Origin of the sequence: Thiofilum flexile DSM 14609 (genome assembly GCF_000380185.1) — a bacterium.
Classification (GTDB): Bacteria; Pseudomonadota; Gammaproteobacteria; order Thiotrichales; family Thiotrichaceae; genus Thiofilum; species Thiofilum flexile.
Genome location: NZ_KB904746.1, coordinates 173,014 through 256,922, shown reverse-complemented (window position 1 = coordinate 256,922; position 83,909 = coordinate 173,014). Strand labels below are relative to the sequence as shown.

General features: G+C 43.5%; 83 protein-coding genes and 1 pseudogene (1 of these 84 running past the window's edge). 54 read left to right on the top strand and 30 right to left on the bottom strand.

Going from position 1 to position 83,909, the window contains the following annotated elements; all coding sequences use genetic code 11:
* From A3IK_RS19995 to A3IK_RS0101190, 3 genes and pseudogenes are all read left to right on the top strand, one after another.
* Positions 1-1,185: pseudogene (locus A3IK_RS19995) on the top strand (cadherin domain-containing protein); the annotation flags it as partial.
* 127 nt (positions 1,186-1,312) lie between these two features.
* Positions 1,313-4,375, top strand: coding sequence for an IPTL-CTERM sorting domain-containing protein (locus A3IK_RS19990; protein WP_020558131.1), 3,063 nt, complete (start codon positions 1,313-1,315; stop codon positions 4,373-4,375).
* A 246-nt stretch (positions 4,376-4,621) separates the two neighbouring features.
* A complete protein-coding gene (locus A3IK_RS0101190; protein ID WP_020558130.1) occupies positions 4,622-5,092 on the top strand; it encodes a TlpA family protein disulfide reductase in 471 nt (156 codons plus the stop codon).
* A gap of 64 nt (positions 5,093-5,156) precedes the next feature.
* Here the strand turns inward: A3IK_RS0101190 and A3IK_RS0101185 are convergent, their stop codons facing one another.
* From A3IK_RS0101185 to surE, 3 genes are all read right to left on the bottom strand, one after another.
* Positions 5,157-6,221, bottom strand: coding sequence for a LysM peptidoglycan-binding domain-containing protein (locus A3IK_RS0101185; protein ID WP_026220763.1), 1,065 nt, complete (start codon positions 6,219-6,221; stop codon positions 5,157-5,159).
* A gap of 394 nt (positions 6,222-6,615) precedes the next feature.
* Complete coding sequence (locus A3IK_RS0101180; protein ID WP_020558128.1) at positions 6,616-7,314, bottom strand: protein-L-isoaspartate(D-aspartate) O-methyltransferase; 699 nt, start codon at positions 7,312-7,314, stop codon at positions 6,616-6,618.
* Between the two features lie 18 nt (positions 7,315-7,332).
* Positions 7,333-8,073 (bottom strand): 5'/3'-nucleotidase SurE, encoded by a 741-nt coding sequence (gene surE / locus A3IK_RS0101175; RefSeq protein ID WP_020558127.1) that lies wholly within the window; start codon positions 8,071-8,073, stop codon positions 7,333-7,335.
* Positions 8,074-8,140: 67 nt separating this feature from the next.
* On the opposite strand from surE, the gene A3IK_RS0101170 reads away from it, so the two are divergent.
* Entirely contained in the window at positions 8,141-8,698 is a 558-nt protein-coding gene (locus A3IK_RS0101170; protein WP_020558126.1) for a Smr/MutS family protein, read from the top strand.
* Positions 8,699-8,780: 82 nt separating this feature from the next.
* Here A3IK_RS0101170 and A3IK_RS18155 read toward each other — a convergent pair whose 3' ends face one another.
* Together A3IK_RS18155 and A3IK_RS18150 are read right to left on the bottom strand one after the other, a co-directional pair.
* Positions 8,781-9,257, bottom strand: coding sequence for a PIN domain-containing protein (locus tag A3IK_RS18155; protein WP_020558125.1), 477 nt, complete (start codon positions 9,255-9,257; stop codon positions 8,781-8,783).
* Positions 9,257-9,592 carry a UPF0175 family protein gene (locus A3IK_RS18150; protein ID WP_020558124.1) on the bottom strand — a complete coding sequence of 112 codons (336 nt, stop codon included), beginning with the start codon at positions 9,590-9,592 and terminating at the stop codon, positions 9,257-9,259. Before A3IK_RS18150 ends, A3IK_RS18155 begins: the two co-directional genes overlap by 1 nt.
* A 241-nt stretch (positions 9,593-9,833) precedes the next feature.
* Here A3IK_RS18150 and gatA point away from each other — a divergent pair, with 241 nt between their 5' ends.
* From gatA to gatC, 3 genes are read left to right on the top strand one after another with little or no spacing between them, the layout of a single operon-like run.
* Positions 9,834-11,324 (top strand): Asp-tRNA(Asn)/Glu-tRNA(Gln) amidotransferase subunit GatA, encoded by a 1,491-nt coding sequence (gene gatA, locus A3IK_RS0101155; RefSeq protein WP_020558123.1) that lies wholly within the window; start codon positions 9,834-9,836, stop codon positions 11,322-11,324.
* Between the two features lie 12 nt (positions 11,325-11,336).
* Positions 11,337-12,773, top strand: coding sequence for an Asp-tRNA(Asn)/Glu-tRNA(Gln) amidotransferase subunit GatB (gene gatB, locus A3IK_RS0101150; protein ID WP_020558122.1), 1,437 nt, complete (start codon positions 11,337-11,339; stop codon positions 12,771-12,773).
* Between the two features lie 3 nt (positions 12,774-12,776).
* Positions 12,777-13,064: an Asp-tRNA(Asn)/Glu-tRNA(Gln) amidotransferase subunit GatC gene (gene gatC, locus A3IK_RS0101145; protein ID WP_020558121.1), complete on the top strand. Its 288-nt coding sequence runs from the start codon at positions 12,777-12,779 to the stop codon at positions 13,062-13,064.
* A gap of 212 nt (positions 13,065-13,276) precedes the next feature.
* On the opposite strand, the gene A3IK_RS0101140 is transcribed toward gatC, so the two are convergent.
* The gene (locus A3IK_RS0101140) at positions 13,277-13,516 is read right to left on the bottom strand and encodes an HP1242/YdcH family protein (protein WP_020558120.1); all 240 of its coding nucleotides are present in this window, start codon (positions 13,514-13,516) and stop codon (positions 13,277-13,279) included.
* 125 nt (positions 13,517-13,641) lie between these two features.
* The gene (locus tag A3IK_RS0101135; protein WP_020558119.1) at positions 13,642-14,346 is read right to left on the bottom strand and encodes a DUF3108 domain-containing protein; all 705 of its coding nucleotides are present in this window, start codon (positions 14,344-14,346) and stop codon (positions 13,642-13,644) included.
* A gap of 203 nt (positions 14,347-14,549) precedes the next feature.
* On the opposite strand from A3IK_RS0101135, the gene trxA reads away from it, so the two are divergent.
* Positions 14,550-14,882: a thioredoxin TrxA gene (gene trxA, locus A3IK_RS0101130; RefSeq protein WP_020558118.1), complete on the top strand. Its 333-nt coding sequence runs from the start codon at positions 14,550-14,552 to the stop codon at positions 14,880-14,882.
* Between the two features lie 291 nt (positions 14,883-15,173).
* The gene (rho, locus tag A3IK_RS0101125; protein WP_020558117.1) at positions 15,174-16,433 is read left to right on the top strand and encodes a transcription termination factor Rho; all 1,260 of its coding nucleotides are present in this window, start codon (positions 15,174-15,176) and stop codon (positions 16,431-16,433) included.
* Positions 16,434-16,476: 43 nt separating this feature from the next.
* On the opposite strand, the gene hflX is transcribed toward rho, so the two are convergent.
* The 5 genes from hflX to A3IK_RS18145 form a co-directional block, all read right to left on the bottom strand.
* Positions 16,477-17,766: a ribosome rescue GTPase HflX gene (gene hflX, locus A3IK_RS0101120; protein WP_020558116.1), complete on the bottom strand. Its 1,290-nt coding sequence runs from the start codon at positions 17,764-17,766 to the stop codon at positions 16,477-16,479.
* A 23-nt stretch (positions 17,767-17,789) separates the two neighbouring features.
* On the bottom strand, positions 17,790-18,017 hold the full coding sequence (gene hfq, locus A3IK_RS0101115; protein WP_020558115.1) for an RNA chaperone Hfq: 228 nt from the start codon (positions 18,015-18,017) through the stop codon (positions 17,790-17,792).
* A 147-nt stretch (positions 18,018-18,164) separates the two neighbouring features.
* Positions 18,165-19,106, bottom strand: coding sequence for a tRNA (adenosine(37)-N6)-dimethylallyltransferase MiaA (gene miaA, locus A3IK_RS0101110; protein WP_020558114.1), 942 nt, complete (start codon positions 19,104-19,106; stop codon positions 18,165-18,167).
* Complete coding sequence (gene mutL / locus A3IK_RS0101105; protein ID WP_020558113.1) at positions 19,103-21,076, bottom strand: DNA mismatch repair endonuclease MutL; 1,974 nt, start codon at positions 21,074-21,076, stop codon at positions 19,103-19,105. The genes miaA and mutL overlap by 4 nt, the downstream gene beginning before the upstream one ends.
* Entirely contained in the window at positions 21,077-22,717 is a 1,641-nt protein-coding gene (locus A3IK_RS18145) for a S1C family serine protease (RefSeq protein WP_020558112.1), read from the bottom strand. It abuts the gene before it with no gap.
* Between the two features lie 208 nt (positions 22,718-22,925).
* Here A3IK_RS18145 and ileS point away from each other — a divergent pair, with 208 nt between their 5' ends.
* The 4 genes from ileS (at position 22,926) to A3IK_RS0101080 (ending at position 28,129) form a co-directional block, all read left to right on the top strand.
* Entirely contained in the window at positions 22,926-25,742 is a 2,817-nt protein-coding gene (ileS, locus tag A3IK_RS0101095) for an isoleucine--tRNA ligase (RefSeq protein WP_020558111.1), read from the top strand.
* Positions 25,735-26,259, top strand: a complete 525-nt coding sequence (gene lspA, locus A3IK_RS0101090) for a signal peptidase II (protein ID WP_020558110.1) — start codon at positions 25,735-25,737, stop codon at positions 26,257-26,259. Before ileS ends, lspA begins: the two co-directional genes overlap by 8 nt.
* A gap of 12 nt (positions 26,260-26,271) precedes the next feature.
* Positions 26,272-26,967: an aspartate/glutamate racemase family protein gene (locus tag A3IK_RS0101085; RefSeq protein ID WP_020558109.1), complete on the top strand. Its 696-nt coding sequence runs from the start codon at positions 26,272-26,274 to the stop codon at positions 26,965-26,967.
* 157 nt (positions 26,968-27,124) lie between these two features.
* Positions 27,125-28,129: a hypothetical protein gene (locus tag A3IK_RS0101080; RefSeq protein WP_020558108.1), complete on the top strand. Its 1,005-nt coding sequence runs from the start codon at positions 27,125-27,127 to the stop codon at positions 28,127-28,129.
* A 29-nt stretch (positions 28,130-28,158) separates the two neighbouring features.
* Here the strand turns inward: A3IK_RS0101080 and A3IK_RS0101075 are convergent, their stop codons facing one another.
* Positions 28,159-29,022, bottom strand: a complete 864-nt coding sequence (locus A3IK_RS0101075) for an SDR family oxidoreductase (protein WP_020558107.1) — start codon at positions 29,020-29,022, stop codon at positions 28,159-28,161.
* On the opposite strand from A3IK_RS0101075, the gene A3IK_RS0101070 reads away from it, so the two are divergent.
* Entirely contained in the window at positions 29,021-29,356 is a 336-nt protein-coding gene (locus A3IK_RS0101070) for a non-heme iron oxygenase ferredoxin subunit (RefSeq protein WP_020558106.1), read from the top strand. The two genes, A3IK_RS0101075 and A3IK_RS0101070, sit on opposite strands and share 2 nt — an antisense overlap.
* Here the strand turns inward: A3IK_RS0101070 and A3IK_RS0101065 are convergent.
* Complete coding sequence (locus A3IK_RS0101065; RefSeq protein ID WP_162596598.1) at positions 29,353-29,841, bottom strand: anti-sigma factor; 489 nt, start codon at positions 29,839-29,841, stop codon at positions 29,353-29,355. The two genes, A3IK_RS0101070 and A3IK_RS0101065, sit on opposite strands and share 4 nt — an antisense overlap.
* Before the next feature lie 148 nt (positions 29,842-29,989).
* Between A3IK_RS0101065 and ycaO the strand changes: the two genes are divergently transcribed.
* Positions 29,990-31,717 carry a 30S ribosomal protein S12 methylthiotransferase accessory factor YcaO gene (gene ycaO / locus A3IK_RS0101060; protein ID WP_040848468.1) on the top strand — a complete coding sequence of 576 codons (1,728 nt, stop codon included), beginning with the start codon at positions 29,990-29,992 and terminating at the stop codon, positions 31,715-31,717.
* A gap of 64 nt (positions 31,718-31,781) precedes the next feature.
* On the opposite strand, the gene A3IK_RS19985 is transcribed toward ycaO, so the two are convergent.
* Positions 31,782-32,999, bottom strand: a complete 1,218-nt coding sequence (locus A3IK_RS19985) for a M48 family metallopeptidase (RefSeq protein WP_020558103.1) — start codon at positions 32,997-32,999, stop codon at positions 31,782-31,784.
* Positions 32,999-34,258 carry a YjgN family protein gene (locus A3IK_RS0101050; RefSeq protein WP_020558102.1) on the bottom strand — a complete coding sequence of 420 codons (1,260 nt, stop codon included), beginning with the start codon at positions 34,256-34,258 and terminating at the stop codon, positions 32,999-33,001. The genes A3IK_RS19985 and A3IK_RS0101050 overlap by 1 nt, the downstream gene beginning before the upstream one ends.
* Before the next feature lie 193 nt (positions 34,259-34,451).
* Here A3IK_RS0101050 and truC point away from each other — a divergent pair, with 193 nt between their 5' ends.
* On the top strand, positions 34,452-35,189 hold the full coding sequence (gene truC / locus A3IK_RS0101045; RefSeq protein WP_020558101.1) for a tRNA pseudouridine(65) synthase TruC: 738 nt from the start codon (positions 34,452-34,454) through the stop codon (positions 35,187-35,189).
* Here truC and A3IK_RS0101040 read toward each other — a convergent pair.
* Complete coding sequence (locus A3IK_RS0101040; RefSeq protein ID WP_020558100.1) at positions 35,172-36,296, bottom strand: hypothetical protein; 1,125 nt, start codon at positions 36,294-36,296, stop codon at positions 35,172-35,174. The genes truC and A3IK_RS0101040 overlap by 18 nt on opposite strands.
* 239 nt (positions 36,297-36,535) lie before the next feature.
* The gene (yrfG, locus tag A3IK_RS0101035) at positions 36,536-37,216 is read right to left on the bottom strand and encodes a GMP/IMP nucleotidase (RefSeq protein WP_020558099.1); all 681 of its coding nucleotides are present in this window, start codon (positions 37,214-37,216) and stop codon (positions 36,536-36,538) included.
* 24 nt (positions 37,217-37,240) lie between these two features.
* Here yrfG and nudE point away from each other — a divergent pair, with 24 nt between their 5' ends.
* On the top strand, positions 37,241-37,801 hold the full coding sequence (nudE, locus tag A3IK_RS0101030) for an ADP compounds hydrolase NudE (protein ID WP_020558098.1): 561 nt from the start codon (positions 37,241-37,243) through the stop codon (positions 37,799-37,801).
* Positions 37,802-37,811: 10 nt separating this feature from the next.
* Here nudE and A3IK_RS18135 read toward each other — a convergent pair whose 3' ends face one another.
* Positions 37,812-38,462 carry a hypothetical protein gene (locus A3IK_RS18135; protein WP_020558097.1) on the bottom strand — a complete coding sequence of 217 codons (651 nt, stop codon included), beginning with the start codon at positions 38,460-38,462 and terminating at the stop codon, positions 37,812-37,814.
* 206 nt (positions 38,463-38,668) lie between these two features.
* Between A3IK_RS18135 and cysQ the strand changes: the two genes are divergently transcribed.
* From cysQ to A3IK_RS0101005, 4 genes are all read left to right on the top strand, one after another.
* Positions 38,669-39,463: a 3'(2'),5'-bisphosphate nucleotidase CysQ gene (cysQ, locus tag A3IK_RS0101020; protein WP_020558096.1), complete on the top strand. Its 795-nt coding sequence runs from the start codon at positions 38,669-38,671 to the stop codon at positions 39,461-39,463.
* 58 nt (positions 39,464-39,521) lie between these two features.
* On the top strand, positions 39,522-40,220 hold the full coding sequence (gene trmB, locus A3IK_RS0101015) for a tRNA (guanosine(46)-N7)-methyltransferase TrmB (RefSeq protein ID WP_020558095.1): 699 nt from the start codon (positions 39,522-39,524) through the stop codon (positions 40,218-40,220).
* 39 nt (positions 40,221-40,259) lie between these two features.
* A complete protein-coding gene (gshA, locus tag A3IK_RS0101010) occupies positions 40,260-41,927 on the top strand; it encodes a glutamate--cysteine ligase (protein WP_245539440.1) in 1,668 nt (555 codons plus the stop codon).
* Between the two features lie 198 nt (positions 41,928-42,125).
* Positions 42,126-42,518 (top strand): RNA recognition motif domain-containing protein, encoded by a 393-nt coding sequence (locus A3IK_RS0101005; protein WP_245539439.1) that lies wholly within the window; start codon positions 42,126-42,128, stop codon positions 42,516-42,518.
* Positions 42,519-42,580: 62 nt separating this feature from the next.
* Here A3IK_RS0101005 and A3IK_RS0101000 read toward each other — a convergent pair whose 3' ends face one another.
* Positions 42,581-43,138: a YggT family protein gene (locus A3IK_RS0101000; protein ID WP_020558092.1), complete on the bottom strand. Its 558-nt coding sequence runs from the start codon at positions 43,136-43,138 to the stop codon at positions 42,581-42,583.
* Between the two features lie 11 nt (positions 43,139-43,149).
* Positions 43,150-44,019: a pyrroline-5-carboxylate reductase gene (proC, locus tag A3IK_RS0100995; protein WP_020558091.1), complete on the bottom strand. Its 870-nt coding sequence runs from the start codon at positions 44,017-44,019 to the stop codon at positions 43,150-43,152.
* Between the two features lie 75 nt (positions 44,020-44,094).
* Between proC and A3IK_RS18130 the strand changes: the two genes are divergently transcribed.
* Complete coding sequence (locus tag A3IK_RS18130; RefSeq protein ID WP_020558090.1) at positions 44,095-44,460, top strand: DUF3301 domain-containing protein; 366 nt, start codon at positions 44,095-44,097, stop codon at positions 44,458-44,460.
* 8 nt (positions 44,461-44,468) lie between these two features.
* Here A3IK_RS18130 and A3IK_RS0100985 read toward each other — a convergent pair whose 3' ends face one another.
* Positions 44,469-45,665, bottom strand: a complete 1,197-nt coding sequence (locus A3IK_RS0100985; protein WP_020558089.1) for a multidrug effflux MFS transporter — start codon at positions 45,663-45,665, stop codon at positions 44,469-44,471.
* A gap of 81 nt (positions 45,666-45,746) precedes the next feature.
* Here A3IK_RS0100985 and thiD point away from each other — a divergent pair, with 81 nt between their 5' ends.
* From thiD to A3IK_RS0100965, 4 genes are all read left to right on the top strand, one after another.
* The gene (gene thiD, locus A3IK_RS0100980; protein WP_020558088.1) at positions 45,747-46,538 is read left to right on the top strand and encodes a bifunctional hydroxymethylpyrimidine kinase/phosphomethylpyrimidine kinase; all 792 of its coding nucleotides are present in this window, start codon (positions 45,747-45,749) and stop codon (positions 46,536-46,538) included.
* A gap of 92 nt (positions 46,539-46,630) precedes the next feature.
* Positions 46,631-47,911: a glutamate-1-semialdehyde 2,1-aminomutase gene (gene hemL, locus A3IK_RS0100975; RefSeq protein WP_020558087.1), complete on the top strand. Its 1,281-nt coding sequence runs from the start codon at positions 46,631-46,633 to the stop codon at positions 47,909-47,911.
* A 211-nt stretch (positions 47,912-48,122) separates the two neighbouring features.
* Entirely contained in the window at positions 48,123-49,421 is a 1,299-nt protein-coding gene (locus A3IK_RS0100970) for a S1 family peptidase (RefSeq protein WP_110690225.1), read from the top strand.
* Entirely contained in the window at positions 49,409-50,362 is a 954-nt protein-coding gene (locus A3IK_RS0100965; protein ID WP_020558085.1) for an FHA domain-containing protein, read from the top strand. The genes A3IK_RS0100970 and A3IK_RS0100965 overlap by 13 nt, the downstream gene beginning before the upstream one ends.
* Here the strand turns inward: A3IK_RS0100965 and A3IK_RS0100960 are convergent.
* Entirely contained in the window at positions 50,314-51,075 is a 762-nt protein-coding gene (locus A3IK_RS0100960) for a 16S rRNA (uracil(1498)-N(3))-methyltransferase (protein ID WP_020558084.1), read from the bottom strand. The two genes, A3IK_RS0100965 and A3IK_RS0100960, sit on opposite strands and share 49 nt — an antisense overlap.
* 24 nt (positions 51,076-51,099) lie before the next feature.
* The gene (locus A3IK_RS0100955; protein ID WP_020558083.1) at positions 51,100-51,507 is read right to left on the bottom strand and encodes a PGPGW domain-containing protein; all 408 of its coding nucleotides are present in this window, start codon (positions 51,505-51,507) and stop codon (positions 51,100-51,102) included.
* Between the two features lie 33 nt (positions 51,508-51,540).
* Between A3IK_RS0100955 and A3IK_RS0100950 the strand changes: the two genes are divergently transcribed.
* The gene (locus tag A3IK_RS0100950; RefSeq protein ID WP_020558082.1) at positions 51,541-52,827 is read left to right on the top strand and encodes an ATP-dependent 6-phosphofructokinase; all 1,287 of its coding nucleotides are present in this window, start codon (positions 51,541-51,543) and stop codon (positions 52,825-52,827) included.
* A 56-nt stretch (positions 52,828-52,883) separates the two neighbouring features.
* Here A3IK_RS0100950 and A3IK_RS0100945 read toward each other — a convergent pair whose 3' ends face one another.
* Positions 52,884-54,077 (bottom strand): ammonium transporter, encoded by a 1,194-nt coding sequence (locus A3IK_RS0100945; protein WP_020558081.1) that lies wholly within the window; start codon positions 54,075-54,077, stop codon positions 52,884-52,886.
* A gap of 345 nt (positions 54,078-54,422) precedes the next feature.
* On the opposite strand from A3IK_RS0100945, the gene hldE reads away from it, so the two are divergent.
* The 11 genes from hldE (at position 54,423) to A3IK_RS0100890 (ending at position 64,658) form a co-directional block, all read left to right on the top strand.
* Positions 54,423-55,859: a bifunctional D-glycero-beta-D-manno-heptose-7-phosphate kinase/D-glycero-beta-D-manno-heptose 1-phosphate adenylyltransferase HldE gene (hldE, locus tag A3IK_RS0100940; protein WP_020558080.1), complete on the top strand. Its 1,437-nt coding sequence runs from the start codon at positions 54,423-54,425 to the stop codon at positions 55,857-55,859.
* A gap of 462 nt (positions 55,860-56,321) precedes the next feature.
* A complete protein-coding gene (locus A3IK_RS0100935) occupies positions 56,322-58,019 on the top strand; it encodes an Hsp70 family protein (RefSeq protein WP_020558079.1) in 1,698 nt (565 codons plus the stop codon).
* Positions 58,020-59,084, top strand: a complete 1,065-nt coding sequence (locus tag A3IK_RS0100930) for a hypothetical protein (RefSeq protein ID WP_020558078.1) — start codon at positions 58,020-58,022, stop codon at positions 59,082-59,084.
* Complete coding sequence (locus A3IK_RS0100925; RefSeq protein WP_020558077.1) at positions 59,068-60,264, top strand: FAD-dependent oxidoreductase; 1,197 nt, start codon at positions 59,068-59,070, stop codon at positions 60,262-60,264. Before A3IK_RS0100930 ends, A3IK_RS0100925 begins: the two co-directional genes overlap by 17 nt.
* Before the next feature lie 115 nt (positions 60,265-60,379).
* Positions 60,380-61,111: a DUF2189 domain-containing protein gene (locus tag A3IK_RS19980; protein ID WP_020558076.1), complete on the top strand. Its 732-nt coding sequence runs from the start codon at positions 60,380-60,382 to the stop codon at positions 61,109-61,111.
* Between the two features lie 21 nt (positions 61,112-61,132).
* Positions 61,133-61,918 (top strand): aldo/keto reductase, encoded by a 786-nt coding sequence (locus A3IK_RS0100915; protein ID WP_020558075.1) that lies wholly within the window; start codon positions 61,133-61,135, stop codon positions 61,916-61,918.
* Positions 61,915-63,198, top strand: coding sequence for a lipid IV(A) 3-deoxy-D-manno-octulosonic acid transferase (gene waaA, locus A3IK_RS0100910; RefSeq protein WP_020558074.1), 1,284 nt, complete (start codon positions 61,915-61,917; stop codon positions 63,196-63,198). The genes A3IK_RS0100915 and waaA overlap by 4 nt, the downstream gene beginning before the upstream one ends.
* On the top strand, positions 63,185-63,523 hold the full coding sequence (locus A3IK_RS18120) for a c-type cytochrome (RefSeq protein ID WP_020558073.1): 339 nt from the start codon (positions 63,185-63,187) through the stop codon (positions 63,521-63,523). Before waaA ends, A3IK_RS18120 begins: the two co-directional genes overlap by 14 nt.
* A complete protein-coding gene (locus A3IK_RS0100900; protein WP_020558072.1) occupies positions 63,520-63,801 on the top strand; it encodes a 2Fe-2S iron-sulfur cluster-binding protein in 282 nt (93 codons plus the stop codon). The genes A3IK_RS18120 and A3IK_RS0100900 overlap by 4 nt, the downstream gene beginning before the upstream one ends.
* Positions 63,802-63,872: 71 nt before the next feature.
* A complete protein-coding gene (locus A3IK_RS0100895; RefSeq protein WP_020558071.1) occupies positions 63,873-64,142 on the top strand; it encodes a type II toxin-antitoxin system TacA family antitoxin in 270 nt (89 codons plus the stop codon).
* A 3-nt stretch (positions 64,143-64,145) separates the two neighbouring features.
* The gene (locus A3IK_RS0100890) at positions 64,146-64,658 is read left to right on the top strand and encodes a GNAT family N-acetyltransferase (protein ID WP_040848417.1); all 513 of its coding nucleotides are present in this window, start codon (positions 64,146-64,148) and stop codon (positions 64,656-64,658) included.
* On the opposite strand, the gene A3IK_RS0100885 is transcribed toward A3IK_RS0100890, so the two are convergent.
* Together A3IK_RS0100885 and A3IK_RS0100880 are read right to left on the bottom strand one after the other, a co-directional pair.
* Positions 64,651-65,145: a GDYXXLXY domain-containing protein gene (locus A3IK_RS0100885; protein WP_020558069.1), complete on the bottom strand. Its 495-nt coding sequence runs from the start codon at positions 65,143-65,145 to the stop codon at positions 64,651-64,653. The two genes, A3IK_RS0100890 and A3IK_RS0100885, sit on opposite strands and share 8 nt — an antisense overlap.
* Positions 65,142-66,329, bottom strand: a complete 1,188-nt coding sequence (locus tag A3IK_RS0100880) for a DUF2157 domain-containing protein (RefSeq protein ID WP_020558068.1) — start codon at positions 66,327-66,329, stop codon at positions 65,142-65,144. Before A3IK_RS0100880 ends, A3IK_RS0100885 begins: the two co-directional genes overlap by 4 nt.
* A 136-nt stretch (positions 66,330-66,465) precedes the next feature.
* Between A3IK_RS0100880 and A3IK_RS18115 the strand changes: the two genes are divergently transcribed.
* A complete protein-coding gene (locus A3IK_RS18115; protein WP_020558067.1) occupies positions 66,466-68,805 on the top strand; it encodes a 5'-nucleotidase C-terminal domain-containing protein in 2,340 nt (779 codons plus the stop codon).
* Positions 68,806-68,860: 55 nt separating this feature from the next.
* Here A3IK_RS18115 and A3IK_RS18110 read toward each other — a convergent pair whose 3' ends face one another.
* On the bottom strand, positions 68,861-69,991 hold the full coding sequence (locus A3IK_RS18110; protein WP_051081526.1) for a class I SAM-dependent methyltransferase: 1,131 nt from the start codon (positions 69,989-69,991) through the stop codon (positions 68,861-68,863).
* Between the two features lie 30 nt (positions 69,992-70,021).
* Between A3IK_RS18110 and A3IK_RS0100865 the strand changes: the two genes are divergently transcribed.
* The gene (locus A3IK_RS0100865; protein WP_020558065.1) at positions 70,022-70,771 is read left to right on the top strand and encodes a pteridine reductase; all 750 of its coding nucleotides are present in this window, start codon (positions 70,022-70,024) and stop codon (positions 70,769-70,771) included.
* Positions 70,772-70,784: 13 nt separating this feature from the next.
* Here the strand turns inward: A3IK_RS0100865 and rfaH are convergent, their stop codons facing one another.
* Positions 70,785-71,297 carry a transcription/translation regulatory transformer protein RfaH gene (gene rfaH, locus A3IK_RS0100860; protein ID WP_020558064.1) on the bottom strand — a complete coding sequence of 171 codons (513 nt, stop codon included), beginning with the start codon at positions 71,295-71,297 and terminating at the stop codon, positions 70,785-70,787.
* 111 nt (positions 71,298-71,408) lie between these two features.
* Here rfaH and A3IK_RS0100855 point away from each other — a divergent pair, with 111 nt between their 5' ends.
* The 13 genes from A3IK_RS0100855 to mutM all read left to right on the top strand — a co-directional run bounded on the left by A3IK_RS0100855 (position 71,409) and on the right by mutM (position 83,384).
* Positions 71,409-72,344, top strand: coding sequence for an ABC transporter ATP-binding protein (locus tag A3IK_RS0100855; RefSeq protein ID WP_020558063.1), 936 nt, complete (start codon positions 71,409-71,411; stop codon positions 72,342-72,344).
* An 11-nt stretch (positions 72,345-72,355) separates the two neighbouring features.
* The gene (locus A3IK_RS0100850) at positions 72,356-73,108 is read left to right on the top strand and encodes an ABC transporter permease subunit (RefSeq protein WP_020558062.1); all 753 of its coding nucleotides are present in this window, start codon (positions 72,356-72,358) and stop codon (positions 73,106-73,108) included.
* A 5-nt stretch (positions 73,109-73,113) separates the two neighbouring features.
* Positions 73,114-74,523: a GldG family protein gene (locus A3IK_RS0100845; protein ID WP_020558061.1), complete on the top strand. Its 1,410-nt coding sequence runs from the start codon at positions 73,114-73,116 to the stop codon at positions 74,521-74,523.
* Positions 74,520-75,335, top strand: coding sequence for a hypothetical protein (locus tag A3IK_RS0100840; protein WP_020558060.1), 816 nt, complete (start codon positions 74,520-74,522; stop codon positions 75,333-75,335). Before A3IK_RS0100845 ends, A3IK_RS0100840 begins: the two co-directional genes overlap by 4 nt.
* Positions 75,336-75,600: 265 nt before the next feature.
* The gene (locus tag A3IK_RS0100835) at positions 75,601-76,944 is read left to right on the top strand and encodes a Na(+)-translocating NADH-quinone reductase subunit A (protein WP_020558059.1); all 1,344 of its coding nucleotides are present in this window, start codon (positions 75,601-75,603) and stop codon (positions 76,942-76,944) included.
* Between the two features lie 3 nt (positions 76,945-76,947).
* Positions 76,948-78,177, top strand: a complete 1,230-nt coding sequence (locus tag A3IK_RS0100830; protein WP_020558058.1) for an NADH:ubiquinone reductase (Na(+)-transporting) subunit B — start codon at positions 76,948-76,950, stop codon at positions 78,175-78,177.
* Complete coding sequence (locus A3IK_RS0100825; protein WP_020558057.1) at positions 78,174-78,983, top strand: Na(+)-translocating NADH-quinone reductase subunit C; 810 nt, start codon at positions 78,174-78,176, stop codon at positions 78,981-78,983. Before A3IK_RS0100830 ends, A3IK_RS0100825 begins: the two co-directional genes overlap by 4 nt.
* On the top strand, positions 78,980-79,666 hold the full coding sequence (locus tag A3IK_RS0100820) for an NADH:ubiquinone reductase (Na(+)-transporting) subunit D (protein WP_020558056.1): 687 nt from the start codon (positions 78,980-78,982) through the stop codon (positions 79,664-79,666). The genes A3IK_RS0100825 and A3IK_RS0100820 overlap by 4 nt, the downstream gene beginning before the upstream one ends.
* A 2-nt stretch (positions 79,667-79,668) precedes the next feature.
* Positions 79,669-80,262, top strand: coding sequence for an NADH:ubiquinone reductase (Na(+)-transporting) subunit E (gene nqrE, locus A3IK_RS0100815; RefSeq protein ID WP_020558055.1), 594 nt, complete (start codon positions 79,669-79,671; stop codon positions 80,260-80,262).
* Positions 80,263-80,271: 9 nt separating this feature from the next.
* On the top strand, positions 80,272-81,492 hold the full coding sequence (nqrF, locus tag A3IK_RS0100810) for an NADH:ubiquinone reductase (Na(+)-transporting) subunit F (protein ID WP_020558054.1): 1,221 nt from the start codon (positions 80,272-80,274) through the stop codon (positions 81,490-81,492).
* A 334-nt stretch (positions 81,493-81,826) separates the two neighbouring features.
* Positions 81,827-82,075, top strand: a complete 249-nt coding sequence (nqrM, locus tag A3IK_RS20620; RefSeq protein ID WP_083915641.1) for a (Na+)-NQR maturation NqrM — start codon at positions 81,827-81,829, stop codon at positions 82,073-82,075.
* A 55-nt stretch (positions 82,076-82,130) separates the two neighbouring features.
* On the top strand, positions 82,131-82,550 hold the full coding sequence (locus A3IK_RS0100805) for a CBS domain-containing protein (protein WP_020558053.1): 420 nt from the start codon (positions 82,131-82,133) through the stop codon (positions 82,548-82,550).
* An 18-nt stretch (positions 82,551-82,568) separates the two neighbouring features.
* Positions 82,569-83,384 (top strand): bifunctional DNA-formamidopyrimidine glycosylase/DNA-(apurinic or apyrimidinic site) lyase, encoded by an 816-nt coding sequence (gene mutM / locus A3IK_RS0100800; RefSeq protein WP_020558052.1) that lies wholly within the window; start codon positions 82,569-82,571, stop codon positions 83,382-83,384.
* Between the two features lie 5 nt (positions 83,385-83,389).
* Here the strand turns inward: mutM and A3IK_RS21235 are convergent, their stop codons facing one another.
* On the bottom strand, positions 83,390-83,551 hold the full coding sequence (locus tag A3IK_RS21235; protein ID WP_020558051.1) for a hypothetical protein: 162 nt from the start codon (positions 83,549-83,551) through the stop codon (positions 83,390-83,392).
* 148 nt (positions 83,552-83,699) lie between these two features.
* Here A3IK_RS21235 and dusA point away from each other — a divergent pair, with 148 nt between their 5' ends.
* On the top strand, positions 83,700-83,909 hold the start of the coding sequence (gene dusA / locus A3IK_RS0100790) for a tRNA dihydrouridine(20/20a) synthase DusA (RefSeq protein ID WP_020558050.1). The gene runs 756 nt beyond the window's last position; only the first 210 of its 966 coding nucleotides appear in the window; its start codon is at positions 83,700-83,702; its stop codon lies off the right edge, out of view.

The following is an 83,909-nucleotide window of genomic DNA, read 5'->3' as shown; positions in this document are numbered from 1 at the left end:
GATGATCAAGACGGTGTACTGACTAAAGATGAAACGGCTATTGGTTCTAATCCATTAAATCCAGATACGGATGGTGATGGTGTGCCGGATGGTACAGAAGTTGGCGCTAATCCAGCCGCACCACTTGATACTGATAAAGATGGTACACCAGACGTCTTAGATACTGATGATGATAATGACGGTATCCTCACTAAAAATGAGAACTACAATGGTGGTACCCCCGTAGATGATGATAGTGATAAGGATGGTATACCAGACTACTTAGATCCTGATGATGACAATGATAAGATATTGACTATCAATGAATCACCAGATGCGAATGGTGATGGCAATCCTTCAGATGCTCTAGATAGTGATGGTGATGGTATACCAGACTACTTGGATGCCGTAGCAGACTCTGTAGCTCTTAAAGTCAAAGTGATGCTGCAAGGTGCCTATAGTAGTGCCGACAGTATGATGGCGGATACATTAAGGACATTGTCCTTGGTGCCAAGCAACCAACCATATGGCAACCTGTCTTATCGCCACAGTGGTACTGAAGTAGCAGCACCTTCTGTATTGGCGGTATCTGGCAATGATGCAGTAGTGGATTGGGTACTCGTTGAGTTACGTGACTTCACACAACCTAAAACTGTGATTAAAACGATTGCAGGTTTAGTACAACGTGATGGTGATGTGGTCGATGCTGCTACTGGTTCCGATGTATTACGTATGAGTGGTGTACCTAGTGCAGGCTACTATGTCGCAGTACGTCATCGTAACCACATGGGTATCATGACTAATACCGGTATTGGCTTATCAGTAACACCAACGCTGGTAGACTTCACTGATCCTGCAATGATTACGTATGGTGCTAATGCGCGTATCACCTCAGGTAGTACAGCTCTAATGTGGGCGGGTAATGCCAATGATCACGCTAATAGTGCCTACGCTATCATTGCACAAGGTCCTGATAATGATACCAGTAGCATCTTAGGTAATGTGCTGTTAGCAGCAGGTAATACTACGGTGAGTACGAACTATCGCCTAAATGGTTATCGGTTAGGTGATCTGACTATGGATGGTATTACCATCTTCGCAGGTCCAAGTAACGATGTTAACTTACTCTTAGGTAACGTTCTGATGCACCCAGGTAACTCTACCTTCAGTGCTAACTATGTCATTAACGAGCAATTGCCGAAGTAATGACGAAAGGGGGGGGCAGCTAAGGAGCTGCCCTCCCTTCTTTGAGTTTGAATGGCTAAGAAAAAAGCGGTAATTAATAATGAAAAAAATAAATGGCCACGCTGTAATAAGAGGTTTTGTTTTGCTAATGCTGACCCAAGTCAGCAGTATGGCATTTGCGGGGACTACTACTGAGGGTGTGGAGTATACTATCCGTTGGGACAGTACAGCTCAGTTATATCGTGTTATTATGCGTCCTACTACGATTCCTAGTCGGAACTTGACTTTGTCTTCACAAGTTACTATTAGAGCGCCACATTCTTCGAGTACAACCGAACGTTTTGCTCCTGCGAATGTAACCTCTACGGTATCGGGCATTTTCTGGTCGAATAGCTCTACGGTGCGTGCGCCAAGCGAAGCGACAGATATTGATTATCTATCTTTCACTGCCACGATTACCAACCCACAAGCTTTTTCTTGGGTAGCAGGTCAAGAGTTAGAAGTATTTAATTTCAAAAACTCCGGCGCTTGTTTGGGCGCGGTTGAGTTAATGAATAATAATACCGATCCTTTCAATGCACCCAATGGTGGTAACTCAGTAGGGACGAATCCGGGTAACCAATTTGCCAATATTGGTTGGTTAGCCGATCCTGAAGTCATTGATAATAGTTATTTGGGGAATTATGGTACGGCCGCCATTTGTGATAATGGTAATACCAATCCCAATAAAACCCCCAGTGCTATGGATGATAGTTTAACGGTTAAACCGGGTGAGCCAGGTACTATTAGTGTATTGGTGAATGACACTGATCCTGATGGAGATACTTTGACTATTTCACAGTTTACTCAAGGTGCTTCAGGGACAGTCACTCAAAATGGCAATAATTTAATTTATACGCCAGGTTCTACATCAGCTACATCGGATTCTTTCACTTATACTATTTCAGATGGTAAGGGTGGAAGTGCGACCGCTACTGTTTATGTAACCATTGATAATTCTGTAGGTTCTTGCCCTACCGCACCGACGACGGTCGCTGCTAACTCGTTGTATTATCGAGTTGATTATGATGAGTCAGCCAGCCGGTATCGGGTGTATATGTATCCGGGCAGTACGCCTACTCCGAATAATTTAAGTCTCACTGGTCAGGTTACTTTAAAAGTACCTCATGCTGCTCAAGCAGTTGATCAATTTGCTATTAGTGATCTACAGTCTGCGATAGCTAATGTGGAATGGGTCGTAGGTTCTACAATAAGAAGCCCTACCGAAGTACCGACTAGTGATTATTTTTCTTTGACCTTTAATACGACTGATAACCAGTCTTTCCCTTGGCAAGCGAATAAGCCTATAGAGGTCTTTAGCTTTAAGAATTCAGGTAGCTGTGAGGTGGGTGCGATCCAGCTCATGGAGAATGATGACTTATTTAATCAATTACCCAATTCCGCAAATACAGGACCTGGTAACCAGTTTACCAATCTAGGTTGGGGAACCTATAGCGATAATAACTATGCGGGTAATTATGGTTGTCCTATTGTTAAACCTTCTGTGTGTGTACCTACTTCCGATCCCGATACGGATGGTGACGGCCTAAAAGATTCTGAGGAGAAAAAGTTAGGCACTAATCCTAATAATCCCGATAGTGATGGTGATGGTATTAATGATAAGGATGAGGTCGGACCAGATCTGAATAATCCTATTGATAGTGATGGTGATGGCATTATCAATGCCTTAGATGATGATGATGATAATGACACCATCCTAACGAAAAATGAGAATTATAATGGTGGCTCGCCGATTTCTAATGATACCGATGGTGATGGTAAGCCTGACTACTTAGACACGGACGATGATAATGATGGCGTATTGACCAAGAACGAAAATTATAATGGCGGCACACCCGAAAATGATGACACCGATGGTGATGGTAAGCCTGACTACTTAGACACGGACGATGATAATGATGGCGTATTGACCAAGAACGAAAATTATAATGGCGGCACACCCGAAAATGATGACACCGATGGTGATGGTAAGCCTGACTACTTAGACACGGACGATGATAATGATGGCGTGTTGACTAAGTACGAAAACTATAATGGTGGCACACCCGAAAATGATGACACCGATGGTGATGGTAAGCCTGATTACCTAGATACCGACGATGATGGTGATAGCAAGCTTACTAATCAGGAGTCCCCTGATCTTAATGGCGATGGTAGTCCAACAGATGCCTTGGATAGTGATAAAGATGGTGTTCCTGATTATCTAGATGCTACAGATGATAGTAATCTTGATACTGATAAAGATGGCTTAACCGATAAGGAAGAGGCTCTAATAGGAACCGATCCTAATAATCCAGACAGTGATGGCGATGGTATTGGGGATAAGGCAGAGGTAGGTCCTAATCTAAATACACCTACTGATACCGATGGTGATGGTAATATCGATGCGCTAGATCCTGATGACGACAATGACGGCATCTTGACTAAGAATGAAAATTATAATGGTGGTACACCTGCCGATGATGATACGGATGGTGATGGTAAACCTGACTACTTAGATACGGATGATGATGGTGATGGCCTAGCCACTACTTCAGAAAATCCTGATCCTAATGGCGATGGTAATCCAAGTGATGCCAAAGATAAGGATGGTGATGGTATACCGGATTATCTGGATCCTAAAGACGATACGCCAGACGATACCGATAGTGATAAGGACGGCTTAACCGATAAGGAAGAGGCTCTAATAGGAACCGACCCTAATAATCCAGACAGTGATGGTGATGGTATTGGGGATAAGGCAGAAGTAGGCCCCAATCCAGGTGCCCCTATTGATACGGATGGTGATGGCAAAATCAATGCACTGGATAATGATGATGATAATGACAGCGTCTTAACTAAGTACGAAAATTATAATAAGGGTACTCCAGAGGATGATGATACCGATGGTGATGGCATACCTGACTACTTAGATCCAGACGATGATAATGATGGTACGCCTACTAAACAGGAGTCTCCTGATCCTAATGGCGATGGTAGTCCAACAGATGCCTTGGATAGTGATAAAAATGGTATTCCTGATTATCTACAAGGAACCATTCAACCCGATGGCACCTTAAAACCCGTACCTACTTTATCGCAATGGGGTCAAATTTTACTGTCGCTGATTTTAGGTGGCTTAGCGTTAGTGCGTCTGAGATCAAAAAATTAGTTTGACTGATAAAATATTGATCATAAAAGAAAAACGACAAGTGCCATTATGGTGCTTGTCGTTTAAATACCACTTGCAATCCAAGAACGCTAAATTTAGCCTACTCTGCTAGAGCATTCAGCCTTTGCTGTTGGCAAAACTCGTTAGGACACTGCTGTCTACTGGGTTGCTTCAGGTACATACAGTCGGTTTGTGACCGTAGTAGTTGAAATGCAGTGGTGTATCGCATTAGATTGAGGATTCAGAATGAATAAAATGAAATGGGTTGTAGGTTGTTTAGTATTAATGTTTTGTTCTGTAGTAAATGCAGCGGGGCAAGTAGCAGCCGATTTTTCCTTTCAAGATCTAGATGGTAAACCGCATCGTTTATCTGATTATCGTGGCAAATGGGTGATTGTAAATTATTGGTCTAAGGACTGTAGTCCTTGTATACAAGAAATTCCGGTACTAAAGGGTGTTGCACAGCGTTATCGCAATACAGCCGTGGTATTAGGATTAGATGTAGGTGAAACGCCCATAGCGCAAATGAAACAGTTTGTGCGTCAACGGGGTATTAACTATCTGGTTGCACCGACACAAGATAGCACCATGTTTGCATTAGGATTAATCTATGGCGTTCCCACCACTTATATTATTTCGCCTAAGGGGGAAATTGTGGATACTCATATGGGCGCAATCACCGCACAGCAGTTACAACGCTATCTGAGTAATAGGTAATTCATTACCTTAAGTCTTAACTCAGCTAGTCCCGCTAGCTGAGTCTCATTCATGCTCCAAGCTCTTATTTTAATACCAAGGTCTGACCGGGTTTAATTGTATAATCAGGCCCTTGTAGATTGTTAAGACGAATAATATCCTTCCAGTAAACCCCAGTATTACGCATCACTTGGAATACGGTATCGCCGCGCTGTACGGTATAACCGCTGCCACCTGCAGAACTAGACGAGGTTGTGTTGCCTTTTAGCGGGCTAATGCTGTAGTCGCTATAGCTGCCAGAGCTAGAGGATGCACTGCCAGTGCTATAGTCATAAGCATAACTCGGCGTGGTGCTAGATTGCGGCTGAGCCTTAGGTTTGGTGTAGTTGTAGTAATCGTCACTAGAGGCCGTACTACCATAAGAGTAGTAGCTATCATTCGTATTGCTAGCCGTAGTAGCCGGTAAGGTGCTGCTGTAATTAGTACTCGCAGAGGTCGTAGTAGAACTAGTGCTGTTGTAGTCACCTACCCCACTGTAATCATAAGTAGCAGTAGATCCGGTATAGGTATCAGCGGTGGGTTGCGGAGCGGGAGTATAGTTGTAACTAGGCTGAGGTGCTGGAGGCGTATAACGCGGTGCTGGCGTATAACGTGGTGCCGGTGTTGGCGTATAGCGTGGTGCTGGAGGCGGTGCTGGCGTATAACGTGGTGCAGGAGCTGGCGTATAACGCGGTGCTGGAGCAGGTGTATAACGTGGTGCTGGAGCAGGTGTGTAACGCGGTACGGGTGCCGGCGCATAGCGTGGTGCAGGAGTAGGCGTTGGGTAATATTGAACGACAGGTGCAGGACGATAAACAGGTTGAACAACTGTCGCATTAGTACGAGTCACCGCCGTTGGAGCACTAGTACGCACGGGAGCCACATGAGTATGAATAATACCACTAGGCGGTAATAGATGAGTATGTACCTTACCACTATGTGAGTGGGTGACAGGTGTTTTATCACTCTGAGCTGCTGCAGCGGTATAGCTATAGACTTTAGGTGGAGGTGCATTGGAAGTCACCAAATAGCTATCATTTTGAGGGGCACATGCCGCGCTCACTATACCCGCTAGTGACACTGTAATTGTTGCTTTGAGTTGTCTGTTCATGGATGATACCTGTAATAATAAAATCAAGGAATAGGGAGTGGCGACTACAGCAAGAAGTGATTGATACTTTAACAGCCCGTTAGATACAAATGACCCGCTAACTAAGCAGTAGCTAGGTTGCAAAATCGGTAAAAACACCAACAGCCTTATCCGACTTCTAATCAAATTCCCAATCTATTAAGCGCCCATCAAACTTAATTCGCCTTTGAGCCATGATAATGTCTGCTCTAGGTTTTGGAATCAAGCATTCCCTAGGTGGATTTATTCAGCTAACACTGATTTAGCCACAATGACTAAAAACTATACCATCTACCAATTTAGCTGAAGTTGGCCTGAATTAAGCTGCTATACATAGGCCAGTAAAATGGCAAAAAGTTCGATTTTTATAGCTTTCTTAAGAAGTTGTAGAGGATGATGTACTCGTATCACGAATTAAGGGTACAAACTGCACGGGTTCATAAATATGAGTTTCATAGTCTTGCTCGGTATGGCGGGTAATCACCTGCAATGCTTGGGCGGAACCTTGCTGGCCTACAGGAATAATTAAGCGTCCTTTTTCGGCTAATTGTTCCAATAAGGCCGCTGGCACCTGTTCGGGAGCCGCCGTCACTACAATAGCATCAAAAGGCGCTTCTTTAGCTAAGCCCCAACTGCCATCACTGAGTACTGCCCGAATATTACGATAGCCTAATTCGCGTAGCAGTTGTTTAGTACTCATGTATAAAGGTTGAATACGCTCTACTGTATGTAACTCTTTCACAAAGGGGGCTAATACGGCCGCTTGATAACCAGAGCCTGTCCCTACTTCTAAAACTTTATTCAATGGCAACTCAGTTTTTAGAGCCAGCTCAGTCATCCGCGCCACAATATAAGGTTGAGAAATCGTCTGACCATAACCAATCGGGAGCGCGTTATTTTCATAGGCTCGAATAGAGAGGGCTTCATCTACAAACAAATGACGCGGTACTTTACTAATCATATGTAAGACCGCCTCATCCTCGATACCCTTGTTTCGTAATAGTTGTACCAAACGGTTGCGGGTACGCTGTGAAGTCATACCACTGCCTTTTATATCAAGGTTACGATTATACATGCCCTCTCCTAGAGCCTATTAAGTGTTTAGCCATTGTTCTGTACCCACTAAGGCACGATGGCGGGTGAGATCACTGTGCAAGGGCGTAATCGAAATATAACCATTGCGTACTGCATAAAAGTCAGTGCCTTCACCGGCGTCTTGTTCTTTACCCGGAGGGCCAATCCAATAAATATCGCGTCCACGGGGGTCTTGTAAATGGATCACAGGCTCTGCGCGATGGCGTTGACCCAGACGCGTAACTTGAAATCCCTTAATTTGTGCCCATGGTAAATCGGGTACATTCACATTCAGAATCATACAGTCCTCTGGATAGTCGGGTATTTTGGGCAGTAATGCCAATACAGCTTGAACCGCTGTTTCAAAATATTTAGGCTGATGATGTGCCATAGAAACGGCAATCGAGGGATACCCCAAATAACGCCCCTCCATCGCAGCCGCTACGGTGCCAGAATATAAGACATCATCGCCTAGATTGGCTCCGGCATTAATACCAGAAATCACAATATCTGGTGGATCTGTATATAATCCGGTTAAAGCCAAATGAACACAATCAGTAGGTGTACCGTTTAAACTGTAAAAATCCACACTTTGACGGGTTAAACGCAGGGGATTTTCCAGTGTGAGAGAATTACTAGCACCACTACGATCTCGATCAGGTGCCACGGTGATGACATGATGAGTCTCCATTAAGGCCTTACGTAATAAGTTAATGCCGGGTGCTAAAAAACCATCATCATTACTAAGTAGAATATTCATAGGTACTAAGCGTTTTATTAATGTTTATATAGGCCCATAGGCCACTAATCAGTCGGGAGCCACGTAGATGTTTAGTCTAAAACCCAAACCTCAGCCCGACAGTGCTGATGATATAGCCCTTTTTCGTGAGTGGGTGAAAGATGTCACACCCTTACAAGCTACTAATCAAGTGGTTCATTATACAAAAAAACCGCGCCCAATACCGATGAAAAGCATTGAGGATGAAAAACAAGTATTGATTGATATGTTTTCTGATGAGTATGACCCTAGTGATATGCAGCCCGGTGATGTATTGAGCTATTGCCGAGGTGGGATTCAGCAGCGCGTATTTTTAAAACTCAAGCGCGGTGGCTATCGGGTAGCGAGTGAAATCGATCTACACGGCTTTAATGTAGAGCAAGCCCGACAGTACTTATACTTTTTCTTACAAACCGCACACCCACGCCAAGGTGAATGTGTACGCATTATTCATGGCAAAGGCAATCGCTCCACCAATCAAGGCCCGGTATTAAAAATCAAAATCAGCCGGTGGTTACATCAACATGATCGCGTACTGGCCTATCACTCAGCACGTCCGGTAGATGGGGGAACGGGAGCGGTGTATGTGTTGTTAAAGGCTAAGTGAGACACGAGCAGAGGCACAGGGAGAGATTGCATCCCTGCTGCCAAGCCTGACATAGAAATACCCGATTACTGTTGCCTAGTACTTATAGCAATAACTGCTTTAATGGTTTACTAATTCTAAAGTTAACCTGCTCTAAATCAGCTACTATCTCTAACATAGGCTTATTGAGTAGTACATTTTTGCGTTTTAACGCTAATAAAACACCTACCAATCCGGTGATAGTGATCCCTAAGTCTTGAGCCATTTTACGCCCCGCGAGGTCATCAATTAGCAAGGGTAATTTGAGTTGATCAGCCAATAAAATAGCTTCTGATTCACCTGGGTCAATTTGCAATAGTAAAATAGCTAGGCGTGCATCCGGTTTTAAAGGTTCTATCCGAACATAACCTGATTGTAATTTATTAAACCAAATCGAGTTTTCACTCTCTCCACGCGTAATCTCATCAGCGACTTGTTGAAGAATAATAATTTGCTCAAATAAATATTCGAGCAAAGGGAACTGATCGATATTAAGCAGAGCTATTAAGGGTGAGCTATCAGCGATAATAATACGGCTCATTACGACTGCTCACTTAGTAGAAAGTCGGCTTCTTGTAATGCTTCCTGCTCACTATAATCAATAGTGGGTAGATTCATCTGAGTCAGTACTTGGCGCAGTGTGTTTTTATTCATTTCCACGAGTTCGGCAAATTTACCAAGTGAAATATCGCCTCTACGCCATGCTTGTAGAGCGGTCGCTTTGGTGAGTCCTATTGTTAAGTTTGCATCGGAGAGAGGGATGGCAATACCAATAGGCTTACCATGTTTGGTGATGAATACATATTCATCTTGTTCTAGGGATTGCGTCAAATAAGAAGGATTATTGCGCATTTCACGAATACTAATAGTGTGCATGATTTTTACTACGTTTTGCGGGTACAATAGAGTATAGCAGCGTGTAAACTTTGAGAAAAATTAATTGTAAGGTAGGTAAAATTAGGTGATCTGTATGTTTGATTGTCATTAAGTCTAATCTAGTGGCAGCCACTGCCCATCTGTTATAATCCCTCACCTTTATCCTATTGCAGTCAGGCATGCTAATCACAATAATCGCCTGATCGTATAACTAACATCATCCCGCTCAACGGAGAAATTCATGTCTCATACCGACTCAACCTCTGGTGCATTGACAAGCTTGTCAATTAAGGCGCTACATCAGGGGATTACTTCGGGGCAGTTTTCTGTCATGGAAGTGACTCAAGCCTACTTAGAGCGTATTGAACGCTTCGAGCCAGAAATTAATGCCTATATTACGGTCACTAAAGAGTCTGCTTTAGCCAGTGCAGTGACTATTGATAATCGTATTCGGGCGGGTGAGCTGAGCAATCCGCTAGCAGGCATTCCCTATGCCTTAAAAGATTTATATTGCACTGAGGGTGTACTCACGACCTCCGGCTCGAAAATTCTGCATAATTTTATTTCTCCCTACGATGCTCATGTCACCACCCAGCTTAAAAAAGCCGGCGGCGTTTTATTGGGTAAGAATAATATGGATGAGTTCGCCATGGGGTCATCCAATGAGTCCTCAGCTTATGGTTGTGTACGCAATCCGTGGAATCCAGAGTATGTACCTGGTGGCTCATCAGGGGGCGGTGCGGCGGCGGTAGCGGCACGATTAGCACCTATGGTCTTAGGGAGTGATACCGGAGGCTCGATTCGTCAACCAGCTTCTTTTTGCGGTATTACCGGCATTAAACCGACCTACGGACGTGTCTCACGCTATGGCATGATTGCCTTTGCTTCTAGCCTTGATCAATGCGGCCCTATGGCGGTGAGTGCAGAGGACTGCGCCCTAACCTTAAATGCGATTGCGGGCTTGGATGAGCGCGACTCGACCTGTAGCACGGAGCCTGTTCCCGATTATACGGCTACCTTAAATCAGCCTTTGACAGGTTTACGCATTGGTGTGCCTAAGCAATTTTTTGCAGAAGGTTTGAATAATGAGGTCGCAACCATTATTCAAGCGGCGATTAAAGCGTTTGAGTTACAAGGCGCTACGGTCAAAGAAATCGATTTACCCAATAGCCATTTAGCGGTTCCGGTGTATTACATTATTGCTCCAGCGGAAGCTTCTTCTAATCTATCCCGTTTTGATGGAGTGCGTTATGGCGCTCGTTGTGATAATCCGCAAGACTTAACGGATATGTATAAACGCACCCGCGCGGAAGGCTTTGGCGAGGAAGTGAAGCGCCGGATTATGATTGGTACGTATGCCTTGTCCGCAGGCTACTATGATGCCTATTACATTAAAGCTCAGCAGGTACGGCGTTTAATTAAAAATGATTTCGTCCAAGCCTTTAACGATGTGGATGTGATTATGGGGCCGTGTGCGCCTACCGCTGCGTTTAAGCTAGGTGAAAAAGTTAATGATCCCGTCGCTATGTATTTAGAGGATTTATATACCATTCCGGTGAGTCTCGCAGGCTTGCCCGGTATGAGTATTCCGGTGGGCTTTACCCAAAGCGGTTTGCCGGTAGGGATGCAATTAGTGGGTAATTATTTTGATGAAGCACGACTCCTAAACATTGCCCATCAATATCAACAATTAACTGATTGGCATACCCGTATGCCTGCACAGTTTGCATAAGGAGGGGTAGTCATGGAATGGGAAACCGTTATTGGCTTAGAGATTCATGCTCAATTAGCCACCAATAGCAAGATTTTTTCGGGTTCATCGACCGCTTACGGAGCCGAACCCAATACTCAAGCTAGCCTGCTAGATCTAGCGATGCCCGGCACCTTGCCCGTACTCAATAAAAAAGCGGTTGAGTTTGGTATTAAATTAGGTCTGGCTTTAGGAGCAGAGATTGGTAAGCACTCGGTATTTGCGCGTAAAAACTATTTCTATCCCGATTTACCCAAAGGCTATCAAATCAGCCAGTATGAATTCCCGATTGTCGGTAAAGGGCAGTTAGATATTGAGCTGGAGGATGGTACGGTTAAGCGCATTGGCATTACACGCGCTCACTTAGAGGAAGATGCAGGTAAATCGGTACATGAAGGTTTTGTTAATCAGTCGGGTATTGATTTAAATCGTGCTAGTACACCACTGCTGGAAATTGTCTCCGAGCCAGATATTCGCAGTGCTAAAGAAGCCGTCGCCTATGTGAAAAAAATGCACTCTCTAGTACGCTATTTAGGTATTTGCGATGGCAATATGCAAGAAGGCTCCTTCCGTTGTGATGTGAATGTGTCAGTACATAAACCCGGTACACCGTTCGGTACGCGGGTAGAGATTAAAAACCTCAATTCCTTCCGTTTTATTGAGCGCGCGATTCATCACGAAGTAGCCCGGCATATTGATTTAATTGAAGCGGGTAAAGGGCATTTATTAGTGCAGGAAACACGCCTGTTTGACCCTGATAAGGGTGAAACGCGTTCTATGCGTTCTAAAGAGGATGTCAACGACTACCGCTATTTCCCTGATCCTGATTTATTACCTATTCTTATCACCGATGCGGATATTGATGCGGTGCGTGCCGACTTGCCGGAATTACCGGATGCTAAAAAAGCGCGTTTTATGAGCGAGTATGGTTTGAGTGCTTATGATGCAGGACTCTTAGTACAAAGTCGTGAGGAGGGTGAGTACTTTGAAGCCGTTGCTAAAGGTTCAGGGGATGCCAAACTGACAGCTAACTGGATGAATGGTGAGGTTGCCGCGCGGCTCAATCGTGCTGAGCTAGCGTTTGAGCAGCTACCGATTAGTGCAGAGGCATTGGTAGGGTTACTAAAACGCATTCAGGACAATACGATTTCCGGCAAAATGGCTAAAGATGTATTAGAGGCTATGTGGCAAGGCGAGGGTGATGCCGATAGTGTGATTGAAGCGAAAGGTTTAAAGCAGATTACCGATAATAGCGCGATTGAAGCCATTATTGATGAAATCATTGCTGCCAATCCCGAACAAGTCGCACAGTATCGCAGCGGTAAGGACAAGGTCTTTGGCTTCTTTGTAGGACAAGCCATGAAAGCGTCAAAAGGTAAAGCGAACCCAGCGACTCTCAATGATATTCTAAAGCAAAAATTGGCGGGGTAATGTATGTCTATTTCAATTGATGAAGTTAAAAAGGTCGCTAATTTAGCCCGTTTAGCGGTATCAGAGGATAAAGTCTCTGAGTATGCCAACAGTTTATCCAATATTTTAGTATTAGCGGATCAATTAGAGGCGGTAGATACCACAGGGATTTTGCCCTTGGCTAATCCACATGATGCGCTGCAACGCCTACGTGAGGACGTGGTCACTGAAACGAATCATCGGGCTGAATACCAAAAGATTGCTCCAGAAGTAGAGGATGGCTTGTATTTAGTCCCACAGGTTATTGATTAAGATTGTAATGTTGACCTGATTATGATTAAGCCCTTTAGCTTAAAACACTAAAGGACTTAATTGTGTAAGTGCTTGAACCAAAGTAACCGAGTATTTCCTCCGCAGCCACTGTGAATACATCCCTGTACGCTACAAGGCGGCATCCTTGCCGCCAAGACTGCTTCAGAAATACTCGATTACTTTGGCATATCTACTTATTAGCTGAAACCTGATTAAGCTTTTTTCAGCATATCGTATAACGCATCTTTTAAATGTAAGCGTTTCAGTTTCAGCTCTTCCACCACTGCATCCGCATGGACTTCAATGCCTTGCTCCACTCGATGTAGTTGATGTACTACCTCATCATACTCACCAAATAATTTAGTAAAATGATTATTTTCGGTTTTCAGTTGAGAAATTTTATCTTTGAACTCTGGTAGTTCATCTGCCAAGTTATGTGATTCACCAAACATAAATTTAACTCCTACAAATAAAAAAGGTTGCATATTAAACAGGAGAGGTTACACGACCCCTGCGCCTACCTCAACTAGGGATATTATATCAGCCTTTAGGAGTTAGTTGGGATGACGAGCTTAATCTAACGTCCGTTGTAATTGAGTAATTGCGTTTCGATCACATCGCCTTCTTCATTGTGCAGCATTTTAACGGGAGCATAATTTAATGTTGGAGCTAACCAAAAAGTAGTCTGGCGCTCACTGCCACTGCGAGCAACTTGTACCTTAACAGTATTAAACTGTCCCGCAGGTACGGAGATGGTTTCGTTGCCCAGTTTTTGTATTTGATAGTTTTTGAGTCCACCTTTTTCCGTAACACGGTAGTTCAGTGGGCGATTAGCCGCTACATCATCCATCAATTTAAGCTCCATACTCGATGGATCTAAGGTGCCAGCAGGAACCGTTAATTGATAAGCACTACCATCCTTTTGTCCGGCGACAGCCGTGGGCGACGTAAACCGAAACTGATCACGCCGTTCTTTGCGTCTATTTTTATGATCATATAAATAGCTTTTGGGTAGAAGTTGTGCGCCTTTTATGGTGCCTTGGGCTTGTTCGGTTAAACGATCACCACTTAATACGGCTGCTAAACCATTGGCTTGCGTTTGGCGAGTATAGGTGTAGTTTGGCCCAGAGATATTGACTTGTGCATTCATAGTCCCTAGGGTAAGTCCCGATTTAACGACTTGATAGCTAGCTTGATACGACCTTAGCTCTGCTAGGGTAGGGGTACTGTAGATGCTTAAACTTAATAATAGTAGACCGTAGTAATAATGGGGTCTTAGCATAGTAGCATATCCTTGGTTTTTGGCCTTATGATAGTATTAGACTATCGTTGAAAGTCATAGTTCAATAGACGAGTACGAGTCGCTGAATGGGTGTATCATCAATAGATAGTACTGACAGTTAGATAACCTGAGTGCTATATAACTAGTCTAGTCTAGACTTAAGGTGCTAACACGAGCGTGTAACTCAAGATGGAGAATGAGCAGTGGGTGAAAATGAACATATTGTACATCTTTCGGATGCTTCGTTTGAGCAAGATGTATTAAAGTCTGATATTCCGGTTTTAGTGGACTATTGGGCAGAGTGGTGTGGGCCTTGTAAAGCAATTGCCCCCGTTTTAGATGAAATAGCCGTAGATTTTCAGGGACGTATGAAGGTAGCTAAACTGGATATAGACAGTAATCCTAGCACGCCTAGTCGTTATGGTGTTCGAGGTATTCCTACTTTAATGCTATTTAAAGACGGGCAGGTAGAGGCTACTAAAATGGGCGCTTTATCTAAAACGCAATTAGTCGCATTTTTGAATCAAAACTTATAATGACGATTAAAGAGGCAAGAAATACTTTTAGGTATTTCTGCCTCTGCAATAAATTGACTAGACATCGATAGATAATCGTGTTAGCGTTAGACAAATAGCCTTTTCTTGGGTTATTTTCTTCAGTTTTGTCCCAAGCTCTCTTATAGTGCCTATACCTTACAAGACTACTATTGCATAGTAAGGCTCACTGAGACTCTGATTAAATTTCTACTTCACTAAATTAAGTAGTAGCTTGAGCAGGGGACAAGTACTCCCTTAAATTTATATGCCTTCAGCGTATCTATTCCATCTATGAACTTATCTGAATTAAAAAAGACACCTACATCAGAGCTTTTTGAATTAGCTCAATCCATGGGGCTTGACAGCGTTTCCCGCGCACGTAAGCAAGATATTATCTTCGCCATTTTGAAAGCACACGCACAAAATGGAGAGGACATTTATGGCGATGGGGTATTAGAAATATTGCAGGATGGGTTTGGTTTCCTGCGCTCTCAAGATTCAAGCTATTTGGCGGGGGCAGATGATATTTACGTATCACCTAGTCAAATTCGCCGCTTTGGTTTACGCACGGGTGATACAGTTACGGGGAAAATACGTCCCCCTAAAGAGGGTGAACGTTATTTTGCCTTGCTCAAAGTAGACACCATTAATATGGAAGCTCCTGAGCATGCACGTAATAAAATCCTCTTTGAAAACCTAACCCCGTTACACCCAACGGACCGAATCCGCATGGAGCGGGGTAATGGTAGTAGTGAGGACATTACAGCACGGGTGATTGATATTGTAGCGCCCATTGGTAAAGGTCAGCGTGGTCTGATTATAGCCCCCCCCAAAGCGGGTAAGACCCTAATGCTACAAAATATCGCCCAAAGTATTACCTCTAATTACCCCGATTGTTATCTCATTGTACTCCTCATCGACGAGCGCCCTGAAGAGGTGACTGAAATGTCGCGCATGGTGCAGGGTGAAGTCGTTTCTTCCACCTTTGATGAGCCGGCAACACGTCACGTACAAGTGGCGGAAATGGTGATTGAAAAAGCTAAGCGTTTAGTCGAACATAAAATGGATGTCGTGATTCTACTAGACTCCATTACTCGTCTAGCCCGTGCCTACAATACGGTTGTACCTTCCTCAGGTAAGGTATTGACGGGCGGGGTGGATGCTAATGCTTTACACCGTCCTAAACGTTTCTTTGGTGCGGCACGTAATATTGAAGAGGGTGGAAGCCTTACCATTATTGCGACGGCCTTAATTGATACCGGCTCTAAAATGGATGATGTCATTTATGAGGAGTTTAAAGGTACGGGTAATATGGAGGTTCACTTAGATCGCCGTATTGCTGAAAAACGTGTTTTCCCTGCTATTAATATTAATCGCTCCGGTACGCGCCGTGAAGAGCTATTAACTACGCCCGATGAATTACAAAACTTATGGATTTTGCGTAAATTCTTACACAGTATGGATGAATTGGAAGCAATGGAGTTCTTATTTGAGAGACTCTCTAAGACTAAGGTCAATAGTGAGTTTTTTGATACCATGCGCCGTAATTAATAGACTAAGAGCACCTGTGAAAAAGGCGCTCCATGCGCCTTTTTTATTCTGCTAATAACTCGGTTAAATCTAATTCCGCCTCTTTAAGCAATCTATCTAATAAAGGCTGATCGATTTTTAGTGTTAATATATAATCACCTAAGCTATTAATGGTTTCGGTGATTACAGCCTCTTCTTTATATAATTGGGCGCGTAATTTAGCATAGCGAGCTTCTAAGTGAATCGTACCAGTAAAGATTTGAGTCGCAAAATAATTACCCAAGTAATCCAGTAATAAATCAATACCTAAGTTTTGCTGTGCTGAAATAAAAATTCGCACCGGATTGATCCCATCCGCAGGCTCAATTCTAGGTGTTTGATTAGCTAAATCAATTTTATTATAGATTTCAATTTGAGGGACGTGTTCCGCGCCGATTTCTTTAATGACGTGATTCACTTGCTCAATAAAAATATCGCGCTGTTCATCATGACTATCAATTACATGTAAGAGTAAATCAGCTTCAACCGTTTCTTGTAAGGTAGAGCGGAATGCGACGACTAAATCATGCGGCAGATTGCGAATAAAACCCACGGTATCAACTAAAATAATATCTTGTTGATTAGGTAAGACTAAGCTGCGTAGAGTAGGGTCTAGTGTGGCGAAGAGTTGATCCGCTGCATACACATCGGCTTTGGTTAAGGTATTGAATAAAGTCGATTTACCCGCATTGGTATAGCCAACCAATGACACAGTAGGTACCGAAGCTTTACGTCGTGATTGACGTCCTTGCTCCCGTTGATTTTGGACTTTTTCTAGGCGTTTATTAATTTGCTTAATACGCTCAGCTAATAAACGGCGATCCGTTTCGAGCTGTGTTTCACCAGGGCCTCGTAAGCCAATCCCGCCTTTTTGCCGCTCAAGATGCGTCCAACCCCGAACTAGGCGAGTAGACATGTATTTGAGCTGTGCGAGTTCGACTTGTAATTTGCCATCATGACTACGCGCACGCTGGGCAAATATGTCTAAAATCAATCCCGTGCGATCCAATACCCGACATTGCAATAAACGTTCTAAATTGCGCTCTTGAGCAGGATAGAGGGAGTGATCAAAGATAACTAAATCCGCTTGATGAAGTGTTACTAAGGCTTTTAATTCCTCAGCTTTACCTTCACCAATAAAATAACGCCGATCTGGCATAGGGCGGGAGCCGGTGAGAATAGTAATTACCTCCGCACCAGCAGACCTAGCCAGCTCAGCAAACTCCTGCGGGTCAGGAGCCTGCTGAACAGAGGATAATTTAATTTGAACTAGTATGGCATTCTCACCCACACTAGGACGTTCAAATAATTCCACTATAAATTAAGCCGTCATATTTATTATTCGGTAGCCAAATTAAGTTTGATAGGACGAGCAGGAACAATGGTTGAAATAGCGTGCTTGTAAACCAGTTGGTTTACAGTGTTACCCAAAAGCACTACAAATTGATCAAATGACTCGACGTGCCCCTGTAATTTAATTCCATTCACGAGGTAAATAGACACCGGAATCCGTTCCTTTCTCAGTGCGTTCAGGAAGGGTTCTTGTAAAGTGTGCCCTTTCGACATGCTTTTCTCCTAAAGTCTTCTTCGGGTTTGTGGTTGTTATGGTCTAATGTCAACAGGAGACATTAGCCAGTCGTTTATTGCTTCGACGGTTAAAAGCTTACCAGTTTTGAGGATGGGTAAAAACATCAGTCTATCCGACATATCCATTTATCTATCAATAAACGTCGAAACGTTATAAATAATCGATGGAAGGCTAGGTTGTTCAGGACTGTAAGTATATAAATTAGTCTCTGAGCGTAACCAAGTTATTTGACGTTTTGCAAGCTGCCGCGTGGCTACAATAGCACGATTGCGCATCGTGTTATAGTCCATTTTACCTTCAAGATGCTCCCAAATTTGACGATAACCCACTGAACGTATAGCAGGCAGGGCAGAACTTAAGTCGCCACGCCGAAAAAGCTTTTCAACCTCGATTAATAAACCGTTTTCTAACATGATGTCGAACCTTTGTGCAAGCCGTTCATGCAACCATTCACGATTTTTTGGTAAAAGTGCCAATTTAAGCAGTCGATACGGGCATTTATCCTGTTGAGTAGCCTTTTGTAACTCGGTCAAAGATTTCCCTGTAATACGATATACCTCAAGCGCTCGTTGTAAGCGTTGTGGATCATTGGGGTGAATGCGTGCGGCGGCAATCGGGTCAATCGTTCGCAATTGATTATGTAAAGCTTGCCAACCTAATTGTTCCGCCTCAGCTAAAAGTTGAGCGCGAATGTCAGGATCAGCATCGGGCAATATGGATAAACCATGCTCTAAAGCCCGAAAATACAGCATTGTACCGCCTACCAGCAGCGGAATACGTCCAGCAGCCGTAATGTCCTGCATTTCACGCAGCGCATCTTCACGAAACTGAGCAGCGGAATAGGGCTGAGAGGGATCTAAAAAATCGATCAAACGATGCGGTGCTTGGACAAGTGTGGCGGCATCCGGCTTGGCAGTTCCAATATCCATACCCTGATAAATCAGTGCGGAGTCAACGCTAATAATTTCAACGGGTAGTTGTTGGCGTAGCGCCACGGCTAAATCCGTTTTTCCTGTGCCGGTAGGCCCCATTAAAAAAATAGCTGGAGGTGAGGTGAGAGTTGTCATTGTCCACGCATAAATAATTTATCAATCTGTGCCAAACTCATTTGCGTCCAAGTAGGACGCCCGTGATTACATTGTCCACTACGTTCGGTCTGTTCCATATCACGCAGTAAGGCATTCATTTCGGGGAGAGTCAAGACACGATTAGCTCGTACCGCACCGTGACAGGCCATGGTTGCTAATAGTTCATTAATCGCCTGTTGTACTCGGACTGTATTGCCATAGGTATTGAGATCAGCTAGCACATCACACACTAAGCGCTCAATGTCGCTGTCTTTTAGTAAACTTGGTACTGCGCGGACGACTAATTTTTCCACCCCCATGACACTAATCTCAAAGCCTAATTCCTGTAGTAAGGTCGTATATTGATCAGCTAAATCAGCATCAGCTTTGCTCACATTAAAGCTTAAAGGTACAAGCAAGGGTTGGGAACGTATCGAGTCTTGCCCCATACTGTGTTTCAAGCGCTCATAGGTAATACGCTCGTGAGCAGCATGCATATCTACAATCACCAGGCCTTGAGCATTTTGCGCCAGAATGTAAATACCTTGTAATTGGGCAATGGCATAGCCTAAAGGAGGTATATCCTCTAGATTAGTCACAGCGGTAGTGGAGTTGAGCGCATCATAAGTAGCAGTAGTGGGATTGATAGTAGTCTGTTCATGGCTAAGCTCTGTTTCCGCGCTGTCCTGAAACCAATGTTGATAAGCCTGCATGGTTTCTTTTACAGGTAGGCTTAGGCGCTCTTGTCTGGAGTAAGTAGGCGTATAAGCAAAGGAGGGCGGATTAGAGCTGTGTGAGGCGCGAGGTGACGCTGAATATGACGCATAATCTGTTTTGTCATAGGAGCTATGAGCAGGGTCACTATTGTCGCTATTAATACCATAATCAGCTAAGGATTGCGGTAAAGGGACGGACTCTTGCGTGGTGTCTAGCGTGTTCCATTGCGGTTGGGTTTGATGTTGGGGGCGAATATCGGCTAAGGCTTGGCTAATCGTTTGCTGGACAAAATCATGGACTAAACGTCCCTCCCGAAAACGCACCTCTTGTTTAGTAGGGTGGGCATTCACATCTACCCATTGCGGCTCTAATTCTAGGAATAAGACATAAGCCGGATGACGCCCATGATAGAGCACATCTTGGTAAGCTTGTTTAATCGCATGATTGACATACTTATCCCGAATATAGCGCCCATTCACATACAGATATTGCAAATCGGTTTGAGAACGCGAAAAAGTGGGCAAACCTAACCAACCCCAAAGGCGTAAACGTGAACCTGCTAACTCATGATCAAAATAGAGGCTTTGCTCGGCAAAAGGTGAACCACATAACTCACTAATTCGTTTTATTGGAGGCGTTTCATCATCGCTGGCTTTAATACGCAGAATAGTTTTCTGGTTATGGGTCAGGTGAAAGCCAATATCAAAACGACTCATCGCCAGCTTTTTGACCATATCCTCAATATGACGAAATTCAGTAGCTTCGGTTTTAAGGAACTTACGGCGTGCGGGCACATTAAAAAATAAATCCACCACATCAACCGTTGTGCCTACCGCATGCGGCGCGGGTTCGGGGGCTTGTAGTATATCATGCCCATCCCCTTGGATTTGCCAGCCTTCATTCGCCTCGTTAAAGTTAGAGCGCAAGGTTAAACGCGATACGGAGGCAATACTAGGCAGAGCCTCACCGCGAAAACCGAGGCTTTGGATATGCTCTAAATCGTCCAGAGTAAAAATTTTACTGGTGGCATGGCGACTTAGTGCAAGGGCTAGTTCCTCTTTAGGAATACCGGAGCCATTATCACGTACCCGAATCCGCTTAAGGCCACCTTGTTCAATATCAATATCGATCTGAGTAGAGTGAGCATCAAGGGCATTTTCGACGAGTTCTTTAATAACAGAGGCAGGGCGCTCTACCACCTCACCTGCTGCAATTTGATTGATTAAGTGAGGAGGTAGTTGCCGTATCGTCATTTAGATCTTAGGTTTGCTATCAGGGGTTTTTTCGGGAGGTGTCACTTGCGCTTCGCTCGTGACAGCCTTGGTATCTGCCATGCTAGTCGGAGCTTTTATACTTAGCAAGTCCTTAGAGCGATCAGCATTAACACCATAACGCAATAAAATATCGGGTTGCTTACGTTTTGCCTCAGCCCGCTCAATCACGATCTGAAATCCATCATCGGCTTGTAATTTAATAAACTCATCATTACTTGCTTCCATTTGCTCATAGAATTCACGGAAGTTTTTAATGGGTTTACCATTGACTTTAGTAATCACTACATTATTAGCCTGATGGTAATCTTTATTAATATCTGCGGGTAGTACTTTGGTCATTAACACCACCTCAGAGCGATCTTTAGTGGGTGGCTCTTGAGAGAGTGCTGAAAGTCCTACGGGTACGGGGTCTAGAGCACGGAGTATATTATGATTCAAAGGCATAAACACAAAGCCGCCATAAATCACATAAGTAGGCTGAAAATCGTATTGCCGAGGTTTGACTAACAAATAGTCTTTGCCCGGACGATCTAATAGTAAAGTAATCTCTTGAGGTTTAGCGTCGCGTAAGAGCGTGAATTTAACCACTTCACCGAGCTGATGTAGATCTACATAGTGAGTATAATCAATATACTCCCCCGGACGAAATTCGACGGTGCCATTATTTTGGATAGAGTAGCCATCGACTTGGGTAATAATATCGCCCTCGCGGATTAAATTATCTTTAGCCGCCGGCGTATCAGAATACACCTTATACACTAATACACCCGTTTGCTCTGGTGTTAAGTTATATTTACGACGCATGGATGGGTTTTCCATGGACTGTACTAAAAACCCCGGAAAACCAAAGCCATTCACTTTTTTATCTTTTATATCATCTAAAAAGTGACGAATGATCGGAGTGGGGATCATATAACCAATATTTTCGGTTAAAAACCCCGATTGCATGGCTACCCCTACCACTTTGCCATTAGAGACTACGGGGCCGCCACTATTACCAAAGTTAATCGCAGCATCGACTTGAGCAGCTAAGAGGTTTTCGCCAGTATGCACGTAATCTTGTTTTTCGATGCGTGATACTACCCCACGGGTAACGCTTAAGGTATTACCCCCAATAGGAAAGCCATAGACTTCAATTGGCTGCTGCATTTTGGGTAAGTCGCCTAGCTCTAAGGGTTTAACATCCTTATAGATAGTTTTATCTTTCGGACGTAATAAAGCCAGATCAGCCTCATGCGAGATATTCACAACCTCTGCCTCATGACGCTCTGTTTCACCGTGGCGTTGAACTTCAATAAAAGTCGCATCAGCGGCAACATGGGCATTGGTAAGAATCAAGCCCCCCTCGATAATTAAACCCGAACCAGAGCCTTTTTGCGTGTCTGAGTTCCAAGGGGATAAGGTATCGTAAGCGTGTTTGACCACATAAACATGAACCACCGCATCCTTAATTAGGCGGCGCTGATCCTGTGTCGACTTATCGTCACCCCCCAATATTTCAGCACTCGTGCTGGCGTTACTTTTAGCTGAGGTGCTTGTAGGGCTTGCAGCAGCATAAAGATTGGATGTTAAAAGCCCTAGACCGAATACAGTAAGATAGCCAATATATTTTAGTTTCATTATTTAATCCTAAGATCAACTTATCGGGAGCCAGTAAAGTTTTTAATTTAAAATGAGTGACATCCCTGTGTCATTCCTAGCCCCTACATTAGCCCGAAATCACGAAAATTACCAAGTCATAGATGAAGTTATCGGTTTTTAAAGGAAAACTTGCTATTCTTCGCCCCTTAAGGTGGCTAGTGAGCCAGAACATTAACAGGATAGCATGATGACGGATTACAAACACACGCTAAATTTGCCGACAACTTCTTTTCCTATGCGTGGCGATCTCGCTAAACGCGAACCGGGGATGTTAAAAGATTGGACAGAGCGCCAGCTCTACCAGAAGTTGCGTATTTTAGCGGCTGGACGTCCCAAATTTGTTTTACACGATGGCCCCCCTTATGCCAATGGCATAATCCACATCGGTCATGCGGTTAATAAAATCCTTAAAGATATTATTGTTAAATCTAAAACCTTAGATGGCTATGATTCCCCCTATGTACCGGGCTGGGATTGCCATGGTTTGCCCATTGAGAAAAAAGTAGAAGATACGATTGGGCGAGCCGGTGTAGTGGTCGATCCCTTTACCTTTCGTAAGGCTTGCCGTGAATTTGCTAAAGAGCAAATCGATTTACAACGCAAGGACTTTATTCGCTTAGGCGTCTTAGGGGATTGGGATAATCCTTATCTGACCATGAACTTTAAGACTGAAGCCAATATTGTACGGGCATTGGGCAAGATCGTGGCTCAGGGGCATGTCTATAAAGGCTTTAAGCCGGTGCATTGGTGTACGGATTGCGGCTCGGCACTCGCTGAGGCAGAGGTGGAGTATCAGGATAAGTATTCTTACTCGATTGATGTACGCTTTGCAGTAATAGATGAGGCTGACCTCCTACAACGTGTACCGCAAGCAGCGGGGCATGGAACAGCCTCTATTGTCATCTGGACAACTACCCCGTGGACATTACCAGCGAATGAGGCGGTGGCTTTAAATAAAGACTTAGATTATGTGGTCTTAGATACGGGCACCGAGCGCTTAATCGTCGCCGAGGGTTTGTCTGAGGACGTCCTTAAACGGGCTAAATTGGAGAATGTGACCGTATTGACCACCTTCAAAGGTCAAGTGCTGGAAGGTTTAAAATTACAACATCCTTTCTATACCCGCCAAGTACCGGTGATATTAGGTGAGCATGTGACGCTCGAGGCTGGTACAGGAGCCGTACATACCGCTCCGGCGCATGGTCAAGAGGACTTTGTGGTCGGAAAGCAATACGGTTTACCCGTCAATAACCCTGTTGGTGGGGATGGTAACTTTTTGCCGTCCGTGCAGTATTTTGCAGGCGAATCTGTGCATAAAGTAGGGCCACATATCCTAGAGGTGCTTAAGGAGCATCACGCCTTATTAGCTCAAGGTAAACTCAATCATAGTTACCCCCATTGTTGGCGGCATAAAACGCCGTTGATTTTCCGTGCGACCCCGCAATGGTTTATCAGTATGGATAAAGAAGGTTTGCGTGCTAAAGCCTTAAATGCAATCCAAAAGGATGTGCAATGGGTGCCTGAATGGGGGCAAGCTCGAATTGAGGGCATGATTGCGAATCGCCCGGATTGGTGTATTTCACGTCAACGGACTTGGGGTGTGCCGATTACCTTATTCATTCACAAGGAAACCGGAGAGCTACATCCCCGGACTGAAATATTGTTTGAGGAAGTGGCACAGCGGATTGAAAGAGAGGGCATTGATGCGTGGTTTGCTTTGGATAAGGCTGAGCTATTAGATACGGATGCCGAACACTATGACAAAACCACGGATACTCTAGACGTCTGGTTTGACTCAGGAACGACGCACTACTCAGTCTTGGAGACAGACCCTGCTCTACGTTTCCCTGCGGCTATGTATTTAGAGGGTTCGGATCAGCATCGGGGGTGGTTCCACTCTTCCTTGTTAACTTCGATTGCGATGAATGAAGTAGCGCCCTATCGCGCGGTATTGACGCATGGTTTTACCGTGGATGAGAAGGGACAGAAAATGTCTAAGTCCCTCGGTAATATTATCGCGCCGCAAGAGGTGACGGATGATCTGGGCGCGGATATTTTACGCCTATGGGTCGCTAGTACGGACTATAGTGGCGAGATCAGTGTCTCTAAAGACATTCTCAAGCGCACGGCGGATGCCTATCGGCGCATGCGTAATACCTCGCGCTTTTTATTGGCTAATCTGAGTGACTTTAATCCTGAGCAGAATCTAGTGCTTGTGGAGCAGATGCTGCCCTTAGATCGGTGGGCACTCGATCAGGCTTATCAAGTCCAACAGCGCGTGATCAAGGCTTATAGTGATTACCAATTCCATCGGGTGGTGCAAGAAGTGCAAAACTTCTGTACGCATGAAATGGGTAGCTTATTCCTCGATATTACCAAAGATCGCCAGTACACCATGCAGGCGAATAGCCAAGGTCGACGCTCCGCACAAACGGCGGCTTATCATATTCTGCAGGCGATGGTGCGCTGGTTATATCCGATTTTGAGTTTTACGGCGGAGGAAATTTGGCAAGCATTACCGCAGCAAAATGCACCAGAATCGGTATTATTCACCACCTGGTATCAAGGTTTAGCGCCTTTAGATGCCAATAGCACGCTAACAGCAGCCGATTGGGAGCAGATTTTTGCCCTACGTGAAGCGGTCTCTAAGCAATTAGAAGTATTGCGGGTGGCGGGTAAAATTGGGGCTGGTTTAGCCGCTGAAGTGGCTATCTATACGGATGCTGAGGCCAATAGTGCGCTAGCGAGTCTAAATGCGAGTGATGAGTTACGCTTTGTATTTATTACTTCAGCGACTCATCTCTACCCCTATAACCAAAAGCCGAGTGATGCGGTCGAGGTAGGTAGTGGGTTAGCAATTTATGCTTATCCATCAACCTATGCTAAATGTGATCGTTGCTGGCATCAGCGGGCGGATGTAGGAACTCATGCAGCGCATCCTGAACTCTGTGGGCGTTGCATTGATAATATCGAAGGAGCAGGGGAGCTGCGTCAGTATGCATAATGTAGCCTCTAATGAGCGTTCATCCATAGGTATGCTGCACTGGCTATGGTTGGCGGCGGTGATTATCGCCGTCGATCAACTAACGAAATGGATGGCCGAATCTAATTTGCTAGAAGCACAGCCGGTGCCTGTTTTTCCGCATTTGAATATGACCTTGGCCTATAACAAAGGTGCTGCATTTGGCTTTTTAGCGAATCACGAAGGGTGGCAAGTATGGATGTTTGCCGCTCTGGCGGTGATAGTCAGTGGGGTGATTATTCGCTGGTTGCATAAATTACCTGCTGATCGTCCGTGGGTGGCGAGTGCGCTAGCCCTGATTTTAGGCGGGGCGGTGGGTAATTTTATTGATCGTATTCTGCACGGTAAGGTAGTGGATTTTATTGATGTCTATTTTGATATTCCGTTTTGGATGCAAAATTATCATTTCGCTACTTTTAACATAGCCGATATTGCCATTACGGTTGGAGCAGCGATGATGATTTTTATTGGAATCTTTGCCTCGCATCAATTGGAATAAGTTGTTCGCTGTATGAAAACTATCGGTCTTATTGGTGGTATGAGTTGGGAATCAACGATTCCTTACTACCGCCAGATTAATGAAACGATTAAAGAACGTTTAGGTGCTTTGCACTCAGCAAAAATTATTCTTTATAGCGTAGATTTTCATGACATTGAGCAGCTTCAACGAGTGGGCGATTGGGAAGCAGCGGGTGCTATTTTAGCGCATGCTGCTCGCTCTTTGGAGCGGGCGGGTGCTGACTTTTTGATTTTGTGTACTAATACCATGCACAAGGTAGCCGCTAGTATTGAAGCGGCTGTGGCAATACCGCTCTATCATATTGCTGACCCCACCGCGTTGGAAATTAAGCAAGCGGGCTATTCGACCGTTGGCTTATTGGGGACGCGTTTTACTATGGAAGAAGCCTTCTACCGCACCCGATTGAGTGAGCATCATGGTCTGCAAGTCATCGTCCCGCCCTTAGAAGACCGACATATTATCCATCGTATTATCTATGAAGAGTTATGCCTCGGCATTATCAAGCCGGAGTCTCGTATTCAATACCAAAAAATCATGGATGAGCTGATAGCTCAAGGAGCACAAGCGATTATTCTAGGGTGTACCGAGATTTCGCTATTGGTGAATCAGCAAGATGCAATGGTTCCACTATTTGATACCACGGCTATTCATGCACGTATGGCAGCCGAAGCAGCACTGCGTCCATAAAATCCCTCACTCCTGTATGTTGTTATAATTAAGGCATAGCATTTAAAAGATAGTAAGCTTTAATAAAAGGTGAATATCTCACGGTATTTTAATGAGTGTTTAGATAGATTTAATAAAACAACCAACTTTCACTTGCTAAACGATACAGAGAAAAGACATGAAATATCTAATCATATGCTTATTATTAGTGATGAATACTATTGCCTCCGCTTCATTACCTATTCGAGTTTCTGATGAGAAGCTAATACAAAATACCGATCATTTAATTATTGGTCGCGTGGTTGGAGTGGATATGATCGATAAGAGCGGCAAAGCTATTACCAACCCAAATACCCGCACGGGGCCGGGCCTGACTAATACCATTAGACTGATAGTTAAAGTAGATAGTGTTGCCTTAACTAACGCAAAAAAAGTACCGCCGGTGTTAAAAGTACCTCTTGATCCCTTTATGCATTTTACTTTGGGTCAAATTAAAACAGCACATTCAGGTAAACAGGATCCATTTTTACTGTTACTAAAAGGTGATAATTTTCAACCACCTTTTCCGGGGGTGTTTAGCAAAGGGGTAGTGGAGAAAGATAAGTATTTGAAGGCTATAAAAGCTTATAAACAAAAGCAAGCAACAATAGCGGTAGGGCAGGCAGCAAGCACAGATTTAACATGGAAGGATAAGGGGCTTATTAAGCAAAATGTGACTATAGCGAGTTGCAAAGATAAAAAGCTTTCAATCAATAGTCTACCTCTAGTTAAGCAGTATCGTCTATTTGAAATCAATGAAAAAGCATTTTGGGCTTATATTCATAACACCAAAAATCGCGCTGCTATTATACGTTTACCTTTTCCTGATGGCACTACAGCCCCTGTGCGCTTAGATCCTAATAGTCCTACTATCGCCCCTAATCAAGGTGTACCTCAGGATTTAACACGTCTAATTCATGAAGCGGGAAGTATACCTGGTAAAGAAATAATTTATGGATCACTATCTGAATTGGCTGAGTTGAATACTAAGTTATTGAACCGCTCCATTGCATTTGATGTAACGGGTAAAGCGGGGACTTATCGTGTTGAATTAATTCGTCTCGATAACAAGCCTAATCATTATGCGGTCTATTCTAGTAATGATGCGTTTGCTTGTCCGCGTCCCCCGCTTAGAAGACACTAAAAATCAGGCTTGTCAGTAAACCTAGTTATTTAGAGCAGAGCAGCGGCTAAGTTAGGATAATTTAAGGTAATATTGAGTTCTTTCAATAGCTTATCATTACGAATGCGGCGTGATTCTTGTAGGTATGACACCATACCCGCACTCAAAACCTGTCGAGCCTGCTCTAAACTCATCTGAGGCGGGCGTGGTAAACCGGCATAATCAGCAATCTGATTAAAATAGTCCGTCATGGTAGAGGGATTGCCATCGGTGGCATTATAAATGGCTCCCTGTGGTGCTCTCTCCATAGCGGCTTTAGCAATCATGGCTAAATCATCGGCATGAATCCGATTCGTCCAAGGGGCTTCGGCTGCGCTCACGACGGGTTCGCCACGTTTTATGCGCTCTAAAGGTAAACGATCTAAGGCATAAATCCCCGGTACACGCAAAATCACACCATCGCCCTGATAGTGCTGCATCCACGCTTGTAGGGCATTTTCTGCATCGAGGCGACGGATAGAACGTTCATTGTTGGGTTGAGTCTGCGCCGTTTCATCAATCCAAGCACCCTGAGAATTACCATATACGCCGGTGGTGCTAATTAATACGATGCGTCGAGGAGCTGATTGTACTGCTTGTAAAAATCGCCGCAGACGGCTATCAGTTAAGCCATCACTAGGTGGGGGCGCAAACCAGAAAATATCACATCCTTCAAAAGTATCGCGGGTGAAAACAGCCTCTGCATCCATATCACCTTGCTGCATTGCAATACCTTGTGCTTGACCTAGTGCTATGGACTCCGTACTTCTCACCCAGCCTATAGCCCCTATACCCTGATTTTGATATAAGCGAGCAACACGGCGACCGATATCGCCACAACCCATAATCCAAATTGTTTGTTGGGAGACTGACATGAAGCAAACCTCTTTAATCCTTGATGGTGGACTGGTGACAGATATTCCACTAGGGAAAACGAAACGCCTTAAACATGATAAAGGAGCGGTGTTGCTTTGTAATGTGAATGGTACTTTTTTTGCAGTCAGTGATCGTTGTACACATGAGGATGCTTCGTTGTATCTAGGCTGTTTAAAAGGCGAGCGAGTCCATTGTTCCTTACATGGAGGGGAGTTTTGTGTAAAAACGGGCGCACCTTTAACAGAACCTGTAGAGGTGGCTTTACAGACTTATGTGGTTACGGTTGAAGCGGGACGTATTAGGGTAAGCGTCCCGCTCAGTGAAACTCGTTAAGGCTGAGCCATCGCTAAGATTTGTTCTGGTATATCATCATCGTCTTGCTCTAAGGTCAGCACAAATTTATAGGGTTCTGCTACCATCACGTCGGCTTTTAAGGGGATATAATTCTCGTTTTGCCACGCGTTAGAGGTTAGCTGCCCTAGTGCAATCGGTTTACCCGTGCCACGGGTATCATAGACCCATGTTTGATAAAAACTATTACTAGCGGGCTTGGGTAAGTGGCTAATATATAAAGATCCCTCTTGCTTAGAGTTAGCCCATACCAGTTCGCCCTCTATATTTTTGACCGAGGGGTTCAACGTGCGTAACAGGCCTATCGTTTTGCTATCGGGGAGCTGCTTTAAAGATTCTAGACGTAACATCGCTTGCGTTTGATTAACGGGGCTTAATGTCCCTCCCCACCAATACCACGCAGCGCCACCTAAGACTCCTAGCGTTAATAACAGCCAAATCCAGTTTTGTTTCTTACCATCCATCATTAATACCTTGCCATTAACACGGAATTACCCGTACTAGCCGCGACTATGCGGACTAACTTTAAAATTAAAATAGGAGTATAGATATTTAATGCCAGTACTGCGCCAATATGCGCTAAAATATTGCCACTCCCCTTACCGCGAGAGCATCATGACTGAGAGTTTTATCCCCGGCAAAGACGCAGCACTTGAACTATCGATTGAGCGCATGCAGCAACGCCTAACCGAATTAGGGTTTCATATCGAAGAGCATCAATGGCTCAATCCCGTCGCTAATGTGTGGTCAGTTCATATTCGTGACCGTGACTGTCCACTGTTATTTACCAATGGTAAAGGAGCTAGTCGTCTTGCTGCCTTAGCGAGTGCTTTGGGTGAGTTTTTGGAACGCCTAAGTTGCAATTATTTTTGGGCAGATTACTACTTAGGCGAGACAATAGCTAATGCCGCTTTCGTACATTACCCCACAGAACGTTGGTTTGATACCCCCGAAGGGGAGTGGCCTGAGGATCTGCTGACCCCAGACTTACTCCAATTTTATAATCCACAAGGTACGTTAGAACTTTTCGATTTAGTGGATATTAATTCGGGCAATGAGGAGCGTGGTGTGTGTGCGCTGCCTTATCAGCGCGTGCGAGATGGGCAGACCGTTTGGTTTCCGGTGAATATTATTGGCAATTTATATGTCAGTAATGGCATGTCAGCGGGTAATACTAAAGCAGAGGCTCGTGTCCAAGCCTTATCTGAAATATTCGAGCGCTATATTAAATTTAAAATTATTGCCGAAGGCTTATGTTTACCGGATGTGCCGGAAGAGGTGATTGCTCGTTACCCTAAGATTCAAGAGGGTGTAACCGCACTGCGTGAAGCTGGGTTTGGTATTGTAGTGAAAGATGCCTCCTTAGGTGGGCGCTATCCAGTCATGAATGTCACCCTGCTTAATCCACAGGATCAAGGCTGTTATGCTAGCTTTGGCGCTCATCCGCGTTTTGAGGTAGCACTAGAGCGAGCGCTAACCGAATTATTGCAAGGGCGTGCCTTAGATAAATTAGCCGGTTTTGCCGAGCCTGATTTTAACTTAGAAGAAATTGCGCATCCGCATAATCTAGAAACGCACTTTATTGATTCAAGTGGGATTATTCACTGGGATTTCTTAAGTTATAAAACCGATTATAATTTTGCTGATTGGGATTATGCTGGAACAACTGAGCAAGAATATAAATACCTCTGTGATTTAATCCATGATGAAGAGTGCGATATTTATATTATGGATTATGAGCACTTAGGCATGTATGCGTGCCGGATTGTAGTGCCCTCTATGTCAGAGATTTATCCCGTAGAGGATTTAGAATGGGATAATAATAATACGGGCAATGCGTTACGTGAGTCTATTTTAACCCTAGCTGAGCTAGAAGATGATGAGCTAGGCGAGCTTTATGATGCGCTCGAAGAGTTAGGTTTGGATAATATGCAACCTATAACGGCATTGATTGGTTTAGCACCGGATGCAGGAACACTTTGGGCGGATATGCGCGTGGGTGAGCTAAAAACCTTATTAGCCTTAGCGATTGAGGATGAAGAGGCAGTGCTAGAAGGATGCGATTGGATTCGCCATTTTGAACAGCTCGATCCTGAGCGCCGCCGCGTTTATCGTTGTATTGAGGTGCTGTTAGGCATGGATGATACTAGCCGTTATAGTAAGGGTATCGTGGGGCTATTTGGGCGTGAAACCGTGGCAAAAGCCGAGGATTTAATTAATGGTACGCTACGTTTTTGGGGTGTACCTTCACCGACCTTAGCGCTAAATGGTTGTGCTATGCATCAACGCCTCTTACAAGCCTATGGCAAAATTCACCCTGAATTAGCGCCTTTAACAACTTAAATTGCTCAGGTCAATTAGATATACAAGCAAACCTAATCTAGGTTTGCTTGGTTGAGTCTTATGCCTAGTGAGCCGTTTGCTGCTTATAAATATCTGAATAATGCTTAGATTTTTCCATACGTTCGGTAGTATTAGGATGGCTAGATAAATACTTCCCAAGTTTAGATTCTCCTCCTGCCTCACGGTCTTTAATCTCAGCCTCGGTTAAGCCCTGTTTTTCCAAGCGATCCATAATATTACTAAACGCTATAGGATCCATTTTAGCTTTAGTCATTTTATTAAACGCATAATCATCAGCTTCAGACTCATGAGCGCGAGAGTAATGATTATTGACTAGAAAAGTAGGGAGGCCGATTAGTAAACTATTTAGCGCAGATGGATCTCCTACGACTAATAAAACCCCTAGGGATAAAGCGGAGGACTCTATTAGTTGACGTAAGCTATGACGATATTCAACATGCCCCATTTCATGTAGTAATACAGAGTCAATTTCAGCTTGATTTTTAGCTAAGGCAACTAAGCCATCAGTAACCACTATTTCACCTGACGGTAAAGCAAAGGCATTAGCAATACCGGGATTATTAGGGTCAACGGGGGGCTTGGATTTTTTAATTGCTTCTATCTTTTCTTCATGCTTAGTATTATTTTCGTCCTCATCCTTATTTTCTTCCTCATTGAAAATATCTAAATCATTTAATATATCTACAATATCTCTTTCGGGCATATAGCGAAATAATAATTTATACTTATATTGTCCGTCTTGTAAGGGTACTAATTTAGTTTGGAAGTGTTGTTGAAGTTCAGCTTGCTTGGCGGTTGATAATTGACTAGGCTCAAACATCACTTCATCTAAGCTGTCCATCGCACCCTCCGCAATCCATTGATTGGCTTTATCGGGTAAGGCGTAGGCTAATTTCTCACTGCCCCATGGTAAACCAAAACGAATACTGGCCCATACAATAACAATCGTGGCAATGAGTGCTAAGCCAATCCAGCGCCAACGTGACTCTAAAACGTGCAAGACTTGGCTGCGATTATCTTTATGTTCAATCTGATCCAGCCACGCATCCATAGCCACATTATCATTAGTTTCAAATAATGAGCCATCATTAAAAGTAACCTTACGGGCAATATTGCCGATCCGATCACTAAATTTTAAATCATGTGCACTCGCTGTTTTAGGCGCTTGCCCTTCCACAATGAGAATATAACGCTCTTGTTTAAAGGTTAGCTCAGCCGGTAAACGGGCTGAGCTATGGGGTGCATACCAAAATCCTTGCATTATAAACCTAATCCTGAACCAATGGGTAAATCGAATACATCCCCGATTTGATCACCTAAAGATGATTGCTCAGACTGACGTTGATTGATGTAGTGATCGAGGGTGCCTGCTACCTCAGCCTTGAGGGTTTGTGTTTCATAACGAGCTAAACGTACCTTATTCCAAGGATGAGCTAAACCTAGGGTAATCACGAGTAAAAAGAGGTTAAGCACATAAATCTTCCATAATGTAAGCACCGAGGTATCAGAGTGTAAACGTAACACCTGATCGAGTTGAGTTTCATTATAGGAGTAATTACGGATTCTCGCTTTTAAATAAGCATTTAAAAACATGCCTATTACTATTATTAAAAAATAAAATAGTCCCACTATGATAGATAGAGAAATAGTACTTCCAATACTAGGATCATCATTACCAAGAGATGCTGTAGCACCTATCAGTGGTATTACTAAGAAGCCAATAGCAATAGCTACAACTATATATACTCCTATAGTAATTAATAACATTTTTAAGTATATTTTATAATAATTTTTTGTTTCTAGCTGTGTATTAAATTGCCCTTGTCCATAATGAAAATGATTAAAATAATATTCCGTATAAAGTTTATGTGCATAAGGAGCGATAGCATAAAAGCCGATAGCGGCTAGTGTGAAAATAACAACAACAAAGGAGTTTGCATAACTTCCCGTATCAAAAACAAGGCCAATGCTCATTAATATGGCGACTAATGCAAAGCCAATAATAACTGGTATAAAAGGTAGTATGAGCATAATATAAATGAGGCGTTTAAGTTTTCCGCTAAAGCCAAATCGGACATTACGATAGCTGCTCATTCGAGCATTAAAACGTAAGCCACTCCAGACTATCCAAGGTGATAGAAAGCCCAATAACAGTATTAAAATACCCGCTAATTCAGGGCTTATTTGCGTTAAAACTACATAGGCAATTACTAAGACTATGGCAATAATACGCCCTTTTAGAATTTGAATCGGGGTAGCATGGTATTCAAAGCTCGCTTGATCAAAGATGGTATTGCCATAAAAATAGCGTTTAGTACGCACGGTTGCCCAAGCTGAGTAAATACCGAGGGTCACTATTGATAATAAAATATTAACAATCCAAATTTTAAAGTATTCACTACCACTCCCTGTGAATTGAAAGGGAATAAATCGGGTGTCTAGGCTAAAGCTAGGCGTTGCTGCTTGTGGTGGCAGCTCTGATGAGGGCGCTGTATCAAAGGCAGGTTCGTTTTCATTCATGGTAAAAGCCTATTATTTAACTATTTGCCTAGTGTAGATTAAGACAAGGTCTAATACAGGCCATGCAGATAAAAAAATAAAGCGCAAAGGAAAAAACGGCAGGTATTTTAGTGTAAGTGTAAGGTTAGCTGCTCCTTGTCGGTAGCTGAGGTATGATAGAGGCCAAATTTATCGTAGCCGAGGGGTGTGAATAGTGTTAGAGGTGATTTATCAGGATGATTATGTGATAGCGATTAATAAGCCAGAGGGGTTATTAGTGCATCGCAGTCCTATTGATAAACATGAAACCCGTTTTGCACTGCAACTCCTCCGCGATCAGATCGGGCAAAAGGTATATCCCGTACATCGCCTTGATAAACCGACCTCTGGAGTTTTGTTATTTGCTTTGAGTAGTGATATAGCGCGTAAGCTTACCGAGCAATTTACCCAAGGCAACATCAGCAAACAGTATCTAGCGATAGTACGCGGGCATTGTGCGCCTCATGGTGTCATTGATTATCCCTTGCAAGAGCAATTAGATCGACTCGCTGATGCACTAGCTGATCCGAATAAGCCTGCTCAGGAGGCTATTACCCATTACCATACCCTAGCACAAACAGAATTACCGTTTGCAGTAGGACGCTATGCAACAGCGCGTTATTCACTAGTAGCCTTAAAGCCGCTCACGGGGCGGAAACATCAATTGCGTCGCCACATGAAGCATATTTTTCACCCTATTCTGGGGGATACTACGCATGGAGATGGCAAGCATAATCAATTCATTCGGCAAGAATTCGCTTGTCAGCGCCTATTGCTCCATGCGGCACGTTTGACACTCATTCACCCCTATACTGAACAGCCGTTGGTATTAAATGCCTCGCTATCAGATGAGTTTACACAGGTGTTAGCTAACATGAGGCTGGAGCACAGCGGATTATGGCTGGGCTTGTAGTGCTTGAAGGCTTTGTATTAATTGATCACGTTGCAGGCTCAAAACTTGATTAGCATGGCACTGGCTCACTTGTCGTTGAATTAAGGTTTGGAGTGCCGTACCTGCTAGGGTATCTAGTAACAACACATCACCATCAATCACGCTGCATAATCCCTGTAGCGCACTATTATAGCGTTTTAAACTCTCATCCAATTGCTGCTCTAACTGTTGAATTTGACCCACCATCGCTTGTTGCTGTTGGCGGTAATACGATTCTTGCGTACTGGCAAACATGACATTAAGCGTTTGGAGTGCTTGTTGTTTTTGGGTATAGCGTTGTTGAGCCTCTAGAAAATGCTGTAGGGCATTTAGAGCATCCTGATTGAGTTGTTGAGCACGTTGTACTTGCTGAAAGCGTTGTAATTGCTCTGGCGCTAAAGTGGTAATCTCGGTGGGTAAGACAGGCTCTGCTAAGTTAGCCGCAGGTAGGGTAGCTGAGTTTGCAGGAGCGGATTGTGCCTGAGCTGTATTGGATGCCATGGCCCAAGTGGCTTGGGTCAAAGGGGATAGCGCAAAATTAGAGGCAGTTTGCATAGGGCTGGCAGTATTGCTATTTGTATTATTAGCAATTTCAACGGCTTCAATAAAAACGGGTTTAGCGCCACTCATCAGCTCGCTGCTATCTGCCAGTATAGGTAGAGTATCGGCCTGAGTTTGCCAGTGATTAATACCCCATAATAGACCTATTACGCCTAGGCCAATAATACCTGCAAGCAGAGCTAACAGTGGTTTTTTAGTGGAGCTATTAGCCTGAGATGCTAATACTTGCTCTGGGTCAGTGGCTAAGGCATAGCCCCAGTATTGAATAATGCTATGTGCTTCAGCAGGCTGTAATGCCGTTAGTTGTGCTAGTTGTTTACTTAAAGCCATAAAATTGTTCGGATCCGGTTCAGGTAACATTTGGTTTACAATACCGGATTGCAAGGCTTTGACTAGATAGCGCCGGACTTGCGGATGCATTGGCAAGAAATCCGCTAAATAGGCATCACATAGACTGGGATGTTTGACTAAATCACGGCCATGACGTTGAACGATTTTGCGTAATACAGAGCGAATTTCTTGATTCATGCACCTAACCTCAATGGTTTTACCGCACAAATACCCTCATGAAAGAACCTAATGCCTGAGTCAGTGCTGTGGGGTGGAAAGGGTGGATGCTTATACTGTGTCTCATGCCAGAGCATGATTCATAGCCATAGCAATGCTGCTATTAGTGTGAGGTATAGCTGCACTCTCTGGGGAGAGGGATAAGTCTGAGCGGTAATTTTTGGATGCTAAAGGGCGGTAAGGCTATAGAATTCCATGAGTTACGCCATTAATTGGCTATAACTTAATAGATTCACGAATTCAGGATGAGCCAGATTAGGTTCTCTAGTCGAGTCGGGCTGTTGGACTAAGAGTAAATGCTCTACCCCATGCTCCCGTGCGGTTTGTAATACTTTCACATTATCATCAATAAATAAGCTGCGCTGTTTATGTACGGGATAATGTTGCTCTAAGGTTGACCAGAATTGTTCGTGCTCTTTGGGTAACTGGAAAGAATGCGAAATTAAAATATCATCCAAATAATCCTGTAAGGGGATATGGTTAAATTTGAGTTCGACACTTTTTTGATGGGCATTGGTCAGCAATACCACACGCTTATTTAGGCTACGAAGAAAGTGCAAAAAGGCTTCAGCCTCGGAGCGCCATTGAATTTTATGGGCAATCTCTTGTTTTAACGCTACAATGTCGGTCTGAGTGATGGCTTGCCAATGATCTAAACAATACCAATTTAATGAGCCATACGTATTTTGATGATGTTGATTGAGATAGCTCACTGCTTGTTCGCGTGTGATGCCATGGACTTCTGCATAACGGGTGGGCAGATGCTCTAACCAAAAATAATTGTCAAAATGTAAGTCTAATAATGTCCCATCCATATCAAGGAAAACCGTATCAATGTGCTTCCAATCAAGGGCAATTTGCGGTAGGTATGGCGTATTCATCTAAAACACCTATTAGGATTCATAATGTCGAATTTACCTACCATACACGAAAAACGCTTAGTTGCCAGTAGTCGCATCTTTCGTATTGAAGAGCTGGATTTAACTTTTAGTAATGGTGTCACCCGTACTTATGAACGGTTAGCTTCACGGGGTATTGGTGGGGTATTGATTGTGCCTTTGCTGGCGGATTATGACACGGTGCTCATGATTCGGGAGTATTCGGCGGGAACCGAGCGCTATGAGTTAGCCTTTCCAAAGGGGGCGGTGGAAATGGGGGAGGATTTATTAATAGCCGCAAATCGCGAGTTAATGGAGGAGGTGGGGCATGGTGCAAGACAGTTAGAATTATTAAAACGAATCACCCTTTCACCCGGCTATATGGGACATAAAACGAATATTGTATTAGCTACTGAGCTGTATCCTGCAACAGCAGAAGGTGATGAGCCAGAACCTTTGGAAGTTGTACCTTGTAAACTCAGTGAACTGGATGAGCTAATAGCACGTGATGAGCTGAGTGAGGGACGTAGTATTTTAGCTTTGTTTATGGTGCGTGATTGGGTGAGGGCACGACAGTTGCGTTCTTAACATGAGGTTATTAGCTATCATCAGAGGGAAAGTCGCTATACCACAAGGTTTCAATCATATGATAACCGACTGGATCATAAGCTTTTAACTGTTGGCGATTAAAAGGGTAATAGTCATTGAGTCCAAAATAGCTTTCCGTCAGTTCAGCAAAGTATTCACGCTCATTTTCTAAAGCATACGCCTTGGCTTCACTACCATCATAGCGCTGTACCGATTGATAGAGCCGAGTAGCTTTAGCATTTTGAAACGCCTCCGTGATCAAGGCATTTTTATAATGAAAGACCTGATGGTGTAAGGCATGAGCTAACTCATGTAATAATACCAGTGGCTGGTTTTCTGACCATGTAGCAAAGTCATCAAGTTGTAATTCAATACTCGCGGCTAATTGCGGATCACGTCCATGCGTTAAAAGCCAAGTCGGTGAGGCATGGTAGGCTAATCCAGAACCTTGTCCTTTACTAATCCAAATGGGTACTTGCTTCAGATGCTCCAATGCCGCTTTGGGTAGTAAGGCACTGATTTGCTCTAATTTATCATCAAGTAGTATAAAGGTGCGTAGTAGCGTTTTAGTCTCTTGCTTAGCCAATTGTGCATTGTAGTGAATGCTCCAACCACGAATGGTATGAGTGCGTGTATCAGGCTCGGCCTTTGCTAAACTCATACCCAACACGCTTAAGCTTGCTACTAGGAAATAATTCAGCAGGACGCGTATTATAGCCATGATGATCACAATTAGGGTTATAGTAGGCTCATCACAGCACAGCTATATGAAAGCACCCAAAATTTTATGATGTACATAACTAAGCAGCCGACAATCGGCAAAGCGGGGGCGCTTGGTCGGAATGTATTTAACACCTGAGGCCTATTATGAATTTAGAAACCCTATCCTACGCCGTGATACAAATCGCGCTGGAAGCAGGCGATAAAATTTTAGCGATTTATAACCAAGCTGATTTTGTTGTGAATGATAAATTGGATAATTCCCCTCTCACAGCGGCAGATTTAGCCTCTCATCATCATATTGTGGAAGGGCTAAGACAGCTTACCCCTGATTATCCGATTTTGTCGGAAGAGTCTGTACAAGTCCCCTTTACTGAGCGTCAGGAGTGGGATACCTATTGGTTAGTCGATCCTTTAGATGGCACCCGCGAGTTTATTAAGCGCAATGATCAGTTTGCTATTTTAATTGCGCTCATTCATGAGCATGAGCCGGTGTTAGGCGTGGTCTATGCACCTGCATTACAAGAGCTATGGGTAGCGAGTTTAGGGAATGGTGCCTATAAACTCATAGGGGAGGAGCTAGTGCCTATACATACCCGCCCCTTGGCGACCCCACCCGTGATTATTGGTAGCAATTCACATCGTGATGAGATTATGCCGGTTTTTTTAGCTAATGTGGGAGAACATGTTTATCAAACGGTGGGGAGTATTATTAAAGCTTGTCGTGTCGCCGAAGGTGATGCAGATCTATATCCCCGTTTAGGGCCTACTTCAGAGTGGGATACCGCAGCAGCACAAATTATAGTTACCGAAGCGGGGGGGCATATGGTGACAACCACGAATGAACCTTTGCGTTATAACACTAAAGATTCGCTGTTAAATCCCCAGTTTTTTGTGATGGGTAGCGAATTCCACGATTGGTCGCAATACCTGCCAAAGTAGCTGACACTAGGCCGAAGTGATGGCAGAATGCCTGCGCGATGATTTTGGACTTTGACTTATGACGACACCCGCTCCCGAAAATACCCATCACCGTACTATCCGTAGCTTTGTATTACGTACTGGACGGCTGACAAAAGGCCAAGAACAAGCCATTGAAACCGGCTGGTCAACGTTGGGAATTGATGAAGGAACGAGTACCCTAGATTATCAGGCACTCTTTCAGCGTACCGCGCCCGTGGTTTTTGAAATTGGTTTTGGTAATGGTGAAACTTTGGCACAAATGGCTAAAGCCATGCCGGAATACAATTTCATTGGGGTAGAAGTCCATACCCCCGGCGTGGGACACCTATTGCATTTGCTGCAACGGGATCAGCTCAACAATGTACGAGTGATCAATACCGATGCGGTGGAAATTTTAAAACAACGCATTGCGCCCCAATCACTTGAGCGGGTACAGATATTTTTCCCTGATCCTTGGCATAAAAAACGCCACCATAAGCGTCGTATTATTCAAACAGAGTTTGTTGAGTTATTAGTATCCCGTTTGACTACGAATGGTCTGATTCATTTAGCAACCGATTGGGAGCCTTATGCGCAACATATGGCTGAGGTCTTAGACGCTAACCCTCAGTTAAAACGCTTACAGGCCGACTCTCCCTTTGTGGAGCGCCCTGCGCATCGACCTTTAACTAAATTTGAGCAGCGCGGGCAGCGCCTAGGTCATGGGGTTTGGGACTTGATTTATCAAAGAGTGTAATACCCCTGATAACAGTTGGGTTAAGCAGTCCCACGAGCTGTGTTCATTTGCATTATGGGGGGAGTGTGGTGTAATGAGCGCCCTTTATTAGTGAACCCCGGAAGTTCTATTGTGTATCAAGTACTCGAACAACGTCTACGCAGTATTCAAGCCTCCAATCTACATACTTATTTGCGTTATGCTAAAACGGGGCTTGAAAAGGAAAGTTTGCGTGTTAATTCAGCGGGACATATTGCTCAAACCAATCACCCACAGGTATTAGGTTCAGCACTCACGAATCCGTGGATTACCACCGATTACTCGGAGGCTTTATTAGAGCTGATCACCCCCCCACAAGCGCGAGCGACACAGGCATTAGATTATTTATTAGATCTAGAAACCTTTGTCTATCAGCGTCTAGGTAATGAGCTATTGTGGACGAATAGCATGCCTTGCGTCTTACGCGGTGAGGCGGATGTACGTATTGCGGAATATGGCTCATCTAATGCAGGGAAAATGAAGCATGTTTACCGTCAGGGGTTAGCGTGGCGCTATGGTAAAATCATGCAAGTGATTGCCGGTATCCATTATAACTATTCGATTTCAGAGGATTTCTGGCCGGTATGGTTTGCTATGGAACCAGAAGGGGCTACGGATTTACGTAGCTTTAAGGATCGCGCCTATATCCGCATGATTCGCAATATTCAGCGCTATGGTTGGTTAATTATTTACTTATTTGGTGCATCGCCAGCGATTTGTAAGAGCTTCTTAAATGGTCGTGCGCCTGCAGAAGGTTTTAAGGCGTTTAAGGAGTTTACCCTATATGAGCCTTATGGTACCTCATTGCGTATGGGTAATATTGGCTATACTAATACCAAAGAGCATGATAGTGGTGTTAAGGTTTGCTACAACACCTTAGAGAGTTATGTGGCTAGTTTGCGCCATGCAATTAGTACCCCCAGTGCAGAGTATGCCAAGATTGGGGTAAAAGTAGACGGCGAGTATCGGCAGCTTAACGCGAATATTTTACAAATTGAAAATGAATACTACAGCACCGTGCGTCCTAAGCAGCCTTTAAAGGGCTTTGAGAAACCTATCACCGCTTTAACCCGCCGTGGAATAGGCTATGTAGAGCTGCGTTCTCTGGATATCAATCCTTTTGATCCGGCTGGGCTTACTACGGAGCAAATGGCATTCATTGAGGTTTTTATGCACTTTTGTTTATTGCAAGAAAGCCCCTTAATTGACAAAACCGAACGTGAAATGACCAATGCGAATCAATTAGCCGTCGCTCACTATGGTCGTGATCCACAATTATATTTAAACCGCTTAAATAGTAAAATTTTACTATCTGAATGGGCGAATGAATTAATACAGGCTATGCAAGGTGTAGCACAGTTATTAGATCAAACCCATAATGAAACCCGTTATACACAAGCATTAAATGCACACACCATTTTGGTGCAAGAGCCAGAGTTAACCCCTTCTGCGCGAGTATTAACGGAAATAATGGCAGCAGGGAGCTTTTTTGAGTTCGCAAATGAACAATCGCAGCGTCATAAAAGTTTATTTATGAACCGAAACTTGCCTGAAGCACTAGAAAATGACTGGACAGCTCTGGCTTTACAATCATTACAACAACAAAAATTACTAGAAACTGAGAATAATATTGCTTTTGATGAATTTCTGGAGCACTATTTCAATGAGACACTAGAATCGATTCTATGATTTAATCGTCGATGAGTTGTTACGTACGATCTAAGGGACTACTGTTAGTCGATAGTTTTACGTTTAGCGGTGCGTGTGCCAGCTACTAGTGAGGATGCCTGTCGCTTAAAGCCAATGGAGAGAGGTGGCGGGTGTTCTGTTGCAGTTAGGCTTCGGCCTGATCATTGGTGGGTAATGTGTAGTCCTGGTTGCCTCCTAATGTTTCTCGAACAGGGTACGATATATATATATGAGATTAAAATAGTGAATATTTATGTTGGGAATCTTCCCTATAAGATAAGTGATGACGATCTTCGTGACCTGTTTGCAGAATATGGTGAAGTCGTTAGCGTCAGTCTGATTAAAGACAAGATGACTGGTCAATCTAAAGGCTTCGGCTTTGTAGAGATGGCAGACGCAAGCGATGCCGCTAATGCAATCAGCGGTCTAAACGAGCATAGCTTTGGTGGTCGTAATATTAAAGTTAATGAAGCCAAGCCTCGTGAAGAGAGACCTCGTCGTGACTTTAAACCCCGTGGCGATGCTCCACGCGGTGGTGATCGCGGTGACCGTGGTGATTCACGCTCAGCACCTCGTCGTCGTGATTACTAATCACTGATACTAGAGTGCAGTGAGTCTATCACTGCACTCTTAGTTACCGCCTTCTCCTTCTCTTAGAGTGGTGAAGGTCCTAAAATAATTAAAATAATATATAACCCCATCATAACCACCATCGGTGACATATCAATTCCTGAAACAAGTGGTATATATTTTTGCACGGGTTTTAATAAGGGTCTAGTTAGGCTATCCAATAATCCCGCTAATGGATTGCCGTGTAGATTATTAGTCCAGCTCAAAACTGCCTGAACAATTAAAGCAATAATATAAATCCAGATCACCGTGCGAATCAGCTCCGTCATAGCTAGAAATATAATATAGAAAATATTAGCGCTAATTTTCCCATTCGCCCCTTGGATAATCACGAGTAGTATAATCAAAGCGATTTGTAGCACTAACGCTAATACTAGGGATGCTGTATCTAATTTACCTAATGCGGGAATAATACGTCTTAATTTTACTAAAGGCGGGTTAGTGATTTTGACCAGAAATTGTGAAAAGGGATTGTAAAAATCGGCACGTGACCAAGCTAATAAGAAGCGAATTAGTATTGCCCCGATATAAAATGAAAATAAGGTCGAAAATAAAAAGACCAAAATTTGTTGTATAACCATAAAAGTAATCCTTAACTATTTTCAGCCGCGAGGGTTTCAGAGCGTTTAGTAGCAGCTTGCATCGCCTCTAAAAAAATAGCAGCTAATTGTTTCTCTTGAAGTATATCGATTGCCGCCGCCGTTGTTCCACCTTTAGAGGTGACTTTACGCCGTAATTCGGCGGGTGACTCTTGGCTTTCTAATGCTAGCTTAGCGGCTCCTAAAGCGGTTTGCACCACGAGCAAACCAGCTTCTTTTGTAGGTAAACCTAAGTGCTGAGCGGCGGCTTGCATCGCTTCCATGACTAAAAAGAAATAGGCCGGCCCACTGCCTGACACCGCAGTGACAGCATTTAAGGCGGCTTCCTCTTCAAACCATAGGGTGATGCCGACACTGCGTAAAATACTCTCTGCTTGATTACGCTGTGGCTCACTGACTAAAGGATTGGCGTATAAACCCGTCGCACCCGCCTGAACCAAAGCCGGCGTGTTGGGCATACAGCGCACAATAGGCAGTTGTCCACCTAGCCATTGCTGTAGGGAGTCTATCGTGATGCCTGCGGCTATCGATATAATCAAGGGACGGGTCGTTTGACAACTCGCGGCTAAGGCTTGAGCTACTTCGCGCATCACTTGGGGTTTAACCGCTAGCACTACAATATCAGCCCCTTGAACAATCGTTTCATTCGAGGTAGAGGTGGTGATTTCAGGCCAATGCTGCTGGATAGCGGCTAGTTGATTTGGGTCGGGATCCGATACACGAATGGCAATAGGGCTTGAGTTATCACGTAGTAAGCCCAAGATTAAACTACGCGCCATATTGCCAGAACCAATAAAGGCAATGGTTAATTTTTGTTGAGACAATTGTAGAGTATCCCTAGTAGCGGTTGATAAATTGTGCATAACTATAAAGTCGCCTGATGAATAATAGTCGCATTATACTGGGGTCAAGACTAAAGCAATAATGATAGGAACACTATGACCGGTTTATTTATTTTAGGAGCCTTGGGGCTGATGGTGTGGTTTTGGATCAGTACCCTACAAGCCCGCGAGCAAGCCATTGTAATAGCCAAACGCACCTGCGAGCGTTATGAAGTACAGTTTCTAGATCAAAGTGTGGCATTAGAAAGTTTAAAGCCCGGACGCTATCCGGCGGGCAATATGACTTGGAAACGTATCTATGGCTTTGACTATAGCCAAGAAGGTGTGCAGCGCCAACATGGGAGGGTGTTTATGTTGGGTAATCGTTTGGAGCAAATTCAGATGGATACGGCAGAGGGAACGATTATTGATCTAGCTGCCGAGCGTAATAAACGCCAAGCGTTGCTAGACCAAAAACCATAAGGATTAGTTTACGCTTTAGTATGAGATCTGGTCCAGCGTAAAGTTAAAGCAGTTAATAATCCCAATACACTGAATCCAATGACGATAGGGAGAACGGTGCCATTATAGCTTTGTCCAATGATCGTGCCCAAAGGAATAGCAAATAAAGATGATACCGAGCCAATAATAGCAGCACCGATACCAGCAATATGCCCTAAGGGTTCCATGGCTAAAGAGTTTAGATTACCAAATAATAAACCCACGCTAAAAAAGCTTAAGAGCAAATAGGTCATGAGTTGCCATAAAGGGGGATGTCCATTGTATAAATAGGCTATGACCACAAAAATCAGTGCTAGTATGGTAAAACTCCGAATCGCGATGGTGGACAGTAACCGCATACCATACTTCATCACTAATTTAGCATTTAACAACGAGGCAGCCCCTAACGATAAGGCTAAAGCACCAAAGTAAAACGGGAATTGTTCACCGAGATTATATTGCTGTTGGAAGATTTGTGGGGATGAATTGATATATCCCATAAAGGCACCAAAAATCAAACCACTGCCTAGGGTATAACCCATGGCTACTTTATTCGTAAAGACTTCTTTAGCAGCTTGCCATAAACTCGCCATCGAAAAAGGGCGACGATTTTCTACCTTTAGTGTTTCTTCTAAGCGTAGGCCGTACCAAAGGGTAACAATAAGCGCAGTGACTAAAAATAAAGCAAAAATAGCATGCCAACTAGCAAATACTAGAATACCTTGACCTAATAAAGGTGCAATGGCGGGCACTAAAATAAATACGGTCATAGTAAAGGACATAATCTGCGCCATTTGCCGCCCAGAATAGAGATCGCGGACAATGGCAATACTAACAACCCGGGGGGCAGCAGCCCCTAATCCTTGTAGGAAGCGTCCTACTAACATGGTATTAAAATCTTGGGCAAAGAGAGAGATAGCGCTACCTAGCATAAAAATGCCAAGTCCCCAATAAGTAATCAATTTACGTCCCCAACTATCCGAGAGGGGGCCAAACACTAATTGACCGATGCTTAGACCTAGAAATAATACGGGAATAACAAGCTGAATATCATTGGCATGGGTTACTTTTAAATCAATACCCATTTGCTGAAAAGCGGGTAACATGGCGTCAATAGCCAGTGCGGGCAAGGAAGTTAACAGGGCGATAAGAATAATAAATTCTTTCAAACTAAGGCTATGTGGCATTTTTATTGCGTCTCATTGTGCGATGCAGCATAATAAGGTGCTATTGGTTATAAGGCAAATACTGCTGAAGAGGATGTGGCGATGACGACCCCAATCGTAATGACTATCTCTGGACATGATCCCGTCGGGGGCGCGGGGGTGTCGGCTGATATTGAAGCGATTGGTAGTCATGGTTGTCATGCGGTCTCGGTCATTACCTGTATCACCGTGCAAGATACGCAAGATGTGTATCGTGTAGAGCCCCTACCCGATTATCTCATCCTACAACAAGCGGAAGCCCTGATGCCCGATATGAATATTTCCGCCATTAAAGTAGGGCTATTACATACGGTGGAGGCGGTCAAAGCGGTTCGTACTTTGATTCGAGAGGCTCCACAAAATATCCCCATTGTACTTGATCCCTCTTTAAGTGTCGGTATTGGCAGGCAAGGTAGCCCCGAAGTCGAGCATGCTATTTGTACCGATTTATTACCGCTGGTGACGTTATTAACCCTAAACAATCACGAGCTGGCGCGTTTAGCACAATTGCCAGCAGCGAATGCTCAAGAGCAGGCACAGGCCTTATTAGACTATGGCTGTAAAGCTATTCTAGTGACGGGAGCCAATGAGCCAACCGTGCAGCTAGAAAATGCCCTCTATCAAGAGGGAGAGCTTACTAAGGTTTGGGCTTGGGAACGTTTACCACACCACTATAGTGGATCGGGTTGTACCTTGACGGCAGCCTGTGCGGCCTTATTGGCGCAGGGTACAGATTTAATGCAGGCTTTAATGCAGGCTCAAAGCTATACCTGGAATACCTTAGAGGCAGGACGCGCAATAGGGCAGGGATTTCGGGTGCCAAATCGATTGTATTGGTTGCCCCCAGCAGTATAAAACCCGAACAATGAAAGTAGGCCATTCAACATAATTCATTCATGCTATTACTATAGATAGCTGATTTTTCTGATAGATAGAGGTAGGTCAGTATGACCCGTTCTGAATCTTTATTCCAACAAGCCCAAGCTGTTATTCCTGGTGGCGTCAATTCGCCGGTACGTGCCTTTCGTGGTGTTGGTGGTACTCCCCGTTTTATTGACCGCGCGGAGGGAGCCTATTTATGGGATGTCGATGGCAAGCGTTACATTGATTATATTGGCTCATGGGGGCCTATGATTGCGGGGCACGCCCATCCTGAGGTGATTGAGGCGGTGCGAGAAGCCGCGTTAAAAGGTCTAAGCTACGGCGCACCAACTGCACTAGAGGGCGAAATGGCAGCCACTATTTGTGAGCTGATTCCCTCGATTGAAATGGTGCGCATGGTAAGCTCCGGCACGGAAGCGACCATGTCTGCCATTCGTTTGGCGCGGGGTTTTACCGGACGCAAGGTGATTGTTAAATTTGAAGGTTGCTATCATGGTCATAGTGATTCTTTACTAGTCAAAGCAGGCTCAGGCGCATTAACGTTTGGTCAACCCAGTTCCCCTGGTGTACCACCCGAATTAGCCCAATTTACCCTGACGCTCGATTTTAATAATAGCGAACAAGTACGCGAAGTATTTGCTGAGCGTGGGCATGAAATTGCCTGTGTAATTGTAGAGCCGGTTGCGGGCAATATGAATTGCATTCCGCCAGTACCGGGCTTTTTAGAAACTTTGCGCGAAGTGTGTGATCAATCAGGAGCCGTCTTGATTTTTGATGAGGTCATGACCGGGTTTCGCGTCGCATTAGGGGGAGCACAAGCCTATTATGGTGTCAAACCCGATTTGACGACCCTAGGCAAAATCATTGGCGGCGGTATGCCCGTCGGTGCTTTTGGTGGACGGCGCGATATTATGGCGCATTTATCCCCATTAGGTGCGGTCTATCAAGCAGGGACATTATCAGGTAATCCGATTGCTATGAGTGCCGGATTAATGATGATGCAGATTATTTCCCGTGCGGGTTTCTATGAGCGCATTAATGAAGTGTGTACGACTTTAGTACAAGGGCTAAAGTCTGAAGCCGATAAAGCTGGTATTCCTTTTACGGTAATCAATGTGGGCGGTATGTTTGGTATTTATTTTACCGAGCAGCCTCGTATTGATACTTATGCCCAAGCAACCCAATGCGATACCGCGCGGTTTAATCGCTTTTTTCATTTTATGTTGGATCATGGTGTCTATTTAGCACCTTCTGCCTATGAAGCAGGATTTGTATCGACAGCCCATACCGATGCCGATATTCAAGCAACCATTCAAATAGCAGCACAAGCTTTTGCGGAACTCTAAAATAGGTAATATTTTTTCAAACGTAGAGACGTTGGTTCAGCAGTAAAATCCAAAGTACCTGAGAATAATATAGGTACTTTGGAGGAACTTATTGAGAAGCTGCTTAGTCATCTAGAAAAGTAGTCATAATGACTGAGCAGACAATACTGAATAGTTGGTATATAGCTACTTACACCTTAGTAATTTAATTATTTTAACCGTGATCACCATTATGCAAAAACTATTACAATGGAGAGTAGTGAGTCTATGGCTAGCTTTCGTATTGATAAACTTAAGCATACCTATTTCCAGCTATGGGGCTAATATTACCACTAACCTATATACCGATGTAGAAAAATCAGTCTATCAAATTAGAGTTATTAATAAACAAACAGGTAAGAAAATTACAATAGGCTCCGGTTTTGTTGTCGGTCGTGAAGATATTGTTGCTACTAATTATCATGTGGTTAGTAGTTATGTGAATGATATTAATAATTATACTCTAGACTATTTATCAAAATCCGGTAAAACGGGTGAATTGACCCTCCTAGATCTGGATATTGTACATGATTTGGCAGTATTAAAAGCAAGCCAACCCTTAGGTAAACCACTAGGATTAGGTAAAGTGCCGCGTAAAGGTGCTAATTTATACTCTATTGGTAATCCTTTAGATTTGGGGCTATCCATTGTAGAAGGAACTAATAATGGAGTATTAGAATATAGCACGGATCAAAATATTTTATTTTCGGGTAGCCTAAATGCGGGAATGAGTGGAGGGCCTACGTTAGATGAGCAAGGCTTAGTGGTTGGTATCAATGTAGCGACTTCAGGTAATGAAATCAGTTTCTTAGTTGCAGCACGGCATTTAGGGGTTATCTTAGATCGCTTAAAATTACGTAATTATACCCCAGTGCAAGATTTGAATACTTATATTAGCCAGCAGCTCATAGAGAATATGCGTAGCTATTTGCAAGAGCTACTTAAGAGTAAGCAAGATAATCAGTGGAATTATACTCATATAGGGCAGCTTAAAGTACCTACTGAAATGAATTCAACTGTGCGCTGTTGGGATGGCAGTGAGTCAAAAGAGAATGGTAGTTTATTAGTTAATTATTTTACGCAATGCTCCAATGAACGCAGTATCTTTTTAAAAGAAGGTATGGATGTTGGACAGTTTCAGTATCAATATGATTGGTTTGAGGGAAATGGTCTCTGGTCGACTCATTTTTATCGTTTATATGAAGGGAAAAATGGGGTAGAGGCCTTAAATAATAAGCTAACTACTAAAGATGTAACCGCTTTTCAATGCTTTACTAATTTTGTGAAAATTGCTGATCGACCCTTTAAGGTTAGTATTTGTCGGCGTAATTATCTTAATTATGAAGGTTTGAGCGATGTAGTGGTGAATGGGGTATTAGTAGGCGAAAAGACTCAAGGGTTTATTTTCAATCTGGATATGGTTGGTACCGAATTTGATTATAGTTTGAAGGTGGTAGAAGCATTAATAGGAGCATTTGAATGGAAAAAATAATTTTAGAAGTACAAGATCGCTCTTTGAATCAGTACCATATTATAGAAAAATATCCAGTCACTATTGGTCGTGCTTTTGATAATGATATTATTATCTCAGATAACACTATTTCTCCACATCATCTAGTAATTGATCAAAATGACACAGGTATAATAGTAGAGAATCTGTCGAATGAAAATGGTGCTAGCTTAAATAATAAAAAACTAGCCTTAAAACAAGCAACAAGTGTTAGTTTACCCGCTAAACTAATGCTAGCTCAACGCTCCATCCGCTTATTAAAGCCTGATACACCAATTGAGAGCACTACTATCAATTCTGGTAAAGGTAGATTAGCATTATTTTGCCAGCCCATTGCAGCAGGTTTATTACTGGCATTTACCTTTATTGTAATTTTATTAGAAAACTATCTTAGTACGGAGTTCGTAGGGACTTTTAATAATTATATTAGCAAAGTTATTCCATCTATCTGGTTTTTATTAGTCTTAGCACTCTTGGCTTTGGGGATTAATCGTGCTGTTACTCAGCGCTGGCAAATATGGCCTTCGATATCGATTGCTTCTTTATTTGTATTAATACCCCCGGTGTTGTCAGAAATAGGCCATTGGTGGAGTTATTTTGTAACAGCTAACTGGCCTAGTAATGTCTTAATATTGACTAATCAATTTTTAGTATTACCTTTATTATTATTTTTGTGCATTTATCAGCTTTATCATACTAGTAAGAAAGCAGCATTGAGCTGGGCCTTATTATTTAGTATGCCTATTATAGTGTTTCAACTGACGAATTTAATTGATGACTGGACTATACAAGCTAACTCGGTGAGTGAATTAGATTTTAATCGTAGTGTACGTGCTTGGGATATGCGCCTGTTGCCTACCTTATCGCAATCAGATTATATGCAGCAAGCTCGTGAAGCATTAGGCTCGGCTAAGTCACCATAATAATGCTGAATAAGGGTTAGAGCACTAATACAAGCCGTTTCGGCGCGTAAAATACGGGGCCCTAGGCTAATAGCGGATACACCAGTTTGGGTGCAGAGGGCGACTTCTTCTTCGGTGAATCCGCCTTCGGGACCAATAATAACTTCGACTCCCGACTTTTTAGAATGACTACTAAAAGTATTCGTAGCGGTGGGCGATAAAATCAGGCGTTCATAGGGTGTAGTTTGAGCCAGATAGTCATTTAAAGAGAGTGGTGGTTTTAATAAGGGCAGGGTAGTGCGCCCTGATTGTTCACAAGCCGCCATTAAAACGCCCTCCCAATGTTGCAATTTTTTATCTTGCTTATCTTTAAGCACACGAATAACCGAGCGCTCGGTTAGTAAGGGTTGAATCGCTGTGACTCCTAATTCAACCGCCTTTTGCAGCGCAAAATCCATTTTATCCGGTTTAATAATGGCTAGGGCTAAGACCATAGGTAGGGGGGATTCGCGCTCTACGGCTTGATAAGATTGAATACGCACGGTAGCCGAGCGGCGTGACAGGCTTTCGATCACGGCTAGATATTCACCGGCTGTTTGCCCATTGAATAAAATTAGCTCCTCTCCCACATTTAAGCGTAATACTTGAATGGCATGGTGATAGGTGGCTTCGGGCAGTTCTAGGGTAGCAGGCGCTTGTAAGGGGATTGGGCAATAAAAGCGTGGAATACGCATGGTCTACCTTTTGTTAGTGGCATATTAGAATTGAAGAGGTTGGATATTAGCTTGGGTGCGAATCCAATTCATTGCTTTTAATACTCCCGGACGCATAATCAGCCAACGTTCTACCGCGCGCTTGCCGGGGAATTGCATAATCGCAATACCAATTAAAATAGTAAGAATGCCTTGTCCGGGGAGTACTAACATAATGAAACCCGCGATAATAATCAGTACTCCGATCAAATTACGCAACATGGTTTGTGGGCGCACTAATAAAGCCCAACCTTCGGGTTCGGGACGCTTAAAATAATCAGCCGGAATGCGCCTAATCAGCCAAGGTAGCAGCAGTAGCGAAATAATAAATAAGCCTAAAGAGCCAATGCCAATTCCCACCAAAATACCTTGATAGGACTCTAGCTCATTCACGACCTGTGTAGATAGTGTCATAGTATTACGTAGCTCGAATATTTAGGAGTCTTTATGCAAAACTTAATCATTGATCAATTTCATCCCTGTAATATACCCAATCCCTTAAGTCGACAATCAACTATCAATTTTCGTTGTGACCCAGAGCGCCTGTTAGTGCAACCAGAGCTTAGTGTGCTTGAAAACGATTTACCATTAAATACCCAATTAACCTTAGAACTCGCAGGCCCGCGAGAGAAGCTATTTTTTGATCCACCACAAGTCAAAGCAGCACTGGTGACTTGTGGTGGCTTGTGCCCCGGACTCAATGCGGTGATTCGTGGCTTGGTGATGCAGCTTTGGCATTTATATGGTTGTCAATGCATTGAGGGGATACGCTATGGTTATCAGGGTTTAGGACTACAAGGCGAAGAACCCTTTCAGCTTACTCCCGATCTAGTGTCTGGTTTAAAAGAGGTAGGGGGTACTTTATTAGGTTCATCACGTGGTACTCCGCCAACGAGCGAATTAGTCGATACCTTAGTGCGGCGTAATATTAATATGCTTTTCACCATTGGCGGGGATGGCACGATGCGTGGTGCTCAAGCCTTATGGGAAGAGATTCGCCGCCGGGGGTTAAACATTGGCATTATCGGTATCCCTAAGACGATTGATAATGATATCCCATGGGTGAGGCGTTCGTTTGGTTTTGATACGGCTGTAGCCGAGGCGGTGAAAGCGATTAATGTGGCTGAAATCGAAGCTAAAGGCATGCCTAATGGTATTGGGATTGTCAAACTAATGGGGCGACATGCTGGCTTTATTACAGCAACCGCATGTGTCGCATCGGGGAATGCTAATTTATGTCTGATTCCAGAAGTTCCCTTTTCATTACAAGGCGAGAATGGTGTCTTGGCTCTCATCGAGCGCCGCTTAAAAGCCCGCCATCATGCGGTAATTGTGGTAGCAGAGGGGGCGGGGCAGGATTTAGTGCAGGGCGAGGGATTTGACGCCTCTGGTAATGCGAAGTTAGGAGATATTGGCTTGTACTTAAAGCAAAAAATTACCGAATACTTCAAAGACAGCCCACTCAATGTCGGGATTAAATATATTGAGCCAAGCTATTTAATTCGCTCTGCACCTCCTACTGCTTCAGATCAGCTCTATTGTGATCAGCTCGCCCGTGCGGCGGTGCATGCAGCGATGGCAGGTAAAACGGGGATGCTACTTGGCAATTGGAATGGACGCATTACGCATGTACCGATTCATATGCTGGCGGGTAAAAGCCATAAGGTCAATCCACATGGTGAGTTATGGTTTAGTGTACGGGAAAATACGGGGCAGCCTGCCGTGATCGGCTAGCCAACACAGACTAGTTAGTATTAGCTAGTCTGTGTGCAAGGAGCTATGAATGATAACTATACATTGGGATTAGCTTGGATTTTGTGGATACTGAGATCCGCACCATTATATTCTTCCTCTTGGGTGAGACGAATACCTATGGTGGTTTTGAGTAGGCCATAGACCGCAAAACCGGCGACTAAGGCAATAATAATGCCTAATCCGGTGCCGATTAATTGTGACATGAAACTAACACCACCCATGCCCCCTAGCGCCGTCGAACCAAAGATACCGGCAGCGATCCCGCCCCATACGCCACATAAACCGTGCAAGGGCCACACACCGAGCACATCATCAATGCGCCATTTGTTTTGCGCTAGGGTAAAGGTTACTACAAATAAAGCACCCGCTACCCCGCCGACGATTAAAGAGCTGAGGGGGTGCATAATATCCGAGCCAGCACAGACCGCCACTAAGCCAGCCAAGGGGCCATTATGAACGAAACCGGGGTCATTTTTACCGAGCACTAAAGCGGCTAAAATACCACCCACCATCGCCATTAAAGAGTTAATCGCTACCAAGCCACTAATCCCCTCAATCGCTTGCGCTGACATCACATTAAAACCAAACCAACCTACCGCTAATACCCATGAGCCTAATGCTAGAAAAGGAATACTTGAAGGGGGGTGAGCCGACATGGGCTGGCCTTGTTTATTATAACGTCCATAACGAGCGCCTAACATAATGACCGCACCTAGTGCAATCCAGCCGCCCATTGCGTGTACTACCACGGAGCCAGCAAAATCATGGAATTTGGCACCAAAAGTACTTTCTAACCACGCTTGCACCCCATAAGCCCCATTCCAAGCAATACCCTCAAAGAAGGGATACACCAAGGCTACAATAATAAAAGTAGCGATTAGCTGTGGATAAAACCGCGCCCGCTCAGCAATACCACCGGAAATAATTGCCGGAATGGCGGCGGCAAAAGTGAGTAAGAAGAAGAATTTTACCAGTTCAAAACCACTTTTTTCAGCCAACACGCTAGCGCTTTCAAAAAAGCCCACTTGATAAGCGATGTAGTAGCCGATAAAAAAATAGGCAATAGTAGAAACAGCAAAGTCGACAATAATTTTAACTAAAGCATTCACTTGATTTTTATGCCGTACTGTACCCACCTCTAAAAAGGCAAATCCAGCATGCATAGCCAGCACCATCACAGCACCGATTAACACGAACAATGTATTGAGAGCGAGTATTAATTGCTCCATCCGCTTAGCCTCTTAGTCGCACCTGAAAAGTAGCGCTAATCATAGTCATATCTTACGTACTGACTAGCTCTAAGCACTGCTCTTTTGTTCAGGATGCAATAAAAAATCAAACCAAAGCAAAATCATAGCTTTTTAAGCACTCTTTTAGAGCTTAATAGCTTTTTAAGCACTTATTTAGCGCAGTAAATGTATTATTTTAGTGCCAAAGAAAAGCATTATGCACAGTGATAGCGCCTATTAGAATATTAGATGGATAGTAGCCGCTGCAGGGGTGAGCATGTTAAGCTAATTTATCATTTTAACCTGCTGTTGAGACCCAACAATAATTACATAAGAGTTTGAGTCATGAGCTTATCTATTCCTGTTTTTGAGCGTGCCCGTGTATTAGTCATTGGTGATTGTATGCTGGATCGTTATTGGTCGGGTGGGACTTCACGCATTTCTCCTGAAGCTCCGGTGCCAGTGGTGCATGTGCAGGCTAGTGAAGAGCGTCCGGGGGGCGCGGCGAATGTGGCACTCAATATTGCGACCTTAGGCGCTAAAGCGACTTTAATGGGCTATATTGGTCAGGATGAAGCAGGGCAGTCATTAGAGCGCTCCTTACAGGCCAAAGGGGTGAATACGCATTTTACGGCGCTCCCGAATACACCAACGATCACCAAACTACGGGTCTTAAGCCGTAATCAACAATTGCTGCGTCTTGATTTTGAGCAAGGTTTTGCCGGGCAAGATCATAGTCAATTAGTCGATAACTTTGCTGCGGTATTAGCAGAACACGATGTTGTGATTATTTCTGACTATCGCAAAGGAACCTTAGAACGCGCACGTGAGCTGATTCAACGAGCAAAAGCGGCGGGTAAGCCTGTAGTGGTCGATCCTAAAAGTGCTGATTTTAGTGATTATCAAGGGGCTACGGTCATTACGCCTAATTTAAGTGAATTCAGTGCTGCTGCAGGAAGTTGGAAAACCGAAGAGGAGCTGATTCAAAAAGGCCGTGCTTTAATGCAGCGTTGTGATTTGGAGCATTTACTGATTACGCGCAGTGAACAAGGAATGACCTTATTAAGTGGTCAACAGGCTCCCATTAATTTACCCACCCGTGCGCGTGAAGTGTTTGATGTCACAGGTGCTGGGGATACGGTGGTAGCGGTGCTAGCCGCAGCCATGGCTACCGGATTAGCATTAGAGCAGTCGATGGCGCTAGCGAATCTAGCAGCGGGTATTGTGGTTGCTAAGGTAGGAACCGCGACCGTAACTGTGGCTGAGTTACATAAGGCTTTACATGCTCATCCCGTGCCCCGTAAGGGTGTGGTATCCGAGGCGGAGCTATTAGAAGCGGTACAGCAAGCTCGTCTACATGGTGAAACAGTAGTGATGACTAATGGCTGTTTTGATTTATTACATGCGGGGCATGTGACTTATTTAACTGAGGCCAAACAATTAGGCGATCGTCTCATTGTCGCGGTCAATACCGATGAGTCGGTGCGCCGTTTAAAAGGGCCAACCCGTCCCGTCAATACCATGGAGAATCGCATGACGGTATTGGCCGCTTTAGGTGCTGTCGATTGGGTAGTCTCCTTTAGTGAGGAAACACCAGAGCGCCTAATCTGCGCAGTTAAGCCCGATTATTTGGTGAAAGGGGGCGATAATGATCCGCATAAAATTCCGGGTAACCGTTGTGTCTGGGATAATGGTGGTGAGGTGGTGGTACTGAGCTTTAAAGATGGGGTATCAACGACCCGTACTATTGCCAAAATTCAAACCATGGAAAAAGAAAAATGAAAGATAGTGCTAAACTATCATTAAATAAAAGAGCAAAACATATATAAATAGATAAAAGTATTTTAATTTAAATCTAAAATTTATAAGTGAATCTAGTGAGTATTAGTGAGCTAATAATAATTAAAGCACTAGAGACAGATATATTATTTTAAATACTGAGATTATTTTTTACAAAAATACTAAAAATGTAATCAAATGTAAATCTAGTCTTGCTACAGTTAAGGTTTTATACATTCATTTGGCTGTTCAATGGTTTTATACGGGTGAGTGTATTACTGGTTTGAAGTATCTAGTGCTTAGTTTCAGCGAGCATCCAATTCATAGCGGTGTTTATCAAGTTATTTTGTTAATTTTATTTCAATATCTTTTGTCAAAAAGTGATTTTTAGTGACTCAAGATAATTGCAAATAGTGACAGATACCTCATGCAAGCCAGCTAATTAAATTATGAAGTAGAGACATTATGGGTATCATCGGCATTGATTTAGGTACTACTAATAGCGCATGTGCGGTCTGGCGTAATGGACAGGTAGAGATGATTCCTAATCGTTTAGGGGAGTATTTAACACCATCAGTGGTGCATATTGATAGCAAGGGGATGATACTCGTCGGTAAGGTTGCCCAAGAGCGGCTTTTGACACATGCTAATCAAACCGCTGCGGTCTTTAAACGTTATATGGGCACGGATCGACTGCTGATTGGTGGCAAACAGTATACCGCACCCGAATTATCCGCTTGTGTACTACGTAGCCTTAAAGAAGATGCTGAGATTTATCTAGGCGAGCCGATCACTGAGGCGGTGATTAGTGTGCCCGCCTATTTTAATAATAATCAGCGTAAAGCCACTTTATTAGCAGCGCAATTAGCTCATTTACGGGTAGAGCGCCTCATTAATGAGCCAACCGCCGCTGCTATCGCTTATGGTTTGCATGAAAAACCAGAATCCACTCAATTTATGGTCTTAGACTTAGGGGGCGGGACGTTTGATGTATCCATTATGGAATACTTTGAGGGTGTGCTCGAAGTACATGCCTCGGCAGGCGATAATTTCCTAGGAGGCGAGGACTTTTTAGAGATATTGCTAGGACTGTATTTACAGCAGGCTAAACTGACTAAAAATCAACTCGATTCCCACAGCTTACAAACCCTCTATGCTCATCTAGAACAAGCTAAGCGCCAGTTTAATAGTGCTGAGTTAGTACATATAGAACCCTTCTTAGCGCAAGTATCCGAGCGTATTAGCATTAAGCGTGAGGACTATATTACCCATTGCGAAACCTTATTACAGCGCATTCGTTTTCCGATTGAGACCGCTTTACGGGACGCTAAACTCAAGCCCTCTGAACTCGATGATGTGATTCTAGTGGGCGGCGCTACGCGTATGCAGTTCTTCCGTACCATGGTAGCTAAATTATTTCGGCGCATGCCCTCGGCGAATCTCGATCCTGATTTAGTCGTAGCAATGGGAGCTTCTATTCAAGCCGGTTTAAAAGCCCGTGATGCTGCATTAGACGATATAGTGTTGACTGATGTTTGCCCCTATTCGTTAGGAACTGGAGTGGTCAATAATAATGATTACGATGGGCAACAGGGGTTTTTATTTAGTCCCATTATTGAGCGTAATACCGTCGTTCCCGCTAGTCGAGTCCAGCTTTATACTACCTCTAAAGATAATCAAACGGAGGTTGAAATCGATATTTATCAAGGCGAAAGTCGCTTAGTTAAAAATAATATTAAGCTAGGTGCAGTAACGGTCAAAGTACCCCGTAAACGCAAAGGCGAGGAAAGTATTGCCGTGCGTTTTAGTTACGATACTAATGGGGTCTTAGAGGTGGATATTAAAGTGTTATCCACTGGGCAGGAATATCACGCTCTCATTCAAAATACTCCTGGGCAATTATCGGATACCGAGCTTAAGGCCAGTCAAGAACGTTTGGGACATTTGAAGTTTCACCCACGGGAGGATGAGGCTAATAAAGTATTATTAGCGCGTGCCGAGCGCCTCTATGAAGGACGTTTGGAGTATGAGCGTCAACTGATTGCTCAAGCGTTGCAACAGTTTGAAGCGGTGTTAGAGCACCAAGATCCTCAAGCTGCACTCGAAGCACGCGAACAGTTTGATGAATTTTTATCCCAATTTGAACAGGATCGACTCTTTTAAATGTCACCTTGGGATGAGCTAGGCATTGCAGCCACAAATGATAAAAAGCTAATTAAAAAAGCCTATGCCCAACGGTTGAAAGTAACACGCCCAGAGGAAAATGCAGCCGCTTTTCAGGCACTTTATGAGGCCTATCAACAGGCACTGAGTGCGGCAGATTATTCTAAAGATTATCAAGATCAGGCAGAGGAAGAAAAGGCTGAGCCTGCCGAAACCACTAGTTTTGAGCAGCCTACAGTAGCGCCTGAAATAACAGTAGTGACTTCAACCGTATGTCCACTCTCTGCTATATCCCCAGTAGAGTTAGAGTCTAAAGAGACACCAACCGAAGTCGTCCTTGCTCCGATAGTTCCTAATCCTAAGGAAATGCAGGATGAGGATAAGATAGATGTGGATTCTGCTAATAAAAGCCATAATTTACCTACAATTGAGCAGCAATTAGAACAAGAGTGGTTGCGTACTGAGAACTGGCTAGAGCAGCTTTTGGCAACTCCTGAGGAGGTTAATCAGGTCGCTAATTGGAGTTTTCTAAAGCGCAGCCCCTTATTACAGGATTTAGAGTGGCGCATTAAAGTCAGTACCTATGTATTTGAAAAAATAGCTAGTGTTAATTATAAATCACTTAATAATACAGAGTTGGCTGCAAATACACTCTATATAAAGCCAGTAGTGTTAAGTTATTTAGATAGTTTGTTAGAGTGGGAGCGTTCTTGGCAGTATTTACGCGATATTTTTCCAGAGGTTTATTTGAATGCCGTATTTAATTATCTGGATTTGAGTACGAATAAAGAAGAAAATAGCACATTTGCTAGTGAGTCTATTGAAGCCAAGACCGATGCTTCATTTTTAAGACGGGTAGCTAAATTCATACGGGTACTATTGGCATTTTATATTAATTTGGCAATGGCTTTATTTTGGGTGGGGTTAGGCATGGATCTCTCACCTTTAATAGCCTTTGGTATTGCGGTATTTATCGTGTATACCTATCTCACTACTGGGCGATTTATTCAATGGATCGCATTAGGTCATACGATTATGGGATTAAAATATGGAGCAGGGAAATAACGTTTTGGTAGTCGATATATTAATAGTGGGCGGTGGTATTGCAGGGCTATGGGCTTTAGCCGAATGGCGTAGCCGTGGCTATGAGGCTATTTTAGTCACTGACGAGTTAGGTAAAGGGCAAACCATTGCCTCACAAGGGATTATTCATGGCGGCACTAAATATGCTCTAACCGGACAAGTAAGTCAGGCCACTTTAGCCATCGGGGATATGCCAGCCTTATGGCGTAAAGCTCTAAAAGGTGAGGGGGCGGTGGATTTATCCCAAGCTCAGGTACTCACTGAGCATCAATTATTATGGACCAGTGGCGGCATTGGTTCGCGCTTAACAGGTTTTTTTGCCAGCCATGCTATGAAAAGCCGTATGGTAGCTCTAGATAAAGGCCATTACCCCGATTTATTTCAGACCGCTCAATTTAAAGGGGCGCTCTATCAATTAGATGAGCCAGTCTTAGATATACCCTCTGTTTTAGCGAGTTTTCAGCAAAACTATGCTGATTATTTAATCGCTGTGGATAGTAGTGAGTCGAGTTTGATCGAGGAGCAGGGGCAGTATCACTATTTAGCTGCTTTGGCTCAATGCGGTAAGGTTTTAATTCAAGCACAACATATTATTGTCACCGCTGGAGCGGGTAATGGCGCATTATTGAGGCCCTTGTTGCCCAAAAATGAGACGGTGCAGCAATTACGTCCTTTGCAAATGGTATTAGCTAAGGGGGATTTACCGCGTATTTATGCTCATGCTTTGGGGATGAGTGACAAGCCACGCATTACAATAACCTCGCATCTGAGCCATGATGGGCAAGTGGTTTGGTATATGGGGGGGCAACCAGCAGAGCTGGGTGTGGGTAAAGCGCCGAAGCAATTGATTCAAGAAACTCAACAAGAATTACAGAGTTTATTACCGTGGCTAGATCTCAATCATTTACACTGGGGAACGTGGAATGTGGATCGAGCCGAAGCTGCACAGGTAGGCGGGGCACGACCCGATAAGCCTAGTTTGCGGACGGTGGCTAATGTAACAGTAGCTTGGTCGACTAAACTCGCCTTTGCACCTATGTTAGCGCAGGAGTTAGTCCAGCGCTTAGAGCCAACACTAAAACCCCACTCTAGCGCTTTTGTAAAGACAGTTTCTATGGCAACTCCTGCTAGTGCTAAACCTATTTGGGAGCAGGTATTCTAAATTTCACGCCTGTCTGCTTAGTCTTCAGTTTAAGCCATAAAATTAGCAGTAGCTGATCTTGATTTTCACTAGAATTAGTAAAGACTATCCTCGTATAAAGGGACTTTAATCAATTATGAGAATTAAGACAGTTGCGCTAGCCCAAGTGATGCAGTGGTATCAGTTTGGCTATGAGTTATGGTATCGCTATAAATGGCAATGGCTACTCGTTAGCCTAGTGTGTTCATTAATGTTATTGGGTGTGGCAGTGATTCCGGGGGTAAACTGGCTGATGTATGTCGTACTCCCCTTAGTAATAGCCGCTTTACTCTATATGGCGCGTAGAGCCGTACAAGGGTATGAACCGGGGTTGGAACAATTTGCCTTTATTTTGGGATTAACGGAGCAGCGCACTCAACTCCTATGGATAGGTTTGGGTTTAGCCGTTTTAATGCTGCTAGTCAGCTTTAGTGGGCGAATTTTACAGCCTCCTGCCGTATTAAATTATACGTTAGCAGAGCTCGCCCAAGCACAACGCGGTATGGAGGTTGGGCATTCCTTTTTTACCACCTTACTCAATAGTTTAATTCAAATAGCAGCAGTTTGCTTTGCTGCCATTGCTTTATTATTTGCTCCTGCTTTAGCGCTGTTTCGTAAAGTACCGGCTTGGTTGGCGGTGAAATCTAGTTTGCGTGCTTTTTGGTTGAATAAAGGGGCATTATTATTTTTCTTGTTTATTCAAACCATGCTCACACTTTTGGCCTTATTACCCTTTGGATTAGGGTTATTAGTGTTATTGCCGATAACCGTTTTAGCGCTATACCGTGCCTATACAGAAATTTTTATCTCCACTAAGCCAAATCCGTGAGCTTTCAGTTACACTAGGCGCATGGAAAAACGAGCATTACTATCAGATATTCAAGTCAGTCCTTTAGGATTGGGTACGGTTAAATTCGGTCGAAATCAAGGGGTTAAATATCCTCAAAGCTTTGAGCTGCCCAGTGATAAACAGCTAGATGAATTACTGGGTTTGGCCTTTGAGTTGGGGATTAATCTTATTGATACCGCACCCGCCTATGGCCTGAGTGAGGAACGCCTAGGCAAGCATTTACGTCACCGTCATGAATGGGTATTAGAAACCAAAGTAGGTGAGTCGTTTATCGACGGTGAATCTAGCTTTGATTTTAGTAGTGACGGTGTGCGTTTAAGCGTGGAGCGTAGCCTGCGGTATTTGAAAACTGACTACTTAGATTTAGTCCTAATTCACTCCGATGGTAATGACGAGCGTATTTTGCGTGAAGAGGGTGCGCTGGATACTCTGATGCTCATGAAGCAACAGGGCTATATTCGTGCGGTCGGTATTTCCTCTAAGACAGTAGCGGGAGCGCTGCTGGCTTATGAGCTAGGTTGTGATGCGGTAATGGCAAGCTATAACCCGACCTATACCGATGAATTACCTGTACTGGAAGCGGCGGCTAAACAACAAAAAGCGGTCTTGATTAAAAAGGCTTTTGCGAGTGGTCATCTCGATAAAATCGGGGGCGCTGATCCTGTGGAGCAAGCGTTGAGTTTTATCTTTGCCCAAGCAGCCGTCACCAGTGTGGTGCTAGGTACGATTAATCCAGAGCATTTACGCCATAATGTGCAAGTAGCTAAAGCGGTATTAGGGGTATGAAGGTAGCACGAGGGGTTTATAGTGCCCTGCTATATGCTTTGACTCCATTTTTGCTAGGTAGAGTGTTGTGGCGCAGTATTAAACAACCCCAGCAGCGTGAGCGTCTTGCTGAGCGTTTAGGTTTTGTGCCAAAACGTGAATCTATACGCCCATGTATTTGGCTACATGCAGTCTCGGTAGGGGAAACGATAGCCGCTAAACCATTGATTGAGGCTTTGCTTACGACTTATCCTGAGCATGATGTGTGGATTACCTCAACCACATTAACCGGCTCGCAAACCGTACAACGTCTCTTTCAAGGTCGAGTATTAACTAGTTATATCCCCTATGATTTACCTGATGCCGTCAGCCGTTTTTTGCAGCGAGTTAAGCCTAATATCGTGCTGATCATGGAAACCGAGCTATGGGCTAATCTTTATGCTCAATGTGCTAAGCGCTCTATTCCCATAGCCTTATTAAATGCGCGTTTATCCCCTAAGTCCTTCAAGGGGTATCAAAAGTTTCAAACATTAGTCCAGCCTACCCTACAAGCGGTTAGTTTAATCGCTGCCCGCAGTCCCCAAGATGCTGAATACTTTAAGTTATTAGGTGCCAATCCTATAGTGCTAAAGGTCGCGGGCAATATTAAATTCGATCTTAATTTACCTCCGGATTTAGCCGAGCGAGGAAGTATGTTGCGCCAAAGTTGGGGTATGGAGCGTCCGGTTTGGGTAGCGGCTAGTACCCATGCAGGAGAAGATGAAATTATTCTTCAGGTGTTCCATGCACTTAAAATGAAGTTCCCTGCCTTATTATTAGTAATTGTCCCCCGTCATCCTGAACGTTTTAATGCTGTAGCAGAGTTGGCACAACATACGCCATTCTCCGTGGTGCGACGTAGTACTGCCGCTGCTTTTACGGGGCAAACCGATATTATTGTTGGGGATACGATGGGTGAGTTATTGTACTGGTATGCGGCGGCTGATAGTGCCTTTGTGGGTGGCAGTTTGATTCCACAGGGTGGGCATAATCCATTAGAGGCTATTGCGCTTAGTGTGCCAGTGGTTAGTGGTAATCACGTTCATAATTTTGCGGATATTTATCCCCCTTTGATTGAAGTGGGGGGAGCCGTATTAGTCACAGCGGCGCAAGGATTAGAGCAGCAAGTTAGCACTTGGTTGGAGTATCCTGAACAGCGCAGACAAGCAGGGCAGGCAGGGTTGAATTGGCTACAACCGCATCGAGGCGTGGTTAAGCGCTTAATGCAATGGATTGATGAGATAAAACATGGAAAGGGTTAACTATATTAGTTTACTAGTGCTGGCCTTATGGTTAGTTGGTTGCGATAACAAAGAAGATACACGTGTCTCACGCCCAACTTCCTCAACGATAGAGGTCAGTGATGCACAAATTCAGGCCGGTAAAGCGATTCATGATAAAAACTGTATTAGTTGTCACGATAGCTCAGTCTATACTCGTTTAGAGCGTCGTATAAATAATTACTCCGAACTCCTTGCTCAGGTGCGACGGTGTGATGCTAATCTATCAGCGCGTTTATTTGATGAAGAAATTCAACAAGTCACACTCTATCTCAACCAGACCTATTATCAGTTTGATTTGCCATGATGAGCTATAAAATCACCTTGGCTCGTACCGCTCACACCTTTGAAGCTCTAGCGCATGAAACCATTTTACAAGCCGCTTTAAGGCAAAAAATTCCCATACCTTGGGGATGTGGGGGCGGACTGTGTGGGGTGTGCTTAAGCCATATGGTCTCCGGTAAAATGGTATATAAAAGTGAGCCATTGGCCTTATTCGAGGAAGATAAAATGGCAGGTAAAGGTTTGGTCTGTGTCGGCTATGCCCGCTCCGATTTAGTGATTGATGTACCTGAGCTGGGTTAAGAAAATATAATTTGTACGAATTATTTCCGTACAATATGATGAGCATACTCATAAGTATGGAAGTAGTAGTCATGAGTGTATCCGCTCAACGTATTGATATGCGTGTCAATGAACAAGTCAAATTATTAGCAGAACGCGCTGCAAGTGCTTTAGGTGTTACGGTTACAGAATATTTAGTGCGTTTAATTCAAGATGATGCGCCTAAAGTATTAGCGGGCAATACTAATATGGTATTGACTAATACCCAATTTGATCGCTTTGCTGAACTATGTAAACAAACAAAAGCACCTAGTCCACGTATTTTAAAAGCTATTAAGCGCTTAGATACTGAAGGTTTTTAGACAGTGGCTTTTATTCAAACCATAGTTCCTTTGGATAAGACTTGCCACGATTTGAAGAGTTTTGATTGTGGTCAGTTGGCTATGAATCAGTTTTTAAATCGATTTGCTGTCAAGCATGCTGAATTAGGTTTAAGTAGCACCTGGGTATTAGTAGAAGAAAGTACCGAGATAAAGCAACCTATTGCGGCTTATTATACGCTAGCCGGTGTAACAGTGAGTCGCGCAAGTATCCCTACTCAACAATCTTTACCTAGCTATCCTATTCCGGTGATTATGTTAGCGAGATTAGCTATTGCCAAACAGCATCAAGGTAAGGGATTAGGAGCAAAAGTATTAATTAGTGCTTTACGCCATGCAGTACAATTAGCTCAACAGGGCTTACCCGCTTATGGAGTTATTTTAGACGCATTGGACGACTCTGCATTACAATTTTATCAGCATTTCGAGTTTTTTGAGCCAATGACCGATGATGCTATGAGACTATTTGTATCTATGAATAGTTTAAGGCTCATTTAGTGATGTTCCTTTGAATAAACTCCAGCCAAGGTTTATGTTCGATGAGTAGGCTTTTTAGTGTAGCTTTGCCACTTTTAACCATAATCACAATTTCGCCTTTTTGTCCGCGAATAGCTTTATCTAGATCATCGGCATATTGTTCTGGAATATAAAAACGCTCAATCCCTGCCTTAAATCCTTCTTGATTGCAAAATCCTTCTAGGGGCAAAGTGCAGTCTGCGGTAGCGGTACTTTGTTTGGGGTGTAAACATAGGGTGTGGCGTTGTCTTGCTGCATTGATAGCTTCCCTAGGGCAAAAATCGCCTAAGCCATAATCCACCTGATAGGTTAGATAATGTCCCGCTAGTAAATCGCGCGGATCAAAGCCTTGAATGGGTAAATGAATCTCTACACCTTGATTTAATTGATAAACATGCCACGCAGCATTGCTGGTTAATAATGCTAAAGGTAGGGCAATGGCTAGAGCGAGTTGTTGCGCACGCTTCATAGGCTTAACTCCTGAGTCCATTGTTGTAGTGATTTACGATAGTGTTGCCAAGCCCATGCAATCGCAATTAATAAGGCTCCTGACACAATGAGTCCTAGCCCCGTTGCGGCTAATCCACCTAATGCCTGAAAATAGAGAATAATAAATCGTACCCCGATTAATAAGGTAACAATCGTAAAGCTAGTGGTTAAGCCCTGATTACCCACATGAGTGGCATAGAGCGCTAAGATCATGAGGGTTAAAATAGGGGCACGAATATCATCGGCCTGCCACCATGCAGTTGTAGTATTACTCGACCAGAAATAGTTGTAATACGTTATACCATTAAAGAATAGGGTGGGGTGATAGTAGATTAATAATAATAGTAAGCAACTAATTAATAAGATGCGATTTAAGAGTGAATATTTTCGGTTTAAAACAATGCCAATCCCTACTAAAGCACTTAATATTAAAACAGTAATATACCAGTAACTCGCTAAATCAGTCTGCTCTCCTAAGGTGCGTAAACCATCAATATAACCGAGTGCGACTAAGCCACTAAACTGCATCCAAAATAAGGTGCTGCTACTTAAGTTAGTGAGGGGTTTAAGCAAAACAGTGGCATAGTAAGTAATAACCGCCATTAAAAAGCTTAGTATGGGTAATACTTGTAAAATAACTTCAAAAGGTATGTCGGGTGAGGGGAGTGCTAAAACAGTCCATATGAGTCCAGTTAAGCTAATACTGACCCACAAAAAGCGTGCAAATAAACGTCGAGCAAATAATACTAGGGGCAGAGTCATAACCCCCCAAGCGAATAAGGCGTGATACCACTGACCGCCTAAATGAAAGAGCTGTGAGGTTAACCCAATCATGGCGAGGCAACCAATTAAAAAGCCGGTGAGCGCTGTTTCAAACCCTAGTGGGTGCTGATGTTGGTCTAAGACCCAAACACTAATCCCTACTGAAAGTAAGGTAGTTAGTGCTAGGAATAATTTAGCTAATAATGGGATAAATGCCCAATTAGCTGCAATGAGTGAAATAATCCCTAGCCCCATCACCGCCACCCCTAAGAGCATGACGGAGATCCATAAGCGGCGCGGCGGATTATGCTCAGCTTCAAAGTGCTCAATGGCCTGATATTGTTCAGTATTAATGAGATTGGCTTCTAGCCATTGCTTGAGCTTGGTTTCAATCGCAGCCACATCGGTAGTCTCGTATCACGGTTAAGGAATGGAGTAGGTTAACCAAGTTTAGCACTCAGTGGGCTTAATAAGTTTGTCACAATAGATTTTTATGATAGGTCGGTTTTCTTTATTACTAATGATATAGGCTCAATATATGAAGGTAAAAACTCCATTAGTGCTCATGATGGCTCTGAGTATGGGTATTTTGGTGAGCGGTTGCGGTGGTGATTCTAGTTCTAATACTACGGTCACGATGACTGAGCGTTTTGTGGGTAAGGTCATTAGTAGCGCCCCGGTACAAGGGTTGGCTTATACCTCTGCTGCTTGTGAATCTAGTTGTATTACCAATGCTCAAGGCGAATATTTTTATTATGAAGGTCAGACGGTGACTTTTACCTTACCGCCTAGTACTACCCTGACGGTTAAGGCGGCTCCGGTGATTTTACCGAATGATTTTACCGGTGAAACAGGGCTGACTGACGCCAAATCGGTGCGTTTAGCACGTTTATTACACAGCCTTGATGCCGATAATAATGTCGCGAATGGTTTAGATATTAGTGCGGCGGCGACAACATTGCCTACTGCTTGTGGATTTAGCACCGATGATGCGCTAACAGCCTGTCAATTAACCAATCTAGCCAGCACTGCCACGACTATAACGGCTTTACAACAAGCATTAGCTGCCGTGACAGGTAGTTTTCAATTTAAGATTTTGCATATTAATGATCACCACTCCCATACCGATCCTGATAGCACCACAGTCGCTATTGGTGACAGTATAGCGACTTTAACCACTGGCGGGTTTGCTAATGTGGTGGCAGGGTTAAAAGAGCTGAGTGCGGCGGCAACTGTGCCTGTTTTAAAACTACATGCGGGGGATGCGATTACCGGCACGGTGTACTTTAGTTTGACTAAGGGTGAGTCCGATGCAGCAGCACTAAACCAAGCGTGCTTTGATGCGATAACAATGGGGAATCATGAGTTTGATAGTGGTGATGCAGGCTTAGTGAAGTTTTTAGATTATCTCAAGGCAGGTAGTTGTCCACCTGTAGCATTAAGTGCGAATACTCAACCTCAAGTAGGGACTTCACCCTTAACTTCAACTAGTGCAACGGATTATTTAAAGCCGTATACCATCAAAACACTGGGTGGTCAGAAGGTTGGTATTATTGGTATTACTGTTGCGGATAAAACGAAAGCGTCCTCTAGCCCCGATGCAACTACGGTATTTTTAGATGAAGCTAGCACAGCGCAAAAGTATATTAATGAGCTTAAAGGACTCGGTGTAAATAAGATTGTGATACTGTCTCATCATGGCTATGACCGTGACTTAGCGCTAGCCGCTAAACTTACGGGTGTGGATGTGATTGTGGGTGGTGATTCGCACAGTTTGTTAGGCAATGCTTATAATGATGTCAGTTTGAGTCCTGAAGGTGATTACCCCTCCTTTGCGCGTGATGCTGAAGGTAAGCGCGTGTGTGTGGCACAAGCTTGGCAATACTCACAAATTATCGGCGAATTGGATGTTAAATTTAATGATGATGGTGAGGTAGTGGCTTGCTCAGGTATACCGCACTTATTAGTTAGCCAATTAAAAACCGTTGATAGTACTACCGTAAATGCTGATGCTGCCGCTATTAAAGCGGGTAGTTCTAGTGTTACAGCGGTACAAACGGTGATGACCGCTTTACAGCAAGCTCCTTTTTCCCTTGTAACACCTGATGCCGCAACGAATGCGGTGTTAAAACCTTTCCAAGATCAAAAGACTAATTTTGCTAACAAGATTATTGGGGTAGCGAGTGAAAATCTTTGTTTTGAACGAGTACCGGGGCAGGGGCGCAGTACGATTGCAGGTTGTAAAGACCTGACTTGGCAGCGCGGGAGCGATATCAGCAATATTGTAGCCAAAGGTTTCCTTGAAATGAGCAAAAGCTCCGATGTTTGTATCCAAAATGGCGGGGGCGTGCGCATTGATGTGCCAGCCGGCAATGTCAGTGTGGAAACCGCCTATACCCTCTTGCCCTTTGCTAATACCTTGACTGAAATTACTATGACAGGACAGCAGATTAAAGCGGTGTTGGAAGATGCGATGGATGCGACTATGTCAGGCTCTACGGGTTCTTATCCTTATGCAGCAGGTTTACGTTGGACGGTGAATTTATCGGAAGCTAAAGGGTCACGTATTTCTAATTTAGAGGTTAATTCACGCGTAGCAGGGGAGTGGAGCGCTATTGATCTCACTAAGAGTTATAAAGTAGTGACTAATAGCTTCACCGCGAGTGGTCAGGATGGTTATCTAACCTTTGCTGATATCGATGATAGCCTAAAAACCAATACCTATCTCGATTATGCTCAGTCTTTCGTGGACTATGTGGAAAAACTAACAGCCGCAGGGCAACAGATTAGTAAACTACCTGTTGCTGAATATAGTACCCAATACTGTATTCCAGATATTAATGGTAAATATTGTACTCAACCGGCTACTTCACAGTAAAAGAGCCACTTTAGTGATTAAGGCTGGGTTTTATAAGCCTAGCCTTAGTCCTAAGTTATTTAACCTCAAAACCTTTATCCGCCCGAAAGACCTTAAAGCGCTCGCCCATTTCAGCAGGTAGAGTGAGAATTCGTATTTGTTGGGCTAGGGCATAGCTTTGTGTGGGAGATTCGTTTAGGCACTGTTGGAAATGTTCAGCTAAGCCGTTTTGTAGTAGAAAATGCGCCTGTGTAGTCCAATCCGCTGTGTGAAAGCCTGCTTTTAAGGCCGCTTCCGTGAGGGCATCAAAGTCAACACTGGCGGTAATATCTTGTAAGCCCGGATAGAGTAGCGGGTTGTCATGTACATGGTGACGATAAAAGCATTGCAGGGTGCCGCTGCTGCGGTCAGGGTGATAGTAGTCTGACTGTGCGTAGCCATAATCAATGAGTAATAAAAACCCCTGTGTGAGTAATGCACCTAAGGCATTGACCCAAGCATTGAGCTGTGGGTTAAGTTCGGTAGTATAGCCCTCTATATTAGGCAGCGGCAGTTGAGCTACTAAGGGTTGCAGATAGGAAGGCAAGGGCTGGGTGATTAGGCTGAGTTGCTGGTTTTGCTCGGTTACCTGTACTTGTTGATACTGACCGTGCTCATACCGCAGTAACTCAATGGGCATAGCATCGAGTACTTCATTGCCTACAATAATCCCAGTAAAACCTGATTCTGGTAAATGCTCTAGCCAAGTAACTCTAGCTATAAGATGGGGGAGTGTGGTACTTAGAGTGGTGAATTGTTGGGCTTTGAGCGTGGGGCTAGGCTCTAATATGTAATAATGTGCTGGTAATACATGATGAGCTTCCCAATACGAGAGCAAGGTGGCAGCCATTTTGCCACTACCGGCTCCTAGCTCTAGTACCGTGCTATGGGGTTCATTTTGCAAAAAAGATAGACAGTGCTGAGCTATGCTCATAGAGAATAAGTCGGATAATTCCGGCGCGGTTATAAAATCGCCTTCTGTACCAATACAGGTTTTGCCCGCTACATAATAACCTAAATAAGGCTCATACAAGGCCTTATTCATATAGTCATAAAAGCTGATGGAATGAGATGGGCTAGCTTGAATATGCTGCAGGATATGAGCGTGCAGTAATTGACTATGAGCTAACTCTTCCTGACTAGGTAAGGGCAAAGGCATTCGTTGCATATGATTAATACTTAATTCTAGGGGTGACCATTGGGAGCGGATACTTTACAGGGTAAAACGGTACTACTCACCGGAGCGGCAAAACGTATTGGTGCGGTTACCGCCCGTTTTTTACACGCTCAGGGGGCTACTGTCATTATCCATTACCATCAAGCGGAAAGTGAAGCACAACAATTAGCGCAAGAATTAAATGCTAAACGTCCTTTATCCTGTGCCTTAGTACAGGGTGATTTATTAGTAACGGAGAGTTTAAAGGATATAGTCACACAGGCTGTCGCTCATACCGGATGCTTGGATGTTCTGATCAATAATGCTTCGACCTACTATGCCACCCCATTAGAGAGTTTAACGCTCACCCAATGGCATGATCTGCTAGGGGTGAATTTAACGGCTCCCATTTTTCTAGCCCAAGCGGTAGCGCCGTATCTGAAACAAACACAAGGCTGTATCGTGAATATGGTCGATATTCATGGCATGCGTCCCCATAGCGGGTATATAGCTTATGGGGTAGCCAAGGCGGGTTTGGTGATGGCGACACAGTTATTAGCTCGCGAATTAGGGGCAGAGATTCGAGTCAATGGAGTAGCACCCGGAGCCATTTTATGGCCTGAACAAGGAGTTTCTGCTGAGCATCAAGAGCATACCCTGTCCCGCACCGCTTTAAAGCGAGCGGGTACACCGGAAGACATCGCTAAAGCCATCAGCTTTTTAATTCAAGACGCGCACTACATCACCGGGCAAATTATTGCCGTCGAGGGGGGGCGTTTATTGAATTATTAATACGCTATTAAAATCAGGCAGCCATGACTTGTGCGGGGTTGACTTTAAGCGGGGTCGCTTTGTGGAGGATTTCTAATAAGATAATGGCACGTTGCTCACCATCATATTGTTGAAAAATACCGATAAGTCCTCGAAAGGGGCCGTCTTTAATGATGACCGAGTCACCTGTATGAAAGCGATCCAGATCAATGGCACGTGCGCTTAAGGTGGACTCATGTAGATGTAAGTACTCGATTAAATGGGAAGGGACAGGGGCTGGCATATCACCAAAACGCACAAAGCCTTGTACGCCTACCGTAGAGCGAATTGGTGCCCAATTATCATCAATACGATTGAGTTCAATAAAAAGATAGCGTGGAAATAGCGACTCAACAACGGTTTCTTGCTTACCTCGACGAGTACGTAAGCGCTGTGCGAGGGGGCGGTAGACACTATAGCCTTGATTAACTAAATGATGCTCAGCTAAGGCATCCTTATGAGGTTTACTGGTGAGTAAATACCACTGTTTAGCAGATTCCTTCATCATGTTATGATTTTCCTCAGCCCATAATGGCGTTAATACTAGAAAGAAGATTGATATTCGTCAAATTAATCGAAGATAAATGGCATGTGATAATAAATAAAAGGAAACGAAGGTATGGAAGTCAATGTCTTGCTCCAAGCTGTTGGATTAACACGTGAATTTAGGGGGTATAAAGTTGTACACGATTTGTCCCTCCAATTAAAACAAGGAGAGGTATTGGGGTTATTAGGGCCTAATGGTGCAGGTAAATCAACTACCCTGCAAATGTTAACCGGTAACTTATCACCCACTGAGGGGCAGATTACTATTAAAGGGATTGATTTGGTTGATCAACCTAAAATAGCTAAGCGATTTATAGGGTATTTACCGGAAAATCCTCCCTTATATCGTGATTTGACGGTCAATGAATACCTAGAGTATTGTGCTCAACTGCATCAGATTAAGCCCAAAGAACGCAAGGCATTAGTTACGCAAGCCTGTAGACGCTGTTATTTAGAGGATGTCAAGCATAGACTCATTAATAATCTATCTAAAGGTTACCAACAAAGAATTGGTATTGCTCAAGCTATTCTACACCAACCTGAGGTGGTTATTCTAGATGAGCCTACTGTAGGGCTAGATCCTATTCAAATTCGGGAAATTCGCACCCTGATTCGTGAATTAGGTGATAGTCATGCGGTGATTCTATCGACTCATATTTTGCCAGAAGTACAAGCCATTTGTGATCGGGTACAAATGATTGATAAAGGCAAATCGGTTTTCAATGATAGTTTAGTAAATCTAACAGGTGAGTTAGATAAACTAATAACACTAGAGTGTGAATCAGAAATTCCGACTGAATTACTACAGAGCTTGCCCCAAATACAAGCGGTGCAAATGAAAGGCTATGCTAAGTATGAGTTAAGCCATGAGCGGGGGGTGAATGTAGCGCCACTATTGGCTGAGCTTTGTGTGAAAAATAATATAAAAATTAAAAGCTTAACTCCGACAACGTACTCATTAGAGCAGGTATTTATGAGCTTAGTTCATCAAGAGTCAGGATTAAATTAGGAGCTAATAGGATGTTTATGGTGGCTAGCAATGAGTTAAAGCGCATGTTTTACTCACCCATGGCTTGGATTATTTTAGCTATTTTACAAGCGATCTTAGCTTTTATTTTTCTCTATACTCTAGATCAATATATTAATGTATTACAACCTGCTTTAGCGGGACAAGATAATGCCCCCGGACTTACTGATATTGTTATTGCCAGCCTTTATTTATGGGCGGGTGTTATTATGTTAGCGGTTATGCCGCTGCTGACTATGCGTTTACTCGCCGAAGAGCGTATGAATAAAACGTTAGTATTATTAAAGTCAGCACCTATATCAAGTACTCAAATTGTATTAGGTAAGTATTTAGGCTTAATGATTTTTATCTTAATTATTATTTTTATGATTTCTTTAATGCCATTTTCTCTAGCATTAGGTGCTAATCTAGATTGGGGGAAATTTAGTGCCGCTGTGCTCGGTTTAGTATTATTATTAGCTTCTTTTGCCGCTGCGGGATTGTTTTTATCTTCTCTAACGAAACAACCTATTATTGCAGCAATGAGTACTTTTGGTTTACTCCTCTTTTTAGTGGTTATTTATATTTCGGGTAGTTCCGCTAATTCAGCTAGTTCATTATTTGTTTACTTATCACATTTCGGTCATTTTAGTGCATTTTTAGAGGGTATTTTTAATACCACCGATTTAATTTATTATCTATTATTTATAGTAGGATTTTTAGTGCTCACTATTCATAAATTAGATAGTGATCGCTTGCAGGGATAAGTAATATGAAAATGACAAAATCAACACATCGGCACCTGCAGTTAAATAGCTTGTTTTTTTATATCATCTTATTAGCTATTATCGGTGGCATAGCCTTTGTTAGTACATTATTCTCCTATGAGTTTGATTGGACTTATGGTAATCGTAATAGCCTGAGCACAAATACTGAGCAGCTATTAAAAACAATTAATAAGCCATTAGAGGTAGTCGCTTATTTGCCCAATGATGATGATTTAAGAACAAAAGTTGAAAAAGTTATAAAAAAATACCAGCGTATTAAGCCAGATATCAAATTTACCGCATTAAACCCTGATTTAGCACCTAAGCAAGCGGCTGAGGATGGTGTTCAATATAGTGGTCAGTTAGTTTTAAAGTTAGGCGAGGCTCCAAATCAACAAAAAGAGTTACTAACTTCTGCTAATGAGTCCGAAATAGTGAGTGCTTTAATCCGTATGACACGCTCATCAGAACGTATAGTCGTATTTATTGAAGGGCATGGGGAGCGGCAACCCTTATGGACAGAATCAAATGGGCTATCACGTTTAACCGATTTATTAGAAAAAAGCGGTTTTAAAATTCAACCACATAATTTATTAAGAACCCAATCTATTCCCACTAATGCTAGTTTAGTAGTATTAGCAGCACCTCAAAGTGAGCTATTAGCGGCGGAGGTAAAACTACTAGAAGAATATATTCAGCAGGGTGGGAATTTATTATGGCTACAGGATCCAGGCGAGCTAAAGGGCTTAACTCCTTTAGAAGATTTACTTACTATTCAAATACCTATAGGGACAGTAGTCGATGCCAATGAACGCCTACAAGCTATGTTAGGCATAAAGCATCCAGCCGTTGTCCCCGTGATCGATTACGATCCACGCTCCCAATTAACCAAAAATTTAAAAATTCAAACGCTATTTCCTTTTTCTACCATGATAAGGTCGAACCCTAATGAAGCTAAAAATGCAGCGATAACTTGGAAAGTAGAAGAGTTTTTAAAAACTCTACCACAAAGCTGGTTAGAGGTTGATCCATTACAAGCCAAGGTGGTTTATGATGATACTAAGGGTGATATCATAGGGCCGATTACTATTGGCTTAAGTCTTGTGCGTAGTATGGAGTCAGATAAAGATAGTGCTGCTAATAAACAACAACGTATTGTGGTGATTGGGGACAGTGATTTCATGACTAATGGTTTTATAGGTGAGGGGGGGAATTTAGATTTAGCAGTACAAATCTTTAATTGGTTAAGTCGTGATGATAGTTTAGTAGGCATAAAAATGAATCCTGCACCGGATTTAACCTTTAATCTAGAGCCACGTATGGGCGTGATTTTGGCATTGTTTTTCTTATTAGGCTTGCCATTAATTCTCATAGGAATAGGGGTGCGAGTTTGGTTAAAGAGGCGGCGTTTATGAGTAGTATGAGTCAACGGCTTTGGCTAAATATTGCACTAGCTATTTTGCTTTTAGTATTAGGCATCGGGGGCTATTGGGCTTCGCAATCTTTGCAGACTAGCAAGGAGAGTAATACATTATTAACTATTAAACCTGCAGAGCTGAATACTATTGTAGTAGAGCGTTATCTTGATACGAATAATCCAGAGCGTATTGAGTTTAACAAGCAGGGTAAAACTTGGCTTATGGCGAAACCCTATGCAGTAGAGGCGAATCCGGTAAAAATCACGCAATTAATTACCTTGATACAAGAGCCTATTATAACAAGCTATGCGGTAGAATCATTGGATTTAGCTAGTTTTGATTTAAATCCACTTAAAACTCAGTTAATCTTTAATGGTCAATTGATTGGGTTTGGAAAAAGCAATCCGGTGACTACCCAGCGTTATTTATTAGTAAATAATCAGCTTGTATTAGTATCGGAAGTCATTTCTGGGCTTTTAAGCGGCAGTACCTTAGATTTAGTTGCACGCACTTTAATACCTTCACATACCGAGGTGCAGGAAGTTATTTTTCCTAATGGCACGCGTTCAACTAATTTTGATCTACGTTCTGATTGGCAATCGGCGAGTGCGATTGGGGTAGAAAGTGTGGCAAATGTAGCGCCTGATCTACCTGTAGTGGAGCTTAAGCTCAAAGATAATCAACCTATCCGTTTTCAGATAGAGCGCACAGAGCAGGATTTGAAACTTACTAATCGAGAAATGGGTTTAACTTATCGTCTACCCGCAAATTGGGCTAGCAAATTGTTACCGGCCTTATCCAATCCGTAAATTATGAGTGATGTAATCAGGTATTATACGGATTGAACGGGTTTTTTAGCTTGTGTTAACGGCAAAAATGCTGCCATAATCTCTAGCCAGACAGCTTGCACAGCTCTTCTTTTAAACCCATCATCGAAGGATTCCTGTTCCAACAGTTAGCACGGTCTCGTGTACGGGTGTTTGTCTTGCGAGCTTTGAAAACGCTGGAGGTTTTACAATCTAACTCCACGCTTTGACTACCATTTTTGTAGAAAACAGGCATTGAATTAACGCAATGAAAATTAGCAAAGGTCTGGATCTGCCTCTGGTTGGTAAACCTGAGCAGAAAATATACAGCCATCAGCCAACACGAGAAGTTGCTATTCTTGGGCGTGATTTCCATGACTTACGACCTGCTATGCAGGTACAAGTAGGAGACCATGTTAAGATAGGACAAGTCGTATTCACTGATCGTAAAAATCCCCTCATTAATTTTACCGCTCCGGGCGCTGGTGTTATTAAAGCCATTAATCGTGGTGCTCAACGGGTGTTAAACTCGGTAGTCATCGAACTAGATGAAAACGAGGAAAGTGTTGAATTTCCGGCTTATACGCCTGAGCAACTCTTGACTCTAGATGAGCAGGCGATTCGTGATGAGCTACAAAGTTCAGGTGCATGGATAGGGTTTAGAACCCGACCCTATAGTAAAGTACCTGCGGCTGACATTAAACCAAGTGCTATTTTTGTAACAGCCATGGATACCCGCCCATTAGCGGCTGATCCCGCCGTCGTTATACAGCAGTATAGTGCGGACTTTAAAAACGGCTTAGCAGTGCTCTCGCGTCTAGCCCCGGTGGTATATGTGTGTTATGCCGAGGGGTCGAATATCCCTAAGGTCACATTCGATAATATTCGCTATGAATCCTTTTCAGGCCCGCATCCCGCCGGTTTGCCAGGGACGCATATCCATTATCTAGAGCCAGTTAGTGATAGTAAGACCGTTTTCTATCTCAGCGCCCAAGAAGTGATTGCTATGGGCAAACTCTTCACCACGGGAAAGGTGTGGGTAGAACGCATTATTTCTCTTGCAGGCCCTGTGATTAGCAAACCTCGTCTGATACGTACTCGTATTGGCGCGAATACCAATGACTTTGTCATGAATGAGCTCAATACCAAAGAGGATTGCCGGGTCATTTCGGGGTCGGTACTCGCAGGACATCGTGCTGCGGGTAATAGTGCCTATCAAGGACGCTATCACGAACAAGTGTCGGTGATTAAAGAAGAGCAACCGCGTTTATTTTTACATTGGCTGAATCCTTGGCTCAATCAATTCTCAGCGATTAATGTCTTCCTTAATCCCAAAGTGCGTCATGAACAGTTTTCTATGACCGCCTCGCAAAATGGTAGTCATCGCGCCATGGTTCCGATAGGGAATTATGAGCAGGTGATGCCGTTAGATATTTTGCCGACGCAATTACTACGTTCTTTATTAGTGCGCGATACGGTAATGGCTCAAGCATTGGGTGCCTTAGAGCTAGATGAGGAAGATTTAGCGCTTTGTACTTTTGTGTGTCATAGCAAATACGAATATGGCCCAGCACTACGTGAGTGCCTGCGTATGATTGAAAGAGGGGACTAGGTAGTGAAAGCATTACGTAATTTACTAGATCGTATTGAGCCTATGTTTGCGGATGGTGGGCGATTCCATAAGTACTATGGCTTATTTGAGATGGTGGATACCTTACTCTATAGCCCACCTAATAAAACTATTGGCGCACCGCATGTGCGCGATGCCTTAGATTTAAAACGGGTGATGGGCTATGTATGGTTAGCCACCTTTCCCGTGATGTTTATGGCCTGTTATAACACGGGCTATCAAGCTAATTTAGTCTTACATGACAACCCCGCGCTGCTGGCTAATCAAGAAGGCTGGCGTCATGCGATTATGAGTCTATTTGGCTATCATGTTGATAGTTTCTTTAATAACCTCTTTCATGGTTTTCTCTATTTCGTACCCATTTATATGACTACCTTTATTGTAGGTGGTATTGCTGAGGTCATTTTTGCCTTAGTACGTGGGCATGAAGTGAATGAAGGCTTTTTTGTTACTTCGATTTTATACTCTTTAACCCTACCACCGACTACACCTCTATGGATGGTGGGTTTAGGTATTCTATTTGGGGTCATCTTAGGCAAAGAAGTATTCGGTGGTACAGGTAAGAATTTCGTCAATCCAGCGCTTGCTGGACGAGCCTTCCTATTCTTTGCCTATCCTGCTTATATGTCAGGTGATACGGTTTGGGTTGCGGTAGATGGCTATTCGGGTGCTACACCCTTAGCAGTAGCTGCTGCGGGTGGGATTAATGCGGTAACTACCACAGGCTTGAGCTGGTGGGATGCTTTCATAGGCTTTGAACCAGGCTCACTTGGCGAGACTTCGGTGTTAGCGATTTTCCTCGGTGGGGCATTCTTACTCTATACTCGAATTGCTAGCTGGCGTATTGTGACCGGGGTTTTTGTCGGTATGGTATTAATGTCGACTTTATTAAACCTAATCGGTAGCTCCACCAATCATATGTTTGGGGTATCGTGGTATTGGCATCTAGTCATGGGTGGTTTTGCCTTTGGTATGATCTTTATGGCAACCGATCCCGTCACGGCGGCTCATACCGATATCGGACGCTTGTGGTTTGGCATTTTAATTGGGGTGATGGTGGTCTTGATTCGTGTGGTCAATCCTGCTTTCCCTGAGGGCATGATGCTAGCCATTCTTTTTGCCAATATGTTTTCACCACTGATCGATTATGGTGTGATGAAGCTTAATATTAAGCGTCGTGAGCAGCGCCAACAACCTAAGGGGCTGAAAGTATGAGTATTAAAGCTAAAATAGATGAGTTTTTAGCACTGCCGAATGATAGCACTAAAAAAACCGTAGGCGTTGCTTTAGCCTTGTGTTTAGTGTGTGCGGTCGCGGTATCTACCACTGCCGTTGCACTCAAACCGATTCAAGATGTTAATAAAACACTCAATCGTAAACAGAATATTATAGACATTGGTCAATTAGCACCGCCGGGAACGCCTATCGACGAAGCCTTTAAAAATGTAGAGGCAAAAGTCGTTGATCTGCAAACGGGTGAGTATGTGAATGATATTGACCCAGAAAAATTTGATGCGCGGGCGGCTGCCATAGATCCTAAGCAAAATGTGGTATTAACCCGTGAGCAGGATATAGCCTCTATTAAACGCCGTGCTAAATATGCAACCGTGTATTTGGTAAAAGAAAATGATCAGCTTAAAAAGGTTATTTTACCGGTATCTGGTTATGGTCTTTGGTCAACCTTATATGGTTTTCTTGCTCTAGAGGGCGATCTAAATACCGTAGTGGGTTTAGGCTTTTATGAGCAAGCTGAAACTGCAGGGTTAGGTGGCGAGGTCGATAATCCGATGTGGAAGGCTAAATGGCCGGGCAAGACTTTGTATGATGAGCAGGGTAATTTAGTTATTCAAGTAACTAAGACGGTAGCACCTGCGGATGATCCTCGGTCTAAACATCAGGTTGATGCCTTATCAGGTGCAACCTTAACGAGTAATGGTGTTAATAATTTATTACATTTTTGGTTAGGTAAGGATGGTTTTGGTCCTTATCTCCAAAAACTACGTAATGGAGGTGGTGCATGAGTGCATCAATAACAGCAGGATGGAATTCCGAAGTACGTAAAGTACTAATCGATCCTTTAATTACTACTAATCCCATTACTTTTCAAATTTTAGGGATTTGTTCAGCGTTAGCAGTCACAGGCTCACTAAAATCAGCTTTACTGATGTCATTAGCTTTGACCACGGTAACCGCCTTTTCTAATATGTTTATTAGTATGGTGCGTACCCAAATCCCTAATAGTATTCGTATTATTGTCCAAATGACGATTATTGCCTCTTTGGTTATTATCGTTGATCAAGTACTGACCGCCTATGCGTTTGATACTGCCAAAAAGCTCTCTGTATTCATAGGGTTAATTATTACCAACTGTATTGTTATGGGTCGTGCTGAAGCGTATGCCATGCAAAATCCACCCGTCATGAGCTTTTTAGATGGTGTGGGTCAGGGCTTAGGCTATAGCTTGATTTTGATAAGCCTAGCCATCGTGCGTGAGCTATTTGGTGCGGGAACGTTAATGGGAGTACCTATTTTAGAGGTAGTGAGCAAGGGCGGTTGGTATGTACCTAATGGCTTATTATTGCTGCCTCCAAGTGCCTTTTTCTTAATTGGTTTAATGATTTGGGCGATTCGTACCAAATACCCGGCACAACAAGAAAAAGCGGACTTCCGTATTCATGATAAACAAGCTTTAGGACATAGATAATTATGGAAGCACTATTGAGTTTGTTTGTTAAGGCGGTTTTTATTGAGAATATGGCGCTTACATTCTTCTTAGGAATGTGTACGTTCATTGCCATCTCCAAAAAAATCGAAACAGCGATTGGCTTAGGTATTGCGGTTGTTATTGTGCAAACCATTACCCTGCCGGTGAATAATTTAGTCTTTAACCTACTGAAAGAGAATGCTCTGATTGAGGGTGTTGATTTACGCTTCTTGGGTTTGATCTCTTATATCGCGGTGATTGCGGCGATTGTACAAATCCTTGAAATGTTTTTAGATCGTTATGTTCCCGCCTTGTATCAGGCATTAGGGGTCTACTTACCACTGATCACCGTTAATTGTGCCATCTTAGGGGGGACGCTCTTTATGGTGCAACGCGATTACACCTTTGTGGAAAGTGTGGTCTATGGTGTGGGTAGTGGATTTAGCTGGATGTTGGCTATTGTAATATTAGCCGGGGTGCGTGAGCGCTTGAAATACAGTGATGTACCTGCCGGGTTGCAAGGTTTGGGTATTATTTTCATTACAGTAGGGCTAATGTCATTAGGCTTTATGTCCTTCTCTGGCATTCAATTATAAGGGGAATACATGGAAACCGTTAGTATAGGTATTATTCTCTTTACCGCCATTATTATTGCATTGGTGTTCATTATTTTATACGCCCGCTCTAAATTAGTAGCTTCCGGCGATGTGCATATTTTAGTGAATAATGAGAAGGATTTAGTGGTTAAGCCGGGCATGAAATTGCTAGGCGCGTTAGCGGATAAAGGTCTGTTTGTATCCTCTGCCTGTGGCGGTGGTGGTACATGCGGACAGTGTAAAGTCAAAGTACTCGAAGGCGGTGGCACACTGCTACCAACAGAAGAGGCACATATTAATCGTCGTGAAGCAGCTTGTGGTGAGCGTTTAGCCTGCCAAGTAGCCGTTAAACAAGATATGAAAGTCGATGTGCCTGACGAAGTATTTGGGGTTAAGAAATGGCTTTGTACTGTACGCTCTAATGAAAATCGCGCTACTTTTATTAAAGAGCTAGTCTTAGAGTTACCCGAAGGCGAAACCATCGATTTCCGCGCAGGTGGTTATATTCAAATCGAGTGTCCACCTTATGAAGTAGACTTCTCCAGCTTTGATATTCCAACGAAGTTTCGGGATGATTGGGATAAATATAAGCTTTGGGATACTAAGTCGGTGGTAACCGAGCCGGTGCTACGTGCTTACTCGATGGCGAATTATCCTGAAGAGAATAATATCGTCATGTTGAATGTGCGGATTGCTACAGCACCCGGCGGACGTAACGATCTTCCACCTGGTAAAATGTCATCCTTTATCTTCAATCTGAAACCGGGCGATAAGGTCGTAGTTTCAGGGCCATTTGGTGAGTTCTTTGCCCGTAAAACGAATAATGAAATGATTTTTGTGGGTGGTGGTGCAGGAATGGCACCGATGCGCTCACATATTTATGATCAATTACGGCGTATTAAGACGGATCGCAAAATGTCTTTCTGGTATGGCGCACGTAGCCTGCGTGAAGCATTCTATGTGGGTGAGTTTGATCAACTTGCGGCTGAGAATCCTAACTTTACTTGGCATATGGGCTTGTCTGATCCTTTACCGGAAGATAATTGGAAAGGTTATACCGGCTTTATCCATAATGTCTTATATGATCATTATCTCAAGGATCACCCTGCACCTGAGGAATGTGAGTTCTATCTATGTGGGCCACCTATGATGAACTCCGCCGTGATCAATATGTTAGTAGATCTTGGTGTTGAGCGTGAAAATATTATGTTGGATGATTTTGGTGGTTAGTTAGTTTCCATCACTACCTGCTAATGGTTTTTTCAGACCATTAGTAGGGTTCTTAATGGTAAATTCAGTTGGCTTTCAAAAGTGAGTATAGTACGATCTGGCATGTATAACGCTAGGTAGCAGCAGATCAAGAATTGACCCGTTAGGAGGGGTAGGTTCTAGGAGGAGAATTTTAAAAGGGGCGAACGTTGTATTCGCCCCAACCGCTAGGAGGAGTGATTAGACTGATCTAATCAAGAGTTATAATAGCGCTTTTATTGCATTGCAGCAAATCATTTTTGTCAATATTTTTGTATTTTTTTTATACAACCCATGTTGTGGGAGTCTCTTGATTATGCTTACCTTCCTCGTTACTTTCATTATCTTCACCCTAGCCGTCGCTGCACTTTCAATTGGCTGGATTTTTAGTCAAAAATCTATTAAAGGTAGCTGTGGTGGTTTATCCTCAGTACCAGGCTTTGAAAAATCGAGTTGTTCTTGTTCAAAGCCCTGTGAAAAGCGTTTGAAACGTTTAGCGGCTGAGGCATCTGAACCATCATCGTCAACTCCATCTTCACAAGTAATTAATCGTTTAATAGATTAAGCAAGATAGAGTAATATCCCCTGACCCAAGTGACTTAAAAGGAGTGTGATCAATTATGTCTAAAGTACCTACTTTGGTTCGTGATTATATGTCGTCGAAAGTAGCGACCTTGCGTGAAGATCAAAATGTGCGTGAAGCAGTGGAGGTTTTTACCCAGTATAATGTCTTTAGTGCGGTAGTATTAAATAATATTGGTAATCTAGTCGGTATTGTCTCGGTATCAGATTGCATTCATGTCGCGATGAACTCAGGCTATAATAGCGGTTGGCGCGGTACCGTTGGCGAACTTATGTCGCGTGATGTGCGAGTCGTTGAGACCACCGATAATATTATTAATGTTGCGAAAATGTTTATGTCCGATAACTATCGCCGCTATCCTGTGATTGATGATAATCGAGTCGTCGGCGTTATTACACGCTTAGATGTGCTGAAAGGCCTCAATAAAATTGTCAATAGCTCTCAAATTCCTGTATAGCGCCTTGCTCTAGGTTTTATGCCAGAATTACCAGAGGTCGAGACGACCTGTCGAGGTATTGCCCCCTATTTGCAGTCTAGTCAGATTATTGCGGTTGAAGTACGCCAGCCTCGGTTACGCTGGCCGGTATCGGAGCAATTGCCTCAAATAGTCGGGCAAACCATTCAAACGATTGAGCGGCGGGCTAAATATATTCTCATTCATACCCTACGCGGCACCCTAATGATCCATTTAGGCATGTCGGGTAGTTTACGTATTTGCACTTTAGATACCCCACCTCGTAAGCATGACCATATCGATTTTGTGCTAGCCAATGGCAAAGTATTGCGCTTTCACGATCCAAGGCGTTTTGGCGCGGTATTGTGGACAACGGAGCCACCAGCAAAGCATCCCTTATTAGCTAAATTAGGTATTGAACCGTTAGAGGCTGGTTTTACCGCTGACTATTTATGGACACGGGCGCAAGGTAAAAAAGTTAGCATTAAAGCCTTTATTATGGATGCTCATATAGTCGTAGGAGTGGGTAATATCTATGCTAATGAGGCGCTATTCTTAGCCGGTATTAACCCTCAAACCGTTGCTGGAACGCTTGCAAAAGCTGCCTATGAGCGTTTATGCACATATATTAAACAAGTCCTAACTGCCGCGATTACTCAGGGTGGAACGACTTTAAAGGATTTTGTGCGCGAAGAAGGGCAAAGTGGGTACTTTCAATTGGCACTCAATGTTTACGGGCGTAAAGGACAACCCTGTGTGCAGTGTAAGACACCTATCGTACAGATTAAGCAAGGGCAACGCTCAAGCTGGTACTGCCCTCACTGTCAACCGTTATAACGGGTTTAACTATGCGAGGGATCAATAATACCCCGTGAAATTAATTGGCGCATCATTTGCCGCTTAATACCTCGTTGCATTCCGACATCGACACCAACACGATAAAAAATAAGACAGGGCAATGCAATGACTATTAGCCCAATGAGATAATAAGTTAAATCACCCATAATCTAATCCTAATTATGATTGTTTGTTATGTAGAATCTATGGCGGTTACCTTAGCGCCATGATCCTGAATGGAAGATTAGTGCTAGACCTTATTTAGCATTCCTCCTACAGTATGGCCTTTTTTAGTGATTCTATTGCTGATTAAGTATGAACCATCGTTTTACTGTTGCCCCGATGTTGGACTGGACAGATCGCCATTGTCGTTATTTTCACCGCTTATTAACCACTCAGGCGGTGCTGTATACCGAAATGGTGACAACAGGTGCGCTCATTCACGGTGATACTCAGCGCCATTTACAGTTTGATCGGGCAGAACATCCGCTAGCTTTACAGTTAGGGGGGAGTGAGCCTGCCCTA

Excerpts from the sequence above, each read along its gene's own strand:
- A3IK_RS19990 (WP_020558131.1), top strand. The coding sequence starts at position 1,313 with ATGCTGACCCAAGTCAGCAGTATGGCATTTGCGGGGACTACTACTGAG.
- A3IK_RS0101190 (WP_020558130.1), top strand. The coding sequence starts at position 4,622 with ATGAATAAAATGAAATGGGTTGTAGGTTGTTTAGTATTAATGTTTTGT.
- A3IK_RS0101185 (WP_026220763.1), bottom strand. The coding sequence starts at position 6,221 with ATGAACAGACAACTCAAAGCAACAATTACAGTGTCACTAGCGGGTATA.
- A3IK_RS0101180 (WP_020558128.1), bottom strand. The coding sequence starts at position 7,314 with ATGTATAATCGTAACCTTGATATAAAAGGCAGTGGTATGACTTCACAG.
- surE (WP_020558127.1), bottom strand. The coding sequence starts at position 8,073 with ATGAATATTCTACTTAGTAATGATGATGGTTTTTTAGCACCCGGCATT.
- A3IK_RS0101170 (WP_020558126.1), top strand. The coding sequence starts at position 8,141 with ATGTTTAGTCTAAAACCCAAACCTCAGCCCGACAGTGCTGATGATATA.
- A3IK_RS18155 (WP_020558125.1), bottom strand. The coding sequence starts at position 9,257 with ATGAGCCGTATTATTATCGCTGATAGCTCACCCTTAATAGCTCTGCTT.
- A3IK_RS18150 (WP_020558124.1), bottom strand. The coding sequence starts at position 9,592 with ATGCACACTATTAGTATTCGTGAAATGCGCAATAATCCTTCTTATTTG.
- gatA (WP_020558123.1), top strand. The coding sequence starts at position 9,834 with ATGTCTCATACCGACTCAACCTCTGGTGCATTGACAAGCTTGTCAATT.
- gatB (WP_020558122.1), top strand. The coding sequence starts at position 11,337 with ATGGAATGGGAAACCGTTATTGGCTTAGAGATTCATGCTCAATTAGCC.
- gatC (WP_020558121.1), top strand. The coding sequence starts at position 12,777 with ATGTCTATTTCAATTGATGAAGTTAAAAAGGTCGCTAATTTAGCCCGT.
- A3IK_RS0101140 (WP_020558120.1), bottom strand. The coding sequence starts at position 13,516 with ATGTTTGGTGAATCACATAACTTGGCAGATGAACTACCAGAGTTCAAA.
- A3IK_RS0101135 (WP_020558119.1), bottom strand. The coding sequence starts at position 14,346 with ATGCTAAGACCCCATTATTACTACGGTCTACTATTATTAAGTTTAAGC.
- rho (WP_020558117.1), top strand. The coding sequence starts at position 15,174 with ATGAACTTATCTGAATTAAAAAAGACACCTACATCAGAGCTTTTTGAA.
- hfq (WP_020558115.1), bottom strand. The coding sequence starts at position 18,017 with ATGTCGAAAGGGCACACTTTACAAGAACCCTTCCTGAACGCACTGAGA.
- miaA (WP_020558114.1), bottom strand. The coding sequence starts at position 19,106 with ATGACAACTCTCACCTCACCTCCAGCTATTTTTTTAATGGGGCCTACC.
- mutL (WP_020558113.1), bottom strand. The coding sequence starts at position 21,076 with ATGACGATACGGCAACTACCTCCTCACTTAATCAATCAAATTGCAGCA.
- A3IK_RS18145 (WP_020558112.1), bottom strand. The coding sequence starts at position 22,717 with ATGAAACTAAAATATATTGGCTATCTTACTGTATTCGGTCTAGGGCTT.
- ileS (WP_020558111.1), top strand. The coding sequence starts at position 22,926 with ATGACGGATTACAAACACACGCTAAATTTGCCGACAACTTCTTTTCCT.
- lspA (WP_020558110.1), top strand. The coding sequence starts at position 25,735 with ATGCATAATGTAGCCTCTAATGAGCGTTCATCCATAGGTATGCTGCAC.
- A3IK_RS0101085 (WP_020558109.1), top strand. The coding sequence starts at position 26,272 with ATGAAAACTATCGGTCTTATTGGTGGTATGAGTTGGGAATCAACGATT.
- A3IK_RS0101080 (WP_020558108.1), top strand. The coding sequence starts at position 27,125 with ATGAAATATCTAATCATATGCTTATTATTAGTGATGAATACTATTGCC.
- A3IK_RS0101070 (WP_020558106.1), top strand. The coding sequence starts at position 29,021 with ATGAAGCAAACCTCTTTAATCCTTGATGGTGGACTGGTGACAGATATT.
- A3IK_RS0101075 (WP_020558107.1), bottom strand. The coding sequence starts at position 29,022 with ATGTCAGTCTCCCAACAAACAATTTGGATTATGGGTTGTGGCGATATC.
- A3IK_RS0101065 (WP_162596598.1), bottom strand. The coding sequence starts at position 29,841 with ATGATGGATGGTAAGAAACAAAACTGGATTTGGCTGTTATTAACGCTA.
- ycaO (WP_040848468.1), top strand. The coding sequence starts at position 29,990 with ATGACTGAGAGTTTTATCCCCGGCAAAGACGCAGCACTTGAACTATCG.
- A3IK_RS19985 (WP_020558103.1), bottom strand. The coding sequence starts at position 32,999 with ATGCAAGGATTTTGGTATGCACCCCATAGCTCAGCCCGTTTACCGGCT.
- A3IK_RS0101050 (WP_020558102.1), bottom strand. The coding sequence starts at position 34,258 with ATGAATGAAAACGAACCTGCCTTTGATACAGCGCCCTCATCAGAGCTG.
- A3IK_RS0101040 (WP_020558100.1), bottom strand. The coding sequence starts at position 36,296 with ATGAATCAAGAAATTCGCTCTGTATTACGCAAAATCGTTCAACGTCAT.
- yrfG (WP_020558099.1), bottom strand. The coding sequence starts at position 37,216 with ATGAATACGCCATACCTACCGCAAATTGCCCTTGATTGGAAGCACATT.
- nudE (WP_020558098.1), top strand. The coding sequence starts at position 37,241 with ATGTCGAATTTACCTACCATACACGAAAAACGCTTAGTTGCCAGTAGT.
- A3IK_RS18135 (WP_020558097.1), bottom strand. The coding sequence starts at position 38,462 with ATGAGTTTAGCAAAGGCCGAGCCTGATACACGCACTCATACCATTCGT.
- cysQ (WP_020558096.1), top strand. The coding sequence starts at position 38,669 with ATGAATTTAGAAACCCTATCCTACGCCGTGATACAAATCGCGCTGGAA.
- trmB (WP_020558095.1), top strand. The coding sequence starts at position 39,522 with ATGACGACACCCGCTCCCGAAAATACCCATCACCGTACTATCCGTAGC.
- A3IK_RS0101005 (WP_245539439.1), top strand. The coding sequence starts at position 42,126 with ATGTTTCTCGAACAGGGTACGATATATATATATGAGATTAAAATAGTG.
- A3IK_RS0101000 (WP_020558092.1), bottom strand. The coding sequence starts at position 43,138 with ATGGTTATACAACAAATTTTGGTCTTTTTATTTTCGACCTTATTTTCA.
- proC (WP_020558091.1), bottom strand. The coding sequence starts at position 44,019 with ATGCACAATTTATCAACCGCTACTAGGGATACTCTACAATTGTCTCAA.
- A3IK_RS18130 (WP_020558090.1), top strand. The coding sequence starts at position 44,095 with ATGACCGGTTTATTTATTTTAGGAGCCTTGGGGCTGATGGTGTGGTTT.
- A3IK_RS0100985 (WP_020558089.1), bottom strand. The coding sequence starts at position 45,665 with ATGCCACATAGCCTTAGTTTGAAAGAATTTATTATTCTTATCGCCCTG.
- thiD (WP_020558088.1), top strand. The coding sequence starts at position 45,747 with ATGACGACCCCAATCGTAATGACTATCTCTGGACATGATCCCGTCGGG.
- hemL (WP_020558087.1), top strand. The coding sequence starts at position 46,631 with ATGACCCGTTCTGAATCTTTATTCCAACAAGCCCAAGCTGTTATTCCT.
- A3IK_RS0100970 (WP_110690225.1), top strand. The coding sequence starts at position 48,123 with ATGCAAAAACTATTACAATGGAGAGTAGTGAGTCTATGGCTAGCTTTC.
- A3IK_RS0100965 (WP_020558085.1), top strand. The coding sequence starts at position 49,409 with ATGGAAAAAATAATTTTAGAAGTACAAGATCGCTCTTTGAATCAGTAC.
- A3IK_RS0100960 (WP_020558084.1), bottom strand. The coding sequence starts at position 51,075 with ATGCGTATTCCACGCTTTTATTGCCCAATCCCCTTACAAGCGCCTGCT.
- A3IK_RS0100955 (WP_020558083.1), bottom strand. The coding sequence starts at position 51,507 with ATGACACTATCTACACAGGTCGTGAATGAGCTAGAGTCCTATCAAGGT.
- A3IK_RS0100950 (WP_020558082.1), top strand. The coding sequence starts at position 51,541 with ATGCAAAACTTAATCATTGATCAATTTCATCCCTGTAATATACCCAAT.
- A3IK_RS0100945 (WP_020558081.1), bottom strand. The coding sequence starts at position 54,077 with ATGGAGCAATTAATACTCGCTCTCAATACATTGTTCGTGTTAATCGGT.
- hldE (WP_020558080.1), top strand. The coding sequence starts at position 54,423 with ATGAGCTTATCTATTCCTGTTTTTGAGCGTGCCCGTGTATTAGTCATT.
- A3IK_RS0100935 (WP_020558079.1), top strand. The coding sequence starts at position 56,322 with ATGGGTATCATCGGCATTGATTTAGGTACTACTAATAGCGCATGTGCG.
- A3IK_RS0100930 (WP_020558078.1), top strand. The coding sequence starts at position 58,020 with ATGTCACCTTGGGATGAGCTAGGCATTGCAGCCACAAATGATAAAAAG.
- A3IK_RS0100925 (WP_020558077.1), top strand. The coding sequence starts at position 59,068 with ATGGAGCAGGGAAATAACGTTTTGGTAGTCGATATATTAATAGTGGGC.
- A3IK_RS19980 (WP_020558076.1), top strand. The coding sequence starts at position 60,380 with ATGAGAATTAAGACAGTTGCGCTAGCCCAAGTGATGCAGTGGTATCAG.
- A3IK_RS0100915 (WP_020558075.1), top strand. The coding sequence starts at position 61,133 with ATGGAAAAACGAGCATTACTATCAGATATTCAAGTCAGTCCTTTAGGA.
- waaA (WP_020558074.1), top strand. The coding sequence starts at position 61,915 with ATGAAGGTAGCACGAGGGGTTTATAGTGCCCTGCTATATGCTTTGACT.
- A3IK_RS18120 (WP_020558073.1), top strand. The coding sequence starts at position 63,185 with ATGGAAAGGGTTAACTATATTAGTTTACTAGTGCTGGCCTTATGGTTA.
- A3IK_RS0100900 (WP_020558072.1), top strand. The coding sequence starts at position 63,520 with ATGATGAGCTATAAAATCACCTTGGCTCGTACCGCTCACACCTTTGAA.
- A3IK_RS0100895 (WP_020558071.1), top strand. The coding sequence starts at position 63,873 with ATGAGTGTATCCGCTCAACGTATTGATATGCGTGTCAATGAACAAGTC.
- A3IK_RS0100885 (WP_020558069.1), bottom strand. The coding sequence starts at position 65,145 with ATGAAGCGTGCGCAACAACTCGCTCTAGCCATTGCCCTACCTTTAGCA.
- A3IK_RS18115 (WP_020558067.1), top strand. The coding sequence starts at position 66,466 with ATGAAGGTAAAAACTCCATTAGTGCTCATGATGGCTCTGAGTATGGGT.
- A3IK_RS18110 (WP_051081526.1), bottom strand. The coding sequence starts at position 69,991 with ATGCAACGAATGCCTTTGCCCTTACCTAGTCAGGAAGAGTTAGCTCAT.
- rfaH (WP_020558064.1), bottom strand. The coding sequence starts at position 71,297 with ATGATGAAGGAATCTGCTAAACAGTGGTATTTACTCACCAGTAAACCT.
- A3IK_RS0100855 (WP_020558063.1), top strand. The coding sequence starts at position 71,409 with ATGGAAGTCAATGTCTTGCTCCAAGCTGTTGGATTAACACGTGAATTT.
- A3IK_RS0100850 (WP_020558062.1), top strand. The coding sequence starts at position 72,356 with ATGTTTATGGTGGCTAGCAATGAGTTAAAGCGCATGTTTTACTCACCC.
- A3IK_RS0100845 (WP_020558061.1), top strand. The coding sequence starts at position 73,114 with ATGAAAATGACAAAATCAACACATCGGCACCTGCAGTTAAATAGCTTG.
- A3IK_RS0100840 (WP_020558060.1), top strand. The coding sequence starts at position 74,520 with ATGAGTAGTATGAGTCAACGGCTTTGGCTAAATATTGCACTAGCTATT.
- A3IK_RS0100835 (WP_020558059.1), top strand. The coding sequence starts at position 75,601 with ATGAAAATTAGCAAAGGTCTGGATCTGCCTCTGGTTGGTAAACCTGAG.
- A3IK_RS0100825 (WP_020558057.1), top strand. The coding sequence starts at position 78,174 with ATGAGTATTAAAGCTAAAATAGATGAGTTTTTAGCACTGCCGAATGAT.
- A3IK_RS0100820 (WP_020558056.1), top strand. The coding sequence starts at position 78,980 with ATGAGTGCATCAATAACAGCAGGATGGAATTCCGAAGTACGTAAAGTA.
- nqrE (WP_020558055.1), top strand. The coding sequence starts at position 79,669 with ATGGAAGCACTATTGAGTTTGTTTGTTAAGGCGGTTTTTATTGAGAAT.
- nqrF (WP_020558054.1), top strand. The coding sequence starts at position 80,272 with ATGGAAACCGTTAGTATAGGTATTATTCTCTTTACCGCCATTATTATT.
- nqrM (WP_083915641.1), top strand. The coding sequence starts at position 81,827 with ATGCTTACCTTCCTCGTTACTTTCATTATCTTCACCCTAGCCGTCGCT.
- A3IK_RS0100805 (WP_020558053.1), top strand. The coding sequence starts at position 82,131 with ATGTCTAAAGTACCTACTTTGGTTCGTGATTATATGTCGTCGAAAGTA.
- mutM (WP_020558052.1), top strand. The coding sequence starts at position 82,569 with ATGCCAGAATTACCAGAGGTCGAGACGACCTGTCGAGGTATTGCCCCC.
- A3IK_RS21235 (WP_020558051.1), bottom strand. The coding sequence starts at position 83,551 with ATGGGTGATTTAACTTATTATCTCATTGGGCTAATAGTCATTGCATTG.